This window comes from Corynebacterium sp. 21KM1197 (assembly GCF_033783015.1).
Lineage (GTDB): Bacteria > Actinomycetota > Actinomycetes > Mycobacteriales > Mycobacteriaceae > Corynebacterium.
The window spans coordinates 2,104,997-2,219,715 of sequence record NZ_CP123907.1; the positions used below are offsets into that span (position 1 = coordinate 2,104,997).

Sequence of the window (114,719 nt, forward strand, 5' to 3'; positions counted from 1 at the left end):
GGAACCTCCGGGGCGAACTCCGGGTTGGCCTCGTACCACTCCACCGCGCCCTGCACGTCCTCGGTCTGAATGCGGGTGGGGTCGGCGGGCTCGTTGGACTCCGGGAGGGCAAAGTACTCATTGACCTGCCCGTCCTCGATGCCGTAACCCTCCTGGATCGCCAGGTCGATGGGCTGCGCGCGGCCGATGGTGCCAAAGCCCATCGAGGTCACGCCCAAGGCCTCGCCGGTCTCCGGGTCAAAGTTCACGCCGCCGGAGTCGCCGTTCTGGTAGTTCAGGCCCGCGCTCCACACGCCGTTCTGGGTGCGGAAGAGCTGCACTCCACAGGAGCGGCCGCTGGTGTTGCCGTCCTTGCAGATGGGCTGGCCGAAGTTGTCGGCGGAAACCTCCCAGAAGTCCAGGTCCTGGTAGTCGCGCACGCCGGTGAGTTCCACGGGCTCACCGTAGGAATTGCCCTGGGCGTCCACGGAATCGGACAGGCGGGTGGTGGTCACGCCGGGCTCCAGTTCCACGGTGCCCCAGTCAGGGTTGTTGAAGGCCTGATTCATGCTGGTCAGGAAGGGAGTTTCCTCGTCCTCATCGATCACGATGGGCCCACCGGCGTCGGTGTAGCCGATCACCACGTCGCCCTCCGGGGTGGGCAGGTACACCGCGTCCCCCACCTCGGTGAGAGTCTCGATGCCGTACACGCAGTGCCCGGCGCTGATCAGAATGTCCTTCTGGGTGCCGTCGGCCAGCGTCACCGTACCGGGCACGCCCTGGGTACAGGTGGAGCGCTTGTACTCCTCCGGCATGGTCTCCGGCAGCGATTGCGTCATCTCGCTGTACTCGTCCATGCGCATGGGGGCGCCGGGGGCCGCCTCGGCGGCGTTGGCTGCGGGAGCCAGCACCGGGGTGGCAATGGCGGCCGCACACAGCGCCACGGCGGAAGTGCGAATCTTCATCTCTTTTGTCCTTTACGTCCCTGTTTCAACCAACTCAACTGCGCTCTTGTAGAGCCAGCCCCAAGCCTGCTTCGATAGCAGCACTGGCCGTGTCCTCAGCCAATGTTCCCAGCGTATCAACAGTCTCGGCGGTATTTTGGAAAATCGGCTCCCAATCTGCGGGATTTTCCAGAACCTGCTCGGTGGAGGTCTCCACCAGGGCGTTGATCTCACCCACGGCGGCCTCGGTATTGCCCTGCGCAACCTCCATGACCTCCTCGGGGGTGGCCAGTTCCTGCGCCACGGTCTCCTGAGCCCAGCTCTGAATCGCGTTCTGATCCTCCTCGTAGGAACGCATGGGGGTGTGTTCCTCCGTGGACTCCGGCAGGGCAAAGTATTCATTGACCTGCCCGTCCGGTACGTCGTAGGCCTTTTCCACGGCCACGTCCACCGGCTGCGCGCGCCCAATCAGCCCATACACGGTCATGGAGTTCACGCCCAGGGCCTCTCCATTGAGCGGATCATAGGCCACCCCGCCGGAATCCCCCGGCAGCACGGTTCCGATGAACCATAGCCCGTTGCTGGAGCGCAGCACCTGGATACCGCAGGTGCGGCCCGTGGTTTGTCCCTCGTTGCAGATGGGTTGCCCGGCGTTATCAAAGGAGATTTCCCAGGGCTCCAGATCGCGGTAATCCCGCACGCCGGTGAGCCTCACGGGTTCCCCGTAGGAGAGCCCAAATTGATTCTCCGAGTCCGCCATGCGGGTCATCTCAACGCCCTCGACGATGTCCGCCGTGGCCCAGTCATCGCCGTCATACATCAGGCGCAGTTCCTCGGGATCGCCCTCGTCCAAGGCCATGTGCACCGGGCCGCCCTGGTCGCGCACGGCGATGAGTTGGTTCCCCTCGCGCAGCGGCGCGTACACCTCGGGGGCCATCTCCATGCTCGTCCCCTCGATTCCCCACAGGCAGTGCCCGGCGGTCACCATCACGTCCTTCCGGGAACCGTCCGGCAGCGTCACCGTGCCGGGCACTCCCTGGCTGCAATGCTGCGCAAAAATATCCACCGGAATGTCCGTGGTATTCACGCCGTCGAGCGGCGGGTACGTGTGCATGCGCGCACCGGGGGCCACCTCGGCGGCACCGGCCAGCGGGGTGCTTATCGACGCCGCCAGGGCCGCACCCATCACGGCGCTCACCACGCCGGAAACAACACGCTTGTTCATCTATCCCTCCCGAAGAGCCTCATCAAAAGCAAAGAAAGTGTCCGCCGCGAGTTCTCCCAGATACGCGGCGCTATCCTGGGTGTTTGCCACCACGTCAGGAATAGTAGCGGGGTCCTGCACGGAGTTCAGGGTTTGCTTACCCCATTGGGCAGTCTCCGCCATTGCGGCCTCCGCATTGGCCTGGGCCACCGTCACCGCCACGGCAGGCACGCACGTCAGGGATGCCGCCAGGGCCCATGCTGTACGCCGTATTCTCATGTGCGCTCTTTTCCGCTATTAGTTTTTCGGGTCACCGATCACACTAAGACCGCGCGGTATTCTCCACAAGAGCCCTGGCATTACTCCCCTCTTTCGGGGGCAATACTGACGTCACCCGCGCCACCACCGCGCGCTTATTCTCCGCATTCAGCAGGTCCTCCCGGAAGCCCGAGGTGGTCAGCGCCCGCGCGATCCGCGCCAGGATCTTCAGGTGCTGCTTCCCGGCGTCCTCCGGCACGGCGATGAGAAAGACCAGGCGCACCGGCTGGCCATCCGGCGCGTTCCACTCCACGTCCCGCTCAAGCCGGGCCACCGCCAGCACCGGCTCGCGCACCCCGGAGCACCGGGCGTGCGGAATCGCCACCCCCTCACCCACCGCCGTGGTGCTCTTTTCCTCCCGATCCAGCGCCGCGCGCAGCACCTCCTCGGGGCGGGATATGCGCTTGCCTGCGGCGTCGATAAGCAGGCGCAGCAGGTGCTCGCGGTCGCGGGGCTGTGCGTTGAGCAGCACGGCCCGCTCGGTCAGCAGCTCTCGTTCCTGAGGCTGGGTCACTCCCACCGCGATCACGATGGTGGCGGCGGTGACCGCCACCCCTGCGGCCAGGGCCAGGAAGAACCAGCCCACGCCGTCCAGCGCACCCAGCACGGCCACGATCGGCCCGCCGTGCATGACGTGATCGGCCACGGACCACCACCCGGCCAGGGCACCGGCCACGGCACCGCCCAGCACGTTGGCCGGAATCACCTGGAGCGGGCGGGCCGCCGCCAGTGGGATCGCCCCCTCGCTGATGCCAAAGAAGCCCATCACCAAAGAGGCCGCCCCGGCCTCGCGCTCGGTGGAACTAAACCAGCCGCGGCGCAACAGCGTGGCCACCCCCACTGCCAGCGGCGGGACGGAGATCGCGGCGGCCGCCATGCCCATCGGGTAGGGGTTACCCGCCGCGATGAGGCCGCCACCAAACAGAAACGCCGTCTTATTAAACGGCCCACCCATGTCAAAGGCAATCATGCCGCCGATGACCGCACCCAGGAGGATCGCGGAACCACCGTCAAGCCCCTGGAGGGCGCTCATCAGGGATTCAAAAAGGGCCGCCACGGGGTGCCCGATAACGTAAATAAAAAGCAGTCCCACGATCAGGCTGGTGGAAATGGGAATCACGATGATAGGCCAAATAGGAGCCACATACTTATTCACCGGGATTCGTTTAATTCCCAGGGCCACATAGCCGGAGAGAATGCCCGTGATAATGCCGCCGATGAAGCCCGCGCCCGCCTCCGAGCCGTACAGCGAGCCCGTCACCGCCACCATGCCGGTGATAAAACCCGGCGCGAGTCCCGGACGCTGCGCAATCCCCGCCGCGATATACGCCGAGAGAACCGGAACCATGAGGCTCAACGCCAGCGCCCCCAGTTGCTCGATGGTGGCCCAGAAGGAACCCTCCGGGATCACCAAACCCTCCGCCGTGGGCTGCCCGCCCACCGAGAGCGCCACCGCCAGCAGCAGCCCTCCGGTGACCACGAAGGGGATCATGTGGGATACGCCGTTCATGAGCGCCTGATACATCGTGCGCAGGCGCTCCCGCGCACCCGCCCCGGTTTTTTCGTGCGGCTCGCTCGTGGCTTTCTCGCGCTCCTCGGCACCACCACCGTCGGTTGCCCCACCATCGTGGGCCCCGCCCCGCAGCACGGGAGCCTCTGGGGCCCTTTCGAGGAGGCATTGCGGGTTCTTGATCGCCTCGTCCACCGCCGTGGAAAGCACTCTCTTTCCGGCAAAGCGTTCCTGGGAAATGGCCACGTCCGCCGCGATGATAATGGCGCTGGCCTGCGCAATATCATCGGCGCTGAACGTGCCCTCCACGCCGATGGAACCGTGCGTTTCCACCTTGAGATTCACACCCGATTCCCGGGCGGCGGCCTGCAATTTCTCCGCCGCCATATACGTGTGCGCAATGCCCGTGGGGCAGGCCGTAATGGCCAGGATAAGGGGAGGATTCTGAGTATCCATACCCCTTAGATTAGGCCCCTATGCAGCGCTTCTGCTCATCGCTCGGCCACACTCGGCCCCGTGTTATTCGCCACCGCTCACGGTCACGGCCCCGGCCGCCTTTGCCGCCGCCGCCCGCGCGGCCTCGGTGTTCTCCCCGGTGGCCAGGGCCACCCCCATGATCCTTCCCACGCGAGCGCGCTGCTTGCCAAAGAACTCCACGGTGGCCTCCGGCACGGCAAAGGCCCGGTCCAGGCCGCCGTACTGTGGGTTCTCCGTTTCCGTGGGGCTGAGGATCATGGCGGCGGCACCGGGGGAAACCAGGGTGACGTCGATAGGCAAACCCAGCACCGCGCGCGCATGCAGGTCAAACTGGGAGAAGCGCTGGGAGCACAGGGTGACCAGCCCCGTGCAGTGCGGGCGCGGCAGCACCTCGGAGAAGTACACGTCCTCACCGGAGACAAACATCTTCACGCTGAACACCCCTCGCCCACCCAGGGCGTTGGACACGCGCGCGGCCACGGAGCGGGCGTTGTCCAGGGCGGCGGGTTCCATGTACACCGGCTGCCACGCCTCGGTGTATTCGCCGCTGTGGTAGGTGCAGCCGATGGGCTCGCAGAACCAGGTGGCCAGTTTGCCCGTGGCGGGGTCGATGGAGCGCACCGCCACCAGGGTGACCTCATAATCAAAGTCGATCACCCGCTCCACCACGATGCGCTGCCCCTCCGGCGGCACCTCGGCGGGGAAATCGGAGGTGAGGTAGCGCCAGGCGTCCTCCACCTCCCGCTCGCTGCGGATCATGCGGTGATCCTTGGCCCCGGGGCCGCCGATGTCCGGCTTGGCCACGCAGGGGTACCCGATGGACCCCACGGCCACCTCAAACTCCGTGTATTCGGACACGAACTGGTAATTCGTGGTGGGCAGGCCCAGTTCCTCCGCCGCCAACTTGCGCACGCCCTCGCGGTTGAGCGCCAGTTCCGCCGCCTTGGCATTGGGCACCACGGCGGCCCGCTCCGTGGCCTCCACGGCGGTGAGCACGTTCGCCGCCACGCGTTCCACCTCGGGAACGATGAAATCCGGGCGCACCTGGGCGATCAGATCGGTCACCGCCCGCGCATCCGTCACGTCCACCACATGCGCCACGTGGGCCACCTGCTGAGCCGGGGCGTTGCGCACCCGATCCGCAGCGTGAACCTCCACCCCCAGGCGCTGAAAGGCCATGGCGAGTTCGCGGCTCAGGTAGCCCGAACCCAGCAGCATGACCTTGGTGGCCGAGGAGGTGTGCGGAGTTCCGATTGTTTCCGGATTAGCCATGCGCTCCATGATAGGGCGCGCGCAGCGAGGCCACAGAATCCCCGGTTTTGCTTATCAACGCCCCAGCCACCGCGCGAGCACCGGTGCTCGCTATCCGTAGAACGCGACTATCCGTACAGCCCGGCAGAGATGATGTTCGCCATCGCGCGTTGCCCCTCGTCGGAGGGGTGCATGGGCATGGTGTGCGTGGAATCGTCCATGAAGCCCACCGTCCAGCGCTGCGCCGGATCGGGGTTGCACATGCCGTGCCCCAGGGAGGCCTGGTAGACGTCGATAAAGTTCGCGCCGATGGCGCGGGCGGTATCGCGGAGGTTATCGCGCATGGTGTCCTGCAAGAGCTTTCCGCCGGGGATCAGCATGGGGGCCTGCGCGGAGCCCATGTTCGCGGGGCAGAAGAAGTCACCGCTGAGCAATTCCGGGTAGCTCAGCATGGTCACCCGCGCCTGCGGGGCCACGCTGCGGATCCGCTCCTTGATCGCGCGCAGTTCCATGCGGAACGGGGTGAAGTCCACCCCGTGCGGAGTCACGGCCTCGATGGGAAGATCGGCCCACTGAAGCATGGTCACCCCGCCGTACATGATCGCCACGTCCTGCGTTCCAGGGCCCAGATCCCCGCGCGCAATGGCGGACTCCACGTAGTTCACCAGGTCCACCACGGGCACGCGGCCGGTGCCATTGCAGGACCAATCCGCCACGCTCTTGCCGGTCTGCTGGCCGATCAACTTGGGCCAGTTGTTCTTATCCGTGGCGCAGAACGGAATGTGGGGCGCGCGAGCCGGTTCCAGCCAGCGCTCGCCGTTTTTACCGGCATGAGCGGCAAAGGAATCGCCAAACACCACCAGTTCCTGACCGTGATTATCCTGCGCGGAGGGAGAGGAGGAAAGGGGCACCCCGGGCAGGGCCACCGCCGGAGCGGCTACGGAAAGAGCGCATATCGACGCCGTGGCTACCGTGGCCGCAGCGGCCCTCATCATCGTGGAAAATCTCTTCATGCTTCCTAGTTCCGTCCTGATAATGCTCTTGATTCCGTACGGTGCATACCCGTATCTTCCGGGTTTATCGCTCGCATCCGGGTACACGTTACCTCACGGGTGAGGTTTTTGTTCACTTATGTGACTGTTGTGAATATCTCGTTCCAGACCCCACGCAGCACAAAGGCGCGCGCCTGCCCGTAGGCAAACGCACGCCTTGAACTATCCGGAGGGGATTCCTACCCGCGCAGCCCCTCGGCCACGATGGAGCCCATCGCCCGCTGCCCCACGTTCGAGGGGTGCGAGGGCATGGTGTGCTCGGTGCTATCAATAAAGCCCACCGTCCAGCGCTGCTCCGGATCGGGGTGGCAGGTGCCGTGCCCGATGGACTGAGCGTACACGTCGATGAAGTTCGCGCCGATACCGGCGGCCGTCTCCCGCACCGTATCGCGCATAGCCGTCTGCACCGCCGTGGCTCCCGGAACCGGAATCGGGGTAGCCACCGGGCCGAAGTTCACGGGGCAGTACGTATCGCCGGAAATGTACTCGGGGTAGCTCGCCAGCGTCAGGCGGGCATTGGGAGCCACCTCGCGCACGCGATCCTGCACGCGGATCAGGAACTGACGGAACACGGAGGAGTTATTCACCGCGCCCGGGTTCACCATCTGCACGGCACCGTCCGCCCAGTAGAAGGGATCGAGGCCGCCGTACATGATCACGACCTCCTCCGTGTCCGGACCCAGGTCACCGTACTGAATGGCCATCTCCAGGTACAGGGCCATGTCCACGCTCATGCCGTTGCAAGACCAGTCCCCCACGGTCTTGCCCAGGCTCTCACCCGCCAGCTTGGGCCAGTTCTCCCGATCGGTGGCACACTTGCCCGCCAACGGGGTCTGCGCGGGCTCCACGCCGCGCGGGCCCCCCTTGCCCGCGTGAGCGGTATAAGAATCACCAAAAGCCACGATCTGCTTGCCGTTCGGGGTGGTTTGCGGCACGGTACCGGGCAGTTCCGGCAACGCGGACAGGGGAACGATCGGTTCGGCGGTGGCAGGAACCGCAGCCAAGCCCATGCCCAGCACGGCCACGGCACCAACGACGGCCGCGCGCAGAGCGGCGATGTTCTTCTTCATGTATGCGTCCAATCTCTATGCGTCTACCGGGGTTCCACCACGGCGGATCCCATACACGCTCTCTATCTACTTTTGGGTACGATGCGTTACACCCTAGCCCACGGGCGGCTGTGGACTCTAAATTTTAGAGCCACATCACCTGTGCGAGGCCTAGGAGAAATACGCCGCCACCTGGGGCTCTACGGCCTCGGGATCGTTGAGCAGCACCCCGTGACTATAACCGGGGAGAACGTGGAGTTCGCCACCCATCTCCCGCTGCATGGCGTAGTTACCGGCACCCGTGGTGGCGGTGTCATGGTCATAACCCACCAGCAGCGGCTTGGTGTCCAGGGCCTCGCCCTTGGCCCACAGCAGCGGAGCAGGTTCCGGCCACCCCGCGCAGTGCTGACCGGAGGCGAGCATATCCTCCGCCATCTTGCGCTGATCGCCCATCACGGATTCCACCATCATCGGCGTCACGCGCGAGGGATCGGCGGGGGTGCGGTTCTCATTGCACAGCACCGACTTATCCACGTTCCCCAGGCCCCTGACTACCTCCGCTTGCTCCTGCACAAACGTCCCCATCTGCTCTTCCGAGAAACCATCAATGCGATTGAACAGGTTCTCCACCAGGGGATCGGGAACGATGGTGCCGGTCTTGAGCGACTCCGCCACGCGCGGCCAAGCCTTTTCGCTATACAGCGCCTCCTCGTACACCATCGTGAACCACGTAGAATCGCCGTTCGGCTGCTCGATGAAGGACCTCACAATATCCGGCAGAATCATGAGGCGGCCGATCCGCCACTTGGCCTCCTCCACGAGGTTCGCCCCGGTCAGCGCCAATTCACCCACGGAACTCCCGGCGGGTATATCCCCCTCGGTGGCCGGGGGCGGGGTGATCGGCGCGGCGCTCAGCCCCAGGTGCTCGTTCACGCGCTGCGTCCACGCCCTGTACACCTTGAGCGGCGTATCTCCCAGGCCGTACTCCGCGTCCCGCTCCGCGATCCAAGCAAACATGGCATTGAGGGCGTCGATACGCGCCTGCTTACGGCTGGCACCCAACTGGAACCAAATGTCATCGGGATTCATGGAGGAATCCAGCAGCATTTTCCCGGTGTGCTGCGGGAACAGGGTGGCGTAGGTGGACATCAGCAGCGTGCCATAGGAAACGCCATAGAGGTTCAGCCGATCCTGCCCCAGCACCTTGCGCGCCTCCTCCAGGTCACGCGCGGTATTTTCCGTGTTGATGGTGCGGGTATAGCCCGGCTTATTGGCCTCGCAGGCCTCAAAGATCGGTGCCAACCCGCAATCCAGCGGCCCGCCCCACGGCAAGCCGCGCGGCTGCACCGCCACGAGGTCATAATTCTCCCGCACGGAATCGGGCAATTTCACCGTGCCCGGCAGGTTATCTGCACCCCGGAACATGCCGAGGGCGGAACCACCCGGCCCGCCGGGGTTACCCGCAATCACGCCGCGCGACTCCCCCGTGGCTGGGAGTTTGCTCATGGTGAGCGTGATCTTCTCTCCCTCCGGCTGGGCGTAATCCTTGGGCACCTCGAAGGCGGCGCACACGGCGGCGGAATCGGCCAGCGCACCCACGGGGCACGCTCCCCAATCGAGCGGCTGCGGCTGCGCCGGAGTGGCGAGGGCGGTGACGGCGCTCACCGGGAGCGCGCTCAGGGCGGTGAGGGTGGCGGCTATCGCGCGGAACTTCATGGCGGGGCCTTTCAGGTAGCGAGACATGCGTTTCTTCCCGGAATCTACCAGAAAAAGAGGGATTTTCACCCGGCTCACAGGTTTTCACACCCGCAACACCACCCCCACTGGACACTTCAGCCCCGTAGGCTGGTAGCCGAAGCCTGCCGACGCCTGCCCCACATCTAGACCCGGTCACCTATGCTGCACGGCCTGGCGGGAACCAGGCAGGCATATCAAGTCGTTTATGCGTGGGACTTATAATTTACAGACACTCCCCTAAGCCTTCTAGACACACCACCCGGTTCGCCACCCAGTGGCGTTCATTCATTTTTCGGGGTTACAGCCATCAATGCCAGAGCATACGCACACAGATCCAACGAAGAAACACGCCGTCTAGCACACTGCAAGAAAACGGCAAAAGGAATTTATACCCACCTTAGCCATAGAAACCCTCCATTGGGACCCCGGTTGTCAAACTAGGAAAACGCGCAGGGAAATTTTCTTCAAAATCAATTTCTAACCGTCGACTCACCAACGGAATATCATCTACACATTTTAAATCAGTGACAATCGTTACAAAATGAAATAAAGAGTACTGACTGTCAGGATTGCCAGACAGAGCAGAACCGGGGACGATAACCCTAGAGAGCAAGCTTGAAAATCTTTGCCCACCGCGACCCACATCGTAAGCACGACTAGAGAAGGCAACAATATTGTAATCTTCCCCCAGGACTTCCACACACCTGTCATGACGTTTCTTCGCATCTTCAAGATCGTCATACTTACATACAAATTCAGTCAAGAAGTACCACGTAGGCGAAAATGAGCTCAAAGTTAATATCTCCAGACCGAATGGAATTCACATTTGTATAATAAGTACTGTAGGGAATGTATTTTTCCGCGTTCCGCAATACCCCTTCGCGCGATCGCTTCCGCGCCCCACTGCCCCATTCTCATCAGGGAAAAGGGTTCTCCCGCCGCCAAGAGCACTTTCTTATCACCGATGATGTTTATGCCAAAGAGGTTTTTTCCATCCCCACCCCATGCCCTGGCTAGATATGGGAGACGCTTGCGATACCTGTTCAGCTCTGCCTCGCACCACCGGAACTCCACACACCGATACCCGCATGCGTCCATTCCTCGATATAGAAACGGTCACCCGAAATACGGCCACCAAGAAAGCGAGAACGAAACACACCGCCGCTCACATATGCAGTGCGGCCGTTCCATCGGATATAGCAAGAAACAGCGCACCACCCGCAGCCATGATCGAGGCCAGGATAAGCCTAGACGGGAGAGGAACCCAGGTAGTGCTGCTGTATCTCATGTGGGTTCCTGCCCTTTTACCCCTCCAACACGTCGTGCACCACGATCGTCTGATCGCGGCCCGGCCCCACGCCGATGTAGGAGATGCGCGACCCGGAGAGTTCCTCTAGGCGTCGCACGTAATCCTGGGCGCGCTGCGGCAGGTCCTCAAAGGTGCGGCACTCGGAAATGTCCTCGTCCCAGGCGGGCATGGTCTCAAAGATCGGCTCGGCGTGGTGGAACTGGGATTGGGTCAGCGGCATTTCATCAAAGCGCTCGCCGTCCACGTCATAGGCCACGCAGATGGGAATCTCTCCAATGCCGGTGAGCACGTCCAGTTTGGTGAGGAAGAGATCCGTAAAGCCATTCACGCGGGAGGCGTATCGGGTAATCACGGAATCGTACCAACCGCAGCGGCGCTTGCGGCCAGTATTCACGCCCACCTCGCCGCCGGTGGTTTGCAGGTATTCGCCCCACTTATCAAAGAGTTCCGTGGGGAACGGGCCCGCGCCCACACGGGTGGTGTACGCCTTGACAATACCCAGGGAGGAAGTAATGCGCGTGGGCCCAATGCCCGCGCCCACACACGCCCCGCCCGCCGTGGGATTCGAGGAGGTGACAAAGGGGTAGGTGCCGTGGTCCACGTCGAGCATGGTGGCCTGGCCGCCCTCCATGAGCACGTGCTTGCCGGCGTCGAGAGCCTTATTCAGCTCGTATTCCGCCTCGATCACTATCGGGCGCAAACGATCCGCGTAGGAAAGGAAGTATTGCACTACCTCCTCCACCTCGATGGCGCGGCGGTTATACATCTTCACCAGAATCTGGTTTTTGATGTCCAGCGCGGATTCGATCTTCTGCCGCAGAATCGACTCATCAAAAATGTCCTGCACGCGGATACCCACGCGCGAGACCTTATCCGCGTAGGCCGGGCCAATTCCGCGCCCCGTGGTGCCGATGGCGCGCTTACCCAGGAAGCGCTCCTGAACCCGGTCAAGCACCTGGTGATAGGGGGCCACCAGGTGCGCGTTGGCGGAAATGCGCAGGCGGGAAGCGTCCGCGCCGCGCGCCTCCAGGCCCTCGATCTCCTCAAACAGGGCCTCCAGGTTAATCACCACGCCATTGCCCAGCACGGGCACGGCGTTCTCCGAAAGCAAACCGGCGGGCAGGAGTTTCAGCTCGTACTTCTCCCCGCCCACCACCACGGTGTGCCCGGCGTTATTTCCGCCGTTGGGCTTGACCACGTAATCCACGCGGCCGCCCAGAATATCGGTGGCCTTTCCCTTGCCTTCATCGCCCCACTGAGCCCCGACGATCACGATTGCAGCCATACTGGCATCACACTTCCGCTACAGGTAGATTTCCGCCCCACCGGGGCGCGCACAGAACAGCCCCACATTGTACCCACCTGCGCCCCTCATTCCTAAGATAAGACCCATGCGGACGATTCTCCTGCACTGCGGCACCACGCCCCTCCCCCTCGGCCCGGACTCCCACCAGCTCTCCGAGGTGCCCACCCGCCAGGAATTAAAGCTTATCGACGCCGCCGCGACCCGCGCCCTGCCGCACGATCCCACCCCCTCCCTCGACGAGATCGCCGCCCAGCCCGACGTCGCTCACCTCGGGCAACCACAGCCCGCCCCACAGGCGGGAGTGCTGGCCGAACCCCTGCGCGTGGTGGTTATCGGCTCCGATGCCGCCCTATCCGCCGTGCTCACCCGCGCCATGCGCGCGGACTACCTCTGGGTGGAGTTCGGCTACGTCCCCACCGGAGACTCCCCCGCCGCTACCAACTGGGGGCTGCCACTTGACGACGCCCCTGCTGAGGCCCTAGTGCTCGCTGCGGAGGCCCCGGTGCGCCCCGCGCCTTTGATCCGCACCGACTCCGGGCTGGCGGTGGCCGGGAGCGCCACGATCACCCACTGGGAGAACACGGAATACACCGGGGAGATCATCGTCGACGATCACCGCCTGCTCCTCCACGGGGAGGAAAAACGCCCCCTCTTTGGGCACTACGGCGCGCGGCTCGTGCCCATGACCACCGCGCCCGGCATCGCCGCCGTGGAACTGCGCACGGCGGTAGCGGGTGGGGGTGCCGAGGGTACGCGGCGCGGTTCCGGGCTCGGTGCGCTGGTGGGCCGCCGCGTGGGACCGCGCGGGATAGAACGGCTGTGGAACTCCCCCGGCACCTGCTGGCTGGTACGCGGGGCCGAACAGCCCGTGGGCGTGGTCGATCCAGAATCGCTCGCCACCGGGCGCGCGGTGCAATCCGGCGGGGAGAACATTCGCGTGACCGTGGACGGGGTGAGCGCCAAGCGGCCTGTGAAGCGAGTGACGTTTTACCGGCACCTGCGGGATCTACAGATCGCGCGTCCGTGAATCCTCCGCCCGCTCATCGGAGGCCGGTTGGGCGGTGGTGTCCTCCCAAGCCATTTCCTCTATCCCCTTGCCGCCCATCCACTCCACCGGCCAATCCGCACCCATAGCCTTATATTTCCTGTGGCGGTTAAGGCGCTTGCGCTGGTACCAGAATACGAAGAGGAGCCAGATCGGGAGGGAGATGGCGAGGATAATGATTAAGTAGTCCATGCCCGACATAATACCAACGCCACCGCAAATCTTCTTTCACAAGCCGAAAACAACAGTACAATCGATCCATGCACGTAGCCTACCTCGATGAGACTTTTCACCCCCTCAAAGAACATTCTGTCCTTGCGCTCGTGTCACCGATGGATCAGATTCCACTCATCGAGAAAAATCTCAATACAGTTTTAGAACAAGTCAGCAAACAGCACCACATACCCCCAACGGTGGAATTACACGGATACGAGCTCAGCTCCGGCACACGCGACTGGACACCGCTCACCACACCACGAGCCCGAGCCCGTATCTACAAGCAGGAAATTTCAGCAATAACCCACGTCCCAAATCTTGCCATCTGCCGAGGAACAACCAGCCTCACAGAAAAATCGCCGCATGACCCCCACAAATGGTCACTCACCCTCACCCTTGAATGTATTGACACATTACTAAAAGATAAAGACGATAGAGTTCTAGCAATCTGCGATGACGTCCAAAATAAATCCATCTATCAGGATATGTACACGATTTTCCGCAGGAATGGGCTACCCGATGACCCCACCAATAAACTCACCAGTTTCACCGATGGTCTACATTTTACCCCATCCCACCATAGCCGTATGGTGCAGGCAATTGATCTCATATCCTATGTGTATCAACGCAACTTTATACAGAAATACACCGACCCACGCGCACACAGAGTTTTTGAAAATCTCTGGAAAGAACTAGAACCCCCGGCTCAACACGGGTACCACAGAACGTGGTAAAAGCACGTCAGCCTCCACTTTCGTGGAGGCTGCGGCGGGGTTGGTTTGCGGGATAACCACAAGATCCTACCGACATTCTAGCTTGCTAGCCCCTACTCCTCCCACACCTCCGGCGGATACGCCGGCGTGGAGGAGGTCGGAGCCAGCACCGCCAGCGCTGATTCCCTGGACATTCCGCAGATTTGCAGGAAGTCCACGATGAGCGAGCGGGACTGCGCCAGTACCACGTGCGCGGAGAGCACCCGATCCTCCACCACCTCCATCGTGGCGCGCCCACCCAGGCGGCGCAGTTGGTTCACCAGCACCGGAATCTCCCTGGCCTCGCTCACCTCCGCCCCGCGCTCGTACATCTCGGAGAGTTGCAGGGCGACGTCGGAAAGCTCGTCGATGATGTCCACCTGTTCGGGTGAAACAAAGTCCTCGTCCTCGATGAGTACCTGGGCGCGGCGGGCGAGCACGCGCACGTTGCGGATCGAGTTATCCACGGGGATCAGCAGGCGTTCGAGCGTGCGCACGCGCCGCCAGTTGCTCCACATGAGTGGGGAGATGGTGGTGGATTCACGCCCGGTCTTGGCGGCGGTGAGCATGGCGTTGATCTTGCCTTGGGTGCCGCGCACGGCGTCCAGGGTGTTCTTCATGAGTTCGAGGTCGCCCGTGCGTAGGGCCTGGGAGACGTCGTGCAGCACCGAGGAGGCGATGCCGAGCACGTTAGAGACCTCTTGGCGCCCGGCGTTGAGCGGGTCGCTGGGAATGAATGCCACCACGAGGAGCCCCACCACGGAGCCCACCACCGCGTCCACCACGCGCCCGGTACTGCCGGTGCCGGTGATCGCGGAGACGGTGCCCGGCGGCATGATGGTGGCAATCAGAATGGAGCCGATGGCCGCCTGGTTATTCACCAGGGGAGATTTAGAGATGAAGGAGGCCAGCAGGAGCGAGGTGGCCACCGCCACCGAGATTTGCCAGGCTCCGGGGCCGAGGTAGTAAAAGAGTAGGTCGCCCAGGGCCACGCCCACGATGCAGCCGATGGACATTTCCACGGCGCGTTTCATGCGATCCCCGCCCTCCAGGCCGAGGATGATAACGGCGGCGATGGGCGCGAAGAAGGGCACCGGGTGGCCAAAGAGCCTTTGGGCCACCCAGAACGCCAGCCCGGCGGCCACGGCGGACTGCACGATGGGCCACGCGCGCTTGCGCACTCGGGTGACCCTGCTGCGCAGTTGATCTATCGAGCGGAGCCTATCAAGCGTGCTCATCTTTTGCTTGGCCATGTGTTCCACCATAAGTCACACGGCCAAGCGGCTGCACGTCACTTCATGCTCCAACAAGCCCGGCGCGCAACCCCCTTACCCCCGCCCCCGAGGAAACAGCGTTACTTGCTCACCGAGGTGCCCACGGAGTGCAGGTCCTGGCAGGCCTCCACCACGCGCTCGGACATGGACTGCTCGGCCTTCTTCATGTAGGAGCGGGGATCGTAGGTCTTTTTGTTGCCCACCTCACCATCGACCTTGAGCACGCCGTCGTAGTTGGAGAACATGTGAGCGGCCACGGGGCGGGTAAAGGCGTACTGGGTGTCCGTGTCCACGTTCATCTTGATCACGCCGTGGCGCAGGGCCTCCTCGATCTTCTCCTTCTCGGAGCCGGAGCCGCCGTGGAACACAAAGTCAAAGGCCAGGGCGTCATCCGCCAGGCCGAGCTTCTTGCGGGCCACCTGCTGGCCCTCCAGGAGTACCTCGGGGCGCAGCTTCACGTTGCCGGGCTTGTACACGCCATGCACGTTGCCAAAGGTAGCGGCCAGCAGGTAGCGGCCGTTCTCGCCGGTGCCCAGGGCGTCGATAGTCTTTTCAAAGTCCTCCGGGGTGGTGTAGAGGTTCGCGCCGGCCTTGGCCTGCACGCCATCCTCCTCGCCGCCCACGACGCCGATCTCCACCTCCAGGATGATGTTCGCGGCCTTGGACTTGGCCAGGAGTTCCTGGGCGATCTCCAGGTTCTCGTCGATCGGAATGGCGGAGCCGTCCCACATGTGGGACTGGAAGAGGGGCAGTTCGCCGCGATCCACGCGCTCCTGGGAGATGGCGAGGAGCGGGCGCACGTACTCGTCCAGCACCTCCTTCTGGCAGTGGTCGGTGTGCAGGGCCACGTTGATGCCGTAGTGCTTGGCTGCCTCATGTGCAAAGGCGGCCAGTGCGCAGGCACCGGCCACCTTGTTCTTCACCGCCAGGCCGGAGCCAAACTCCGCGCCGCCGGTGGAGAACTGAATGATTCCGTCGGACTCCGCCTCAGCGAAGCCCTTGAGCGCGGCGTTGATCGTTTCCGACGAGGTGCAGTTGATCGCGGGGTAGGCAAAGCCTTCCTTCTTGGCGCGATCGAGCATTTCGTTATAAACCTCAGGGGTTGCAATAGGCATGAATACTCCTCAGTTGTCGTGATCTTCGCACACGCCGCAGCGGCGTGATCTCTTCTCCGATTATGCCAATTCCCAGCCTACTCCGCCGCCGCCTCTCCCCCACCGGCCCCGGAACACCACACCGCGCCCCCATGCCGCCGTCCCACACCGCCGCGCCCCATGCCACAACCCCACAGGCTTCCTCCCCCGCCCGCACAGGCCTACGCTAAGACTCATGATCGACACGGCAGACACGCTCAACACCGTGAGTACCCTGGCGCTCGGGCCGGACTGGATGGACCCGATGTACCTGCTCAGTGGCTCCGGTCCCTTCGGCTCCCTCATTCTCCCCGGCGTGGCCCTCATCGTTTTCATCGAATCCGGCCTACTCTTCCCCCTCCTCCCCGGCGATTCCCTGCTCTTTACCGCCGGTATGCTCTCCGTCCAGCCCGATCCCTTCGCCCCGCTCTGGCTGGTGATTCCGGTGTGCATCGCCGCCGCGATCCTGGGCGATCAGGTGGGCTACTTCATCGGCTCCCGCTTCGGCCACGCCCTGCACAAGCGCCCCGACGGCCGCTTTTTCAAGCAGGAATACCTCACCAAGTCCCACGAGTTCTTTGAAAAGCACGGCCCCTTCACCATCATCATCTGCCGCTTCGTCCCCATCGTGCGCACCTATGCCCCGCTCGTGGCGGGCATGTCCGGCATGCGCTACCGCGTGTTCATCACGTACAACGTCATTGGCGGCCTGCTCTGGGGCGGCGGGGTGACCCTGCTGGGCGCGTGGCTGGGGCAATACACCTTTATCCGGGAGAACATCGAGGCGATCTTCCTACTCATCGTGCTCCTCTCCGTCCTACCCGGCATCATCGGTGCGGTGCGGCAGTTCCTCGCCGCCCGTGCTTCTCAACGCCGCTAGCACCGCCGCTAAGCCTCCTCCAGGTGCTCCTGCACCCTGGCGGCGGCCTCAATGAGCATCCAACCGGAAAGCTGCACGGAGAGATCGCGCTCAGCAATGCGAATCACCCCGGCCGTCTCCGCCAGGCTCTTGGGTCCCAGGCCAAAGTTGTGCGGCAGTCGAGCATCATCGGTCCAGTCCGTGGCAAAGATCGGCAGGCCGTCCACCTCTAGGCGGTGGTTCCACACGCTCTGCGCGGAGGCCAACACCAGGCGCGCCGCTACTTTCTTTGTGGCGCGGTTGGTGGGGGAATCGGCGGGCAGGCGGACCGCGACGTCCGCCAGGTAGCGCACCAGGATCCCCTTGAACAGGCCACCATCGCCCTCGCCGGTATCCCAATCAATCACGCCCTGCGGGGTGGCCATCTCCTTGGCCACGGCCTGCACGATGGAACGGATCGCGGTGATGTACTTCATGGAATCGTCCACGCGCTCGGCGTCGGCATAGGCCAACACCTCCTCCTCGGTGAACCCGGCACGCTCCCGCAGCTTCAGCGCGATTTCCAGGCAGGCCCCGATGGTCACGCCCTGGCAGTAGGGGTGAATATCGCGCACCAGTTCCGGGCCGTGCATGCGCATGCGCAGGCCGTCCATGATCAGGCCATCATCGTTAATGAGCGTATCCAGAATCCAATCCACCACGCTCATGGCCTGTTCCAGCCGCCCGGTGCGCGCCATCATGATCGCGGCCGGGCCATTGGAGGGCACGTTATAAAAGGTTTCCCCGGTGCGCCACGGCAGCACATTAGTCAGCCCGTCGATGCCGCTGAGGATATTAAACTCCAAAGCCTCTAATTGCTTGGGCTTTTTCATCTTCTTTAGCCGGGCCGCGCGCCCCAGGGCCAGGGCCAGCCAGGCTTTATCGTCGTAATAGCGGTTGTGCACCAACTTATTACGATTGCGCCAACGGATACCCCGCATAGTCTCATTGATCTGTGTCCGGCGCGCGTTGGTGCTGCGGCGGGAATAGGCATCGAGGAGGCAATCCAGGTAGTGCGCCTGCCACCAGTAATGCCAGCGGATAAAGAGTTTGTCCTTGGACGTGGGCGGCCAGGCCACCACCGCGAGGTTGGTTCGGGGCAGACCCCATAAGCGGCTGGCATGTCGATCTTGAATGGCGGCCTCCGCCAGGTCCGCCCGGTGTGCCCATTTCTCCAGCACTGTTAATGCCTCACCCTAGTGTGTCCGTTTTTCTTCCCCACGATCCTAACCAAGATTCACCACGCGCGGCCAAGATCCGCGTGCTGCCGCACCCAGGCGTGCATGGCGATCCCGGCGGCCACTCCCGCGTTGATGGAACGGGTGGAACCAAACTGCGCGATGGAGCAGGTCATCACCGCCGCCTCCTGGGCTTCCTGGGTCACCCCCGGCCCCTCTTGGCCAAAGAGCAGCACGCAGCGGCGCGGCAACTGCGCCGTTTCCAGCGGCACGCTGCCGGGGGTGTTATCAATGGCCACCACCGCGATGTCCTCCTGGTGCGCCCAGGACATGAGATCCGCCACCGTGGGGTGGTGGCGCAGGTGCTGATAGCGATCCGTCACCATCGCCCCGCGCCTATTCCACCGACGCCGCCCCACGATGTGCACGGTATCCACGGCAAAGGCGTTGGCGGTGCGCACCACGGTGCCGATGTTGGCGTCATTTTCAAAGTTCTCGATCGCCACGTGCAGGGGATGGCGGCGGGTGTCAATGTCCGCCACGATGGCCTCGCGCCGCCAATAGCGATAAGCGTCCACCACGTTGCGGCGATCCCCCTCCGCGAGCAGAGCGGGATCAAGGCGCGGATCCTCGGGCAACGGCCCCTCCCAGGGGCCCACGCCGTGGCGGCCTTCGCCCCACTCCGTGGGGCCGGGAAGTTGCTCAGGCAAGCCCCAGGTCCTCCAAGCCCAGCAGGTAGCGGTATTCCAGTCCGGCCTCAGCCAGCACCTTATCCGCGCCGGTGGCGCGATCCACCACCGTGGCCACGCCCACCACGTCTGCGCCCGCCTCGCGCAGCGCCTCCACGGCGGTCAGCGGGGAATTGCCCGTGGTGGTCGTGTCCTCCACCACCAGCACCTTCTTCCCCTCCACCGAGGGGCCCTCGATGCGGCGCTGCATACCGTGCTTCTTGGTTTCCTTGCGCACCACAAAGGCATCGATCTCTCGCCCCTCGGCGTGCATGAGGGAGGTGGCTACCGGGTCCGCCCCCAGGGTCAGCCCACCCACGGCCACGTAATCCCAATCGGCGGTGAGTTCGCGCAGGAGGGAACCGATGAGCCGGGAGGCCCGGTGGTGCAGAGTGGCGCGGCGCAAGTCCACGTAGTAATCGGCCTCCTTGCCGGAGGAAAGCGTGACCTTGCCGTGCACCACGGCCAGTTCCTTGACCAGTTCGGCTAGCTCTGTACGTTCTTGCTGGGACATCTCTGTTACTTCTCCTTATTCTTGGGGGCCTGTAGGCCGCGCATGTGTTCCAGGGGATCGCGGCCCAGTTGTTCGGCCAAATCGTCGAAGATGGAGGGCCCAGCATCGCGGGAGCGCAGCACCCTCGTTCCCTGGTAGTCCGAGGGCTCCTCGGCGCGATCCCCAATTCCCGGCACCGCGTCTCCGCCCAGGGAACGCGGCTCCACCACGCCCCGCGATTGCGTCTGGGTGCGGGTGGGCAGTTCCACCGGCTCCTCTGGGCGGATTACCGTGGGCTTGGGTTGTTCCTCGGCTTTACTCTCCTCGGGGGCTTCCGAAGTCGCCGCATTCTCTGCTTTCTCCGACGCCTCCGGCTCGGGCGCCGGGGCGGGCATGAGGCGCGAGGGCAGAGCTTCTTCCACCCGTAGCGGCGCGGCCGCGCGCGGGGGGAGGGCGTGGGCGGCGTCGGCAAGCCAGGTCATGGGGGCCATGATTGCCTCCCAATCGTGGCCGTGGGTACCGCGATCCAGTTGGGCCAGCACCCAATCGGACTCGCACCACACGGCGTGCACAAAGTCCGGCATGACCTCCAGGGCGGCACTCACGCGCTCGTCGCTAAAGCGCTCTGCGGCGGCGGTATCCGTGCTAAACCGCGCGAATCCCTCCACCTCGCCGCACTCGTGCAGATCGGAATCCGCGTCCTCGCTGATCCCACGGCGGAAGTCCACCACCACGTCCGAGGCCGCGCCGCGCCGCACCGCGAGCACGGTGGTGGAATCCAGATCCGCGAGGGCGAACTCGTGATCCTCACTCACGCCGGTGACCACATCGTGCGCCGTGGCACCGGAGGCCGCCGCCCCGCGCCGCCACTCCTCGGCCAGGGAATCATCGGTGCGGGTAAAACTAAAGCCCGCCTCCTGCGCCCACGAACGACGCTCGCGGCGGCCCTGCCCCGGCATGGCCAGGCGGCTGGGCGCGCGGCGACCAGCCTGTCCAGACTGCTCCGCCTGCTCGCCCTCCACGGATTCCTCTTCCTGCACGGCGGCTTGCTCTGCCGAGGCGGCCTCCCCCGCCTCGCCGGAATGCGAGGCGCGGCCCCGGGCATCAAACCACCACAGCACGGCGGCGATCACGAGGGCAACGGCGGCAAGCGCAAAAATTAGTGTTACGGACACGCCCAATACTCTAATGGCTCAGGTAACCTCACGCCCCCACACCCCTACCCCCGGTGGATAAAACGACAATAAATATAAGGACGCGGGAACCAAAGTACATCGGCCCGCGCCCCTATATGTAGATAGCGTCAAACGATCTGCGGCAAGCGATCTTAGGCGAGAATGCCCAGGATGAACTTCAGCACTTTGCCCGCCACGCCCAGGAAGTCCTCGGCGGAGGAGCCCTCGGACTTCTCCTCGGTGGTCTTGCCCTCATCGGAGGAGGAGAGCTCGGAGACCGAGCCGGTGGAGCCCTCGGCCTGCTCGTCCTTCTTGACCACGCTGTACTCGGGGTCTACCTCGGGAGCCTCCTGCGTGGCGGTGGCCACGCTGTAGTCGGGATCCACGGGCTCATCGGCAAAAGCGGGGGCGGCCACCACGCCGGTGGCAATTACGGCAGAGGCTGCCGCAGCGGCAAGGTTCTTACGAGAAAACATCGCGTTTCCTTTCTCTACTCGAATGCGATGGACAATGCTGAGTGTAAAACTCCGTCAAGCCCCATTCAATAGAAATCCACCTTTGTACCATAAAGAGTGCCTAAAGGGAGATTTCCCGCCGCTATTTCGTCGCAGAACTCGCACCTAACTCCAGGCGCGCACCGCCCTCCGCCACATCGACGTTCACGCGATCGCCGTCCCGAATTGCCCCGGCGAGCAACTCCTTGGCCAACTGATCTCCGATGGCCTGCTGAATCAGGCGACGCAACGGGCGCGCCCCGTAGGCGGGGTCGTAGCCGCGATCGCCCAGCCAATCGCGGGCGGCGTCGGAAACGTGCAGGCGCAGGCGGCGCTGCTCCAGGCGACGCGCGAGTTGCTCCACCTGAATGTCCACGATGTGTGTGAGTTGCTCGTGACTGAGCGCGTCAAAGACCACCACGTCATCCAGGCGATTGATGAACTCCGGCTTGAAGGCGTGCTTGACGGCCTCCATCACCTGCTCGCGGCTCCCGCCCGCCCCCAGGTTGGAGGTGAGGATCAAGATGGTGTTGCGGAAGTCCACGGTGCGGCCCTGGCCGTCGGTGAGGCGGCCATCGTCAAGCACCTGAAGGAGCACGTCGAACACGTCCGGGTGGGCCTTTTCTACCTCGTCGAAGAGCACCACCGTGTACGGGCGTCGCCGCACCGCCTCGGTGAGCTGCCCGCCCGCGTCGTAGCCCACGTATCCGGGGGGAGCACCCACCAGGCGCGCCACGGAGTGCTTCTCCCCATACTCGGACATATCAATGCGCACCATCGCGCGCTCATCGTCAAAGAGGAACTCTGCAAGAGCCTTGGCCAACTCCGTCTTACCCACGCCCGTGGGGCCAAGGAAGAGGAAGGAACCCGTGGGGCGGTTCGGATCGGCCACCCCGGCGCGGGAGCGGCGCACGGCATCGGACACGGCAGCGACGGCCTCGCGCTGGCCCACCACGCGCTTACCCAATTCCGCCTCCATATTCAGCAGTTTCTCCGTCTCACCCTGGAGCATCTTGCCCGCCGGGATTCCCGTCCACGCGGACACCACCTCCGCGATGGTATCCGGAGTGACCTCCTCGGTGAGCATGGAATTATTCGCCCCGTTGCTCACCGCCGCCTCGGCGGCCTCCACGGCCTTTTCCGCCGCGGGAATCTTGCCATAGCGCAGCTCGGACACCCTCTCATAATCACCCTCACGCTCGGCGATCTCGGATTCTCCGCGCAGTTTCTCCAATTCCTCCTTGGCGGCGCGTACCTCATCAATCGCGCCCTTCTCGTTATTCCACCGCGCGGTGAGTTCCCCGAGCTTCTCGCGCTCATCGGCAAGTTCGCCGCGCAACTTATTCAGGCGTTCCTTGGAGGCGGCGTCCTTTTCCTTTTGCAGCGCCAATTCCTCGATCTCCAGGCGGCGCACAATACGCTGGGCCTCATCAATCTCCTGCGGGGAGGAATCAATCTCCATGCGCAAGCGCGAGGCGGCCTCGTCCACCAGGTCAATGGCCTTATCCGGCAGGAAGCGATTGGTGATGTACCTATCGGAGAGCGTGGCGGCCGCCACCAGGGCGGAATCCTGAATCCGCACGCCGTGGTGTACCTCGTAGCGCTCCTTGAGCCCACGCAGGATACCCACCGCGTCCGGCACGGAGGGCTCGCCCACATACACCTGCTGGAAGCGGCGTTCCAGGGCGGCGTCCTTTTCGATGTACTTGCGGTACTCGTCCAGGGTGGTGGCACCCACCAGGCGCAGTTCGCCGCGCGCCAGCAGCGGCTTAATCATGTTGCCCGCGTCCATCGCAGACTCCCCGCTGGCACCGGCGCCCACGATGGTGTGCAACTCATCAATGAAAGTAATCACCTGCCCCTCGGACTGCTTGATCTCATCGAGCACCGCCTTGAGCCGCTCCTCAAACTCACCGCGATACTTCGCGCCCGCCACCAGGGAACCCAGGTCCAGAGACAGCAACGTCTTACCCTGGAGCGATTCCGGCACGTCTCCGGCCACGATGCGCCGCGCCAGGCCCTCCACGATCGCGGTCTTACCCACGCCGGGCTCACCGATGAGCACCGGGTTGTTCTTAGTGCGGCGGCTGAGCACCTGCACCACGCGGCGAATCTCCGTATCTCGCCCGATCACCGGGTCGATCTTCCCCTCGCGCGCCCGCGCGGTGAGGTCCGTGGCGTACTTCTCCAACGCCTGGAACTGCCCCTCCGGGTCTTGCGAGGTCACCTTGGTATGCCCGCGCACCGAGGGGAAGGCCGCCACGATCGCCTCGTGCGTGGCCCCCTTGGCCTTGAGCAGATCGGCCGTGTCCGAGGAACCACCGGCGATCCCCGCCAACAACACCTCCGTGGACACATACTCATCGCCCAACTCACCGGCTAATTCCTGCGCCGCCGTGAGCGCGTTGAGGGAATCGCGGTTAAAGTTCGGATTCGCCATATTCGCGCCCTGCGCCTTGGGATAACCCTCCACTAATTTGTGCGCCTCCGCGAGGATCGCGGCGGGATCAACGCCCACGGCCTGCAACACCGGGGCCGCGATCCCATCCGGCTGCTCCAGGATGGCCACCAGGAGGTGCGCCGGGCGAATATCCGGGTTCCCCAGCGAGGAGGCCTGCTGCAACGCCGCCTGCATGGCCTCGCTGGTCTTGGTGGTGGGATTAAACGAGTTCATTGTTTCCCTCTTTCTCTAGCGTTTCTTCGCGCCCGGCAGGGATCGTTGCAGCCTTGCTTAGCGACGCCGCGCCTTCCGCACGGAGCGCTCGCACGCCCCGCACACTGCCGAGCTTTTCACTCACTATCCACTCCAACGCACCAAGAGTTGAGTTTGTTCCACTCAAGGAGAAAAAAGTTGCGCGGGGTGGGCGCAGGTACGGCGTGAGGGGCCCGAATTACTCTTGTCCCCGGCGACGAGCACCGGACATACTTACCACCCAGAGCGACGTTTCACGTGGGGATACCCGCCACGAGGAGGAATCACCTGACACCCCATCGACTCCAGAACACGGGCCGCACCTGTAGGATCATCACGGACAGCAGCGCTAAGTTGAACCCCCAACCAACCCTCCCGACTAGTACTCAATTTTTCTTCCCAACCGTCCACACCTGCGAAACCACACTCGCGGATAAGAAAATACAGAAAATCCTCCAGGCTAGGGCGAAAACGATGACCACCAACAGGGATATGCAAAGCATCGAGCTGCCCCTTACGAGCCTTCTCATTGTGCCGGTTTTTCATCAACGCAGGACTCAGCCAGGTGCCCGTCCCGGAAAACTGAAGGTGCGCCACGGGGTGACGTTCCTTGCTTCGCTCATAATCGAATCGAAGCACCGGGGCATTACTCACCGTCACGTAGTAACTAGACTTTTCCACAGCCAGGTATCTCCCACACCGGCTGATAGCAAGATCAAATAGAATCCTTGCACCATATAAGTCCGAGATGCTAGCCCGCCCTCTCCTCGGGTTAAAAGTGAGCGGAATAGTGGTCTGAATGTGCGCAGTTCGGTTATCTGGGTGGATCTTCAAGTGAAAGCTATCCCCGAAACCCGGCAGAGCAGATTGAACAATGCTGAACACATGCTCCGCGAACCTAGTAACCCGAAACTCAAACCCTCTGCTATCCACGGGACTGTCGGCCCAGCATGAACTCAATCCCATTCAACTCGTCATAGAGGTCCCGATCCTCAGAGTCAAGAGCCCCCACGGCAGCAAGATCATCGAGGTCCTGACGAGTCAGAGGAATACCCTCGTCCTCAAGGTAATCCAGATTGAGTAAGGTACGGCTAATTTCCTCATAGCGCCTGACCAGCGCGTCATCATTGACGTACTCTACGTCGAAAGGCAGAGTCATGCGATCACCCTCTTCGCTGCTTCCCTAGCCACACCCAACCCCGTGGCCCCGAATTTTATGATGGCAACTATACCAGGACTGATCTCACACAGAGTCATGCCCACTCGTAGGCGGCAAGGCAACAGGTGGGGCCGGAGTTATTTTCCACAAGTCCCCCTACCCCCGACCCCCGTGACGGGGCGTCGATAAGCGCCCCTATCCCCCGTGCTTTACCTCAACGTTGCGTCCCGGCACCCAGCGCAACACCACCGCAAGCCCAAGGATCACGATGGAAAGCAGCGTGGCCGCCCAGCCCAGGCCCATCGTCCACCCGGTGAGCACCGCAATAGGAGCGATCACCGTCATGCCGATCTCAAAGGGCGCGAAGCCCACGTAGGCCACGCCGTACTCGTTCAGCGTGCCGGACTTCAGCTTGGGGTCCACCATCTTCAGCAGCGCGATACCCGTGGCCACGGCGGCGGTGGCCCAGCCCCAGCCGAAGATCGCGCGCTCCAGCCACTTCTTGCCAAAAAACGTCGGCGCAATAAAGAAGAAGAACACCAGGCAGTAGATCGTGCCGAGCACGAACATCACCACCAGCGGCACCCAGTAATCCGCCACCACGGCGGGAACGATGGCCGCGATGCCAAAGGCGATGAGGTAATCCGTGGCCGCGCCGGAAAGGGAGTTGATGGTATCGCGATCCACGTAGTTGGGCTTGCCTAGCAGGTTGAGGATCAGTTTACCCACGATGCCCACGGCAAAGGAGGTGATGAAGAGGGGAATGGAAACCTCGGGGAAGGCACCGCTGATCGCCTGGTTAATCAGGTAAGCAAACATCACGGTGAGCGTGAGCATACCCACGTGTAGCGCCACCGGCTCGATGGAGGAGGGGTTCGTGGTGGCCTTGCCGATGGAGGGACGGGAGGATTCCTCGTCAATGTAACCAGAACGCATTTCCCAGGGAAGTTTCTTGGGCATTTCCGAGGTGCGCCCGGTACGGATTCCCCAGTTGGCAAAGATCACGCCACCCACGATCGCCGCGAGGGTGCCCACCGTGGCGGATGTGAAGCCCAGGGTGCTCGCGGCCGTCGCCCCCGTGGCCTCCAGGGAGGAACCCACGGCTGCGGCGGTACCAAAGCCGCCCACAAAGCCCACGGGCAGCATCATGCCAAACCATTCCTCCGTGCCCCACACGGGCTGGAAGAGGAAGATGCCCAGCAGGATGAAAAGTCCCCACTGCCCCACGAACATGCCCGTGGAATAGGACCACATGGTGCGTGCGCCGGAGCGCACGGAGCGATCAAACTGCATGGAGTACGGCATGGCGGCAAAGACCACGGCGATGAGCAACGTGGTGTACGCGCCCATTTGATCGGAGAAGCCTATCCAACCAAGCGCGCCCGGCCCCAGCAGCAGCCCCAAAAGGCCTGCGGTGATCGGGGCCGGAAGCAGCAGCGCCTGGAATACGGGTACCTTCCGGCGCAGCACGTTGCCTATCACCATCAAAACGGAGATCCAGCCGACATCAACAAGCAGGGAAAAAGGGGTGTATTCCACAGCGGCTCCTTCATGCGACGTACGTGACCGGCTCATCTTAACGGTTCGGGCGCGTTTCTCCACCCCTGCGTGGAAGAATGGGGGTGATGAGCACACCCCTGCACACCCTGGTGATCGGCGCCGGGCAGGCCGGCCTGGCCTGCACCCACGAATTAGTCCATCGAGGGCTGGTGCCGGGGCGGGACTTCGTGGTGCTCGACGCCAATTCCGGCCCCGGCGGGGCGTGGCGGCACAGGTGGGATTCCCTCACCCTCGGCCGTGCCCACGGCATCGCTGATCTTCCCAGCCTGCCCATGCGACGCCCCGATCCCACCGTTCCGGCCTCCCGCGTGGTGGCGGATTATTACGGTGCGTATGAGGAGCACCTGGGGATCGAGGTGATCCGCCCGGTGAGGGTGCTTGAGGTGGCGTCGTCAAGCAAGACCGCGCCGCTGCGCGTCACCGCGAGCGACGGCCGCACCTGGCACGCCCGCAGCATCGTCAATGCCACCGGCACCTGGGATCAGCCCTTTATTCCGTACCTCCCCGGCGCAGCCTCGTTCCGAGGAGAGCAGTTGCACACGGTGGATTATCGGCGCGCCGAGGACTTTCGCGGCAAACGCACCCTGGTGGTGGGCGGCGGGCTCTCCGCCCTGCAATTTCTCCTCGAACTCGCTGCCGTCACGGACACCCTGTGGTCCACGCGCCGCCCGCCCAACTTCACCGACCGCTCCTTTGACCAGGCCTGGGGCCGCGACGTGGAGCGTGCCGTGCGGGAGCGCACCCACGCCGGAAAGTCTCCCGTCTCCGTGGTGCGCACCACAGGGATTCCACTGTGGCCCGAGTACGTGGAGGCGGTAAAGGCGGGCACGCTGGTCTCGCGCGGGAACGTCGAGAGCGTGACGCCCGAGGGCGTGCGCTTCGGTGCCGTGCCGCCGCCCCGCACGCGGGGGCTGGGGCCGTCGCGCAGCGATCGCCTGGTGCTGCCGGAGAGTTGGCGGCCTTACCCGGCCGGGCACGAGGAAACCGTGGACGTGATCTTCTGGAACACCGGGTTCCGCGCGGCGCTGCGGCACCTGGCTCCCCTGCGGCTGCGCGGCCCCAAGGGAATCGAGATGATCGATGAGGTCACGCCCCGGCGCGATCCCCGAGTATTCCTGGTGGGCTACGCATCCTCCGCGTCCACGGTGGGGGCCACGCGGGCGGGCCGATTGGCGGGGCGCAAGGCCGCGCAATACCGATGAAGCGGGAGGACCGCGGAAGGCCCACAAGGCGCGCCACTACCCCCGCTGCGGCGAGGGAGCGATAGTCCGTTTTGCCTGTTTTCCTCCGCTTTTCTTACCCCCATAGACGAAGGTACACACCCGTGCGGCGACCTTTGGTATGGGTTGCCCTCTACAAACTTCCCCTCGGGCCTTAGTATAGGTGTCATGCCCGCCGCCACGCTCGCTGAGATTGCAGACCTGATCCGGGAACATCCCGGCACTTTCCGCGATGCCACACACGGTCGTTTCTATGTGGATCACCTGGAGGCACACGCCGTTTTCCCCCTCAAGATGAGCAAGTCTCACCTTGATCTCGCCCCGGCGGTGGCATGGGTTTTGGAAAACAGCTCCCCCACGGCGCTCTCCCCCGCGGCCCTGCTGCGCGTGCAGCAGATGGGCCTGGATCACCGTCGCCACGGCTTCCCCGCCATCGCCTACGCCTCCTTTGCCCAGGCGCTCAAGTTTGGTCTACGCGAGGTGCTGCGTGTATCCAACGAGCAGTACACGGTGGCGGCGCAGCAGGCGGAACACCTGATCGAGGGCCTCTGCGTGGAGATGGCCGCCGTGGCCCTCAACGCGGACGAGCAGGGCGTACCCCCGGCGTATTCCGGCGAGGTCATCAACGTGGAGCGCATGAGCAGGCGGATCAGCGTGGTCACGCTGGATACCGGCCTGGCCATTCCGTTTAACCCCGGGCAACACGTGCTCACCTCCACCGCCATGCTGCCCGGCATCTGGTTGCCCATGTCCCCTGCCACTCCTCCCTCGGAGTTCGGCCAGGTGGAGTTCCACGTGCTGGGTGAGGACGATACCTCCGCGCAGCGCCTGGCCAAGTCCAAGATCGGCGACCACTGGACGTTCGGGCAACCGGACGGCACGCTATCCATCGACGGCAAGCGTGACGTCCTGCTCATCGCCCACTCCACCGGCTGGGCACCGCTGCGCTCCCTGCTCTTTGACATGCTCACCTGGGAGCACCAGCCGCAGGTCACGCTCTTCCTCAGCGCGGAGTATCCGGGGGAACTCTACGAACTGCCCCGCCTGTGGGCCTTGGCCCAGGCGAGTTCCTGGCTCACGGTGGTGCCCTGCGCCATCAACCACGAGGACGCCTGGTGGGTTAATTCCCAGGTCACCCTGCCGGATATTTATATCGCCACGGCCGAATCCCCCGGCGCGCTCGCCGCCAGCCGAGGCACCTGGGTCGATCACGATGTGCTCATCGCCGGCCCGGAGGAGAACGCTCAACACAGCGCCGAGGCCCTGCGGGCCGTGGGGGCGCAACACATTCAGTTGGAGGCATGGCCGCGACGCAGCGCCGAAGCACCGCGCTAATGAGGCCTTTTGGGCCACCGCCCATTTCCCCCACCTGAGGGGCTTAGAGAATAGGTATCTCGCGCCGCGCCCGCGCCACCTGCGCGGGATCAATATCCGCCACCAGCAATTCCTCCCCGTATCCCGCCTCCTCAAGGCGCTCCCCCCAGGGATTGACCAGCGCAGAATGACCAATGCCGGTGGGGCCGCTCGGTTGCCCGGCCTCCTCCGCCCCGCCGGGGCGCACCATTCCCGACGCCGCGATAAACGCCCCCGTATCCAGGGCGCGCGCGGCGGTCAGCGTGCGCCACTGGTGGAGTTTCCCCGGCCCATCGGCCCAGGAGGTGGGCACCGCGATCACCTGCGCGCCCCGCCGAGCAAGATCCTGAAAGAGGCTAGGAAAGCGCAGGTCAAAGCAGGTGGCCACGCCTATTTTTATCCCCTCAACCGCAAAGAGCACCGGCGCGTGACCGGGGCGGACGGTCTCCGATTCCTTGGTGTCAAAGGCATCGTAGGTATGGATCTTGTCATACCCCTGCGGCACCCCGCCGTCCGCGATGAGGGCGGTATTCCACACCCGCTGGATCCCATTATCCAGGCGATCGGCGGGCCGGAACATACCCGCCACGATCACCACGCCCAGTTCCCGCGCCACGTCATTCACCCCCGTGGCAAAGGGGCCATCATAGTCCTGCGCGTGCGTGTCCAGCCTCCCGGTGCCAAAGGCCTGCGAGGTGGCCTCCGGGAAGATCACCATGCGCGCTCCGCGCTCTGCGGCACGCCGGGAATAGGCCTCTACCGTGCGGAGATTCTCCTCCGGGTTACCCGTAGCATGTATCTGAGCCAGTGCAATGCGCATGGGGCCATGCTATGTGGATAACCCCCGTTTATCCACAGGCTTCCCCGGCCACGCTTACCTTTACTATCGACGCCGCGCTGTACTAGCAGGCATGGAAGAACTACTACTCACCGATTCCTTCGCCCAACGGCTGCGGGCCGCCAGCACCCATCTTCCCCAGTCCGGCCCGCGCATGAGTGGCCACTCCCTCACCGCCGCCGCGCTGCACGCCGCCGCGTCCTCCTGGGAACACAGCCTGCGGCTCGCCGCGCAGGATCGCGCGGCGCTTTTAGCCGATCTCTCCCGTTATTGCGATCGCGCACGGGAAACCGATCGTCACCTGTCCACCCGCCTCGCGCACCCCGAGGGGAGCCCCCGATGACCTCCTCGCCGCTGCGTTCCGCTGACCTCGACCACGCCGCCCAGTCCACCCTGCTCCTGGCCCAGCACGCCCGCGAGGCCGCCACCCAGGAAAAAGCCGAGAACACCGCGCTGCGTCACTCCGGTATCCGGGGAGCGGCCCTGCGGGGTATCGACCTCCTGGATACCGCCACCGCGCCCTGGGAGGCCGAGGCCGCCCGCATGGAACAGGTGGCCGGGGTGCTAAGCCGCACCAGCGCCCTGCACAAAGACATAGAACGCATAGCAGAGCGCCTGCGCGCCCTCAGCGAGGATTCGCTCTTCCTCACCGGGCTGGGTCGCGCCGTGGCCGCCCTGGGTTCCGCGCTGGATTGGCACTGCGCCCGTGAGGTCACCCGGTTGTGCACGCCCGTGGCCGCCCCGCCCCTGCACCGCCTGGGTGCCATGCCGGAACTCTCCCTCGACGCCATTCATGAGGCCACTCTCCTCGCGGAGCCGCAATGGCGCAACCTCGCCCAGCGGTACCCGGAGGCGCGCTTTGTGGAAGCGAGCAAGGACACCATCGCGGTGGTCTTTGGTGACCTTGATTCCGCAGAGAGCGTGACCACCTTCGTGGCCGGTGTGGGTTCCTCCGATCCTCACTCCTGGCCCGCCCAGTTAGAGCGCGGACGCAGCATCGCCCACGCCACCGGGGGCGCGGCTATTACCTGGCTGGGCTATCAGGCCCCCGCCACGCTCCCCCAGGCCATAGCCACCGATCCGGCTCGGGCCGGTGCCCAGGAACTTCAGCGCTTTCAACGCGATCTCACCGCCCGCAATCCCCGTCAGCGCCGCGTGGTGCTGGGCTATAGTTACGGCTCCGTGGTGGTGGGGCAGGCCGCCACCACGGGGCTTTTGGCCGACGCCGTGGTGCTCATGGGTTCTCCCGGTGTTCCCCTCGATCACGCCTCCAAGTTCCACTTACGCGGTTCCGGCCCTGGCAGCGTTCACGCCTTAACCTCCACCGGCGACCTCATCGACCTCACCGCCACCGGACGCGGTGGCGTGCACGGAGTGGACCCCACCGCCACGCGCTTTGGCGCTAAGGTGTGGCCCACAGGACCAGGGGATCACTCCTCCTATTGGGACGATCCCCTGGTATTCCAGGCGCTGCGGGAGATCTCGGCTCCCCCTGATACTGCTCTCCCTGACGTGCGCCCCGCTACCGCCGACCCCGCCGCGCGTTCGGCGTCCACATCACCACCGCCGTAGAGCGGGGCACATGCACCAACTCCCCACCACGCGACGAGGAATGCTGGCGTATATGCTCATTTTCCGCCCGCAACTGCGCTACCTCTCCCTTGAGGTCCTCGTTCTCCCGGGTGAGTTCAATGATCGCCTTAATGCCCGCAAGGTTTACGCCGTCCTCCTGGCTGAGCTTTTGAATACGGCGCAACATCGCCACATCGGCGCGGGAATACCGGCGGCCCCCACCACTGGTGCGAGCCGGGGTGACCAGCCCTAGGCGGTCATAGGTGCGCAGGGTCTGAGCGTGCATACCCGAAAGCTCCGCCGCCACGGAGATCACAAAGACCTCCTCGGTGGGCTGCCCCTGGGAAAGGGACTGCGTGGGTGCTTGCTGCGCACGAGCCATGTTATTTCACTCCTTCCCAACCTTCGCGGGGGTTGAAGCCGGATTCCCGTTCCGCCTGCGCATAGGAGCGCAAAGCGCTCGTGGCGGCGGCATCGAGATTGGTGGGCACGGTGACCTGCACAGTGACCAAGAGATCGCCCTTCTTGATGCCTCGTCCACGCACCCGCAGGGTGCGATTGGTGCGGGTACCGGCGGGCACCTTCACCCGCACCGGGGAATCCAGCGTGGGCACCGTGATCGTGTCGCCCAAAGCGAGTTCCGCAAAGGACACCGGAACGGTGACCTCCAGGTCATCACCCGAGCGGGTGAACACCGAGTCCGGCCGCACGTGGACGGTGACAAAGAGATCACCGGAGGGCTTGCCGTTGGGGCCCGCCTCGCCCTGGCCCGCCAGGCGCACCTTTTGTCCATCTACCACGCCGGCGGGAATCCGCACCGTAATCGAGCGGGTGCGGTGCACTGTGCCGCTGCCGGAACAGGTGGTACACGGGTCCTCGATGATCTCGCCCGTGCCGCCGCAGGCGGAACAGGGGGCGGAGAACCCAAAGGCACCGCGATTCTCCGAGGTAAACCCGGAGCCCTGGCACTTTTCACAGGTGGTGGGATTCCCGGACTTGGAACCCGAGCCGTGGCAGGTATTACACGGGGCCTCGCCGCTTAGCTGAATGGGAAGGGTGGTCCCTTTCGCCGCCTCCCGGAATTCCAGCGTGATGTCCGTTTCCACGTCTGCTCCCCTGGTCGGCCGAGCTGACTGGCGAGGATTCCCGCCGCGACCAAAGAAGCTACCGAAGATGTCACCAAGACCGCCCTCTGGAGAATAACCTCCGCTTTGTCCAAAGAAGTCGGAGGCCTGGAAGTTCCCCGTCGTCCCGGACGAGCGAAACCCTCCGGGGAAGCCGGTACCTCCCATTCCACCGCCGCGGATCATGGCACGGAAATCGTCATACTCCTTGCGTTTGGCCTCATCGCCCACCACGTCATAGGCCTCGGCCGCCTTTTTAAAGCGTTCCTCGGCCACCTTATCACCGGGCTTTTTATCCGGGTGGTTCTCGCGCGCGATCTTGCGATACGCCTTTTTAATGTCCTCCTGACTCGCGGACGAGGTAACCCCCAGATCCGCGTAATAGTTTTTTTCTGCCCATTCGCGTTCCGCCACTGGGCATCCCTCCTTCCCTCTTCATGCTTTATTTTTCGCTCTGCTAAAAATTATTCTCTACTAAAAAGGGCACCGCTGATCGGGGTAAAACGAACAGCGGTGCCCTATAGATCCTCGGATCTCTGCGCCTTATCCCTCAGCGGCCTCGGCGGTGGGATCGGCAATCATCACCATCGCGTTACGTATGGTCTTATCACCCAGGCGGTAGCCCTGGCGCAAAACCGTGCCCAACACCTTCTCATCACCGGAGGAACTATCCTGCACGGCCTCGTGGATCTCCGGGTCAAAGGCCTCACCGGGCTCCCCAAAGGCGGTCACCCCCAGGGAATCCAGGGTGGAACGGAACTTCTCCGCAAAGGCCTTGAGCGGGCCCTCCTCCAGGTCACCGTGCTGCTTGGCCAGGGCCAGATCGTCCACGATGGGCAGCAGGCTCGATACCACGGAGGCACGAGCCGAGTCCACGGCGGCCTGGCGCTCGCGGGTGGAGCGGCGTCGATAGTTCGCGTACTCCGCGGTCACCCGCTTGAGGTCCTCGGTGAGTTCCTCCACCTGGGCCTCGGGGCCGGTTTCCGCGGCCGGGGTGCCCTCTGCGGGAGTCTCGGTGGCCTCGGAGTCCTCCACGGCCTCGGTGCTTTCGGTGGCGATGTCCTCGATATTCTCGGGCTGGTCCTCAGTCTGGGTCACTTCTTGTCACCCTCCTCGTCCACAACCTCGGCGTCCACCACGTCGTCGTTAGCGCCCTCGGTGCCCTCGGCACCCTGCTTGGCTGCCTCGGCCTCGTAGATGGCCTTGCCCATCTCCTGAGACTCGGTGGAGAGCTTCTCCACGGCAGCCTTGATGGCCTCCAGGTCATCGCCCTTCAGGGCCTCTTCCACCTCGGTGGCGGCGGCCTCGACCTTGGTCTTGATCTCCTCGGAGACCTTATCGGAGTTATCCTCCAGGAACTTCCGGGTCTGGTAGGCGGTGGACTCGGCGGCGTTGCGGGTCTCCTGCTCCTCGCGGCGCTTCTTGTCCTCCTCGGCGTGGGCCTCGGCGTCCTTGACCATGCGGTCGATCTCCTCCTGGGACAGGCCGGAGCCATCCTGAATGGTGATCGTGTTTTCCTTGCCGGTGCCCTTATCCTTGGCGGTCACGTGCACGATGCCGTTGGCGTCGATGTCAAAGGTCACCTCGATCTGCGGCACACCGCGCGGGGCCGGGGCGATACCACCCAGTTCAAAGGAGCCGAGCAGTTTATTGGCGGAGGCCATCTCGCGCTCACCCTGGAACACCTGGATCTGCACGGAGGGCTGGTTGTCCTCGGCGGTGGTGAAGGTCTCAGAGCGCTTGGTGGGGATCGTGGTGTTTCGCTCGATGAGTTTGGTCATCACGCCGCCCTTGGTCTCAATGCCCAGGGAGAGCGGGGTGACGTCGAGAAGCAGCACGTCCTTGACCTCGCCGCGCAGCACGCCGGCCTGCAAGGCCGCACCCACGGCCACGACCTCGTCCGGGTTCACGCCCTTGTTGGGCTCCTTGCCGCCGGTAAGTTCCTTCACCAGGTCCGTCACGGCGGGCATACGGGTGGAGCCACCCACCAACACCACCTGGTCGATGTCCGATACCTTCATGTCGGCGTCCTTGAGCACCTGGTTAAAGGGCTTCTTGGTGCGATCCAGGAGGTCCTGGGTGATGCGCTGGAACTCGGCGCGGGAGAGCGTCTCGTCCAGGAAGAGGGGGTTCTTCTCCGCGTCCACGGTGATGTACGGGAGGTTGATGGTGGCCTGCTGGGAGGAGGAAAGCTCGATCTTGGCCTTCTCCGCCGCCTCGCGCAGGCGCTGCAAGGCCATCTTGTCCTTGGTCAGGTCAATGCCGTTGCTGCTCTTGAACTTATCGGCCAGCCAATCCACAATGCGCTGATCCCAGTCATCACCACCGAGCTGGTTATCGCCCGCCGTGGCGCGCACCTCCACCACGCCATCGCCGATCTCCAGCAGGGAGACGTCGAAGGTGCCACCGCCGAGGTCAAACACCAGAATGGTCTGCTCCTCGTCGTTCTTCTCCAGGCCATAGGCCAGGGCGGCGGCGGTGGGCTCGTTCACGATGCGCAGCACGTTCAGGCCCGCGATCTGCCCGGCCTCCTTGGTGGCCTGGCGCTGAGCATCCTCGAAGTACGCGGGAACAGTAATCACGGCGTCCGTGACGTCCTCGCCCAGGTAGGCCTCAGCGTCGCGCTTCAACTTTTGCAGGGTACGAGCGGAAATCTCCTGCGGGGTGTACTTCTTATCGTCAATATCTACGCTCCAGTCATTCTCACCGATGTGGCGCTTAACGGAGCGAATGGTGCGATCAACGTTGGTCACGGCCTGGTTCTTGGCGGACTGCCCCACCAGAACCTCGCCGTTCTTGGCAAAGGCCACTACCGACGGCGTGGTGCGAGCACCCTCGGAGTTAGCGATAACGGTGGGCTCGCCGCCCTCCAAAACAGACACCACCGAGTTGGTGGTCCCCAGATCAATTCCTACTGCACGTCCCATTGCTCATCCTCCTGTTGAATATCTTTTGCTTTTTCAGGCCGAGCCCTAGCCCTGTCCTGCTCCCGACCGCGCCACCGAGGGCGCTCCACGGGAACTTGAGGGTCAATGGCTCAACTCCGGCACCCACACTAACAGATCCCATTGAGCCGAACCCACTCAAGCCTACATCCCCCTCAACGCACACCCTCCCAAAGTTGTTCCCGATCGGCTCAACTTTTTCTTTTGCGCAGATCACCGCACCGCTCTAGGACCACAGGACGGCACGCGAGGGGCTACCGACGGGACGCGCAGCACGGCAGCACCCACCACACCAGGGAACGTCGCCAGCCAACACCTCCCCACCCTCTTTTAGGGGTACTTTCAGGGAGAGAAATAACACACCGAGCAGGCTTGACACGCCCACATCAACCCACACCACCCCCATATTCACCCAGGTCACCCCCGTTCCCCGTATTCACCCATGAATAATAAGAAACAATAGTGACCCTCCCCATCCCCTCCCGCACCCCAGGATCGAGTTCACAGTATGCGATCTCTCATATAGGTTCCTCCCTATGGCACAGCACATAGCAGGTGGGGGCCACATCACGGCACCCATCGCTAACTCATGGTGAGGGAAGGCATCGCATGACACCACCGGAACAACGGAACTCACAGCCACAGGGCACCCCTCCTGGCGGCGAAGCCCACGGCGGCACCACGCACCCCGGCCGGGGACACGTCCACCCGGACGAGCACACCGGCTTGCAGAAGTCGCTGAGTCGCCGCCAGCTTCAGATGATCGCCATCGGCTCGGCCATCGGCACCGGCCTCTTTTTGGGCACGGGTGCCCGGCTAGAGCAGGCCGGCCCCGCCCTGGCGCTGCTGTACCTGGTCTGTGGTTTCTTCGGGTATCTGATCCTGCGTTCCCTGGGTGAGTTGATCGTGTATCGCCCCACCTCGGGTTCCTTCGTGTCCTATGCCCGCGAGTTCTTCGGGGAAAAAGCCGCCTACACGGCGGGCTGGATGTACTGGTTCAACTGGGCCATGACGGCCGTGGCCGATGGCACCGCCATCGCCATCTATATCAAGTGGTTCGGCCAGTACAGCGAGTTCGTGGCCGGTCTGCCCCAGTGGCTCTTGGCCCTGGTGGTGGTGCTCGGGGTGTTGGGACTCAACCTCGTGTCCGTCAAGGTCTTTGGCGAGTTGGAGTTTTGGTTCTCCGCGGTGAAGATCGGAGCGCTGATCTTCTTCCTCATCATCGGTATCTTCTTCGTGATCTTCGGTAGCCCCAGCGGCCAGCCCACGGGCATTCACCTGCTTTCCGAGGGCGGCGGGATATTCCCCAACGGCCTGCTTCCGGCGCTGATCGTGGTGCAGGGCGTGGTGTTTGCCTACGCCGGTATTGAGCTGGTGGGTACCACCTCCGGTGAGGCCAAGAACCCCCGCAAGGAGATCCCCAAGGCCATTAACCTGGTGATCCTGCGCATCGCGGTGTTCTATTTCGGCTCGGTATTGCTGCTGTGCCTGCTGCTGCCTTATACCGAATACTCTGCGGGGGAGTCGCCCTTTGTCACGTTCTTCGCCTCCATCGGTGTGGACGTAGCGGCCCCGATCATGCAGCTCATCGTGATCACGGCGGCGCTGTCCTCGCTGAACGCGGGGTTGTATTCCACGGGTCGCATCATGCATTCTCTGGCTCTGGCGGGTTCCGCGCCGCGCTTTGCCGCCAAGCTCACCCGCTCCGGCGTCCCCTATGGTGGCATTCTGCTCACCACGGTGGTAGCACTGGCGGGTGTGGGCCTGAATTACGTGGTGCCGGAGCAGACCTTTGAGATCGTGCTCAACCTTGCCGCCCTGGGCACGATGGCGAGCTGGGCCGCGATCACGCTCTCCCACATGAAGTTCGTTTCCCTGGCCAAAAAGGGCATTTATCAGCGCCCCGGCTACCAGGCCCACCTGGCCCCGTTCACCAACTATCTCACCCTGGCGTTCCTGGCCAGCGTGATCTTGTTGATGGCCTTCGATTACCCGGTGGGTACCTGGACGCTCATCGTGTCTCTGATGTTCTTCCCGATCTTGGCGCTGGGCTGGCGGGTAAACCGAGGCCGGATCATGGCGGCTCTCGACGCCCGCCAGGAGCAGCGCAAGGTGGAACTGCAAGAGCATGCGCACGATCGCCAGCAGGGGCCCGGCGCGCCCTGACCTGGCGCAGAGTAAGCGGCAGCAAGAAGTAACTATTCATTTTCCTAGTAGCTTTAAGGAGCACTGTTTTTTATGACGGGTTTCGTCGATGTGAAGGCGATGACGGACTGGATCCAGCGCGAGGGCGTGGAGAACATCATCAGCGGCATGATGGATTACCTGGAGCGCGATTACGCCCGCTGGCAGCGCTTTGACAAGATCCCCCGCGTGGCCAGCCACACTCCCCTCGGCGTGATCGAACTTATGCCCACCTCCGACGGCGAGGAGTACGCTTTCAAGTACGTCAATGGGCACCCCTCCAACCCTGCCCGTGGTTTCCAGACGGTAGCCGCCTTCGGCATGCTGGCGGACGTCGATAATGGCTATCCCACCTTCCTCGCGGAGATGACCCTGCTCACCGCCCTGCGCACGGCGGCCGTCTCCGGCATGGTGGCCCGCCACCTGGCACGCAAGGATTCCTCCGTGATGGCCATGATCGGCGCGGGCAGCCAGTCCGAGTTCCAGGCCCTGGGCATGCGCGCGGCCCTGGGGATCGAGGAGATCCGTATCTACGATATTGACCCGGCGGCCGTGGAGAAGTTCGCGCGCAACATCGAGCCCCTGGGCTTTAAGATTCACAAGGCCACCTCGGTGAGCGATGCCGTGGCGGGTGCCGATGTGATCACCACCTGCACCGCGGACAAGGCCCAGAACACGATCCTCAGCAACGAGCACGTGGCCCCCGGCGTACACCTCAACGCCGTGGGCGGGGATTGCCCCGGCAAGACCGAGCTGGAGGCCGCGATCCTGAACAAGGCCGACGTATTCGTGGAGTTCCCCGAGCAGACCCGCATCGAGGGCGAGATTCAACAGATGCCGGAGGACTTCCCCGTGATCGAGATGTGGGAGGTTATCGCGGGCAAGCGCGAGGGCCGCACCTCCGCCGAGCAGATCACCCTCTTTGATTCGGTGGGCTTTGCCATCAATGACTTTGCCGCCCTGCGCTACCTGCGCGATTCCGTCGCCGGTACGGAGCTGGAGGCCAAGCTCGACCTGGTGGCCGACCCCGATGATCCCAAGGATCTCTTCTCCCTCATTCCGACCTTCGCCCCGCTTCCCTAGGCATTGCGCCTTATTACATAAGAAAGGATTATGACAGTGAGCATCGCTGAGCTGCCCCAACTGCCCGTTCCCGCCAACTCCTCCGATGTGGAGGCAGTGGTGCCCCAGGCCCTGCGCAGGGCCAAGGAATGGCTGAATCAGACGGACGCGGAATCCTCCCGCAAGGAGACCCGCGCCACCGAGCAGTTGGCGGACATGGTGCGCGACCCGGAGGGTGTGCGCTTCACCATGGAGTTCGTGGATCGGGTGGCCCGCCCCGAGGATAATAAGGTGGCCGCCGCGAGCCTACGCAGCCTGGGAGAGATCCCCGACTTCCTCGGCCCGATAAACAAGGCCATGATGGGCCTGGGCGCCCTGGCTAGTTACGCGCTGCCCGGCGTGGTCATGCCCGTGGCCCGCGCCCGCATGCGTCAATTGGTGGGCCACCTGGTGCTGGACGCCGAGGGCGATGCTCTCAATGGTCTGCTGGACAAGGCCTCCGCGCAGGGCACCCAGCTCAACCTCAACCTGCTGGGCGAGGCGGTGCTGGGTGAAAAGGAGGCCAAGGCCCGCGCGGAGCGCACCCGCCAGCTGATCCGCAACCCGCGCGTGACCTACGTGTCGGTCAAGGCATCGAGCCTGTGCGCGCAGCTCAACCACTGGGACTTCGAAGGTTCGGTGGTGCGCCTCAAGGATCGCCTGCGGCCGCTGTACCAGGAGGCCCAGGCCCGCAGCAGCAAGGTCTTTATCAACCTGGACATGGAGGAGTACCACGATCTCCACCTCACGATCCGCCTGTTCACGGAACTCATCAGCGAGGAGGAGTTCAAGAGCCTGGAGGCCGGAATCGTGCTTCAGGCCTACCTGCCTGATACCCTCGCCGCGCTGGAGGAACTCACCGAGTTCGCGCTGAAGCGCAAGGCCGAGGGCGGTGCCCCCATCAAGGTGCGCCTGGTCAAGGGCGCCAACCTCTCCATGGAGCGGGTGGCGGCGGAGTCCCACGGCTGGAAGCAGGCCCCCTACCGCACCAAGGACGAGGTGGACGCCAACTATCTGCGTCTGCTCGATTACGTGCTGCAACCGGAGTACGCGGACGCCATCCGCATCGGCGTGGCCAGCCACAACCTCTACACCCTGGCCCTGGCCTGGGAACTGGCCGCCGCGCGCGGCGTGGAGCAGCAGCTCGACGCGGAGATGTTGCAGGGCATGGCCCCCGCGCAGTCCCGCGCGGTACGCAAGGTCTTTGGCGATCTGATCCTCTACACCCCCGTGGTGCACGCGGAGGACTTTGACGTGGCCATCAGTTACCTGGTGCGCCGCCTGGAGGAGAACAGCGAGAAGCAGAACTTCCTCTACTCCCTCTTTGCCCCCGAGGTGGAGGGCCCCGATCACCTCACCCCGATGGGTTCCCAGGAGCAGCGCTTCCGCCGCGCCGTGGCGGAGCGGTGGAGCACCTTCGCCGGGGAGCGTCGCACGCAGAACCGCCTGGAGGAAAGCGGCACCCAGGCCCCCAAGATCGGGCGCTTTGTCAATGAACCGGACACCGATCCCGCCTTGCAGGCCAACCGCGAGTGGGCGCTGACCGCCCTGGAACTGGGCGCGGAGCCGATCCAGGCCGAGGAAATCACCGACCCCGCGCAGGTGGACGAGGCCGTGGCCCGCGCCTCCGAGCTGGCTCAGCCCTGGGGTGCCCTGCCGGGCAAGGAGCGCGCCGAGGTGCTCTACCGCATTGCGGATTCGCTTGCCGACGCCCGCGGGGAACTCATGGCCACCATGACGCACGAGGCCCGCAAGACCATCGACCAGTGCGATCCCGAGATCTCCGAGGCCATCGACTTCGCCGCGTTCTACGGGCACAGCGCCGCCGCCCTAGACGATTACGCCGGGGTATTCACCCCGCACAAGGTCACCGTGGTGGTGCCGCCGTGGAACTTCCCGGTGGCGATCCCGGTGGGCGGTATGCTCTCCGCCCTGGCAGCGGGTTCCGCCGTGATCATCAAGCCCGCGCCCCAGGTGGTGCGCTGCTCCGAGGTGGCGGTGGCCGCCATCCGACGCGGCCTCGAAGCCGCAGGCCAGGACCCCGACCTGGTGCAACTGCTGCGCACCGACGAGGGCGCGGCGGGCAAGGCCCTGATCAGCCACAAGACGGTGGATCAGGTGATTCTCACGGGTGCCTCCGATACCGCCGCCCTCTTCCGCTCCTGGAACCCCCGCATGGCAATCTCGGCGGAGACCTCCGGCAAGAATGCCATCATCGTCACCCCCTCGGCCGATCCCGACCTCGCGGTGGCGGACCTGTACCAGTCCGCGTTCAAGCACTCCGGGCAGAAGTGCTCGGCGGCGTCGCTAGTAATCCTGGTGGGGCCGCAGGGCCGCTCCCAGCGCTTCCTCGGGCAATTGGTAGACGCGGTGGAGACGCTCCAGGTGGGGCCGGGCACGGATATTTCCACCACCATGAACGGCCTGATCGAGCCGCCGAGCGAGAAGCTGCGCCGGGGCCTCACTCAGCTGGAACCGGGCGAGACCTGGCTGGTCAAGCCGCGTCAGCTCGACGAGGAGGGGCTGCTGTGGTCCCCCGGTATCCGCGATAACGTCCAGCCCGGCTCCTGGTACCACACCCACGAGTGCTTTGGCCCCGTGCTGGGTATCATGCACGCCGAGACACTGGAGCAGGCCGTGGAGTGGCAGAACTCCACCGGCTTTGGCCTCACCGGCGGTATTCACTCCCTGGACGACGATGAGATCGCGTACTGGATGGAGCACGTGGAGGTGGGCAACGCCTACGTCAATCGCGGTATCACCGGCGCGATCGTGCAGCGCCAGCCCTTTGGCGGCTGGAAGAACTCCGTGGTAGGCCCGGGTGCCAAGGCCGGTGGCCCCAACTACGTGGCGCAGTTCGGTACCTGGGCTGATCCCGATACCCCGCTGCTCGCCCGCAACGTCAGCGTCTCCCCCGCCGTGGTCTCCCTCCTGGATCGCTTCGACGATCTCTCCGAGTCCGATCGCGCCTGGTTGTGGCGCGCCGCCGAGTTGGACGCGGTGGCCTGGCGCGAGGAGTTCGGCGTGCAGCACGATCCCACCGGGCTGGTTTCCGAGGCCAATATCTTCCGCTATCGACGCCTCCTCGAACCGCTGCGCCTGCGTGTGGGCGCGGGGTATGCGCTGCGCGACGTCGTGCGCCTGCTCCTGGCCTCCGCCGTCACCGGCGTGGCGCTGGACATCTCCACCACCAGCGACCTGGCCGAGGAACTGCGCCGCGCCGGTGCCGAGGTGCGGGTGGCCAGCGACGAAGCCTATGCGCGCGGCATCGCCCGCGCCTCCTCGGTACGGGTGCGCACCCTGGGCGAGGTGGACCCGGAGTTGTACGTGGCGGCAGCGAAGTCGCAGTCCGTGGTCCTCGATCACGCCGTGGTGGCCGATGGTCGCCGCGAGCTGCTGCCCTTCCTGCTGGAGCAGGCGGTATCGGTGACCATGCACCGCTTTGGTATTCCTACCTCGGCGGGCCACATCGAGCGTTAAGGTAGGCTGGGGCTCCTTGACCCTGAACACGATAGGAGCCCCGTTATGAACCGCCGCCTGGCGCTCATTCCCACCGCCGCACTGACGCTCACCCTTGTTGCGTGCAGCAGCGACGACGATAACCCCATCACCACCGAGATCGTCACCGTTACCGAGGAGGCCCCGGCGGCCTCCTCTGCCGCGGCCACCGCCGCTGCGTCCGATTCCGACGATGATGACACCAAGGCCGGAGCCGTGAGCACCGATGGCGCCCTGGCCGCCATTCAGGACGCCCTTGCCGCTCACCCGGACGGCATCATCACCGACCTCGACCGGGATCGTGACTCCTACGAGATCGACCTGGTGGTGGGCCAGGAGCACCTGGAACTGACGGTAGACGCCAAGGGCAACGTCACCGAGGTGGAGCGCGAGAGCGAGGACGACGCCGAGGACATTGCCGAGGCCCAGGCCGCCACCGTGACCGCCGCCGACGCCGCCCAGCAGGCCCTTGACCAGCACCCGGACGCCGTGATCGACAGCCTCTCCCTGGACGAGGAGGACGGCAGGCTGGAATGGGACATTGACCTTGACGATGCTCAGGGCAATGACCTCGCGGAGATGAAGATTCCTGCGGTTTAAGCGGGGTGGTATTTGGTTCCTGCCGCTTTTAGCGGCGGCGGGAACCAAATAATATATCGGACATTTTTCTTCGGGGTTTCTTTTTAGGAATGGGCAATTCCGCCATCTCATAGTAATAATCGGGAATATCCTTACCCAGGCTCTCCCCCGCCGCGATGGCCGCCCGCGCCCGGGCCCGCAGAACCCGGCGCTCCCCAACGTCATCCATCGTTTCTTCCGACATTGCCCCTCCACTTCATCAACGAGGCCTGATCCCAGATCAGCCCCCGCTCCGTTCTTGTGGCAAGCCTACCCTCGGACAACGCGGTGAGCACAGTCCACCCGGCCTCACGAGCAACCACATGCTCCGCATTGACCTGCTCCATCGCCCAGGCATAGCGCCGCCACCACTCGGAACGACGATCGCTCATAGCCTTCTGCCGAACCGTAGCCATGACCCCCACGAAACCCGCAACGGCGATAGCGAGCTGACCCACCCGAATAATCAGATCCCAATCCATCTTCTCCCCCACACCCCAGTCAGGCATCCGTGTAATGAATACCCAAGTAATCAACCTGCATGAGGCTAACCTGGCCACATGAAAACTCACCCCGCCGATACCCCCACGGCAAGGCTCGCCCACGCGACCATGCCACAAACACCCGAGTTTCTACCACCCATTCCCCCGCGCGCTCCCATCGACACCGCACTTCTCTCCGATACCGAACGCCTGCACCGGATCTATCTCCGCCCCGAGATCACACCCCACCCCACCGATCCCGAGCTCGTGCGTCTCACGGTGGCCCGGCCCGTTCACTCCCCCACGGAAACGGCGGTGCTTTACCTCAACGCGCTCACTCACATGAACCGCGAACGCGTAACGGAGTTCGCCCTTGAACGGCACGGTGAGTGGCATGTGGGTTCTTGGTATATCCCGGCTCACCTCCATACCAGCGCCGGGATTATTCTCTGCGATCCCCTTGACCCCGCCATCGGCCATGAGCGAGCAACCTGGCGCACCGCCCTCGATTCCGCCGTTCCGCTCGTCCCAGTCCCCAACATGGAAGCATTTACCGAGTTACAGCCAGCCGCTGGGTTTCCGGACATCACCAATCCTCTCCACCAGTCCCGCTGGCATTCCGCCGCCCTAGACGTCGAGGTTCGCGCCTGGCTCAGCCCAGACCCCTCACCGCATGCCACCCTCTTGCTCATGACGGACGCGGAGGAGTATCTCAACCGCACCCCACTTCTTCCCCGTCTCCGCACTCCCGAGCACCCGGCCACCTCGGTTCTCTTTTTCGGCCCCGCCAGCAGCAGCAATAGAGACCGCGTTCTCACCGCTGGCCCGGCATTGGATTCCTTTATAGAAAAGGAACTCCTCCCCTGGGCAGCGCGATTCTCTCCCCCGCTTGCCGACTCCTCCCAACGCATCATCGCCGGGGGCTCCCTGGGCGGGTTCGCGGCGGCGGGCGTGGTGCGCCGCCGCCCGGATCTTGTTCCCAACGCAGTAGTACAATCCGCCTCTTTCTGGTGGCCCGATCGCTCCTATGCAGAACTTGCCGCCTGGGACGCAGAGATTGACCCCCGCGTGCGCGTTTTTCACGAGGTTGGCGCGTACGAGGGGTTCCTCCGTGCGGAAAACCGACGCTTTGCCCACCTCCTCGCGCAGCGCCTTGCGCCAGGAGCGTGGCACAGCCGCGAGTATCAAGGCGGTCATGACTACGCATGTTGGCGCAAAGGCATTCTCGATGCCCTGGATTGGTTCCATGCCCAGGATAAAACCTATAAAATGATATAAAACACATCACCGCCCTCCAGTCCCACCCCCGTGATAATCTCACTCCTTAATCCATAAGTAATGCACGACACACAAGGGGAGCGGGGTCACCATGCACCTACAGGTATCTCACCTCAGTTTTTCCTATCCCGGCCGAGGCCCCAGCCACGCAGGCCAAGCGGCTACGGAAAAGCCGCTGTTGTCGTCGATAAGCCTCACCGCCACCCCCGGCTCCGTCTCCGCCCTCATGGGCCCCAGCGGAAGCGGAAAGACCACCCTCTTTTCCCTGCTCAGCGGGCAGCTATCCCCCACCTCGGGCACGGTGACCCTGGGCGATCGTCCGGTCACGGAGATCCCCGAGCGGGAGTTGCGCGGCGGGATCATCGCGCGCGTGTATCAGGATTATCACCTGGTGCCGTACCTCAGCGCCCTGGATAACGTGCAGTTGGCGCAGGACATCGCGGGCACGCTGCACGCGGAGCCGGATCGCGCCGCCGAACTATTGGAGGAGGTGGGCCTGGGCGAGCACCTCAACTCCCCGGTTCATTCCCTCTCCGGCGGCGAGCAGCAGCGGGTGGCCATCGCGCGGGCGCTGGTGAATCGACCCCGCCTGGTGCTGGCCGATGAGCCCACCGGGGCGCTGGATTCCGCGAACTCCGCGCTGGTCATGGATATTTTCCTGCGCCTGGCCAGGAGCAACGAGGCCGCCGTGATCGTGGCCACCCATGATCCCGCCGTGGCGCAGCGCGCCGATACCCTGTGGCGGCTGTGCGCCGATGGTTCCGTGAGCGTGGAGGCGGCCGCATGATCCGCCTGCGCTTCGGCCTGGGCGCGCTGCGCAGTGCACCGGGGCTCGTCGTAGGCCTCGTGCTTTTTAGCCTGATCGCCCCATTCCTCCTGCTCTCGCTGAGCCTGAGCCTCACCGCGTACCGAGAGGCCACCACCGCCTCCGCGCAGGCGCACTTTGGCCGCTATTCCCTGCAAGCCACCGCGGCTTTCCCGGAAACCGAGCGCTACCTGCGCGATTGGGTGGCCCGGGGCGAGGCCGTGGGGATCGCCACCACCCAGGCGGTGGTGCGCGACGAGCAGGATCACGGTGCCGCCGCGCAGGCACGCCTGAGTTCCGGCCCCGCCGATCTCGGAGTGCTCGCTGCGGGCTCGTACCCGCAAAAGCCCGGCGAGGCCACGATCTCCATCGCCCTGGCCGAGGCCCTGGGCGTCTCCCCCAGCGGCACCGTCACTCTCACCCCGGAGAGCGCCCAGTTCGACCCACTTAGCCTGCGCGTCACCGGCCTGAGCACCAACCCCGCAGATACCTCGGAGTTGCTTATCGACGCCATCGCACCCCGCACCGTCGCCGCCGTCCACGAGGAGGCGGAGGCGTGGTTGATTTCCTCCGAGGTGGAAAAGGACCCCTTCTTTGAGCAGTCCACCAGCACCGGCGGTATCCGAACGGGCACCGAGGAGATCGCCAGCCAGGGCCTGTTAGAGGAGGCTCGGGCCGCCGATTTCGGCCGGTTGGAGGTGCTCCGGGGAGTCCTCGCGGTGGTGGTCACGGCGGGGATCGCGGCCCTGGGCCTGGCCTACCTGCACCGCCACGCCGCCGCCCTTTCGGGCTACCAGGCCAGCGGCGGTGACACCGCTGCGGGCACGCTGTGGCTGAGCCTGCCCGCGCTGGTGGTATCCACCCTGGGTGCCCTCGCGGGAACTGCATCCGCCCTCGCGGTATTTCGCCTCTGGCCTGCGGAGATAGGTCGGTGGTGGAACCAGGACTGGGTTTCCCCACACCCCGGTACCTCGCTGGTGCTCCTGGCCCTGTGCCTCATCGGCGGCCTCGCGGCAGTGGGCGCGGTTTTGTTCCTGCGGGCGCGGCACCGGGGAACACACATTCACCACTCCCGTCCCCTTTCTCCCCCGGCGCGGCGGGCCTGGCTGGTGCTGGGTGTGATCGCCCTGTGCCTCTGCGGTTTCTTCCTCTATATGCGCTGGGGCCTCACCATTCTCCAAGGACACCGCTTTGCCCTGGTGTGCGCAGCCCTCGCGGCGGGGGCGATCTCCCTCGGTGTGCGTTGGTCCCGCAGCGAGTTACGCTACCGCGCCCGCCTGCCCAAACCAGCGCTCACGTTCTTCTCCACGGCCCTTCTCACCGGAATGATCGGGCAGGCCGCACTCACCAGTGCTGCCGCCGGGGTGCATATTCATCACATCACCACCGCCGTTCCCGGCGCGGAGGGATACCTCGTGGTCACGCACGTGGATTCCAATAAGGTATTCATGCTCACCGAGCGCTTCCCGGAGATCATGGATACCGCCGTGGTTCTCCTCGATCCCGTCGCCCCCGAGCGCGCGGAAACGTATCCCCGCGCCACCCACGGCCGGGGAGCGGAGTGCTTTCCGCAGCATGTGGGGGAAGTCTTTGGCGGCCCCCTCTGCGATAACGCCCCGCTAGGCCTGGTGGCCCTGGCGGCCTCTCCCCGCGCGGAGGAACTCATCAACCACGGCGGGGAGCAATACGTCACCTCCGGCACCAGTGGCATCGTGTTTTACCATTCCGCCACCGGCACCATTCAGGGTGCCGTACCCCTCCCCGGAATCACCGGCACCCCGCTTTTGGATAGTGAACTCATGCCCAATATCGTGCTGGACGCGAACTCCCCCGAGGTTCACCGCCTGGGCCTGGTGACCTCCACCATCACCAGGATTCTTATTCCCGAGTTCTCCTCCTTCTCCCCCGAGCAGCAGCGGGAGTTCAAGGCGGTGCTCATCGGCCAGGCCAGTTATGGCTACCTTGCCCAGGCCCAGGGGCCGCAGGTGCAGGCGCTGCGCACCGAGCAGATTCTCTATCCCCTCATCGCCAGCGCCATCGCGCTCATCGTGCTGACCGCCCTGCTGGTTCTGCATCGCCAGCAGCAACGCCCGCTGCGTCGGGTGCTGGCGGATTCCCATGCTGGCCGCGCGGCCATGCTCCGGCTATTACTCCCCGTGCTCGGGCCGTGGGCACTGGCCCTGGTGCTGGGCTCCGTGGTGGGGCTGCTGTCCACGCAGGACATATCCTTCCTGGATAACCCCGGCCGGATCTTTGCCCAGGGATTGTGGTGGGCCGCCCCCGTGGTGGTAGCGGCACTGGGTTGTGCGGCGGCCAGCACGGGCGCTCTCCTATCCAAAAACGATTGATTGCCGTAGCCTGATACAACTATGAGTGAAAATAAAAACAACGGCGTGCCCGGGGGCGATCAGGCCGCCCAGGTCTCGCCCGTAGCGCGGCCCTCACAGGAGGCCTCCGCCAAGGTCACCGAGGACTTTCCCGCCGCCGTGGAAGCACTCGTGGAGGGCGCCCCCCGGGAACGCGCCGAGGACGCTTCCCACCCCGAGGACTCGGGCGAACACATCACCGATCGCTCCCTCATCATCGGCCGCGACGGCCGCTGGTTGGCCGGGTGGGCGCTGCGCTTCATCATTCTGGTGGTCGCCGGAGTGATCCTGTGGCGCGGCATGGGCATGATCTGGGTGGGCCTGCTTCCCGTCCTGCTGGCCCTCATCATCTGCACCGTGCTGTGGCCGCCGGTTTCTTTCCTGCGCAAGCGCCGCGTGCCCGCCGCCCTGGCCACCATCCTCACGATGGTGGGTGCTTTTGCCGCCGTCATTGGTATCTTCAGCGCCATCGCCCCCTCCGTGGCCAAGCAGATTCCCGAGCTGGTCAATCGCGCCTCGGACGGCATTACCCACCTCCAAGGCTGGATTCAGGGCCCACCGCTGAACCTGGACCTTGGCGAATTTGACGGGGTGATGCAAGAGGTCACCTCCATGATCCAATCCCAGGGCTCCAATATCGCCTCGGGCGTGTTCTCCGGCATTTCGTCTGCTTCCTCCGCCGTGGTCACCCTGGTGATGGCCCTGGTGCTCACGTTCTTCTTCCTCAAGGACGGCACCCGCTTCCTGCCCTGGCTGCGCAAGCACACCGGCGGCAACGTCGGCTGGCACCTCACCGAGGTGCTCTCCCGCTCCTGGAACACGCTCGCCGGGTTCGTGCGCGCCCAGGCCCTCGTTTCCTTCGTGGACGCCTTCTTCATCGGCCTAGGCCTGGTGCTTCTCAACGTCCCGCTGGCCCTCGCGCTGGCGATCATCACGTTCTTCGCCGGCTTCATTCCCATCGTGGGTGCCTTCACCGCCGGTGCCCTGGCCGTGATCATCGCCTTGGTCTCCAACGGCCTCACCAACGCCATCATCGTCCTGGTGCTCATCATCGCCGTGCAGCAGATCGAGGGCAACGTCCTGCAACCCATCATTCAGTCCAAGGCCATGAACCTCCACGCCGCCATCGTGCTGCTGGCCGTGACGGTGGGTTCCGCGCTCTTCGGGATCATCGGTGCCTTCCTCGCCGTGCCCGTGGCCGCCGTGTTTGCCGTGTGGTTCCGCTACCACTCGGAGATGGTGGCGCTGCGGGCCGGGGAAATTACTATCGACGACATCCAGATAGCCACGGCCCAGGGCGAGGCGCTGACCGCCAGCGAGGGCATGCACGCCGTACAGCAACGGCTGAGCCGCCTCACCCGACGCAAGGAGGCTGCGGACGAGGACGAGGCATAGCACTGACCTCATCATGAGTGAGTAGACTCAGCCATATGCCCCGCCCCACCCATCCCAAGAAAGAACTTGAGGCTCTCCTCAAGGAGGCCGAAAGCCAAGGATGGTCGGTCACCAAGGGGAGAAAATATTACAAAATGAAATGTCCTTGTGGAGCCCACATGAGGACTATCCACCTGACCCCATCAGATCCCTACTACCTGAGAAACACTCGTTCATGGCTTCGTAGGGAAACCTGTTGGAAGGAGGCATCATGATCTACTCATTTGAAATCTCACAGACCTTCATCCGTCCCACAACAAGCGACGAACCATTCGACGTGTTCCTTGATCGCGTGATGAATGAGGCGGATAAGATTGACCTGGAACTCGACTACGGTGCCGATCTCCATGCTCTTCGCGCAACATGGCATATCACAGTTGAGGAAGAAAGCCATCTGGAGGCATTAATCTCGGCAACGTCCGGCCTCCGCACCGCGCTTCATGCGGCTTACTGCGCTACACCACATTGGGTAACTCGGGAGGAGCTGGAGTCCGTGCACCCAGTAAACAACAACGAGCTGACCAGTGCCTAGCCCAGGATAAAAGCACCCCGAGTCACATGTGAGCCAGTTCCTGAGACTTCCCAGGAACTGGCTCACCCCACCGCCACGGGTGCCTCCTCCACGCGCGCGGCAGGCCGGTGCTCCCGCACGGCCCGCCGCCACGCCCGCAGGGCCAAGATCACGCCACCGGCCAGCACCATCAATTGCGCCGCTAACACCACCTGCCCCGGCACGCCCACGAGCGCACACAGGGTGGGCAGATTGAGCAGCATCAGGAGCGCTCCCACCACCACTCCCAGGGCGGCCGGATTCAGGCGCGTGACCAGCCAGGCAGCGATCGGGGCCGCGACCACCCCACCAATGAGCAGGGCACATACCAACACAAAGTGCGCCACCAGGTCCTCCCAAAGCGCAAGCACAAAGCCCACCACGGCGGCCAGCGTCACCAGGAACTCGGCGGTATTGACCGTTCCCACCACCCGGCGCGGCTCGGTGCGACCCAACCCCAGCAGCGTGGAGGTGGTCACCGGGCCCCAACCGCCGCCCCCGGAGGCGTCGATAAAGCCACCAAAGAGCCCCAGTCCGGCGAGGAAACCGGAGTGATGGGGTCGAGCGCTGCGGGCGCGCACTCGTCCCCTAGAGAATCGCCACAGCAGATTCACGCCGATGAGCAGCAGAATCGCAGCGGTAATGGGACGGGCGGCCTCGGTGGAGACGTTGGCGAGCGCGGTGGCTCCCGCAAAGGCACCCACCGCGCCGGGTACGGCCAAGAGCCCCACCACTCGCCAATCCACGTTGCCAAAGCGCCAGTGGCTTAGGCCCGAGGCCAGCGTGGTACCCAGTTCCGCGGTGTGTACCACTGCGGAGGCCTGGGCCGGGCCGATTCCCGCCAGGGCGATGAGGATGGTGGTGGAGGTGACGCCAAAGCCCATGCCCAGGCCGCCGTCCACGAGTTGCGCGGCCAATCCACCCAGGCACACCAGGATCAACGTCCGCATCAGGCGGCCCTCCTCTGTGCTTGTTCTATTACGTGTGCTTGTTCCCTCGCGCCGCCAACTACGCCACCAACTGCTCCCCCGGCCTCCAGGTACCTCTGCCGCACAAGGGGTGCCAGTAGCGCGCCGAGCGGCCTCGAAGCGCCTACAGTGGCACCCCTTAGCGCCGCGATCCCCGGCACCGCCGCCAGGGCCTTATCCAGGAGCAGGCCCGGTGCCACAAAGAGCGGCACCAGGTGCAGGCGCTCATACCGCCGGGCCGCCTCATGAAGCCCCGCGATCCCCACGCCCGGGCCCACCCCGGTGGCGTAGACCACCGTGTGCCCGCGCCCGGTGCGTCGCGCCACCCGCGAGCACAGGGCCGCCACCGCCGCATTGGCCCCCGGCTGGGAGGAACCCACGGAATAAAACACCAGGTGAGCGTCGGGATCAGCGTCCGAGGCCACCACCCGAGCCACCACGGACTCCACCTCCAAGCCCAACCCCAGGGACGGGGCCAACGTCAAATCCAGGCCGCTCTCGCGCGCCGCGCGCAAAGCACGGGGAACATCATGCCGCGCATGATAGGCGCGGGTAAACAGCAGCGGCACCACCACCGCGCTGCACTCACCGCACCGGACCAGCCGAGCGGCCAACTCGGGAAGAGAGGGGTTGCACAGTTCCAGGTGTGCCGCGCACGCCTGCGCACCCAAAAGAGCACCGGCGGCGGCCGTCAGCTCCGAGATCGCCTCCCCGGCTAAGGGGTGCCGGGAACCATGAGCCAGAGTGATGAGCGTCATCGTTCTTCCACCAATCCCGCCGCCAGGGTGTCACCCGTGGTGGCGTCGATAAGCAAAAAGGAACCCACCGCCCCGCGCGCGGCGTAGGGCTCCACCGGGAGGGGGCGGGCCGCCTCCACGGTGACGCGGGCGACGTCATTGAGCCCCACGGGGGCCTCGGCGGCGATCCGGGCCTTGACCACGGCGGCGCCGTAGCGCAGTTGCACCAGCGCGCCCGGGCGCAGGACGGCCTCGGAGAGCCCCACCACCGTGGCGGGAAAGGAGCGGGTATCACGCGGAGGGTCGGTGGCCAGGAGGTCACCGCGCACCACGTCGATGTCCTTGTCCAGGCGCAGCACCACGGATTCCCCGGCGCAGGCGCGCTCGGCGGGGCCATCGGCGGTATCGATGTGGCTGACCCGCGCGGTGATCCCACCGGGGGCGGTGATCTCCTCGCCCACGGTCACCTGCCCGGCCTCCACTCGCCCCGCGTATCCGCGATAATCCTGAGCGTGCTCGCGGATCACGTACTGCACGGGGAAGCGCAGCGGGAGGCGCTGGGCGCGCCCGGCCTCCACCGGGATCGCCTCAAGCACCTGCAATACCGTGGGCCCCTGGTACCAGGCCATGCGGGAGGAGGGTTCCACCACGTTGTCCCCGTGCAGGGCGGAGATGGGCACCACCCGGACGTGCTCAATCCCCAGGTCACGCGCCAGGGCCACGAACTCCGCCTCGATGGCGCAGAATACCTCCGCGGAGAAATCCACCAGGTCAATCTTGTTCACCGCCAGCACCAGGTGGTTCAGGCCCAGCAGACCGGCCACGGTGAGGTGGCGGCGCGTTTGCTCCACGATCCCGTGGCGGGCGTCCACCAGCAGCACCACCGCCTGGGAGGTGGACATGCCGGTGACCGTGTTGCGGGTGTACTGCACATGCCCGGGGGTATCGGCCAGGATAAAGGTGCGCGCGGGGGTGGAGAAGTAGCGGTAGGCGACGTCGATGGTGATTCCCTGCTCGCGCTCGGCGCGCAAGCCGTCCACGAGGAGGGAGAGGTCAAGGCCCTGGAAGCCGCGTTCGGTGGAGGTGCGCTCCACGGCGGCGAGCTGATCGGCCAGCACCGAGTGGGTATCGTGCAGCAGTCGGCCCACGAAGGTGGATTTGCCGTCATCCACGGAACCGGCGGTGCACAGCCGCAGCGTCTCGCGCTGGGCGAGGGCTTCGACGGCCCCAGAGGAGTAATCAACGGCCCCGGAAGTAACAGTGCTCATCAGAAATACCCTTCCTTTTTGCGATCCTCCATCGCGGATTCGCTGAGTCGATCATCGGCGCGGGTGGCCCCGCGCTCGGTCAGGGTGGAAGTGGAAATCTCCGCTATCACGTCCGCCACGGTGGCGGCGGTGGAGTCCACGGCCCCGGTGCAGGACATATCCCCCACCGTGCGGTACCGCACCCAGCGGCGCTCCACCTCCTCCCCGGCGCGCGGCCCGCCCCAGGGACCGGGGGTGAGCCACATGCCGTCGCGGCGGAACACCTCGCGCTCGTGAGAAAAATACAGGGAGGGCAGTTCTATCCCGCGCGCCCCGATGTATTCCCACACGTCCGTTTCCGTCCAATTGGAAATGGGAAAGACGCGGATATTCTCCCCCGGCAGGTGTGCGCCGTTATATAGCGACCACAATTCCGGGCGCTGGCGGCGCGGGTCCCAGCCGCCAAAGGAATCACGGACGGAGAACACCCTTTCCTTGGCCCGGGCGCGCTCCTCATCGCGGCGCGCCCCGCCCAGCACCGCGTCATAGCCCTGCTCCGCGATCGTCTCCACCAGGGGCACGGTTTGCAGGGGGTTGCGGGTACCATCGGGGCGTTCGCGCAGTTCACCACGATCGATCCAGTCCTGCACCCTCGCCACGCACAGTCGCGCGCCGGTGCGGGCCACCAGGGCATCGCGGAAGTCCAACACCTCGGGGAAGTTATGGCCGGTATCCACGTGGAGGAGTTCAAAGGGCACGGGGGCCGGGGCAAAGGCACGGCGGGCGAGTTCAAAAACCACCACGGAATCCTTGCCACCGGAAAAGAGCAGGGCCGCCTTATCAAATTGCCCGGCTACCTCGCGCAGGATATGGATGGATTCATTTTCCAGGTCGCGTAAATGTGGGGAAAGGCTCATGAGTGTAATCCGCATTCTGTCTTGGTGGAGTGCGCCCAGCGTCCGGCGCGGGGATCCTCCCCCTCGGCCACGGGCAGGGTGCAGGTGGCGCAGCCGATGGAGGGGTACCCCCGGTGGGTGAGGGGGTGTTCGATGAGGTGGTGCCGCTCGATGTAGCGCTGGGTATCCGCCAGCGTCCAGGTGATGATCGGGGAGATCTTCAGCCGCCCGGTGGCGTCGAGGGAGAGCGCCGGGGCCTGCGCCCGGGTGGGGCCATCGGCCCGCCGCAGCCCGGTCACCCACCCGGCGTAGGGCGATAGCGCCCGCGCCAGCGGCTCCACCTTGCGCATACGGCAGCAGGCCGTGGGGTGCGCGCGGTACAGGTCGCGCCCGTAGGTGGCGTCCTGTTGCTTCCGGTTCAGCAGCGGACGCACCGTGACCAGGCGTTGCGGGTACCGCTTATCGACGCCCTCCGCTACCGCCAGCGTCTCCGGGAAATGGTATCCGGTGTCCAGGAACAGGAAGTCCGCCTCCGGCAGGTGGCGCGCGGCCAACTCCGCCAGCACGGTGTTCTCCATCGAGAGGGTGACCGCCACCGCGCCGGGGGCGTGCTCGCGGGCCCAGGCCATGATGGTGGCGGCGGGCGCGTCGTAGAGATCGGCGGCGTAGCGCTCCACCAGCTCCTTATTTCTGCGGGCTACCTCCTCGGGCAAGGGCGCGGTGGTGCGCGGCCCCTCGGGGGAAACCTCGGGGTCGCGGGTGGCGGCGGGGCCGCCTAAGAGATTCACGCGAGTGCTCATCGTTCCTCCTGGTGCCGCCTCAGCGAGCGGCGTAGGGCCTGGGACGTGGATAAAGCGGGCGCGGGGCGCGCCGGGGGATCGTCCTGGCCGTGGTATTTGACCTCGAATACCCGCAGGCAATCGGCGCACAACCAGGCGAACTCCGTGTGTTCGTCGGGAAAGAGTTGTTCCCCGGCGCAATAGGGGCAGTACAAGGGGTGGTTGCGGTTGGGGTTGGGTTTTCTGCGCAGGCTCATCGCAGGGCCTCCTCATCCGCTCGGGACACCCAGTGCCGGAACTGCTCGCCGGGTTCGCGCTGTTCCTTGAAGGCCGTGACCACGCGCACCACGTAATCGCCCAGTTCATCAGCCACCACCTTGTGGCCCTTGAGTTTGCGGCCAAAGTTCGGGTCGAGGGACATGGAGCCGCCCAGGTGTACCTGAAAGCCCTCCACGCGGTTGCCGTCCGCGTCCGTCACGGTTTGGCCCTTGAGCCCAATATCGGAGACCTGCGTGCGGGCGCAAGAGTTGGGGCAGCCGTTGAGCGAGATCTTCAGCGGCACGTCCAGGTTGCCCAGGCGCTCCTCTAACTCGTCCACCAGGGCGATGGCGCGGGCCTTGGTGGTCACGTGCGCCAGTTTGCAGAACTCCAGGCCGGTGCAGGAAATAATGCCCCGACGGAACTCGCTCGGCGCGGAGTGCAGGCCCACCTCGTCGAGCGCGGCGGCCAGATCGGCCAGTCGCTCGCGGGGAACGTCCAGGAAGAGGAGTTCCTTATCCACGGTGGTGCGTATCCGGCTGATGCCAAAGCGCTCGGCCACCTCGGCCACGGCGATGAGTTGTTCCCCCGTGGTGTGGCCCACGGTGGGCTTGACTCCCAGGTAGAACAGGCCGTCCTTTTGGGGGTGCGCACCGATGTGGTCCCTGTTACCCGGATTGGTGGTGATGGCGGGGCCGTCGATAAGCGAATACCCCAAGTACTCGCGCTCTAGCACCTCGCGGAACTTCCCCACGCCCCACTGAGCCACCAGAAACTTCAGGCGGGCGCGGTTGCGCAGGCGGCGGAAGCCATAATCGCGAAAGATTCCCGCCACCCCGGCCCACACGCGGGGCACCTCGTCCAGGGGAATCCACGCGCCGAGCGGCTGGGCCAGCATGGGGTTGGTGGAAAGGCCGCCGCCCACAAAGCACTCGAATCCCGCGCCGTGCTCGGGGTGCACGGAGGCCACAAAGGAAACATCCTGAATCTCATGGGTGACGTCCTGGCGGGCGTGCCCGGCAATGGCCGTTTTGAACTTGCGCGGGAGGTTGGCAAACTCCTCCGTGCCCACGTAGCGCTCTAAAATCTCCTCGATGGCGGGGGTGGCGTCGATGATCTCCTCGGCGGCCACTCCGGCCACGGGGGAGCCCAGGATCACGCGCGGCACGTCACCGCAGCCCATGAGGGTGGAAAGCCCCACGGAATCGAGCTTCTCCCAGATCGCGGGGACGTCCTCGATGCGAATCCAATGCAGCTGGATATTTTGACGGTCGGTGAAGTCCGCCGTGCCGCGCGCGTAGTCACGGGAAATCTCCCCCACCACGCGCAGCCGCTCCGGGCTGGCCTGGCCGCCATCAAAGCGCACGCGCATCATGAAGTATTTGTCCTGCAACTCGGAGTTATCCAGTTGCCCCGTATATTCCCCGCCCAGGTCCTGGCGGCGCTGGGTATAAATGCCCAGCCACTTCAGGCGCGGGGCCATGTCCTCGGTGGCGATGGACTCAAAGCCCTGCCGGGAGTACACGTCGATCACGCGCTGCTTGATGGCAAAGGCATCTTCCTGCTGCTTAATGCGCTCGTCATCGTTGAGCGGGCTGGGCCCGTCGATCTTCCACTGGCCCTCGGGCTTGGGGGCCCTGCGGGTGCGAGCGGTGGGGCGGGTGCGGGTTGCGGTGCTCGGTGCCATGATGCGCGGCTCCTTGGGAAACGGTGTGGTCAGGATGGTTCGGGAAAGTGTGCCCCTCACCATACTCATACCGATCTGTCTATAAAGAATGTTCAGATCGGTCTATCTCATCTCCCAAGCCAGATGGACGCTCCACCTGCACTTATCCAAAGTTACAGGGCGTGAAAATAAATCACAGTAGACCGACCTGTCCACATGTGGGGCGCAGGGCGGACTGCGGAGCGGTGCGCAAGCAAACGGAAAGTAAACAAGAAATAACGCCGCGAAAACTTTGAGTGAACTTTCCTCCACCCCGCCCCGTCGCCTTGGCTTCCCCCACCCCGGAGTGATTAGCCTACCTAGAGGTATCTCACTGTTCCCCCGTTATTTTCTCCCAGGAGTCACCGTGACCACGCATCTCGCTCGCCGTCACTTCCTTAAAAGCGCCAGCCTGCTGGGCGTCGCCACGCTCGGCGCCACCACCATCGGCCGCAACTTTCCCCGCGCCCGCGCCCAGGAGCCCGGCGCACCCTTCCAGCACTCCGTGGCCTCCGGGGACCCGCTGCCCCAGGCCGTTATCATCTGGACGCGCGTGACCCCCACCCCCGACGCCCTGCCCGGCTCCGGCATCGGCGCGGATACCCGCGTGGCCTGGGAGATCGCCACCGACGCCGAGTTCACCGCCATCGCGCAGCGCGGCGAGTACCTCGCCACCTCGGACACCGACCACACCGTGAAGATCGACGTCCAGGGCCTCCAGCCGGACACCGCGTACTTCTACCGCTTCCGCATTATCGACGGCCCCGCCGCCGGCACCTACTCCCGCACCGGCCGCACCCGCACCATGCCCGCCGACGGCTCCCCCGCCACCCACGCGCGCTTCGGCGTGGCCAGTTGCTCCAACTTCGAGTCCGGCTACTTCCGCGGCTACCGCGACATGGCCGAGCGCGAGGACATTCAGTTCGTGCTCCACCTGGGCGATTACACCTACGAGTATGAGACCGGCGGGTACAACGGCCTCTACGACACCCAGGTGCGCACCGTACAGCCCGCCAACCGCACCCGCACCCTCACCGATTACCGCATTCGCCAGGGGATCTACCACCTTGATCCCGACCTCGCGGACCTCCACGCCGCCAAGCCCATGATCGCCATTTGGGACGACCACGAGTTTGGCGATAACGCCTGGCGCGAGGGCCTGGGCGGCAACTCCGCCGAAAAGGATGACGTCTTTGCCGCCATCAAGGCCGAGGCCAGCCGCGCCTACTTCGAGTGGATGCCCGTGCGCGCCTCCGGCCCGGACTCCTCCGGGCTGAGCCAACGCCTCTACCGCACCCTGCGCTACGGCAACCTCTTCGAGTTCATCATTCCCGACCTCCGCTCCTATCGGGACATTCAACTGCTCCAATACGGCAATGCCAACCTCGCCAACACCAACCCGGACTTCCTGCGCGAGGCCGCCAACCCGCAGCGTTCCATGATGGGCTCCGAGCAATTCCAGTGGTTCTCCGATTCCCTCACCGCCTCCACCACGCAATGGCAGATCGTGGCCAACGAGGTCATGTTCGCCCCCATGACCCTGCCGGACAGCATCGACCCCCGCGTGCACTCCTGGCTGGTGGACAAACTCGGCGTGCCCGACCAGGGCTTCCCCCTCAACGTGGATCAGTGGGACGGATTCATGGCCGAGCGCCAGCGGATCATCGACCTCATCGCGGGCAACGGCATGAACAACGTGGTATTCCTCACCGGAGACATCCACTCCTCCTGGGCCAACGACATCCCCCGCGACATCTTCTCCTACCGCGCCCAGCGCGGCGGGCAGGCCGCCGCCACCGAGTTTGTCACCCCCTCCATCAGCGCCCCCGGCTTCTTTGAGAGCGTGGCCTCTTCCCCCGAGCTCGCGGAGCCCATGCGCGGCGTGGTGAGCGTGGCGCAGGAGGCCCTGAAGTTCATGGACCCCTGGTACAAGATGATCGACTTTGAGTACCACGGGTACATGACTATCGACGTCACGCCCCAGGCCGTGCGCGCCGACTGGTTCTACACCGCCGACGTGCTGCACCCGGACACTCCCTTCTTCGCGGGGCCCAGCTACCAGGCGCTGGCCGGGCGGCCGGGGGCGGTGCGGGTGTAGGGGGCTACTGGCTGGGTTTGGGGCGCTGACTGGCTCAGGCGCAGGGGTTGTTGTAATCCCCCTCCACCTGGGTGAGTTGGCGGGCATAAGCACCCGAATACTGCTGGTCTGCACTACACGCCGCAGCGCGATCCACGCCGTAATCGTAATAGATGGGAATGATGTACCCGCCGTCATACTCGGCATCAATGAACGAGCGCCCCTGGCTATCCGGCTTGTTCGCCCGCAAGGACGGGCAGGCCCCGACCCCACGACACCTCAGCACTAATCCGCATACACCTGTGAGCGATGCCCCATCGCGATCATCACAATCACCATTTCCCCAACATCAATACCCGCAATTAAACGATAATCCCCCACCCGATAGCTCCAATACCCTGCCCAATTTCCGGTCAGGACCTTTCCCCTCCAGTATGGATCCTCAACCCCTTTCAGATCTTTTAAAAACTGTCGAAAACGGGATTGAACGGAAGAATCTAGCTTCTTCCACTCCTTCACCGCTCGTGGAGCAAACTCAATCCTCCACACCTTCCCCCTCATTACTTCCCCTTTCCCCCAGTAATTCATCTAACGACACCGTAGCAACTTCACCACGCTTGATCGCTTCATATTCCGCACGTGCACCATACACATACTCAATCTCGCCAAGATAAGACTCTAATGCCTTACTCATAATATAAAATCCCCCAGTTTCCTGTAAATCTATTGAGGTTTTGAGCACTCAAGCCAATCACCAAAAAAAAGTAGACCCGCCCGATCACTCACAGACGTCAAGCATACAGCCCGCCACCATCCCACCCGGAAAATCACCTCCACCTCACCCCCATAACCTACAATTGACCCCATGTTTGATGCTGAGATTATCCAGAACCTGATCACCTCCGCCACCGATTTCACCGCAGACCTCCTGCGCCAGCTCCCCCTCACGGAGAGCTCCTCCGAGTTCGTGGACGGGTACCAGTGCGGCTACCACTACGGCCTGGAGAACGCCAACGAGGGCACCTACTCCGAGGTGGTAAACAACGGCGTCGCTTACTGCACCGGCCAGTAAGCCCAACCCCAGGCGGCGCTCCCCTCTCACCCGCGAGGGAGCGCCGCTTTTCTCATGCATAGCCCACGCTGCGCACTCACCCCCCATGAGACCTGCGGCTCATTCATGGCCCAATTCTTAGGGCACCGCGCCGTCCACCCTTTAAGGTAAGGGGAACACTGTTTTCCCGTTCCCCACCCCAACAGAAGGCATGACCTCCACCACCTTGATCCTCGGTAGCCTCGGCGTGTTACTCTCCCTGCCCGCCTGGTTCCTCTTCATTCGCGCCGCCTGGCGCATCTTCCGGCTGATCTCCTCCGGCACCGCCTCCCCCGGCCGGTTCTCGCGTCCCTGGAATCGCCTGGGCCGCGTGCTGGTGGAGGTATTCGCGCACCCGCGCATGATGAAAAAACCGTGGATAGGGGCCGCGCACTGGGCAGTGATGGTGGGGTTCCTCTTTGGTGCCGTGGTGTGGTTTGAGGCCTATATCCAGGCTTTTTATCCCGCCGGAGGGTGGCCGCTGCTGCACCACTGGCCGCCGTATCACCTGGCGGAGGAGGTGCTGGCGGTGGGCACCCTGCTGGGGATTGCGCTGCTCATCGGCGTGCGCCTGCGCCTGGGGCACACGGATAAGTCCAGCCGTTTCTACGGCTCCAATCCCACCGCCGCCCGCCTGGTGGAGGCGGTGGTGGCCTTTGAGGCCCTGGGAATGTTGCTGGTCAAGGCCGCCAAGATCGCCACGTATGGCGGTGGTTCCCCGTGGGCGGACTTCCTGAGCATTCACCTCGCCGCTCTGCTGCCCGCCTCCCCGGTATTGGTCAGCGCGTTTGCCCTGGCAAAGCTGCTGGGCGGCATGGTCTTTCTCGTGGCCGTCGCGCTGCACCTGAATTGGGGGGTGGGTTGGCACCGCTTCCTCGCCTTTTTCACCATCTTCTTCCGCCGCGAACGCCCCCTCGGCCCGCTCCAGCCGGTCTCGTTGGAGGACGCCGAGGAGGAACCGGTGGGCGTCGGTACGCTGCCCCAGGCCCCCTGGAAGATGCTTCTCGACGCCACCGCCTGCACCGAGTGCGGGCGCTGCCAGGAATTGTGCCCCGCGTGGAATACCGATAAGCCGCTGAGTCCTAAGTTATTAATGACCTCCCTGCGAGACGTGGCCCTGGATAATGAGAAATACCTGCGCGATCCCTCTCTTTATCAGGCCGATTCCTCCGAGGCCGGGGTGGACGTACTGAAACTTGTGGGCCACAATCAGGCCATTCACCCAGACGTGCTGTGGAGTTGCACCAATTGCGGCGCCTGCGTGGAGCAGTGCCCGGTGGACATTGAGCACATAGACCACATTGCGGATATGCGCCGATTCCAAGTTCTGGTGGATTCCGAGTTTCCCTCCGAATTGGCAGGAATGTTCAAGAATCTTGAGGTCAAGGGCAACCCCTGGGGCCGTAATTCCAGCGAGCGCGCCTCCTGGGTGGAAGAGGCCCGCCGCGATGGCATCGAGGTCCCCGTGGTGGGCGAGGACATTACGGACTTCTCCGATACGGAATATCTCTTTTGGGTGGGCTGCGCCGGCGCCTTTGACGATGAGGGCAAAAAGACCACCCGCGCGGTGGTGGAATTGCTCCACACCGCCGGGGTGAAGTTTGCCGTGCTTTCCACCGGGGAGAGTTGCACGGGCGACCCCGCGCGCCGCGCGGGTAACGAGTTCCTTTTCCAAATGCTCGCCACCGATACCATCGCCACCCTCAATAACACCTTTGAGGGCGTTCCCCAGGGCCAGCGCAAGATCATTACCACCTGCCCACACTGCTTTAACACCCTGCGCAATGAGTACCCGGACTTTGACGGACATTATGACGTATTCCACCACACCCAATTGCTCAACCGCCTGGTGCGGGAAAAACGCCTGACCCCGGTTCCGCGCGGCCCACACAACCGCAAGCCCATCACGTACCACGACCCCTGCTTCCTTGGCCGCCACAACAAGGTCTTTGACCCGCCCCGCGCACTCCTCGGGGCCACCGGCATGGAACTCCGCGAGATGGATCGCAACCGCAACGAGGCCTTCTGCTGCGGCGCCGGTGGCGCACGCATGTTCATGGAGGAAAAACTCGGCACCCGCATCAACGAGTTCCGCACCCAACAGGCGCTGAACACCGGGGCCGAGGAAATCGCCGTCGGTTGCCCCTTCTGCAACACCATGATGAGCGGCGGGGTCAAGGCGCTGGCCGAGGAACCCGCCCAGGCCCCGGTGGTGCGCGACGTCGCCCGCATGTTGCGCGACTCCGTGCTGGTCGATGGGCACCTCCCTGCCCCGCGCGAGCGCGCGTTCCTCGACGCGCCCGTGCGCACCGCGCTGCCGCTCACGCCGAAGAAACTATCGACGCCCCCCGCTCCCGAGCAGAGCAAGGTACCGGCGCCCGCTTCGCCTCCGCCGCCCATGCCCTCGGGGGCTGCCGTTCCCACGCCGGGGGCAGCGATTCCCGTTCCTGGCTCCACCCCCACACCGGGCGGAGCCGTTCCCGCACCCGTGCCTCCGACGCCACCCGTTCCGCAACCAGGTAGCGCGGTGCCTCGGCCCGGGGCTGCGGTGCCCCCTCCAGGGGCCGTACCTGCCCCCGGTGGCGCCGCCCCCGCAGCACCTCAACCTCCGCAACCGGGCGGTGCGGTACCCAAGCCCAGCGGCGCCGTTCCTGCTCCGCCCCAGCCTGGGAACGCGATACCACGACCGGGAAACGCCGTGCCCAAGCCTGGGAGTGCTGTTCCGCCTCCGGGGACCTCCGCCCCGGCTCCCGGCAGCGCCGTTCCTACTCCGCCCCAGCCCGGCAACGCTGTACCACGGCCGGGAGGCCCCGTGCCCAAGCCCGGCAGAGCGGTACCACCACCGGGGGCGGCCACACCAACACCCGGTAGTTCTGTCCCCACGCCTCCTCAACCTGGAAACGCGGTGCCCCGGCCCGGGAGTGCCGTTCCCACCCCGCCTCAACCGGGCAATGCCGTACCCAAACCGGGTGGCGCGGTACCTCCCCCTCCGGGAACATAGCCCGGTTCAACGAGCGCTTTTCTGCGATAGAATGAACGGCATGAATGATCGTGTTCGTCTCAGTGATGATGAGCGTGCCCAGGCCATGTCCCTCCTGGGCACCGCCTTTTCCCAGGGACGCCTCGGCGTAGACGAATACGACGCCCGCTGCCAGGCCGCAGCCCGGGCACAGTACCGCTATGAACTCAATCAACTCTTCCTCGATCTGCCATCTCTACCAGCCACGCAGATAGATAAAACCGTTCAGGTGTACTCCGCCGAGGAGATCGAGGAGGCGCGGCAGGCTTCCCGGTACCCCAAGGCCGGGATTCTCGCTCTCACCTCCGCTGCCGCTATGGGAATTGTGCTCATTAACTCTGCGCTGGTTCCTGTGCTCGTCATTATCCCCATCGTCTTTGTGCTTCTCTACATGCTGAAAATCGGGCCCGATTCCTGGTATGTACCCAGCCAGCGAGCGCTCAACCGGAGACGCATCCAGGCGATCAAGGCTGCCGAGCGGCAGCGCGCCATCGAGCGGCGCGCGCAGCGCCTGGAACTCCAACACGAGTTGAAGAACAGCGCCTACAACTTCGCACGGAGCACCATGCAGCGGCGTCGGTAGCAACACCAAGTGACAATGTTCCTACACAATTGTCACCACAATGTATGCACCCTGACCTGGCATAATGACAATCTAGACACCCCGTAGTGACAAATAATCTGACAAAGTGACACACGTTTGTCAGTACGGCTAAGACAACCTCCGCATCACTCGCCACCGCGCCGGCTTCCCGCCATCATGCACCGCGCGCCCAGCCTTTTTCAGTTTGCTCAATCCATAGCGCACCTGGCGCTCCGTCAAGCCGGTTATCCCCACGAGTTCAGCGACGGTCACTTCCTCCCGCAATTCCAGTTCTTCCTCGATCCCACGGGAACCAGTAGCTCGTTCCGATCCCCTCTCCGCAGTCCCCTCCGAGGACGCCAAGGAATACGTCGTGCTCCGGCCCGCACCATCAATAGTCACCACTCCCCGCGCCACGAGGTCTTGCAGCATCGCCCTCGCCTCCACGGAGTCAAGCCCCAGACGCCTGCGTGCATCCGCATTAGACCACGATTCTCCCGAGCGCAGCGCCAAAAGCGCAGCCCGCTGCTCTCTACTAAACGGAACCCCCTTGGCTAATTGCTCCAACCACGCCAGATCTTCTTCCCGGACCAAGGAGTCCTGGGAAATAATCGCGGTAAAGGAAACTCCTTTGTCGTGGAATGTGGGCGGACGCAGTTCCGCCTCCGCGAGGGTAGTGCGCACCCATCGGATACCACCGCCCTCTCCCTCAATAAGGCGCGATCCATCGGGAAAGCGATACTTTGTGCACAGGCGATAAACGTGCTCGTTCACCGGCCTGCGTGCGTCCTGCTGCCCCAACTGATCGGTGGTGATACCGCGTAATCCACCTGGGTTAGTCACAATGAGCCTGCGCTTATTCAATCGGATATTTGCGCTTTTTCCCCTGCTCAGCGTTGATAAATCGCGGTGCACCAAGGCATTGGCGATAATCTCACGAACAGCCACCGCAGGCAATCCTGGGACGTCTATGGCGTGCCCATCTTCCCGGTACGCAATGTCCTCCGATATATTCCGCACCGCCCAGTCCATGAGATCCATGAACATCTCGGGCACCGGCCCCTCCGCAGAGAAAAGATCGCGGTTACGCACGCCTCCTTCCCCATTCACCTGCACTGCGGCCGAGGCACCCCAGGAGGGTTCAAAGCGCTGCGGATACGAGCCAAGAACGTACAAACCCGCGACCGTCGCCCGCCCCTGCGCATCCAAGGCCCCCAGATCGTAGAGAACTCCCTCATCGCTCCTGCCCCGATAACGCCGCGTGCCGCGCCGAGTGTTCTCAATAACGGAGGCCACAATATCGCTATCAAAATCGGCGCTGGAACTTCCCGTCACGGGAATAGCGTCGGGTGCTAACCAGCCGGGATCGTCGAGAGCACTTTGCCGCTGGCGGTCAGCGATCATCTGTACTTCCACATCCGACATTCGATAATCGCCGTCAAACTGACGCAAATATGCCACTCCCTCGTAGCGGCAAGGCTTCTCCGGTAGCGGCAGTCCCGCTACCTCACACACCACCAGGTTGCGCCCCTCAAACTCCACCACCTCTACGTCCACGGTGACATTCGGAGTTAAGGCATCGGAGCGTGCCTGGCTCACCACTCCCTGCGCGATCTTCCCCGGATCATCGAGTCCCACCACGGCGAAGCCATCGTCCGCGTCGAGCCCAATGATGATCACACCCCCATCGGGCATATTGCCAAAAGCGCTCAGCGTTTCCCCCAGCGCGGGTACGCCGCCCGTACCGCGTTTAACCTCCACGGAGGTCATGTCCTCACCAATCCGGCGCAACTCTGCGATCACAGCGGCAAAACCCGCTCGCGTCCACCTCATAGCGGCTACCCTACCCGAATTGTCAGAACATTGTCACCACAATGTATACACCCTGACCTGGCATAATGACAATCTAGACACCCCGTAGTGACAAATAATCTGACAAAGTGACACACGTTTGTCAGTACGGCCCGCACAATTGTCACTAGCTCAGCACCCAGACGTTCTAGGATAGTTCCCATGAACGACACACCCGCCCCCAAGCAACCCCGCAAGCGCCGCGAGTTCGATCAGTCGGAGAAGATGAAGAATGTTCTCTACGAGATTCGCGGTCCCGTCGCCGCCGAGGCCGAGCGCATGGAACTCGACGGCCACCGCATTCTCAAACTCAACACCGGCAACCCCGCCGTCTTTGGCTTCGACGCCCCGGACGTCATCATGCGCGACATGATCGCCTCCCTGCCCACCTCCCAGGGCTACTCCACTTCCAAGGGCATTATTCCGGCGCGCCGAGCCATCGTCACCCGCTACGAACTCATCGACGGCTTCCCATCCTTCGACGTCAATGACGTTTTCCTGGGCAACGGCGTCTCCGAACTCATCACCATGACCACCCAGGCTTTGCTTAACGACGGCGACGAGGTGCTCATTCCCGCACCGGACTACCCCCTGTGGACTGCCGCGACGTCGCTAGCCGGAGGCACTCCGGTGCACTATCTGTGCGACGAGGAGGATAACTGGAATCCCTCGCTGGAGGATATTCGGGCCAAGGTGACGGATAAGACCAAGGCCATCGTGGTGATTAACCCCAATAATCCCACCGGAGCGGTGTACTCGCGCGAGATCTTGCAGGGGATCGTGGACATCGCCCGCGAACACGATCTGCTGATCCTGGCCGATGAGATCTATGACCGCATTCTGTATGACGGCGCGCAGCACATTTCCATCACGGGGCTGGCTCCCGATCTGCTCACCATCACGTTCAACGGCCTTTCCAAGGCATACCGCGTGGCCGGATACCGGGCGGGGTGGATGGTGCTCACCGGGCCGAAGAATCACGCGCGCGGCTTCATCGAGGGGCTGGAGCTTCTCGCCGGTACCCGCCTGTGCCCCAACGTTCCCGCGCAGCACGCGATCCAGGTGGCCCTGGGCGGCCGCCAATCCATCTACGACCTCACCGGGGAGCACGGCCGCCTGCTGCGGCAGCGCAACGTGGCCTATGAAAAGCTCAACGCCATTCCCGGCGTGAGTTGCGTGAAGCCGATGGGCGCGCTGTACGCCTTCCCCCGCCTGGACCCCAATGTTCATGAGATTCACGACGACGGCCAGTTCATGCTCGACCTGCTGCGCAAGGAAAAAATCCTGATGGTGCACGGAACCGGCTTCAACTGGCCTACCCCGGATCACTTCCGCGTGGTCACCCTGCCCTGGGCCTCGGAGTTGGAGGACGCGATCGAGCGCCTGGGGAACTTCCTGAGCAGTTATAAGCAGTAAGTCCTCCACATCAGCGAGAAGTTGTTTCAAAGTTGTTGTAGAAACTTTGAAACAACTTCTTTGCTTCCACACCTCGCCAAGCTCACATCTCCCCTGTTCAGTACCACAAAAACCAGTAAAACAAGTTTCGACGAGTATTTACGCGCCGCGCCACAGCACCCCCGCACCACGCGACGGCCCCTCCGGGTCTTTGCGCACCAGCCCCTCGGCCCGCAGTTTTCGCAAGGCCGCAGTCACCTCACGAGCAGGAACCCCGGTGGCCTCGGCAATCTGCCGGTTAGTCAAAGGCCGCCCACCGCTCAGTTCCCCCTCAATCCAATCAACAAGCGATACCGGCACCGGCAGCGCCCCTGGTAGGAATTCCACGTTGGTTCGGGTTTTCTCGCTGAGTGCCCAGCCCTCCCCAAACTCCTCAATGAATCCTCGGTGGGCCATAAAAAGCAGATTCTGCCTGGCATCTCGCTCGGAGGTCTGCATGATCTTCCCGGCCTGTACGGCCGAAAGAACCGGGTGCCTAATGAGGTATTTCAGGGCGATCACCACATTGACGTCCCTGGCAAAATCGGCCCCGTAGGTTTCCCGCACCCCCGCGAGGAATCGCAGAAACTGCTCATCCGGTTCCTCCGCATAAAGCGTGACGTCCACGTGATATTCATCAGTCTCCACATCGGGCTCATTGCGCCCCGAGGAGAGCATGGAAAGCCACATGCGATCAAACCCACGCGAGGCCTGTTCCGCGAGCCCCAGTTTGTTCATCGCGTACATGAGAAGTTGATTCCGTGGACGGGAGGGCGTGGACAGTAATCGATCCGCGCGAACCTGGGAAGGAAGCCCACCGGGGGAACTCACCTTGAGCATCATGGGAGATTGATCAATCACGATGGGCGATAGCAGCGCCCAATCCCGGTGCACGAGCGCGTTGGTGACCGCCTCGTCAATCGCCTGAGCAGGCAGATACGGAATGGGCACCTCCTGCCCCAACCCCAGGTGTACGCGGGCAAGTTCCTCGCTCGCTCGTTCCTTGATGCGCCGCTGCAAGGTGGTCGCGGCAAGCACCAAGGGCTGATCCACCACCATCGTCTTGGGTTCTCCCGCAGGCGTGCTCCGATAGTGATAGCGCACGAGGGGGCGATCTCCGCTCGGCTGCGCAAAGAGTATTTCAGCCGCGATGGTCAAGTGGCCGTCATTCCTAAGCAGGTCAAGCGTGCTCAGCAACCCTTCGGTGGTGGCGGGGAGGGCGTCGATAGCCCCGCGCGTTTGCCGCTGATTTTCCAGCAGAACTCGACCCTGAGCCAGGGCTTCCTCGCTCAACTCGCTGAGTTTTAGTTCGGAGGGCCGCGCGGTGTGATCCGGGTTCATGCGGCGATATTCCAGGTTCCTGCGGTATTCCCCCGCCAGTGGCTCGCACTTCTTACCCGCCCGATACGTGGCCGTGCCCCGCGCGGTGGCATACACGGCGCGACCGCGCGGCACTCGAAAGAGGATAAGGCGCTGCCCCCGGTATTCCACCGGCCAGGCCTCCACGTGCAGCTGGGGCATCGTCTTTTGAAAGACCTTGGCCGCCAGATCGGAGGCATCCCTTTTTGTTCCGGTAAAGGCGCTCGGCCCGGATCCCCGATCGCTCACGCCGAAAATGATATAAGAAACCTCCTCCTCGCCGTTGGCAAAGCACACGGCGGCGTCCACGATGAGTTCCTCGGCCTTAGCGTCCGAGTTTCGCTGTTGCGGGTAATGCACGGGATCTTCCTTAAAATCCACGCTCGCCGTTTCCGCCTCATCGCCCCTGGCCCCCGCCCAGACCAGGTCCAAGGCCTCACGCACCGCCTCCGGCAGTGCCATCCCATCTCCGCTCAACACTCCACCAGTATAGAGTTGTTTCAAAGTTCTTGTCGAAACTTTAAAATAACTTCCCCGCCTCCGCCTCCCACCACAGCTCACATCTCCCCTGCTCAGCGCCACAAAACCAATAAAAACAAGTTTCGACGAGTATCGACGCACTACCCCTCGCCGCGCCCGTAGGATACTATCTACCCACTATCAGGAATAGTTTTCATTACTGGCGCGCCTTTCCCGCGCCCAACCCCACCAAGGAGCGATCATTGGGCCGTCACCACTCCTCCCCCACGGCGTTTACCCTCCCTCGCCTGGCGCTGCTCATCGGCATTGCGCTCGCCAGCCTGGCCTCCGCCATCGCCGTGGCCCTGAACTGGCCTTCCGCAGAGGCTACCCGCGTCTCCGATACCTTCGCTTCCTCCTCTTTTAACCGCACCCTCGTGGAGGGCACCGTGACGCTGGTGGATAACAACGCCTGCAACTCGACGTCGATAGGCACCATCTTCGAGGAATCCCCGCCCACCCCACTGGAGGCCGCCACCCAGGATTGCCACCGGGCGCTGGTGGACATCACCTCCGGCGAGTTCGCGGGGAAGCGCACCATGCTGGTGACCTATGGTATGCCCGGCGAACCCGAGCTGCGGGAGGGGGAGAAGATTCAGCTCACCGAGACGCGCGCGGAGGACGGGCGCGTGAGCATGGCCTTTGCCGATTATCAGCGCGGCACCCCGCTTCTGATCTGGGGCATCATCATCGTGCTCGCGCTCATCGTCTTTGCCGGGTGGCGGGGTTTCCGCGCTCTGATCGGCCTGGCCGTCACCCTCGCCATGATCGGCTTCTTCCTGCTCCCCGCCCTCGCCTCCGGCCGGGATTCCGCGCTGCTCGCCGTGATCACCGGCGCGTTGGTGCTCCTGGTGGTGGTGCCGCTCGTCCACGGCCTGAACTGGAAATCCGCCGCCGCCCTGGGCGGCACGCTGCTCGCCCTCCTCGTGGCGGCGGGCCTGACCTCCATCGGGCTGCGTACCACGGAGGTGCGCGGGCTGGGCTCGGATGAAAACCTCACCATCTTGCTCTACCTCCCGGAGGTCTCCGTGCTGGGGCTGCTCGCGGCGGGCTTCATCATCGGCACGCTGGGGGTGCTTAACGACGTCACGATTGCCCAGGCCTCCACGATCAACGAACTCTCCGCGCTCGACCCGGAGGCCAGCCCGTGGCGGCTCTTCCTCGGCGCGATGAAGGTGGGGCAGGATCACATCGCCTCCGTGGTGTACACCCTGGTGCTCAGTTACACCGGTGCGGCCCTGCCGCTGCTCCTGCTCATCTCCGTGGCGCAGCGGCCCATCGGGGAGACCCTGAGCAGCGACGTGGTGGCCACGGAGTTGCTGCGCTCCGGGATCGGCGGGCTGGCGCTGATCCTCGCGGTGCCACTGACCACGCTCATCGCGGCGTGGACGGTGCCGGAGCGAGCGTCAAAGTAGCGCACAGCAAAAGCCGGGCGCCCCTGTGCGATACGGGGCACCCGGCTTTTTAGTTCACCGCAGTTATGCCGTGGAGTGATCCGGCAACTCGGGGCGGATCACCTTGCCCATCGGGTTACGCGGGAAGTCCTTCATAAAGAACACGTCGCGGGGAGCGTGGGCGGCGGAAAGCTCGTCCACGATGATCCGGCGCACCTCGTCCTCGCTGAGGTCCTCGGCGGACACGCCCTCGGCACGAATGATGTACGCGCGCAGGGCCTGACCGAACTCCGCGTCCTTCACGCCGTGCACGTGAGCGTCCTCCACGCGCGGGTCGCGGATCAGCAGATCCTCCAACTCGGAGGGGAAGATCTTTTCACCGAACTGGGTAATCACCAGGTCATCGGCGCGGCCCAGCACGTAGAGGCGATCGCCCTTCTTGTACCCACGGTCACCCATGCGGAGCAGGTTGTTCACCACGCGCACCGGCACGTCGGGATCGGTGTAGCCCACGAACATGTCGTAGCAGCCCACGTAGATCTCACCGATCTCGCCGTCGGGAACGAGGTTGCCCTCATCGTCGCGGATCTCCACCACGGAACCGGGGTAAATGCGGCCGGTCAGGGAGTGATCGGCGGCCAGCATGTCCGGCGGGGAAAGCGCCAGGCCGGCGGTCTCCGTGGAGCCGTAGGTGTTGCACAGGATCGGGCCGAACATGTCCACCACGCGGGTGACCTCGTAGTCCGTCAGCGGGCTACCGGAGGAGCAGATGAATTCCAGGCCGTCCACGCTGGTCACGCCGCGATCGTCCAACTCCGCGATGGTGGAGCGCAGACGGGAGGCCGCGGAGATCCAGGCGGTGACCTTGTACTCGTCAAAGATCTTCAGGGTCTCGTCCACGTCAAAGTGGCGGCGCGTGATGATCGTGGAGCCGGTCAGAATGGAGATGAGCATGTTCGCCCAACCATAGAAGTGGAAGAGCACGCCGTGCAGCATGACCACCATGTCCTGACGCCACGGGATCGCGGCGAAGGCCGGGCCGATACCCTGCGGGGAGAGCAGCTGGCGGCGAATCACGCCCTTGGGCATGCCCGTGGTACCAGAGGTCATCACCACGTGCACGGACTTGGTGGGCTTTTCCGGCAGGCGATCCTCATTAACCAGGAGCTTGGCCTCATCAATGAGGCCGTTGAGGGTGGGCAGGCCATCCGGGGCCTGATCATCCACGTGGCCAATGATGATGTTGAACTTTTCCTTGGTCTCGGGCAGGAGTCGGTCATAGAACTCCTGATCCACGATGAAGGCGTCGATCTCGTGGAAATCCAGCACCTTGTGGATCTGCGCGCCAGAGCTGTTCGCATTCACCATGAAGATGTGGTAGCCCACCAGCTGGCGCGCACACAGCGGGAAGATCGCGGCGCGACCGTTGAGCGCCATGACGGCCACGTTATCGCCGTCCTTCACGCCGTAGTCCATCAGGCCGTGGGCGAGGCGGTACACGTGATCGAAGAACTCCGCGTACGTCAGCTCGCCCTCGTCGTCCACCAGGCCCAGGCGGTCCGGGTGATTCTGCGCCGTGATCGCCAGCGTGCCGCCCTCCAGGCTGCCCCAGCGCTTGCGCAGGCCGATCTGCTTACCCAGCTCGGAAAGCTTCGGAGTTTCGAGGATCTTGCGGTCCTTCATCGTCTTGAGGAAGAAGAAGAACTGCTTCATCACCTCTTTTTGGGAGACACCGTGGGTGCCTTCCGGGGTCAGGGTATAACGTGACATTCTCTCAATCACTCCATCTCGTTTTTCTGGTCCAAAACTAGCCTAGTCAAACTAGTCAAAAACATCACTGACGTAGCTAAACTCTTCGTGCTCCATGCGCTGCACGTACTCCGCGGCGTCGTCAGCCGAGAGGCGATGTGCTTCCGCCACCATGCGCGTGATCGTGCGCCGCACGGACGGGGCCAGGCGCTCGGCATCGCCGCACACGTAGAAGCGCGCACCCTGCTTGACCATCTCCATGACCTCATCACGGTCCTGCCAGAGGCGATCCTGCACGTACTTGATCACACCGTCCAGGCCCTGCTCCGGGTGCCGGGAGAACGCCGGACGCATGTCCACCACCCCCTGCTCGGACCACCGCTCGAACTGCTCGGCGTAAAGGTAATCGGAATCCTTGCCGTGGCAGCCGTAGAAGAGCAGGCTGCGGCCCGGGGTCACGCCCTGCTCCTCCGCGCGCAGGGCCGCGTCCTCCACGAACGCGCGCAGCGGTGCCAGGCCCGTGCCCGCGCCAATGAGGATCATCGGTCGGGTGACGTCCTCCTCCGCCCGGAAGTGCTCCGTGCCCGGAACCACGCTGACGGGCACCGAGGCACCCACCGGCAGTTCCGAAAGATACGTGGAGGCAATACCCGCGTACTGCCCACGGCCCGACCACGCGGGCTCGTTGATCACGGTGAAGGTAAGCGTGGGACGGTTAGCCTCATCGGTGAGCGCCGAGGAGGAGATGGAGTACCGGCGCGGGGCCAGCGGCTCCAGCATGTTCACAAAGTCCTCGAAGCTGATCTGAACGGAGGGATACTCCTCCAACAGGTCCAGCACGCTGCGGCGCTTCTTTTGCACCTCGGCCTCGTAGGTCTCCGCCTCCAGCAGGCCCATCAACCCGGCCTTCTCCGGCGGGCAGGGGCAGGCCTCGGCCAGCGCCTGCACGTGGCGACGCCCCGCCGGCAGCGTGAGTTCCACGTACCCGCTGAGCAGTTCCGCGATGCTGAGCGGCTCGCCCAGGGGCAGGAAACTCTCGCGCCCGTCCAGGCGCACGCGGGTATCCGAGTTCAGGTTGAACTTGGCCAGCACCCGATCCACCAGGGCCTGCGGGTTACGCGGCAGGATCTCCAGATAATCGCCGGTGCGGTAGGTCTGGCCCTCCGGCAGGCGGATCGCCACGTGATGCTTGGCGCGGATCGGGCCCTCGTCCTCGGTGGGGCTCATGGCGTAGCTTTCCTCCACCACGCCGCGCACGAAGCCCTCGCTGTTCTCCGTGCGCAGGGCCTCACCGCGGCCGCCATCCACGACCTCCAGGCTGACCTTCTCCGTGGCCCCGGCCTCGGAGTGCTCCACCTCCTCCAGTTCGGAGACGGCCTCCCACAGACCCTCGGCCCACTCCTCGAAGGCACCCACGTAATCGCTGCGCACGTCGCCCGCGCCGCGCTCCACGATGCGGTTCGCGCCGAGGGCGGCGAGCTGGTCGTCGATAAGCGTAGGAATCCGGTGGAACGTCGCCGCCCACTCGCTGTTACCGCAACCAAAGACGGCGTAATTGACCCCGCTGAGGTCGATGGAGGCATCGCCGCTGATCCACTCCACAAACTTCTTGGCGTTATCCGTGGGCAGCCCCTCATAGGAGGCCGTGCAGATGAGCACGGGTCCCTCGGTGGAGAGGTTATCCACCGCATCATCGAGGTCGATGGTGTTTACCGCATAGCCCTGCGCGGTGGCAAAGGCCGCCAGGCGGCGCGCGAAGTTACGGCTGGTGCCGGCGTTCGAACCCACCAAGATCTGCACGTTGTGGCCATTGGGCTCCGTCTCCACCCCGGCGTGGGCCACGGGGCACTCCATGCCGGAGACGTCCGCGTCCACACCCGTGGTCTTTTTCTCCTCGCCACGGCCCTGGTAAGGGCGCTCGGCGCGGGGACGGATACGGATGTTGAGGTCCTTTGGCTTAGAGGTCAGGCCATCGAGCACCTCAAGCTGGTAATTCGGATCATCAAACTCGATGTCAAAGTGCTGCACGATCAAGGCCAGCACCATCGTGGCCTCTTGCAGCGCAAAGGCACGGCCGATGCAGGAGCGCTGACCGTTACCAAAGGGCTTCCAGGCGTTGTGCGGAATGTTCTTGGCGTTCTCGAAGTCAAAGCGCTCGGGGCGGAACTCCTCCGGGTTATCCCACACGGCGGGATCGCGGTGCATGAGGGGGAGGATCACCAAGGCGGTTTCCCCGGGGTGGATCTCAAAGCCCTCGTGCTCCTCGTCCGCGCCCACAATGGTGGACTCGTACGGGGTAACCGCAAAGGCCGGGGCAGTGGGATACAGGCGCAGGCCCTCGCGCAGGATCTGGTCGATATAACCCAGGTCCTTGAGGTCGCCGTGCTCCGGGAAGCGACCGCCCAGCACCTCATCGACGATCTTGCGCGCCTTGACCCACACTCGGGGGTTGCGCAGCAACTCGTAGATGGTGAAGCTCAGCAGGCCGGAGGTCGTCTCATGCCCGGCGATGAGGAAGGTCACCAGCTGGTAGCGCAGGTTCTCATCGGAAAGAGCCTCCCCCGTCTCCGGGTCCTTGGCGGACATCATCACGTCCAGGATGTCCTCCTCCCCCGCCGGGCTGGGGCTGGCGCGACGCTCCGAGATCAGGGTGTCCACCGTCTCCCACATGGTCTCCACGTCCTTATCAAAGCGACGCTGCCCGAAGACGTTGAGTTTCTTCTGCAAGTCCGGGGCGTGGGCGCGGCGGCCGGACTCCTTCAGGCCATCGCCCATCGCCTCAATGAAGGGGTGGAAGTCCTCCGTGTAAAAGGAGTTAAAGCGATAACTAAAGGAACACAGCGCGATGGTATCCAGGGTCAGCCGGGTAAAGTCCGCCGGAACGTCCACCACCTCGTCCTGGCGGGTGCGCGTCCACTTCCACATGAGCTGATCGGCAATATCGCACATGCCGTCATACATGGCCTTCAGCGCCACCGGGTTAAAGGCGGGCATGAGAATACGGTGGGCCTTGGCCCACTCCGGGTCCTCCTGCTCCGCGGTAAACAGACCGTTACCGGCAAAGGCACGGATCTCACGCAAGGAGGAGTGCACCTGCTTTTTAAAGCGGGTTTCATCGGTAAGCTCGCCAACCAGCCGCTGAGAACTCACCATGTACACGGTCTTGTTGCCGGGGAAATGCTGTACGTACACCTCTCCGTACTTCTTACCCAGCTCGATCATGGACTGAACGAGGTTATTGGGATTAACGCTATAGGCGGTTCCGATACCAGGGAGGACTTTAGGGCCGGGAACAGCGGTGGTCATGAAAAGCAGCGATCCTTACTTTTTATTCTAAAAAGTCAATGAAACTAACAATGGGTGGTGGGCTTCCCCGGGGCAACGGGCCATACCCGCCCCTTAGAGAAACAAAGGTGCCTCGTTCCCGGAGTGATCGAGGCACCAGAGGGCATGAGCGCTGGCTCTTAGCCGTAGTACTCGATCACCTGACGGGTATCCGGGTACACGTTGAGGGTGCGCTCCACAAAGTTATCCAGATCCAGGGAACCGGAGAGGTGGATCAGCGGGGTGGTCAGCGGGTAGTCGTTGATGATCTGGGTCAGCAACTCGGGGCTCATGGGGTCTCCTTATGCGTTGTACTCTTGCGTCACACGGTTGGCGTAGTACGTGTGGCCGGCGTCAGTGAGGTGGAACGTGAAGCGGTGCGGCGCATCATCGAAGATGGCGGCGCTCAGGCGGTTCGGGTTGGTGGAACAACCGTTGTTGTTCTTAGCGAGGTTGATCTCGCTGACCATGTCCAGGTAGCGAGCGCCGGTGGCCTGGGCGGCCGCACGCTGCGCATTGCGGAGTTCATCCTGGTAGTAGGACACGATCGGGAAGTACCAGTGGGACACCATACCCATCAGGTTCGTGCCACAGGTGTGGTTGGCGCCGTCGGTCTGATCCGGCAGACCCAGCATGACCACCTTGGCCTGCGGTGCGGCCTCCTTGATGCGGTTGATAGCGCGGGTCACGTTCTCGTGATACAGGGCGTTGCGACGCTCCTGGCCCACGTTCTCATAGTTACCGGGCTGCCACAGGTCATTCACACCGATGGAAATGCTTACCAGCTTGGTGCGGCCGTCGAGGGCACCGGCGTTGAGCGCCTTGGTCACCTGATCGTTGATGGTGTCGTGCGGAATGGCGCTCTTGGGGTTTTCCTCCATGTACGCGGTGGCGCCACCGCAGGAGTAATCCTCCAGGCGCAGGCCGGTCTGCTGGGCCACCTGCGAGGGGAAGTTGTTGATCCCCTGGGCGCAGAAGCCGTCCCGAATGGTGGGCCATTCAATATCCAGGCCCTGCTTCTGCGCGCGGGTCACCATGATGTCCAGCACCGTCGGGTTGGCCGCCACGGAGTCACCAAAGCTGACGTAGCTTTCCTGCACGTTGGCGTTGATCGGGGCCGGTGCAGCCACCTTCGGCTGTGGAATGGGAGACTGCGCCTTGGCAACCTCACCCAAGAACTGCGCACCTTCAGCGGCCTGCTGGTTCTGCTGCGCGAGGGCAGTTCCCCCCCCTGCTAGGCCCATGCCGGCAACCGTACACACGGTGGCCAGGGCAAGCGAGACCCGTCGTTTCATCGAACTACCTTCCTCAATCTCTTCACTGTCGCTCAAGGTACAAAAGTAGCCTACGGCGAACTTAACCGGCAACTATTTGTCCAACTCTCAGCACCGGTGATAGACCTCATCTATCAAAAATGACGTCACCCATACCCCACCTCGCCCCGCGCGAAATATCGCAGGAAAAGGCAGGAAAACACGGGCCACTGGAACAACTAGAGCAGCAAAGGCAACTCCAACCACTCTAGTCACAGACGTCACACGGCTCTTCCTAGAGCATAGACGTCCCAACCGGCCTGCCGCCACAGCGAAAGGTCCAACACATTGCGCGCGTCGATGAGGTTGCGCCGCTCCACCAGATCCGCCGTTGCCACCGGATCGAGATCGCGGAACTCCTGCCACTCCGTGGCCAGGATCACCACCTGCGCGCCCTGCAAGGCCTCCTCCGCCGTAGGGGCATAGGCCAGCGTGGGAAAAACTCTTTGCGCGTTATCCATCGCCTGGGGGTCATACACCGTTACATGGGCCCCGGCCAGGGAAAGCGAACCCGCCACGTTCAGCGCCGGGGAGTCGCGCACGTCGTCGGAGTTCGGCTTAAACGCCGCACCTAGCACGCACACCCGCACCCCAATCAACGAGTGCTCGCAGAAGCGCCGGGCAAGTTCCACCACGCGCTCGCGGCGTCGTTGGTTAATGGCATCCACCTCGCGCAGGAACGTGAGCGCCTGATCCACTCCCAGCTCACCAGCGCGCGCCATGAACGCCCGAATATCCTTGGGCAGGCAGCCACCGCCGAAGCCGAGGCCCGCGCCTAAGAACTTGTGCCCGATGCGCTCGTCATGGCCCATCGCGTGCGCCAGGGAGGTCACGTCCGCACCGGCGGCCTCACACACCTCCGAGACCGCATTGATAAAGGAAATCTTGGTGGCCAGGAAGGCATTGGCGGAGACCTTCACCAACTCCGCCGTGGGCAGATTCATCACCAGGAAGGGCACCCCCTCCGCCAGCGGGGTAGCGTACACCTCCCGCACCACGGCTTCCGCGGCCTCCGACGCCGCGCCCTCGCGCAGCCCCAGCACCAGGCGATCCGGGTGGATCGTATCCTCCACCGCGTGCCCCTCGCGCAGAAACTCCGGGTTCCACGCGATCTCCACGCTGGCCCCAGGACGCGCCAGGGAATCCGCCAACTCCTGCAACTGCTCCGCCGTGCCCACCGGCACCGTGGACTTGCCCACGATCAGGTGCTCCCCCTCCAACAACGGCACCAACTGCTCGATCACCGCGCGCACGTAGGTGAGATCGGCCGCATAGGAACCGCGCCGCTGCGGGGTACCCACCGCCAAGAAATGCACCGTGGCATGCTCCGCCGCCCGCGCATACTCGGTGCTAAACCGCAGCCTGCCCGCCTCCAGGTTCCGCGCCAGCACCTCCGGCAGGCCCGGCTCGTAGAACGGCACCCTCGCGGCGGCCAGGGCGTCAATCTTCTGCTTATCGACGTCCACCCCCACCACATCGTGCCCCAGTTCTGCCATGCAGGCGGCGTGCGTAGCCCCCAGATACCCGGTTCCAATGACGCTCAGTTTCATGCCATCAGGGGTACCCCCCTCCGGTGAACGCGGATTGAACCAGGGGAAAACAATGATGGGTTACCGAAAGTTCAAATACGCCTTGGAGGGAGTGGGGCCGCGCTGACCCTGGTACTTCGACCCCAGGCTGGACGCGCCATAGGGAACCTCGGCCGGAGAGGACATGGCAAAGAGCGCGAGTTGGCCCACCTTCATACCCGGATAAAGCACGATGGGCAGGTTAGCCACGTTGGAGAGTTCCAGGGTGATATGCCCGGAAAAGCCGGGGTCGATGAACCCCGCCGTGGAATGGGTGAGCAGACCCAGCCGCCCCAGGGAGGACTTGCCCTCCAGGCGGCCCGCCAGATGCGTGGGCAGGGTGAACTTTTCCAGGGTGGCCCCCAGCACGAACTCGCCGGGGTGGAGCACAAAGCCCTCGTCCACCTCCACGCAACTAGTCAGATCCTCCATCTCCTGCTTGGGATCAATGTGCGTGTACTTGGAGTTATTGAATACGCGGAAGAACTTGTCCAGACGCACATCCACGCTGGAGGGTTGCACCAGGGCGGCGTCATAGGGCTCAATGCCCAGGTCGCCCTCGTCGATGGCACGGCGGATGTCACGATCTGATAGCAGCACGATCCCGAGTGTACCGCGAAGCCACCAGCGCGTTTCCCGAGGATCGCCGCGATGGTGTAGAGTATTGCGCAGCGCTTTCGATTGCGCGGTGGGAGCCGCGGGTTGTTACAGAAAGCAATGCCGATGTAATTCAATGGTAGAATGTCAGCTTCCCAAGCTGAATACGCGGGTTCGATTCCCGTCATCGGCTCCATTCAAGGACTCACGCGGGGGCGTGAGTCCCTTTCCGCAAAATTAACAACGGTGGATCAATCTCCCCCTATCACTGCGCGGTGCACTAGCCTTAAGAAAGCCCCATCAACATTCTCTCGGGGCATCAAGATACAAGCGGAAGCACAATGGGGGATCACAAAATGGAAGCATGCACTGACCCCGGGGGTATACCGATCTTTCGCGACATTGACCTTCCCGGGGCCTATCGGGGTTCAGAATACCATGAGGCATCCGTTTCCCACAGCGATCTTGAACACTGGTTCTCACCAGCCCGCATGAGCCGCTACCGCGATGACAACGCCATCGATCGGTACGTATGGAACAGCCGGGTATCCAAAACTTTCCTCGAAGACATTGGACACATTGAGGTGCTTCTCCGTAACTTCATTGACTCTCGACTTTCCATAGATTCAGGAATGAGGCGATGGTGGGAAGCAGACATCTACCCTCGACTAGGAGGCTTCCGCGTCAATGCTCGCCGGACCATAGAGCGTCTGGAACGCAGCGGCCACACCCCGTATGAAGACCAGATCGTGGCTGGCCTCTCACTGGATAATTGGCGATTCCTTTTAACCCCTCGTCTTGAAGCCACGATTTGGAAGGCCTCATCAAACCAGCCAACGGAGGCATGCCCCACTACCCTGGCCACAGACGAGACCAGTTCGAGGCAAACGTTGAACTCATGCGATTCGTGCGCAACCAAGCCTCCCATCAAGAACCACTCATCGGCTCCACCGAATCCTCTCAACAAGAGATGAAACGATTATGTGGTTACCTCACCTCAATTGATGCCCTTGCTCGCAGCATTGATCCCGCCGCCGCAGATTGGATCGGCTCCCATTCACGCACCCTGGCCATCCTTGCTCAACAGCCAAACAAGCCGTGAGCTATGGCCAATTCGTCCAAAGCCCCCTCACACCACCTCGCGCACGCGCCGCTGCCCCGCAGCCCAGGCCCGGGTGCCCGGCAACAGCAGGAACACCAGCAGCCCCACCAGATAGGGAACGTAGATCAGCCCCGCAAAGGAGAAGCCCAGCGGCATGATCCACACCCACGCGGAGAGCACCAGGAATACCGCCGTGGCCGCCACCACCGCCGCGTGCGCCACTGGATTCGAGCCGCGCAACACCACGGCCGCCACGGTCAAACCGTGCAGGCAGTACAGCGCGGCGGAAAAGGCCACGATCGCCAGGGAGGCCACCACTCCGGCCGTCATCACCTGCGCCCCCATGCCCATGCCATACATCTGATTCAGGGCGTCCATGCTGCGAATCTCCCGCTGCGCGGCCAGGTAGAGGAACACCATCGCCAGCAGGGAGATCAGCGCCCCACCCAGGGCCAGCAGGGCCGCGCCGCTCACCAGCGCCGGGGCTTCCTTGAAGGTGCCCACGAGGGTTGTCGGCAGCGTTCCCACCGGCTCGTAGCGGTACTGCACGCGGCGCACCGGCGCGGTCGTGCCCGCGAGTTTGCGCAGGGCGGTGATCGTGATGGTTTGCCCCTGGGAGTCGTCCAGGCGGGCATCGTATAGCCCCCTCTTGGTGCTGTCGCCCAGGATCTCGCGGGCAGTGGCGGCCTCGTCGTACTCGGGGTCGTTTTCCGCCCCGCCTCGCTCCAGGTAGGCAGAGAGCCGGGAATCAAGCTCGGCGGCGATCTCCTCGCTGCTGCTTTCCCGGCTCAGCCCCAGAGACTCATAGAGGTTATAGTGCTCGCTCATGGGGCAAATCCTAACAGTGCCGCCGCAACCCCAGGAGCCGCAGGACTAACTGCACTTGACGATGGGCTGCGGGTCATAGACCGTGGTGGTTTCCTCCCGGCTGATCTCCGCGCCGGAGAGGCTCTTGATGATGCGGGTATCCGAGGTGGTAAAGCCCGGTGCGCCGCCCGAGGGGGAACACTTATCCCCGGAGAGGTTGAGCGTCTGCGGGGAGGTCTGGGCCCAACGGCCGCCATTGACGGATTCCACGTTCACGGTCTTGACTCCCATGAGCTTCACGGTGACGTTGCCGCCGCCCACGGAGGTATCAATGCGCACGGGGTGATCGGAATCGTTGCGGAATTGCAGGTCAATCGCCCCCTCGTACACCGTGGCCTCGCGTCCGGCGGGGTACCGGGAGATGTAATAACTGTGCGGGGTGTGAGCCACGTCCGTCATGCCCGCAAAGTACGCGGCGTTGTACAGGGTGGTGGCAAACTGCGAGATGCCGCCGCCCACGGCCTCATCGGCGTGGCCATTGAGGATAATGCCGCTTTCCACGTAGCCCTGGGCCTTGCCCCTGGGGCCGGTATAACCGTTGAGGGAGAAGGTCTCTCCCGGAGGAATGAGCGCGCCATTGACGGCCTGGGCCACCAGCGCGATGTTCTTGCCGGAGGCGTCGGAGTACCCGCCCGTGCTGAACTCGCCCACCACGTCATCAAAGGTGGCGGCCTCGGCCTGAGCGGTGGTGAAGGTGGCGGGCTCGTCGATGTACACCGCGTCGAATTGGCGCGGCTGGGTGCCCACGATGCGCTCTCGCAACTGATGGGCACTCTTTTCCCAGTCGATGGTCACGCCGTCCACGTGCGGGGTCACCTGCTTGGAACCACCGCTGAAGGAGATCTGCGCGTTGCTGCGCGTGCGCTCCGTGCTCGCCAGGCCCTGGGCCAGCATGGCCTGGGCGGCCTCCAGATTGACGTCGGTGCGCAGCGCGCCCTGATCGGGGGCAAAGGTCACCACCTCGCCCATGCGCTCCACGGGAATTACTCCCTTGATCCCGTCGCGCCCCTGGGCCACCACGGGTGCGGAGACTGCCCGGGCGGCGTCGCCCTCGGCGGCGGCGCGCACGGCATCGTCCCGAATATCCGGCTCCACCACCGTGGTATCTATCTCAATGCCCTTGGGGTTGAGCCACTCGGAGGTCACGCGCTCGCGCAACTCCTCCCGGTTGATCTTCTGACCATTGATGGCGGGCTCGGCCACCACCTTTCCCGCCTCAATGCGCACCGCGCCGTTGCGCGGATCGCGGGAAAGATCATTGCGCACGCGCTCCAGGGTGGAGGTGAAGACGGAATCCTCCGCGCGGCTCACGATGTCCACCTCATAGGAATCGAAGAACCCCCGCACTCGGGTGATGGGGTTGAGCGATTGCGCCCCGGCGGCGTCCACCGTGGCCGCCCAGTCCGGGCTCACGCCGGAATCGGCGGGAATGAATTGCGTGTTCAACTCGCCCGCACGCACCGCCACGGGCTTCACGGACACCTGCCCCAGCTCCGCGTCGAGCTTGGCGGCGGCGTCCTTCTTGGCCAGCCCGCCGATCTGCACTCCCCCCACGGCAGCGCCCCTGGGCACGGTGTTCTTGGACATCACCACGTCTGCCGCATAGGCCAGGATCGTCAAGGCCAGTAGTCCCAGAATCACCCAGAGGGTGATCTTCAGGCCGCGCCGACTACCACGCTGGTCAGTAGACTCATTCACGGTGTTTAGCGTAACCACCCGGCCACGGAAAATCACATTTTTCTCAGGCTGCTTTCTGCGACCTCGCGGGGCGACGACGCTCCCGCTGGGAGCGGGAGAGAATCAGGACTGAGGGACGGCCGCCGAGGCCCGCAGGCGATCCTCCGACAACCGACCATCCTCCACGGCGGCCGCCACCTTATCTATGGCCTCCTCCACGGCCTCTCCCGAGGACCACAACGCGCGATCCGCCCCGGCCACGATGGCCGCCACCACGGCGTCGGCAGTAGACATGCGATCCGTAATGGCCTTCATTCCGGAGAGGTCATCGGTATAAATGGTGCCCCCAAAGGGGGTGCCGTGGGGGTACGCGCCACTGCGCAGCAACTCATACACGTTGGGATCAATGCTCGCCGGGGTATCGCCCGCGCTCAGGCCCGGCACCACCAGGTGCCCCACCATCACCCCGGCCCCCTCGGAGCTCGAGAGCGCCGGGCCATAGGCGCTGAGATCGAGGTTGCCCAGTTCTTCGATCGGCGGGGTCACCGCCGCCCCCTTGTGCGTATCGCCGCTGGCCGCACCGTGCCCGGGGAAGTGCTTAAACACCGGCTTCACTCCCGCGGCATGCAGGCCGCGTGCAAAGGCGGCCGCATACTCGGCGGCGCGCTGCGGCTCCGTGGCAAAGGAGCGATCACCGATCACCTCCAGGTGTGCGCTATCCACGTCCAACACCGGGGCAAAGTCAATGGTGATGCCGTGCTCGCGCAGGCTCTGGCCCAGGCGATGCGCCAGGGCCTCGGTCTCCTGCGGGCTGAGGGTATCGGCCATCTCGCGTGGGGAGGGAAAATCCCCCAGCACCGAGGAATGACGCTGCACGCGGCCACCCTCAAAATCAATGGACACGCTGAAATCGCGCCCCACGGCCTCCCGCAGCGCCGCGATGTCCCGGCCCGGTTCCGTCAGAATCCCCGGATCGGCCCAGCTAGTGATGAAAATGCCGCCCACGCCCTGCTGCAACTTGGCCAGCGCGTCATCATAATCCTTCACCCCCACCACCATCAGCGAGGCCGCCAGGGTACGGCGTTCCTCCGGCGTCATGCTTATCGACGCCTCCGTCACCGGGTCGGGGGTGGTGGTCGTGGTGGTTGCGGCGGGCACGGAGGAGGGTGTGCTCGGTACAGATGGGGGCGTGGGAGTTTCCTCCGCGCTCACGCACCCCACCAACATGGCGGCACTCAGCGCCACGGCCACCGAGCCATTCCTGAATAAACGCATTCTTCTCCTCAACGTGTTCTGCCCACCCACGTTATCGGATACTCATTCTGGGCCGTACCCCGGCTCTCAAAGGTCCGCTGCGGCCGCTATGAGGCAGGGTGTGGACAAAAGCGCTGAGGCCGCTGAGGCCGCTTAGCGCAGGAGGCCGGGCGGAAGAATCGCGGAGGCCCCCAAGAACTCAATGCCGATCACCCGGCCCTCGGCGTCTATATCTACGACTATCTCCCCCGCCAACGAATCGGCGGTGATGCCCCAGATCTGGGTTTCTGAGAACACCTGCGAGGCCGTGGGAGGAGTGAGGGTGAGGGAGGCGGCGTCCGCTTCGGGATCGTACTCCCAGCGGAACTGCTCCAACCTATTTACCGCTGTGTTGTCGTCATCATTGTCCATGAGGCCATTCCTAGCGGACTTTTCCTTGCCACTGTGTGGCGCATGTGATTCTCCCCAGCCACCAAGCCCCAGGTAGGGACCTTTCCCTACCACTGTGTGACAGGAGTGACTCCCACCAGTCACAGAGCACACCGCTCGCACTCTTTCCCACCACTATGTGGCGCAAGTGAAACGCACCCCCACCTGCTAGGCTGTGTCCTCATGGCACAACCAACCGATTCCCTCCCCCGGCGCACCCTGGGCCCCGCCGTGGCCAGCGTGGTGGTGGGCATTGCCCTGGGAGTGATCACCATTCTTGGTATTTCCTCCCTGAGCCAGCAAAACGCGGTTCCCGCCGGCGGCGCGCCCAGCGCGGAAGATTCCCTCCTCGGCGGCCCGGAGTATGGCTCTCGCACCTAGCCCGAATCAGGGCCTGGACCGGGTACGCGCCCGCCGCACGCCCCAAACCTGGAGCCACGCCTGGGGTTGGTGCCTACTAGCCACGGTGGTATTCATCCAGCCGTGGGCCCGGGTGGCGGCCGATACCAAGCATGACCTCACGGCAAACCCGTGGGGCTTTTTGCGTGGGGCCCTGCACGCCTACACGGATATTTTTCCCCTGGGCCAGCTCCAGAATCAGGCCTACGGCTATCTCTTTCCCCAGGGGTTGTTCTTTGCGCTGGCGGAGCCGCTGCCGGATTGGTTGGCGCAGCGGTGTTGGTGGTTGATCGTCCTGGGGGTGGGGTTTTCCGGCGCCCTGGTGCTGCTGCGCAGGCTCGGCCTGGGCACGCCGTGGAGCCGGTGGGGCGCGGCGCTGCTTTTTGCGCTCAGCCCTCGGGCATTGAGCACGCTCACGGCCATTTCCTCGGAGACCTGGCCGGTGATGCTGGCCCCGTGGGTGGCGGCGGCCTTTGTGGGGGTGCTCGATCGGCGCGCGGTGGCCGCCGGGGTGATTCCGGTGGCAGCGATGGGCGCGGTCAATGCCACCGCCACCCTGGCCGCCTGCCTGCCCGCCGGGTTGATTCTGGCCTGGCGGTGCCTGCGCCGCGAGCCGCGCGCGGGCCGGGTCTTGGCGTGGTGGCTGGTGGGCTGCGCCCTGGTGAGCCTGTGGTGGATCGTTCCCCTGGTGGTGTTGGGGCGGTATGCCCCGCCGTTTACGGAGTTCATCGAGTCCGCGTTTGTGACCACCCGCTGGCTCAATCCGGCGGAGATTCTGCGCGGCACCACCAGTTGGGCGCCCTTTGCCAGTTCGGAGCGCGTGGCAGGAAGTCTCCTGGTCACCGAGCCGATCTTTGTGCTGGCCACCCTGGCGGTGGCGGCGCTGGGGCTCATCGGCTTAAGCCGCACCCCGCACCGGGGCTTGTGGCTGGGCATGTTGTTGTGCGGCGTGGCCATCATGGGCGCGGGCTGGCAGGTGGCCGCCCCCCTGGCCGGTCAGTATCACGGTTTTCTCGATGGCATTGGTGCCGCGCTGCGCAACCTGCACAAGTTCGATCCCCTGGTGCGGTTGCCGCTGGTAGTGGGCCTGGCCGCGCTGGGGCCCCTGGTCACCCGCCGCAGCGGGGCCCTGGTGCTGGTGGCGCTGGTGGCGTCGATAAGCATGGCCCCGGCGTGGAGCGCACGCCTGCTGCCGCAGGGGACGTTTACCGAGGTACCACGGGAGTGGCGCGAGGCTGCGGAGTTTGTGAACGCCCACGCCGCGCAGACCCGCACATTGATCCTCCCGGAGGCCTCCTTTGCCCGGCAGGAGTGGGGCTGGACGCGCGACGAGCCCGCGCAGCCGCTGCTCACCGTGCCCTGGGCGGTGCGCGACGCGATTCCGCTGGTCGATCCCGAGGCGATTCGCGGCCTGGACGGCCTGCTCGCGGTGCTGCACGATGATCCCCTGGCCGCCCGCGCCGCCCTGCACCGCATGGGGATCGGCGCGCTGTTGGTACGCCACGACCTCGACACCAGCGCGCATAGCACCGAGATCACCGTGCCGGAGGACCTAGGCGAGGTACACCGATTCGGGGAGATCGAGGTGGTGCTGCTACCCGAGCAGCCGGATATGCGCGTGGTATCCGGCGAGCCCGTGCGGGTGGCCGGGGGTGGGGAATCCCTGGCGCTGCTGGATTCCCTGGGCACCGCCGCCTCCTATGAACTGGTGCCGGAGCACGCCCAGGTGGTCACCGATACCCCCGCTCTGATCGCCCGCAATTACGGCACCCTCCACGGGGCGCAGTCCGCACCCCTGGCCAGCCCGGAGGAGGGTGCGGACGTGCACAATCGGCTGCCCGATTATCCCAGCGCCGGGCCGCTGACCTCCGTGACCGAGCACGGCGGGCGAGTGCGGGCTTCCTCCTCAGCCGCCGACGCCTCCAGCTTCGGCGGCGCTGACCCGACGCGCTCCATCACCGCTGCCGTGGACGGCAATAAGGACACCGCCTGGCACCCGGCCCCCGGCCCGGCGCGCGGCCAGTGGTTAGAGATCACCCCGGAGCGCCCGATCACGGAGGCCACCATCACCACCACGGAGGACGCCACCCTCTCCGTGAACTCCCAGGAGATAGAGGCCCCGGCCCGCACTCCCGTGACGCTGCGCTGGGATACCCCCGTGGAACACTTGCGCCTCACGCTGGATACCCCCACGGGGATAGCGGAGGTGGAAACCCCCGAGCAGCCGGTGGAGCGCGTGGTCACCGTGCCGGATACCTCCCCAGACGTGCAGCAGTTTGTGTTCCAGCGGCTCCTGGTGGATACCGGCGTGCTGATCCGCGAGTTCACCGCGCCCCGGGACATGCGCGTGCGCCTGGAGGCCCCCACGGAGCAGCCCGTGCTTATCGACGCCACCGAGTATCACCCCGGCGAGGTCATCGACCTCAAGGCGGGCGCACACCGCCTGCGCACCTCCCAGATATGGGTGCGGTTGAGCGCCGGGGATCTCCCCTCCCCCACCAGCCAGGACGTCCACGGTTCCGTGGCCCCGGTTGAGGAGAAACGCCTGCTGGTGACCAACCGCGCCGCCAATCCCGGCCTGCGCGCCAGCGTGGGCGGTACCTCGCTGAGCCCCCGCGCGGTGGAGGCCGGGGTGCAGGCCTTTGTGCTGCCCGCCGGGGTGGGCGGCAAGATCCAGATGAGTTTTGCCGGGGAGCGTCCCTACCGCTGGGGGCTGGCCGGGGGATTGGTGCTCGCGGCACTGACCGTGCTGGGTTCCACGCTGCTCCTGGTGCGGCGCGGCGGGCCCCCGGTGCTGACCTGGCAGCGGGATTCTCAGGGCGCGGGGCTGTGGCTGCCCTGCGCGGCTGTGGCCACCCTGGTGGGTGGGCTCCCCGGGCTGGGCGTGGTGGCGGCCTCCTGGCTGGTGCTGCGGTGGAGCACCTGGCGCGCGGGGTGGTTGATCGCCGCCACCATGAGCATCGCGGGGGCGTGGCTGGCGCGCGCCCCCTGGCCGAGCGCTTCTTATGCGGGCGATTCCCTCTTCTTAGGGCTGTGCGTACTCGCGGCCCTGGGGGTGGCGTGCGCGCCACCACCGCGTGATCGCGCGGCTCGCGGGCCTTTCCACCAGCTCATAGCTCGCCGCCGCCACCGCCGTGCTGAGCACCAACACCGTTAGGGTCACCACCACGATGTGCGCCGGGTGGCCGCTAAATAGCGGAATACCCAGCAGCGGGAACACCACGGCCAGCACCGCCACGTGCCAGAGGAATACCGAATAGGACCAGCGCCCCAGCGTGCGGGCGGTGGGACGGGCCAGCAGATCGCGGGGGCTGGGGGCCAAAGCGTAGGGCCACACCACCGCCAGGGCAAAGGCGGCCCCGGCGAGGATACGCAGGGTGAACTGCGCGGGGTTGGGGTGGGTGAGCCCCAGAGGGCCAAACCACTCCTGGCCCGCCGCCCAGGCGATCCCCAGGGCCAGGGAGCACCATAACCACCGCTGGCGCAGCAACCTGAGCGGCCAAGACTCGCTGCCTAGTCGGTGGGGGCGGCGCGCCAGGGGCTCGATTTCTGCGGCAAGCAGCCCCACCGCAAACCAGCTGACGTAGGCCGGGGGCCAGATCTGCATGTTGGGCCAACCATTGGCCGGGGTGGCCGCCACCACCGGCAGCCACGCCCACCCCAGGCTCAACAGAGCCCCCGCCGCGATGAACGCCACGCGGGCCCTGCGGGAGGCAAGACTGCCCACCGTGAGCGCCAGCAGAGGCAGAAGCAGGTAAAAGGCAACCTCAATGCACAGCGACCACATGTGGGTGAGGCCCCCCACCAACCCCTGCGGAATGTAGATCTGAGTGAGGGTAAATTGCGCGAGCGCCGCAGCGGGGCGGGTACCAAAGGCCTCGGGGAGAAAGAGCAACACCGCCGCCACGCAGACGGCATAGGCGGGCATGATGCGGGCGAAGCGGTGAAGGTAATAGGTGCCAAAGCGCTGGTCCGTGCGGTGCCGCCGCCACAGCACAAAGGCGGAAAGCGCAAAGAACACGGCCACGAAGAAGTCAAAGCGCGCCGCGATGGCCCCCAGGGTGGTGGCGGGATCGAGGCCCGTTTGAAAGGCCACGTGGGTGAGCACCACGCCATAGGCCGCCACGGCACGCAGCCCCTCCAGGGAGGGAACAAAGCCGGTTGCGTAGGATGATTGCGATACCCGTCGGGCCTCGGCCTCCCCGGCTGCCCTGGCTTTCGGCGGCGTCGTCACCGCTCCCACCCTAGTGGAAGGATCATCGTGACTGGTACCCGCAGGTGGTTGATCGCCCTGGTAGTCGCGGCTGCCCTGCTCACCCTCAGCGGTGACGTGATCCCGCGCGCCATCCTCAGTTCCATGAAGAAGCTCGACGTGAACACCACCACCTCCGTGAGCACCAACCCCACCACCGCGCACCTGCTCGATGTTCAGGCGTGGCAGCGCCGAGGCCCCGGCGATTGCCAGGAACTACGCTGCTATCGCACCACCGCGCAGCTCACGGAAACCACGGAGATCGGCGTGCTGCCTACGGAGGATAAAAAGGAGGCGCTGCTCCAGGCGCGTACCTCCCTTGGGGAGGCGCGGTGGGAGGACTCCGTGCGGGTGACCCGCCACTCCTCCTTTCCGGTGCTAGAGGATAACGGCGCCCTGCGCATGGAGGGCACGGTGGCGGGCGCGCTCACCGGCGGCGAGACCGGGGAGTTCACCCGCGAGGGGCTGCAATATCGGTTCCCCTCCACCACGGAGCAGAAGTCCTACCCCTACTTTGATTCCTGGAGCCTGCGCTCCGCCCCCATTGATTACGTGGATAAGACGCAGCACTACTTCCTCTTCCAGCAGGGCGTATCCCCCGTTCCCCTGGGCCCGGATTCCCCCACCCTGGCGCACGCGGAGCCGGTATCCGGCCCGGCCCACGCCTTTTATTCCCCCGAGGAACTCGCCACCCTGGGGCTGCGAGCCACGGACACCACCACGCTCACGCCCTTTTATGCAGCCAGCCGCACGCTCACGGTGGAACCGGCCTCCGGGGAGATCGTGAACAAGCGCGAGCACCGGGTGGTGGTGCTCGCCGCCAGCGAGGAGGAGGCCCGGCAGGCTGCCGCCGAGGAACCGGCCGGGCGGGTGCTCTATCGCGCGGACACCACCTGGGACGAGGCCACCGTCACCGCCCGCAGCGACGCCGCCAATCGCGTGGTGGATACCCAGCAGCGCATGGCCGTGGTGGCCTGGGTATCCAAGGCCCTGCGCTTTGTGGTGATCCTGGCGGCCATTGCGCTCGTGGTGCGGTACCGCCGTGCGCGCTAAGCGACGCCTCCAGGGAAGATCAAGCGGCACGATAAGCGCGGTGCTGCTGAGCGCCTGGGGCACGCTCCTGGTGGGGTTGATGGTATTTCCCCTGATGAGCCCCGGTGTTCCCGCGCTGCGGGACATGATGGTGCTCGACCACCCCGCCCTGAGCCCCGGCGCCCTGGGGTGGGGTGATCTCCCCGCACGCGGCGCGCCGCAGGACGGGGTGCTGGCGCTCATCGGCACCGTGTTGCCCGCCTCCTGGGTCATGCGGGCAGGTGTGGTGGCGGCGGCCGTGGGGGGTGCGTGGGGCAGTTATCTCCTGGCGCGTCACCTGGGCGCGGGGCCCTGGGGGTGCGCGGTGGCCCTGGCCCTGGGGGTGGCCAACCCGGCCGTGATCGAACGACTCTTGCAGGGGCAGTGGTCGCTGGTGGTCGCCGGTTGGCTGCTACCTTTGATCGCCTGGGCGGGTCTTAGCCAACACCCCCGCGCGCAGTGGTTGGCGATGTGGGGGGCGTCGATAAGCCCCACCGGAGGGGTACTCGCGCTGGTCACGGCCCTGGGCACCGCGAGGGAGCGGCGCTGGGCCACGGGGCTGATCGGGGTGGCGCTGTGCGCCCCGTGGTGGGTGCCCGGCCTGCTCGCGGGCGTGGACACCACCTCCTCCACCCGCGCCGTGGCTGCCTTCGCCCCGCGCGCGGAGGCCTTTGCCGGTACCCCCGGCACCCTGCTGAGCCTGGGTGGGATCTGGAACTCCGCCGCCGTACCCGGCGCGCGCGAGGCCGGGGTGGCCCTTGCCGGGGTGGCGCTGTTCTTCCTGCTGGCCACCGGCTGGCGGCGCTGCCCCCGCGGCCTGCTGATCCTCGGCGGCGCGGGCCTTAGCCTGGCCCTGGCGGCCTGGGCGCTGCCCTCGGTGATGGGAATGGCCATCGGCCAGATTCCCGGCGGCGGCCTGCTGCGCGATGCCCACAAATTCGTCTTCCTCGCCATCCCCGGCTACATCTCCCTGGCGGCCACCCTGCGCCCCGGCCCCGGTTGCGGGGCGCTCGCGCTCTGCGGCGTCCAGCTTATCGACGCCCCCCTGGCCCTCACCGCGCTGCGCCCCCTGCCCCCGGAGGCCCTGCCCATACCGCCCGCTGCCCTACACGCGGTGCAGGAACAAACGGCGGGCCGCGAGGTGCTGGTGGTGGGCGAAAACTCCGGTTCCCTGGTGAGCGTGAACGGCACCCCCCTGGTTAATCCCTGGTGGAAGGCCGTGGCCGCCGTGGAGCCGGGCAACCTCAGCGTGGACGGCGTGGAGGTCGATCCGCCCTCCCCGCGCTGGGTGGCCGCCACGGAGGCCTGGCAGGCCGGTGACCTGCCCGAGCTAGAAAACCTGGGCGTGGGACTGGTGGTGGACGGCGGCACCGGCGACGTGCTCGTGGAGACCAGCGCCCCGGAGCCGCCGCGCGCCCGTGGCCTGGGGCTGCTGGGGCTGTGGTTTGCGGTGGTGCCCCTGGCGCTGTTGCTCAGCCGGTGGCTTTCTGACCATCGGCAGCCACCTCTTGCAACAGCGCCTCGAAGCGCACCCCGGCCTCCCGCCAGGAAAAAGCCGTAGCCTTGCGCCGCGCGGCCTCCCCGAGGCGGTGGCGCGCGGGGGCGTCGTCAAGCAGATCCCGCACTACCACGGTGAGTTCCGCCGGGTTTTCCACCAACATTCCGGTGCGGGCGTGGTCGATGGAATCCTGCAACCCGCCCGCGCTGCGATACCCCACCGTGGGCACCCCGTGCTGCGCGGCCTCCATCACCGCCAGGCCCCACCCCTCCTTGCGCGAGGGCATGAGGTGCAAGGCCGCACGCGCCAACTGCGCGTGCTTGTAATCCTCCGATACCTGGCCGTGGAACACCACCGCCTCCCCCAGGCCCCGCCGCTCGGCGTACTCGCGCAACTGCGCGTTCCACCAGCCGCTGCCCAGCACGTCCAGGATCACCCCGTGGCTGGCGTGCAGGGCGGCGGCCACGTCCATCGCGTGCTCGATCTGCTTGTGCGGCACGAGACGAGACAGCGTGACCAGGTGCGGGCGACCATCCTCGTCCAGGTGCGGCAGGCGATCGGGCAAGGGGTCCACGCCATTGCGAATCAGGTGAATATCCTGGGCGTTTACCCCCAGTTCCACGAGTTCCTCGCGGCTGGGATCGGAGACCGTAACGTACCGGCTGCCCCGATACACCCGAGGGGCCGCCACCGATTCCAGCCACCACCCCAGCCGCGCGATCACCGGCCCCGCCACCGGCCACTGCTCCCGGTGACAGTGGTGCGTGAGCAGCACCGTGGGTCTACCGGATACCAGGCGCGCAAAAAAGGGAATCCCGTTTTGGGTATCCACCACCACGTCCACCTTGCACAGCAACCCCCACCCGAGCCTGCCCGCGAGCATGGCCAGCCAGGCGCGCGGATACACCGTGTATTTGCCGCCCGCGCGGGAAAAGCGCACGCCCTCGCGGGCGCTGCGAGGGGGTGCGTCCGTGTACGAGGCCGTGCGGAAAATGACGTCATGGCCGCGCTCGGCAAGGTAGGCGGCGACGTGTTCGAGGTAGCGCTCCGAGCCGCCACCCTGGGGGTGATCCGTGTCGCGCCAGCACAGCAGGAGAATCTTCATAGGCGGTTCAAGCCTATAGGAGAGGAAAGCACAGAGTTAAGTGTGCTTGGCGTGCTCCTGCCGCTATTTTGTTTATTTCGTTTATTGCTAGACTGGCTGCATGAGCCACAGAGAGTGTCTGATGGTTTGTGTGTGGGATTCCATCCCGCATAAGGAGACAAGCCAGAATGACTACTGTGACACGACGAGATCCGGCTGATAAGGCCAAGATTGACGCGATTGAGAAAAAGCTGCTTGCAAACCCTGAGATCGCGAAGCTCATTGATGATTTAGGCACCTCAACCACCGACGCCAACGATTTGGTGCGTGGGATGTTGCAAGCCTCGATTACCAGGGGTTTAAACGCCGAGATGGATGCCCACCTGGGCTACCGGCCAGGGGATAGAGACGCTAAAGCAGCACTAGGCACAGACAACCACCGCAACGGGGCGTATCCAAAGACCGTGGATTCTCACTACGGTCCGGTAACTGTCGAGGTTCCCAGGGACCGGGCCGGGACGTTTGTTCCGACCATGGTCCCGAAAGGCTCGCGGCGTTTGACCGATGTTGACGACATGATTGTGAGCTTGTATGCCGGGGGCATGACAGTGCGCGATATCCAACACCATATGGCTACTGCCATGCGTGTTGATATCTCCCACGAGACGATTTCTGCGGTGACTGACGCTGTCCTTGATGAGGTCATGGTGTGGCAGAACCGCCAGTTAGATGAGTTCTACCCCGTCATTTTCCTTGATGCGCTGCGCATTAAAGTCCGTGAGGGCGGGCGCGTGGTCAACAAGTCCGCGTATATGGCCATTGGGGTGGATCTCGACGGCATCAAACACATCTTGGGGCTATGGATCGCGAGGGAAGAAGGCGCGTCGTTTTGGGCCCATGTGTGCTCGAATCTGGCTAATCGCGGGGTCAAAGATGTCTTCATTGTCTGCTGTGACGGGCTCAAAGGCCTGCCTGAGGCTGTGGAGGCATCCTGGCCGGGATCGATGGTACAAACCTGTGTTGTGCACTTGATTCGTGCTGCTAACAGGTGGGTTGCCTACGGGGACCGTAAGGCGGTTTCAGCGGCCTTGAAGAAGGTCTATACCGCCCCTGATGGCTCCAGTGCTGCCATTGCACTCGAGGAGTTTGCTTCTTCGGGTCTTGGCCAGAAATATCCCAGGTCAGTCAAGGTGTGGCAGGACGCATGGGAGAGGTTCGTGCCGTTTTTGCAGTTCCCTCCGGCAGCGCGCAAAGTCATCTACACCACCAATTCCATCGAGTCGTTTAACAACGAGTTGCGCAAAGCCACCCGCAACCGCGTGCAGTTTACGAACGACGAATCCGCGTTGAAGACCTTGTGGTTGATGATCTGCAATATTGAAGACAAACGCGCTGCTCGCAGGGCCAAGGAAGGTAAAAAGGCCGCGGCTACCGCCGGGAGGCTTGTGGAAGGAGCGAAAGTCTCAGGCTGGAAGCAAGCCATCAACCAGATGGCCGTGGCCTACCCCGACCGCTTCGACCAATACCTCTAAGAAAACCGCCCCACACACAAACAACTTGACACGCTCGAGCCACACCGACATCAACGCCACCGCCCTCCGTCAACTCGACCGCATACTCACCAGCGCACCCAAGCGGTATAGCACCGTGAACATCACCATCGAGCACTCCGAGGACATCATCGAAGTCTCTCGCGACGTAGCCGATTCGTTGCGCATACTCCTCATCAATGCCGTAGCTGGAAAAACGGTGAGTATCATCCCCACTTCCGCCGAACTAACCACGCAGCAAGCCGCCACCCTGCTCAACGTTTCCCGGCCTCACGTGGTCAAATTGATCGAGCAGGGAATATTACCAGGGCACCGTGTGGGAAGCCATCGTCGGCTCTACGCCACCGATGTCCAAAAATACAAAGACGAACGCGATGATGTCTCACGCACAGCCATGAACGAGCTGATCGAGCTATCTGAAGAACTAGGCCTCTACGAATGAGCAGATTCACCGCCATTCTCGACGCCAACGTGCTCTACCCCGGCACGCTCCGAGACATCTTGATCCGTCTTGCCCTTACCGGCTCTTTCCAGGCGCGCTGGTCTGATCGAATCCTCGACGAGATGTTCCGAAATCTCCACAAGAATCGGCCGGACATACCCACCGAAAAGCTACAGAGAACCCGATACTTGATGTGCCAAGCAGTGGAGGACTGCCTGGTCAACGAGCACGAAGGCCTCATAGAGGGCCTTTCATTACCGGATCCAGACGATCGACACGTCCTAGCGGCGGCCATCCAATGCAACGCGCGTATTATTGTGACAGAAAATAATCGTGACTTCCCCCTTGAAATAACGCACCAGCACGGAATCGACGTACAGAATGCCAATGAGTTTCTTTGCTATCAGATCGCCTTATCCCAACCCAACGTCCACCAAGCAGTCGTCCAGGCGGCGGCAGCACTCAAGAATCCTCCACGGACAATAAACGACGTGCTTCATTCCCTAGCGAAGTCCGGTGCCCCAACAGCAGCCGCATTACTCAAGCAATAGTCGCTCGGTTCCATCTTCCCCTGCTACCCTTTCTCCCCGTGCCCGCCCTCCGCTTTCCCCGCACGTCCCCCGCCCGCGCCTCTCTCCCCCGCACCCAACGCCGCGCCACCCTACGCCGCTCCTTTGATCTATTGAGCAGTTTCCGCTTCGAACAAAGCGACCCCGCCCGCTTCTACGGTCACCTCGCCCGGGATACCGCCGAACTCCTGGATAGCCTCCGCGCGGACGCCGGATATAGCCTCGAGGATAGCGCAGGGGGGCTACGGGATGGCGTCGATAGTCCCTCCAGCAATCCTCTCAGTGCGTTGCGCGAGGCCACGATCCTGGACATCGGCGGCGGCCCCGGCTACTTTGCCGAGGAGTTTGAACGCCGGGGCGCGCGCTACATCAGTGTGGAACCGGACGTGGGGGAAATGGCGGCAGCCGGGATCGAGGTGGCGGCCTCCGTGCGAGGCTCCGGCATGGACTTGCCGTTCCGCAGCGGAGCCTTTGACCTGGTGTATTCCTCCAACGTGGCCGAGCACGTTCCCGAGCCGTGGCGCATGGGGGAGGAAATGCTGCGGGTAACCGCTCCTGGTGGGCTGACCGTGCTGAGTTATACCGTGTGGCTGGGACCTTTCGGTGGGCACGAGACCGGACTCTGGCCGCACTACGTGGGCGGGGAGTACGCGCGGGATCGCTATGCCCGCGTGCACGGGCACCCGCCCAAGAATGTGTTTGGCACCTCGCTTTTTAACGTCTCCTGCGCCGCCGGGCTGCGCTGGGTACGGGAGGTAGCAGAGCGCGGAGAGGCCGAGGTGGTGAGGTGTTTTCCGCGCTATCACCCCGGCTGGGCCTGGTGGCTCACGCGGGTGCCGGGGCTGCGCGAGTTCGGCGTGAGCAATCTGGTGATCGTGCTGCGGAGGTTATAATCCACAACCATGTCTTTGCGTTATTCTCTTGCCACCGCCTCCGCGCTGATCCTCGCCGGGGCCGCCACCGCCGGTGCCACCGAGACCACCCCGCTCACCGGCACCGAATGGGGCCACACCTACGGCTCGTTCTTCACCATCAACGATAACGGCACCATCAACGGCAACGATGGCTGCAACCCCTTTGGCGGCAACGCCACCATCGACGGTGACACCCTCACCGTGGACGGCCTCTTCTCCACCATGCGTTTCTGCGGCGATGGCTACGACCTCACCGACATTCTCCACGGCGAGCACACCGTGAGCGTGGCGGGGGATACCCTCACGCTTACCGACGCCCAGGGCACCGCCTGGAGCTTCACCGCAAAGAAATAGGTTTTCTCCCGCGCTATTTTTAAGCGACCGCATGACAGATGTCATGCGGTTTTCGTGATTTTTGGGCCTGGTGGGGGTGGAGTGGAGGCAGCAACATGAGAATATGTCTCACACCATCATTGACGTGCAAGGACTCAAGCGCGTGTATGCAGATTCCCGGAAAGGTTCCTCTTATACCGCCGTGGCAGATTCCGCTTTCCGGGTTCAGCGGGGAGAGATATTCGGATTGCTGGGTACCAACGGGGCCGGGAAAACCTCCACCCTGGAGGTCATAGAGGGACTGGCCCGCCCCTCCGCAGGCAGCGTGCGCATTCACGGCCTTGACCCTTATCAAGAACGCACACAACTGCGTCCCCACATCGGGATCATGCTCCAATCCGGGGGATTGCCACCTCAGCTCACCGTGCGGGAAACCCTAGCGATGTGGGGTGGCACGCTATCTCACCCGTTGCCGGTGGACGAGGTGGCGGCAGCGGTGGAACTGTCACACCGCATGGAAGTAAAGGTCAGCGCCCTTTCCGGTGGCGAGCAACGGCGCTTAGACCTCGGCTGTGCCCTAGCGGGTAACCCCAGCGTGGTCTTTCTCGATGAACCCACCACCGGCCTTGATCCGGAAAGCCGCTCCCGCACCTGGCAACTCCTGCTGGAATTGAAAAAGCGCGGGGTCACCATGATCCTCACCACGCATTACCTGGAGGAAGCGGAGTATCTGTGTGACCGCATAGCGATCATGCACCGATCAAAGATTGTCCGCGAAGGCACAGTGCAAGACCTCGTGGCTCAGGAGGATTCCCTCCTGCGCTTTCATTCCCCGCAACCCGCTCCGGATATTTTCACCGGCTCCTGTATCCGCGATGGTGCCGAACACACCGTGCTCACCCGAGACCTCCCGCGCGATACCCACGCCGCCTTAAATTGGGCACAGAGCCAGGGCATTCGCCTGAGCAACTTCAGCGCGCAACCGGCCTCGCTGGAAACGGTTTTCCTCTCCCTTACCCAATCCGCTCCTGCGATATAAGGACACACCATGAAAAGCACTCACTTCTCCCGGATACGCAGCCTGGGCCAGGCGGAGTTTCGGCAGTTTCTGCGCAACCGCACCCTGATCACCATGATGATCCTCCCGATGGCTCTCGCTTTGATGATTAACCGGGCTTACCCGGATCACGCTGCCACCGGAGCAGCAGTTTCCGTGGATTACCTCATTCAGTTCGTACTACTTTTTAGCACTTATTACCCCATTCTTTCCATCATCACCGCCCGCAGAGATGAGAAGGTGCTCAAGCGATTGCGGGTAGGGGAGCTAACCGACCCCGATATTCTCATCTCCCTGGCTGTTCCTGCCGTTTTTTCTTCGCTCGCCGTCGTGGGGCTCAGCGCGGCGGCCCTCTTCCTCCTTGGCTCTCCTCTGCCGGATAACCCCGCTCCCCTTGGTATCGCTCTTATCCTTGGCATTCCCCTCTCCTGGGGACTTGCCCTCCTCACCAGCACCATCACTCCTAACGCGGAGGGTGCTCAAATCACCTCCATGCCTATAGTGATTGTGATTATGCTTTCCCCCGCACCCACCCGTCTTGCGTTTCCCGATACCATAGCCGAGGTCATTGGCTATAGTCCCTTTGCCGCAATCTCAGACCTCATCCATCTGGGGTGGAGCGAATCTACCATCAGTTTAATCGGTTCGGATGATCTCCTCCGTACCCTCCTGCTACTCATCGCCTGGGTTCTACTGTGCTGCTGGGGAGGGATCAGATTCATGAAATGGAACAACGATAGGTAACTCATGGTGCTTCTACCCACGGAGAGGTGGCGCTCCCTCCCCGCCTCAAAGAAGTTTGCGTTCTACATGCGGGTATCCTGCCAGGCTTTAGCCACCCTCCCCGTGTTCTTCATGGTCAATCTGACGCCGCAAGGAACGCACCGTATTTCTTTTATCCTTTGGATAATTCTGTGCGTACTGATCTCCTCCACCTTCCTACACAAATCACCTCAACTTGGCGCGGCGAATACCAGATACCACCAGGAGATATTCACCGCGGGATTAACACTCACGTTCTCTACCTGGATCGTGACGACCATCTTGTTCAGCGCCAAGGATTACCACGGCACCGCCACGCTTTCTCTATCCGCAGCCATTCTCCTCGCCTATGGCTATTTCCCGTTCCTCCGACACCCGTGGCTATACACCGGACTGTTGGCCCTGGCAAACGCTATAGCGTGGAGCCTTAACCCCTCCCCACCGGAAGATCACTTTCCCTGGATTCACATGGGAATTTCTACCATTCTCTTGTTGATAGGAACCGGAACCACGTTAAGCGTCCGGTGGTCCATTCGACTCATGACCGAGGCCGAACGCGTCGCCGATTTACAGCGTCACTTGATCCTCTCCGAGGAACGCCTCCGCTTTTCTCAGGAAATACACGATACCCTGGGCCAACGCTTAGCCGCCATCAGCATCAAGACGGAACTTGTCAAGAACTTGGCTCTTAGAAACGATCCCCGGCTTCTTCCAGAGATTACCGAGATCCAGCAGATCACCCGACGCGCTGCCGCCGAGGTACGCAGCGTGGTACATGGCTATAGTGATATTGATTTAGCGGCGGAAATACGCAGCACCCAAGCCCTGCTTCATTCCTCAAGAATTACCCTGCACACCGCCGGTACGCCACAAGATATTCCTTTAGAAAACCAGGACATATCCGCCTGGTTTGTTCGAGAAACCACCACGAATATCCTCAAACACGCACGCGCCACCACCGCATGGCTTTCTCTCAGCCCGGCAGGCATCACCATACGCAATGATGGTGTGGGCGATTCTTCTCCCTCGCTGCAGCTCAGCGGCCTGGAGGCATTACGCCGACGCGCAGCCAAGAATAATGGGACATCGCTACACGTGACCAAACAGAAAGGGGAGTTCCACGTGAAACTCATCTTTACCGGGGAGAAGCAATGATCCGCGTGGCCATCATCGACGATGAATCCCTGGTAGCGAGTTCCCTAGCCACCCTGCTCAGCCTCGAAGAGAATATTGAGATCCTCACCACCAGTAACTCCGGCGAGCACTATCTGGAGTGGTGGCGCAAGCAGAGCACGATGGGAAAACCATTGCCTCATGTCAGCGTGCTCGATCAACAAATGCCCGGACTCAACGGCTTAGAAACAGCCCAGACGCTGCGCTCCCTATCGCCACGCGCGGCAGTTCTCATCGTCACCAGCCATGCTCATCCCCATCATCTGCGCCAGGCAATGAGCCAGGGAATACAGGGTTACCTGCCTAAAACCGCCACCTCTCAGCAGTTCGCCCACGCTATTCACGCGGTACATCGGGGAGAGCGCTATATCGATTCCGAACTCGCGGCCTGGGCCATGACCATTGAGGCCTCCCCACTCACTCCACGAGAAGCAGAGGTGCTGCTCGCCGCCGGGGCGGGAAGCAGCGTAGAGGAGATCGCCACCCGAGTTCATCTCGCCCCCGGCACCACCCGGAATTACCTCAGTTCCGCAATGAGCAAGGTCGGAGCCACCAATAGGTTCGAGGCATACCTCCTTGCCCGGGAAAAACGATGGTTGTGATTAATCCACGAGGCGATACCAGGTACGGCGATCCCCCTGGCTTCCCACCATGCGCACCACGTTCTCCCGCATAAGGGCCGTCATGGCATAACGCACCTGCGTCGAGGACAATCCCGTCTCCTGGGAGATCTCGGCAACGCTCAATTGCCTGCCGCCCATCAGGGATCGCACGATACTCGGCGCATTGCGGCTCACCGACTTCAGTTGCTCCTCGTCGTACCGCAAACGGGGTGCGGCCTCCGCTTTGGGGAGAGAACCGGCCTTAACAACACGGCGGAGCACCACGCGGAAAACCGTACCATTATCAAAGAGCTTCGGTTCCGGCAATCCCCATTCCTCCATCGCCGCGAACACTTCTCTCATGCCACCCCCTTCCCCCTCAATAACGGGGGTTCCCTCTCCAGTACGCAGGCGCTTAGCTATCTCATACAGGCGTTGGTTCACCGCTGCCTTAGCCAATTCCGGACCGTGCAACTGCCCTTGCGATATTCCACGCAATCCTCCCGGGCTTTCCACGATAAAGCCATAGGAGGTTATCCGTATTTCCACTCGCTTCCCCACGCCCAGGGTGTCTGGCCCCATATCCCTATGGATCAAAGCATTCGCCACAATCTCCCGAATAGCACTCAACGGAAACTCCGGACGGTGAATCAGATGCCCATCGTCTCGGTAGACCTGCACGGTGGAAATATTGCTTTCCACCCACTGCATGATCTCCTCCAACATCACGGCGACCGAACCATCAAAATGGTGGAGATTGCGGCTTCGCTCCCCGCTTTCCCTCGGCATACGCACGGCCGCCGTCACACCCAATGCGGGTAAAGCACCCTGTGGATACTCACCGAGCGCATAAAGCCCCGCTATCGTGGGAACGCCCTCTCCGTTGAGCACGCTGGTCACCCGGAGTAATTGATCTTCCTCCATACTCGCCAGCCTGCGGCTAGAGGCGCGGGCCACGTGAACGTAATTTTTCACTAGACTCTCATTCAAATCGCTCACAGCAGCCCCTGGGGCCGGGGCAGAATCATACACCTGCCTCTCCGTTTGATTCAGAGCAGCCACATTGAGCATATGAATATCGTTGGGTTTCATTTCATAATCCCCATCGCCCTGACGTAAATAAGGCACGCCATGCGTGCGCGCGGGTTTCTGCGTGGGGGCAAGCGCCTGAACTTCCGCCACTACCAACACCGCACCACTTACTTCTAGGGGATACGCCTCAATCTGTGGAGTCGGCTGCACCAGGCTTCTCGCCTGGTCAATCAGCCCCTGGACAAGCACTCCCGGCTCATCAACACCCACCACCGCAAAGTTCCTGGCCTCATCAATACCCAGGATCACCGTGCCGCCCTGGGGCATATTGGCAAAGGCGCACATCGTCTCAGCCAGCCCCGGGAGTCCCCCGGCGGCACGTTTGACCTCCACCAGAGACGTGTCATTCCCATAGCGGCGCATGTCCTCGACCACAGCGAGGACGTCCCGTTCAGTCCACTGCACACTCATAGATTACAAGCCACACTTATAATTTTCACGATCCACACTCTCAATGTGGCTTTGCCACCCCAGCCCCCTGAGCAGGGTTTTTGCTCCACATTCATAATCCACGGGTTCCACATGTGCACCACATACACACCACACTTATAAAAATGGGCGGGAAATTATCAGTGTGGTGTGTATCTGGTGTGTATGTGGAGCCCGGAGTTCACCTAGTTTTTACCCCCACGCCACCTCCCGGCCACATGCCCGTCACCTCCCCGTCGCTCGCCCGCCCTATCCTGCGCACCATGTTGCCTCATCGCGTCCGCTCGCTTAGCGCACTCCTCGCCACCGCCTCCCTCACCACCGTGGCCACCACCGTCTCTGCCACTGCCGCCATCGCTACAGCAAACACGGCAACCACAACAAACACGGCACCCCCATTCCCCAGCGAATACCTCGGTACCACCGATCTGTCTCGAATTGCCGCTACTCCGGGAACCAACGAGCAGGAAGCCAATAAGCAGGGCGTCGATAAGCGGGGAGAGGCACCTTCCTTTGGCGGTATTTCCGGCCTAGAGCGCCTCCCGGGCACCCCGGAAAACACAGCAAACAACACCGCAGAATATCTCGCGCTCTCCGACGATTCCGCCGAGCACGGCCCCTCCCGCGCATACCACCTCGCCATCCCCACGGAACCCCATAGCTCCGATAGCACAGAACCCGCCCTCGCCGACACCATCACCCTCCGCGATACCGCAGGTCAGCCCTATGCCCCGCGAGCGGTGGACCCGGAATCGGTGCGGCTTTTGCCCAGCGGGAACCTGGCGTGGACCTCGGAGGGCTGGGCCAAGGACGGCGATTTCCGCCCGCCCGCGGTGATAATTAGCGATGCCTCCGGCCGGGAACTCTCGCGCCTCAAGGTGCCCGCGTATCACGCGCCCAACCCGGAGGGCACGGCGGGAATCCGGCACAATAAGGCCAACGAGGGCCTGGCACTGGTGTCCGAGGACGTGGTGATGACGGCCAACGAGGGCGCGCTGGTGCAGGACGGCCCCATGAATACCGCCGAGCAGGGCATGAGGGTGCGGCTCACGCAGTATTCCGTGAGCACGGGCGAGCCGTTGGCCGAGTACGCCCTGGAGGTGGGCGCGCTGTATCCCGGCGCGAGGGATCGTGGTATTTCCGAGATCATCGCGGGGGACGACGGCAGTTTTTATGTGATCGAGCGCGGGTATGTGGCCGGGGAGGGCAATCGCGGCGAGATCTATCGGGTGACCCTCGATGGCGCCACGAATGTGTTGGGTCAGGAGCAACTAACCGGCGCGGAGATACCCGTGCGTAAGGAACTGGTGTTTGACTTCTCCGCGCTGCCGGAGCACCCGGATAACATCGAAGCGTTGGCCTGGGCACCGAGGCTCAGCGACGGCCGCGCGCAACTACTGGTGCTTTCCGACGATAACTTCAGCGATAAGCAGCGCACCCTGTTGCACCGGATCGCCCTGGGCACGCCGCAGCAAGAGGCAGTGAGGCACAACACAGACCAATAAAGGTTAGGGTGCCCTTTCCTTGGATTATCCTGGGAAATATGAGAACCCACTCCTTGCCCGCCGCCATTACCGCCGCGCTGCTGCTCAGCCCCGTTCCCGCCCTGGCCGCCACCCCCACCATTCCCGATGATCTGCCCATCTTCCCGCAGATTCAGGAGAATCCCAGCGTGTACGTCACCCTGGCGGACGGCACGCCCGTCACCCCGGATACCACCGTTCATCGCGGGGACGTGCTGCTCGTTCACGGCAGCGGGTTTTCCCCGCAGGCCAATCGGGGTGGCTTCCCCTTCCCCGTGCCACCCGGCACCCCCAACGGGCTCTTTGTGCTCTACGGCGCCTTCCCCGATCACTGGAAGCCCAGCGAGGGCGCGGATAGCGCCGCCCGCACCCACCCACACGATCGCATGGCCTGGGTCATGCCGGAGGGCACCCTGGAATCTATCCCCAGCGGCGTGGTAGAAATGCGCCGTTCCATCGCCCGCCAGGCCCAACCCATGAACCCGGACGGCTCGTTTACCGCACGCCTGGTGGTGGACCCGCCGGATCAGACCACCGGCGATCGCTGGGGCGTGTACGTCTACCCCGGTGCCGGTTCCCTCAACGCCGCCGAGGAGTTCTACATTCCGCTCAATTACTCCCCCGAGCCCGGCCCGCTCACTCCACCCGCGCCCACGCAGGACCTGCTTATCGACGCCCCCGCAGCCTTCCGCTTCGCCGGGGTCACCGGTGGGGCGGTCAAGGCCAAGGACGGGGCCACCGTGCTGGACGGCGAGCGCGTGGCCTTTAGCCGCGATACCGCTGCGGAGTCCGCCGCTCCAGAAAATGGGGTGCGCAAGTACAAGGGCACGGTAATCACCACCGCCAAGTTCACCCTGGTAGAGGTGGCCCTTGCCGATCCCTGGCTTACGCCGCTGCCCACGGGCGATTATGCCGTCTCCGCCCTGGTCTCGCGCTCCTATAACGTGGGCCCCGATGAGATGGTGCGGGTGCCGGTGGGTGTGGTTAGCGCGGAGCAGGTGAGGGGATAGCGCAGCTTCGGTATGATAGGGAACACATAACCGACCCCCAAGGAAGGTCATGATGAACCCACTGAAGATGTCCGCCGCACTCGTGACGGGACTGACCCTGATCCCCCTCGCCGGGTGCAGCAGCGAGCCGAACTCCCCCGCCCCGGAAACCAACGCCCCGGCCCCGAGCACCTCCGTGGCCCCGCCCATCAACACCCCGCCCCGAGCACCGGACAGCCATGACGCCACCGCTCCCGGCGAGGACGGCGGCGATGGCGCGGACGCCACGCTCCCCAATCAATCGGGAGGCAATGGTGGTGACTCCCTCTACGGCAATGGTGGCGACGGGGGAGACGGTTACTCCCCCACCACGCCTACCCAGCCCGATCCGTGCGATTCCGAACCGGAGATCGTGACCTTTTAACCCACACAGCCGCCCTCGCCGGGAAACCGGCGGGGCGGCTGCTTATGTGTCAGGGCAGATTAGGCCGAGGCCTCTTCCACGCGCTTCTGCAAGGCGCGGAACTGCTCCCACACCTGCTCGGGCACGCGCTCACCCAGGAATTTCAGGTACGCGGCGTTATCCTCTAGGTCACCGGCCCACTGCTCGGCGGGGGCGCTGAGTGCCTCTCGCACGTCCTCGATGGGGGTGTCCAGGCCGTCGAGGTTGATGTCCTCCGCGCGGGCGGTGTGGCCCACCACGGTTTCCTCCGCACCCACGCGCCCCTCGATGCGGTCCACGATCCAGGCCAGCACGCGGGAGTTCTCTCCGAAGCCGGGCCACAGGAAGCGCTTGTCCTCGCCGCGCCGGAACCAATTGACCAGGAAGATCGGTGGCATCTTATCGCCGCCCTTGCGGCCCATCTCGATCCAGTGGTTGAGGTAATCGCCCACGTTGTAGCCGATGAAGGGCAGCATGGCCATCGGGTCGTGGCGCAGCGCGCCCACGGTGGCCTCGGCGGCGGCGGCGGTCTGGCCGGAGGCCAGCAGGGCGCCGATCATGGTGCCATGCTCCCAGTCGTAGGACTGGGTGACCAGCGGCACGGTGTCCGGGCGGCGGCCGCCGAAGAGAATCGCGTCAATCTTCACGCCGCGCCAATCATCGAACTCCGGCGCGGAGACCGGGCACTGGGAAATCGGCACGCAGTACCGGGAATTGGGGTGGGCGGCCAGGCCCTCGGACTCCGGGGTCCAGTCGTTGCCCAGCCAGTCGATGAGGTGCTCGGGGGCCTCGCCCATGTCCTCCCACCACACGTCGCCGTCGTCGGTAAGCGCCACATTGGTGAACAGCGTGTTGCCGGGCTCCATCGTCTTCATGGCGATGGGGTTGGAGGAGTAGTTGGTGCCGGGAGCCACGCCAAAGAAGCCGTTTTCCGGGTTGATGGCGTGGAGGTGACCGTCCTCCCCGAACTTCAGCCAGGCGATGTCATCGCCCACCACCTCGGCCTTCCAGCCCGGAATGGTGGGAGTAATCATGGCGAGGTTGGTCTTGCCGCAGGCGGACGGGAAGGCCGCCGCCACGTGGTACGTCTTATTCTCCGGGGAGGTGAGCTTGAGGATCAGCATGTGCTCAGCCATCCAGCCCTCCTCCTTGCCCATCACGGAAGCGATGCGCAGGGCGTAGCACTTCTTGGCCAAAATGGCGTTGCCGCCGTACCCGGAGCCGTAGGACCAGATCTCCTTGGTCTCGGGGAACTGGGTGATGTACTTGGTCTCATTGCACGGCCAGGCCACGTCCTCCTCGCCGGGGGCCAGGGGCGCGCCCACGGAGTGCAGGCAGTGCACGAAATCGCCGTGCTCACCGATCTTGTCCAGGGCCTCCTGCCCCATGCGCGTCATGATCCGCATGGAGAGCACCACGTAGGCGGAGTCGGTGAGTTGCACGCCGAGCTTGGGCTCGGGGTCGCTGATCGGCCCCATGCAGAAGGGCACCACGTACATGGTGCGCCCGCGCATGGCACCGGCGAAGTGCTCGCGCATTTCCGCCTTCATTTCCTCCGGCGGGGCCCAGTTATTGGTGGGGCCCGCACCGTCCTCGGTGGCGGAGCAGATGAAGGTGCGGGATTCCACTCGGGCCACGTCCGAGGGGTTGGAGCGGGCGAGGAAACTATTGGGGCGCTTTTCCTCGTTCAGGCGAATGAGGGTTCCGGCTTCCACCAGCTCTGAGGTCAGCCGCTCCCATTCCTCCTGCGTCCCGTCCGCAAACACCACGTTCTCGGGCTGGAAGAGTTCCACAGCCTCGGAGATCCACTTCAGCAGTTCCTGATTCTTCGTGGGCGCTGGGCCTTGCAGACCCTTGATGGCAGCGGTCATAACCTACTCCTGATCTTCGGTCGCTTTCTCTGCGATGCCTCTCCAGCGTATCCATGTGCCCATCGGAAAAACACTTCCTTGCCCCGCACAGCCACCCAAGTGGTCATAACATCTTACCGGAGCACCCGTCTACCTGGCACGTCTCATTGCATGCGCACAGCCGCACGTTTCCCCCACACCCCCATGTGGGGGTGCTCCTCCCACTTTCCTCGCCGCTAAAAATAGCCCTCTGCGCCCCACATTCCCGTCCCACGTTGCACTTCTTCCCCGATCGCACTCCCCCACCCCCTCCGCCAGGTACCTATCACCAAGCCAGTAATCCCCCTCGCCGGACACGCTCGCAACCAGCAAATGTTAGCCATTCCACACGTCTATCTCCCCACATCGCGCCGCCGCACGCCGCGCAGGATCACCCGGCACCCGCCAGCCACCGGGCACGCGCCCGCAGTGGTTATAACAACCAAGGTGGAGCCGCAGGGACGTCGATAAGCGCCACGGTGCCCAGATATGCTGTAGGAGATGAACGAATCTGCCATGCACCCAGCCCCCGGCCTCGGCGATCTCCCCCACGGCCGCCCCCTGCAATCCGAGTTCGATGACGGGCTGGATTACCCGCGCCTGGGCACCGTGTCCTTCCGGCGCGGCACCCTCACCGCTAACCAACAGGCGGCGTGGGAGGAGCATTGGCCCCGCCTGGGCCGCGTGATGAGCGATGAGCGGATTGATGTAGCGGACTGGTTTGGCCGCAGCGGCCACCCCACCATCGTGGAGATCGGCTCCGGCACCGGCACCTCCACGGTGGCGATGGCTCCACTGGAGGCCGATACCAATATCATCGCCGTGGAACTGTACAAGCCCGGCCTGGCCAAGATGATGGGGGCGGCGCTGCGCGAGGGGATCGAAAATATCCGCATGGTGCGTGGCGACGGCGTGGAGGTACTCAACCGCATGATCGCCCCCGGTTCCCTGGACGGGGTGCGGATCTTCTTCCCCGACCCCTGGCCCAAGGCCCGGCACCACAAGCGCCGCATTATCCAATCCGGCCCGCTGCACCTGATTGCCACCCGCCTCAAGCCCGGCGGCGTGCTGCACGTGGCCACCGATCACGCGGACTACGCCGAGTGGATCAGCGAACTGGTGGACGTGGAGCCGCTGCTGCGCTATCGCGGTTGGCCCTGGGCGGAGTGCCCCGTGCTCACCGACCGCCAGGTGCGCACCAAGTTCGAGGGGCGGGGTCTGCGCATGGAGCACTCCATCACGGAGTTCCTGTGGGAGCGGGTGGACGATGCCGACGCCGCGCCAAGCACCACCGCCACCGACGCCGGGCAGGCCGCTCAGGCTGCACAGACCGTGCCGACCGAACAGGAAGGATAACCGCCTGTGTTTTTGCGCTGGGGTCAGTTCTCCTACCGCCACCGCCGCCTGATTCCGGCGCTGGTGGTGCTCTTTATCCTCGCCCTCTACGGGATCTTCGGCCTGCGCCTGGGGGATCGCCTCAGCCAGGAGGGCTGGGAGGATCCCGGCGCGGATTCCACCCTGGGCGCGCAGATCGAGCAGGAGACCTTTGGGCGCGACCGCAGCGGAGACGTGATCGCCCTTTATACCGTGGAGGCCCCGCGCAGCCTCAACGATCCCACCATCTCCCAGGCGATTAACGCGGAACTCGCCGCGCTCAAAGAGCAGCACTCGGGCGAAATCAGCCACATCACCAGCTACTTTTCCGAGCGCGCCCCGGAACTCATCACCGCCGATGGCACCCGGGCCTTTGCCGCCATCGGCCTGGCCGGTGACGGGGAACAAACGCTCAAGGACTACCGCGCCATCGAGGACTCCCTGCGCGGCCAAAACCTACCCGAGGGCGTGACCCTCCAGGTGGCCGGGGCCACCGCCGTGGCCGATTCCCTGGACGAGGGCATGGCCGGGGACATTTCCCGCGCGGAACTGGTGGCCCTGCCCGTGGTGGCGGTGCTGCTGCTGGTGGTCTTTGGCTCCGTGGTGGCGGCCACCATGCCGCTGATCGTGGGCGTGCTCTCCATTCTGGGTTCCCTGGGTATTCTCTCCATCCTGGCGGGCAGCGCACAGGTCAATGTATTTGCGCAGTCCGTGGTCACCCTGCTGGGCCTGGGCCTGGCCATTGATTATGGGTTGTTCATGGTCTCGCGCTTCCGCGAAGAGATGGATAAGGGCACCCCCATTCCGCAGGCCGTGGCCACCACCACCGCCACCGCCGGTAAAACGGTGGTCTTTTCCGCCGCGATGGTGGCGGTGGCGCTGTCCGGCCTGATGATCTTCCCCCAGGCATTCCTCAAGTCCGTGGCCTACGGCGCCATTTCCGCCGTGGCTCTGGCGGCACTGCTCTCCGTGACGGTGCTGCCCGCGCTCTTTGGCATGCTGGGTACCAATATCGACCGCTGGACGGTGCGGCGCACCTCCCGGCGCGGCAAGCGCCTGGAGGAGACGCTGTGGTGGCGGATCCCCGCCTGGGCCATGCGCCACGCCAAGGCCGTGACGGTGGTGATCGCCGGTGGCCTGCTGGCCCTGGCGATCCCCCTGGCCGGCATCACCTTCGGCGGCATCAATGAGACGTACCTGCCGCCCACCAATGAGACGCGCCAGGCCCAGGCCTCCTTCAACGAGGCCTTCCCGGACTTCCGCACCGAGCCGATCAAACTGGTGGTCACCGGGGCCGATAATCAACAGTTGAGCAGCGTGTATCGCCAGGCCAACGAGGTCGAGGGCCTCACCGGGCGCTTCCGCCCCGCACACCCCAGCCAGGACGGCACCACCGTGCTCACGGCAGGCATTGTGGACCGCGCCGATAACCAGCGCGTGATAGAACAGCTGAGGGCTATCGACACCCCCGAGGGCGTCACCGTGTACATCGCCGGAACCCCCGCGATGGAGGTGGAATCCATCGAGGCGCTGCTAGAGACCCTGCCCTGGATGGCGCTGTACATCGTGCTGGCCACGTTCCTCCTCATGGCGCTGGTATTTGGCTCACTGATTCTGCCCGCCAAGGCCATCATCATGACGGTGCTGGGCCTGGGTTCCACCCTGGGCATCCTCACCCTGATGTTCGTGGACGGGGTGGGCTCCGGCCTGCTGAACTTCACCGCAGGCCCCCTGATGAGCCCCGTGCTGGTGCTCATCGTGGCGATCGTGTACGGGCTTTCCACGGATTACGAGGTCTTTCTAGTCTCCCGCATGGTGGAGGCGCGCGACCGCGGGGCCAGCACCGATACCGCCATCAAGTACGGCACCGCGCACACCGGCGGGATCATCACCGCCGCCGCGCTCATCATGATCGTGGTGGCCGGGGCCTTTGGCTTCTCCGAGATCGTGATGATGAAGTACATCGCCTTTGGTATGATCGCGGCCCTGCTTCTCGACGCCACCGTGATCCGCATGCTGCTCGTCCCCGCCGTCATGCACCTGCTGCGCGAGGATAACTGGTGGGGGCCCGCATGGCTGCGCCGCGCCTACGCCCGGCTGGGGCACGGTTCCGAGGTTCCCGAGGCCACGCCCGCAGCGGCACACACCCCGCCGCCCGCCGCCGTGAGCGTGGACGAGGCCGTGGTGATCGAGGAATCCGAGGCCGCCCGTGGTGGGCGCACCACCACCCAGGACGAGGGTCTGGTGCCCTTTAAGGATCTGATTCAAAGGTTGGAGAAGTAACGGTGTGGCGGTGGCTGCGCAGCCCGTGGGTGCGCTATGGCCTGGTGGTCCTGGTGCTCGCCGCCCTGGTCTACGCGCTGCGGGATAACGCCCACTTCCTCCACGAGGGCTGGGCGGCACTCAAGGAGGCCGATAACCGCTACATCGCGGTGGCCGTGCTCTTTACCGCCATCACCATGATCTTCCAGGCGGAGATGATGGTGAGCCTCCTGCACTCCACCGGCGTGCGCTGCGGGCGAGGCCGCGCCAACGCCCTGGGCCTGGCGGCCAACTCGTGGTCGGCCACCCTGCCCGGCGGCCCGGCGGTGGCCGCCGCGATGATCTTCCGCGAGCAAATGGCCTGGGGAGCCAGCGCGGTGGTGGCCAGTTGGTACATGGTGGTCTCCGGGCTGCTGGCCGCCGCCGGAATGGCGCTGCTCGGGCTCATCGCGGTGTTCTTCCTCGGTGCCTCGGTGCACCCGGTGACCCTGGTGGCGTCGATAGTGGGCCTGGTGGCGGTGCTGTGCGCGGTGAGTTGGGCCGCCCGCAACCCCGCCACCGTGGAGAATAAACTCACCGCCGCGCTGCGCTGGTACAACCGCCGCACGAACGCCCCGGAGGATCGCTGGACGGATAAACTCTCCGGGCTGCGCACGCAACTGCGCGCCGTGGATATTCCGCTGCCCCGCCTGGGGCTGGCGCTGCTGTGGTCCACCCTGAAGTGGGTGGCGGAGATCGTGTGCCTCTGGGCCTGCGTGGTGGCCGTGGGGGGCGATCCCGACGTCGCCGGGGTGGCGCTCTCCTTCCTGGCCGCCAAGCTCATCGGCCAGGCGCAGATCACCCCCGGCGGCCTGGGACCGGTGGACGTGATGCTCACCTCCACGCTGGTGGCTCTGGGGCAGATCCCTATGTCCCTGGCCGTGGCGGCGGCCATCGTGTTCCGCATGCTTACCTTCGTGCTGCTGGCCGCCGTAGGCTGGGTGGTGTTTTTGTGGTTCTGGGTTATTCGCGCACAAGACAAGGAGAAACTCACATGACCCGCTGGTTTGCTTACGACGCCCTCGCCATCGCGCTCTTTGCCCTCCTCGCCCGCATGGCTCACCGCAGCGAGGACATGCCGCTGACGGTGGGCGGATGGTTGGGCACCCTGTGGCCCTTCCTGCTGGGCGTGGCGCTGGCCTGGGGCGGCCTGGCTCTGGCCCGGCGCGGCTCCCTCTGGGGCAGTATGATCGTGGCCTGGCCCTGCGCGGTGATCGTGGGCCTGAGCATCTGGGGGCTGCGCCACGGCGCGGTGCCGCACTGGTCGTTTATCATCGTGGCCACCGTGACCTCCGGGATTCTCATGGCGGCGTGGCGGGGAATTGCGGGGCGGCGTTCCCGCTCCTAGTCACCCCATCAACGCGCCCCAGGAGCGTCGGATGCGCTCCTCCATCTCCCGTGGCGCCTCGGTGGAAAGTTTCCCCTCCGCGTGCAGGAGGGTGATCCCGTGGACAAAGGCCCAGGTGGCGATGATGAAGTCCTCCGTGGCTCGCTCGGGGGCCAGGGCCACCATCTCCTGCGTTAAAAAGCCCTTGAGTTCCGCCACGGCGCGGGTGCGCTCGGTGTCCTGGGGATCGCAGTCGGTGGTGAACATCAGGGAGAAGATCGCCGGGTTATCCAGCGCCCACTGGGCATAGGCCACGGCCACCTTCCAGGCGTCTCCCAGGCCGTTCACCTCACCAACGGCCTCTTCTAAGTACCCGTGCAGTTCCCGGTATCCCTGCCCCGCCACGGCGGATTCGAGGGCCTTGCGGTCCTCAAAGTGCCGGTAGGTGGCGGTGGGGCTCACGCCCGCGCGTTTAGCCACCGCGCGCAGGGAAAAGCCCTCACCGGTGGCCAGGATCTCCCGCGCGCTGGCGATCAGGGCGCGGCGCAAGTCTCCGTGGTGGTAGTCCTTCCGCTCCAATGTTGCCATTGTAAACATCCTCATCTATTCTCTGATGTGTACGACGTAAACTTTAATCCACGGAAGCAGCCATGAGCAATCTCTTTACCCCGTTCCGCCTCCCCGGCGGGGCCACCGTGCCCAACCGCATCGTCAAGGCCGCCATGGAGGAATCCCTGGCCACCGCCTCCCTCATGCCCGACAAGAACCTTGCCCGCCTCTATCGAACCTGGGCGCGCGGCGGGGCGGGCACCCTCATCACCGGCAACGTCATGGTGCATGACGCCGCCGTCACCGGCACGCGGGACGTGGTGCTCGATGAGCGCCAGCCCCTAGAGCCCTTCCGCCAGTGGGCCCGGGCCACGCACGAGGGCGGCGCGAAGATCTGGATGCAGATCAGCCACCCCGGCCGCCAGGTCAGGGCCGATCAACCGGGCGTGGCCTGGGCACCCAGTGCCAAGGCCGTGGAGGTGGGCCCCAAGAACATGATCTTCCCCACGCCCACCCCCATGAACGAGGAACAGGTCCAGGCCACCATCGCGCGCTTCATCACCACCGCCCGCCGCGCCGAGGAGGCCGGCTTCGACGGCGTGGAGATCCACGCCGCGCACGGCTACCTGCTCTCCCAGTTCCTCTCCCCGCTGGCCAATACCCGCACCGACCGCTGGGGCGGCAGCCTGGAGAATCGCGCCCGGCTTCTCCTGGAGATCGTGCGCGGTATCCGCGCCGCCGTGGCACCGGACTTTGCCGTCACCGTCAAGCTCAATTCCGCGGACTTCCAGCGCGGCGGCTTTGAGATTGATGATGCCCGCGCGGTCATCGCCATGCTCGCACCGCTCGGCGTGGACCTGGTGGAACTCTCCGGTGGTTCCTATGAAAGCCCCGCCATGACCGGGCGCGCCGCCGATTCCCGCACCCACGCCCGCGAGGCCTACTTCCTGGACATGGCGCGCAATCTCCTTGCCAATTCCCCCATTCCCCTCATGGTCACCGGCGGGATCGTGCGCCCCAGCGTGGCCGAGGAGGTGCTGGACTCCGGGGCCGCGCTCGTGGGCATCGGCACCGCCCTGGCCGCCGATCCCCACCTGCCCCGGCGATGGGAGGCCGGGCAGGACGAGGCCCCGGAGATCCCCCGCACCCGGATCAAGAACAAGGGCATCGCCTCCCTCGCCTCGATGGCCTGGGTGCGCTGGCAGATGACGCGGATCGCGCAGGGCAAGGAACCCAAACTGGGAATCGACCCCCGCGTGGCGATGGTGGCGGAGCAGGTGCAGAATAAGCGCGCGGGACGTCGATACGCCTCCTGGCTGAACCGACGCCTCACCGAGGGTTCCGCCACCCCGCGCAAGGTGCTCATGGTGGTCACCGCCGCGCGGGTATGGACGCTCAAGGACGGCAGCGAACACCCCACCGGCTTCTGGGGCGAGGAACTGGCCGTGCCGCACGAACTATTCACCAAGGCGGGCTGGGAGGTCACCATCGCCACGCCCGGCGGAGTGGCCCCCACCCTCGACGAACTCAGCATGGGCATCTCCGGCGGCCTACCCTCGCAGCGCAGGAAGATCCGCGCCTACCTCGACTCCATCGCGGATCTGCTCGCCCACCCGGCCGCGCTGGAGGAGATCAAGGCCGAGGAGTATGACCTGGTGTTTTACCCCGGCGGGCATGGCCCGATGGAGGACCTGGCTTTCGACGCCACCTCCGGCGCGCTGCTGCGCCAGCGGCTTGAGGCGGGCGCTCCCCTGGCCCTGCTCTGCCACGCACCCGCCGCCATCCTCGCGGCCACCACGGAGTCCGGCGGCAATACCAACGGCACCAGCAGCACCAGCAATGCCTTTGACGGGCGGCGCATGACCGGGCTCTCCAATAGGGAGGAACACCTCAACCCCTTCGCGTGGAAAGCGAAGTGGCTGCTGGAAGATGAGATGAAAAAGGCCGGGGTGGAATACAGCGCCGGGTTCCCCCTGCGCTCGCACGTGGTGGTGGATAGGAACCTCTACTCCGGGCAGAACCCGCAGTCCTCCCGCGATCTCGCGCTGCGGATCATCGCGGATCTGGGCTAATAGGCACAAGGCGCAGATAAGCACAAAGGCCAGGGACAGCTCCCTGGCCTTATGCGGTATCCGCCCTCTTAGGCGCGGATCACGTGGCTGAACGCCGGATCGACCTCGGGGAGAACCAGGGCCTCTACGTCTACGTTCTCCTCAGCCTCCAGGATGCTCGGGTCAAGCTCCGGAAACTCCGGCTGCTCGATGTACAGCGGCTTGCCCACGGCGGCAACGTTCTCATAGCCCAGGGCTCGCAGGGACTCCATGATCTCGCTGAAGTAATCCTGATCGTTTACCTCATCAAAGGATTCCACCGGGCGCAGCACCACAAAATCATCGTTGAAATCGATGTTCACCAGATCATGCCCGGCCTCGTCCTCGATGGCCTGCACGGTCTGCTCCGCGACCTTCTGGCGCTCCTCCTCGGTGAGCTGGAACTCCTCCTGCTCAAACACCACGGGGGCGGCCACGGCGGAGATCTGGGTGTAGCCCAGGGCGCTCAGTGCGTCGGTGATCTTGGTGAAGGCTTCCTGATCGTTCTGCTGGTCAAAGGTGTCCAGCTGGCGCAGCACCACGGAATCACCGTCGAACTCGATGTTCACCAGATCGTGCCCGGCCTCGTCCTCGATGGCCTGCACGGCAGCCTCGGCGGCGGCCTCGCGGTCGGCGGGAGTCTGCTCAGAATCCTGCGCAGCGTCCTGCTCGGCTGCGCTGGCGGCCACGGTCTCCGCCACGGGGGACACGGGAGCCGCAGCGGAACCCTCGGTGATAAAGGGCGTGCTGCCCAGGGAGAACAGCCCGGTGGCCAGGGCCAGCCCCTTCAGAATGGTAAAGAGCATGGAGGTTTCCTCTTCTTATCTCTTGCTCGAGTTAAAAATACAAGCCCCGCAGCATGATGTGGCGGGGCGATACCTCATCAGACCTTACCCTTTATGCAGGCATAA

General features: G+C 64.2%; 99 protein-coding genes, 1 tRNA gene and 2 pseudogenes (1 of these 102 cut by a window edge). 45 read left to right on the plus strand and 57 right to left on the minus strand.

Translation table 11 applies throughout. From position 1 onward, the window contains the following. From OLW90_RS10235 to OLW90_RS10280, 10 genes are all read right to left on the minus strand, one after another. A protein-coding gene (locus OLW90_RS10235) for a hypothetical protein (protein WP_319649987.1) crosses the window boundary here: on the minus strand, positions 1–944 show its 5' portion. The gene continues 70 nt to the left of window position 1, outside the view; 944 of the gene's 1,014 nt are visible here — the first part of the coding sequence; it begins with the start codon at positions 942–944; its stop codon lies beyond the left edge, outside the window. 34 nt (positions 945–978) lie between these two features. Next, a complete protein-coding gene (locus OLW90_RS10240) occupies positions 979–2,148 on the minus strand; it encodes a hypothetical protein (RefSeq protein WP_319649988.1) in 1,170 nt (389 codons plus the stop codon). Continuing rightward, complete coding sequence (locus OLW90_RS10245; protein ID WP_319649989.1) at positions 2,149–2,406, minus strand: hypothetical protein; 258 nt, start codon at positions 2,404–2,406, stop codon at positions 2,149–2,151. 43 nt (positions 2,407–2,449) lie between these two features. After that, positions 2,450–4,411 (minus strand): fructose-specific PTS transporter subunit EIIC, encoded by a 1,962-nt coding sequence (locus OLW90_RS10250; RefSeq protein ID WP_319649990.1) that lies wholly within the window; start codon positions 4,409–4,411, stop codon positions 2,450–2,452. 63 nt (positions 4,412–4,474) lie between these two features. Continuing rightward, a complete protein-coding gene (gene purT / locus OLW90_RS10255) occupies positions 4,475–5,704 on the minus strand; it encodes a formate-dependent phosphoribosylglycinamide formyltransferase (RefSeq protein ID WP_319649991.1) in 1,230 nt (409 codons plus the stop codon). A 107-nt stretch (positions 5,705–5,811) separates the two neighbouring features. Continuing rightward, a complete protein-coding gene (locus OLW90_RS10260) occupies positions 5,812–6,696 on the minus strand; it encodes an SGNH/GDSL hydrolase family protein (protein ID WP_319649992.1) in 885 nt (294 codons plus the stop codon). Positions 6,697–6,914: 218 nt separating this feature from the next. Further along, positions 6,915–7,805 (minus strand): SGNH/GDSL hydrolase family protein, encoded by an 891-nt coding sequence (locus OLW90_RS10265; protein ID WP_319649993.1) that lies wholly within the window; start codon positions 7,803–7,805, stop codon positions 6,915–6,917. Between the two features lie 150 nt (positions 7,806–7,955). Continuing rightward, positions 7,956–9,527 (minus strand): alpha/beta fold hydrolase, encoded by a 1,572-nt coding sequence (locus OLW90_RS10270; protein WP_319649994.1) that lies wholly within the window; start codon positions 9,525–9,527, stop codon positions 7,956–7,958. A 391-nt stretch (positions 9,528–9,918) separates the two neighbouring features. Further along, positions 9,919–10,284: a hypothetical protein gene (locus OLW90_RS10275; RefSeq protein WP_319649995.1), complete on the minus strand. Its 366-nt coding sequence runs from the start codon at positions 10,282–10,284 to the stop codon at positions 9,919–9,921. A 541-nt stretch (positions 10,285–10,825) separates the two neighbouring features. Then, positions 10,826–12,115, minus strand: coding sequence for an adenylosuccinate synthase (locus OLW90_RS10280; RefSeq protein ID WP_319649997.1), 1,290 nt, complete (start codon positions 12,113–12,115; stop codon positions 10,826–10,828). Positions 12,116–12,221: 106 nt separating this feature from the next. Here OLW90_RS10280 and OLW90_RS10285 point away from each other — a divergent pair, with 106 nt between their 5' ends. Next, on the plus strand, positions 12,222–13,163 hold the full coding sequence (locus OLW90_RS10285) for a hypothetical protein (protein WP_319649998.1): 942 nt from the start codon (positions 12,222–12,224) through the stop codon (positions 13,161–13,163). Here the strand turns inward: OLW90_RS10285 and OLW90_RS10290 are convergent. Beyond that, positions 13,143–13,373, minus strand: a complete 231-nt coding sequence (locus tag OLW90_RS10290) for a hypothetical protein (protein ID WP_319649999.1) — start codon at positions 13,371–13,373, stop codon at positions 13,143–13,145. The genes OLW90_RS10285 and OLW90_RS10290 overlap by 21 nt on opposite strands. A 68-nt stretch (positions 13,374–13,441) precedes the next feature. Between OLW90_RS10290 and OLW90_RS10295 the strand changes: the two genes are divergently transcribed. Beyond that, complete coding sequence (locus OLW90_RS10295) at positions 13,442–14,131, plus strand: DUF3800 domain-containing protein (RefSeq protein WP_319650000.1); 690 nt, start codon at positions 13,442–13,444, stop codon at positions 14,129–14,131. 92 nt (positions 14,132–14,223) lie between these two features. Here OLW90_RS10295 and OLW90_RS10300 read toward each other — a convergent pair whose 3' ends face one another. Together OLW90_RS10300 and fbaA are read right to left on the minus strand one after the other, a co-directional pair. Continuing rightward, complete coding sequence (locus OLW90_RS10300; RefSeq protein ID WP_319650001.1) at positions 14,224–15,402, minus strand: FUSC family protein; 1,179 nt, start codon at positions 15,400–15,402, stop codon at positions 14,224–14,226. Positions 15,403–15,503: 101 nt separating this feature from the next. Further along, a complete protein-coding gene (gene fbaA / locus OLW90_RS10305) occupies positions 15,504–16,538 on the minus strand; it encodes a class II fructose-bisphosphate aldolase (protein ID WP_319650002.1) in 1,035 nt (344 codons plus the stop codon). A 214-nt stretch (positions 16,539–16,752) separates the two neighbouring features. On the opposite strand from fbaA, the gene OLW90_RS10310 reads away from it, so the two are divergent. Then, positions 16,753–17,436 (plus strand): DedA family protein, encoded by a 684-nt coding sequence (locus tag OLW90_RS10310; RefSeq protein ID WP_319650003.1) that lies wholly within the window; start codon positions 16,753–16,755, stop codon positions 17,434–17,436. Between the two features lie 8 nt (positions 17,437–17,444). Here the strand turns inward: OLW90_RS10310 and OLW90_RS10315 are convergent, their stop codons facing one another. From OLW90_RS10315 to OLW90_RS10355, 9 genes are all read right to left on the minus strand, one after another. After that, positions 17,445–18,635 carry a glycoside hydrolase family 76 protein gene (locus OLW90_RS10315; protein ID WP_319650004.1) on the minus strand — a complete coding sequence of 397 codons (1,191 nt, stop codon included), beginning with the start codon at positions 18,633–18,635 and terminating at the stop codon, positions 17,445–17,447. A 56-nt stretch (positions 18,636–18,691) separates the two neighbouring features. Beyond that, positions 18,692–19,342: an RNA methyltransferase gene (locus OLW90_RS10320; RefSeq protein ID WP_319650005.1), complete on the minus strand. Its 651-nt coding sequence runs from the start codon at positions 19,340–19,342 to the stop codon at positions 18,692–18,694. Next, positions 19,335–19,874, minus strand: a complete 540-nt coding sequence (pyrE, locus tag OLW90_RS10325; protein WP_319650006.1) for an orotate phosphoribosyltransferase — start codon at positions 19,872–19,874, stop codon at positions 19,335–19,337. Before pyrE ends, OLW90_RS10320 begins: the two co-directional genes overlap by 8 nt. A 5-nt stretch (positions 19,875–19,879) precedes the next feature. Then, complete coding sequence (locus OLW90_RS10330; RefSeq protein ID WP_319650007.1) at positions 19,880–21,028, minus strand: hypothetical protein; 1,149 nt, start codon at positions 21,026–21,028, stop codon at positions 19,880–19,882. A 152-nt stretch (positions 21,029–21,180) separates the two neighbouring features. Further along, positions 21,181–21,504 (minus strand): hypothetical protein, encoded by a 324-nt coding sequence (locus tag OLW90_RS10335; protein WP_319650008.1) that lies wholly within the window; start codon positions 21,502–21,504, stop codon positions 21,181–21,183. A 121-nt stretch (positions 21,505–21,625) separates the two neighbouring features. Further along, positions 21,626–24,196, minus strand: a complete 2,571-nt coding sequence (clpB, locus tag OLW90_RS10340; RefSeq protein WP_319650009.1) for an ATP-dependent chaperone ClpB — start codon at positions 24,194–24,196, stop codon at positions 21,626–21,628. A gap of 252 nt (positions 24,197–24,448) precedes the next feature. Further along, positions 24,449–24,811, minus strand: a complete 363-nt coding sequence (locus tag OLW90_RS10345; RefSeq protein WP_319650010.1) for a hypothetical protein — start codon at positions 24,809–24,811, stop codon at positions 24,449–24,451. 328 nt (positions 24,812–25,139) lie between these two features. Beyond that, a complete protein-coding gene (locus tag OLW90_RS10350; protein WP_319650011.1) occupies positions 25,140–25,373 on the minus strand; it encodes a hypothetical protein in 234 nt (77 codons plus the stop codon). Positions 25,374–25,568: 195 nt separating this feature from the next. Beyond that, positions 25,569–26,912: a sodium:glutamate symporter gene (locus OLW90_RS10355; protein ID WP_319650012.1), complete on the minus strand. Its 1,344-nt coding sequence runs from the start codon at positions 26,910–26,912 to the stop codon at positions 25,569–25,571. A gap of 86 nt (positions 26,913–26,998) precedes the next feature. Between OLW90_RS10355 and OLW90_RS10360 the strand changes: the two genes are divergently transcribed. Both OLW90_RS10360 and OLW90_RS10365 read left to right on the plus strand, forming a co-directional pair. Then, a complete protein-coding gene (locus OLW90_RS10360) occupies positions 26,999–28,135 on the plus strand; it encodes an NAD(P)-binding domain-containing protein (RefSeq protein ID WP_413464471.1) in 1,137 nt (378 codons plus the stop codon). A 186-nt stretch (positions 28,136–28,321) separates the two neighbouring features. Next, entirely contained in the window at positions 28,322–29,488 is a 1,167-nt protein-coding gene (locus OLW90_RS10365) for a hypothetical protein (RefSeq protein ID WP_319650014.1), read from the plus strand. A gap of 43 nt (positions 29,489–29,531) precedes the next feature. On the opposite strand, the gene OLW90_RS10370 is transcribed toward OLW90_RS10365, so the two are convergent. Continuing rightward, entirely contained in the window at positions 29,532–30,326 is a 795-nt protein-coding gene (locus OLW90_RS10370; protein ID WP_319650015.1) for a carbon-nitrogen hydrolase family protein, read from the minus strand. Positions 30,327–30,417: 91 nt separating this feature from the next. Here OLW90_RS10370 and OLW90_RS10375 point away from each other — a divergent pair, with 91 nt between their 5' ends. Together OLW90_RS10375 and OLW90_RS10380 are read left to right on the plus strand one after the other, a co-directional pair. Beyond that, positions 30,418–30,687, plus strand: coding sequence for a hypothetical protein (locus tag OLW90_RS10375; protein ID WP_319650016.1), 270 nt, complete (start codon positions 30,418–30,420; stop codon positions 30,685–30,687). Further along, the gene (locus OLW90_RS10380; protein WP_319650017.1) at positions 30,684–31,916 is read left to right on the plus strand and encodes an alpha/beta hydrolase; all 1,233 of its coding nucleotides are present in this window, start codon (positions 30,684–30,686) and stop codon (positions 31,914–31,916) included. The genes OLW90_RS10375 and OLW90_RS10380 overlap by 4 nt, the downstream gene beginning before the upstream one ends. On the opposite strand, the gene OLW90_RS10385 is transcribed toward OLW90_RS10380, so the two are convergent. The 4 genes and pseudogenes from OLW90_RS10385 to dnaK all read right to left on the minus strand — a co-directional run bounded on the left by OLW90_RS10385 (position 31,867) and on the right by dnaK (position 35,967). Next, positions 31,867–32,298, minus strand: a complete 432-nt coding sequence (locus OLW90_RS10385) for a heat shock protein transcriptional repressor HspR (protein WP_319650018.1) — start codon at positions 32,296–32,298, stop codon at positions 31,867–31,869. The genes OLW90_RS10380 and OLW90_RS10385 overlap by 50 nt on opposite strands. Before the next feature lies 1 nt (position 32,299). Further along, positions 32,300–33,454 carry a molecular chaperone DnaJ gene (gene dnaJ / locus OLW90_RS10390; RefSeq protein WP_319650019.1) on the minus strand — a complete coding sequence of 385 codons (1,155 nt, stop codon included), beginning with the start codon at positions 33,452–33,454 and terminating at the stop codon, positions 32,300–32,302. Between the two features lie 129 nt (positions 33,455–33,583). Continuing rightward, positions 33,584–34,105: pseudogene (gene grpE / locus OLW90_RS10395) on the minus strand (nucleotide exchange factor GrpE); the annotation flags it as partial. Between the two features lie 29 nt (positions 34,106–34,134). Continuing rightward, a complete protein-coding gene (dnaK, locus tag OLW90_RS10400) occupies positions 34,135–35,967 on the minus strand; it encodes a molecular chaperone DnaK (RefSeq protein ID WP_319650021.1) in 1,833 nt (610 codons plus the stop codon). Between the two features lie 627 nt (positions 35,968–36,594). Here dnaK and OLW90_RS10405 point away from each other — a divergent pair. From OLW90_RS10405 to OLW90_RS10420, 4 genes are all read left to right on the plus strand, one after another. Next, positions 36,595–38,151, plus strand: coding sequence for an amino acid permease (locus tag OLW90_RS10405; RefSeq protein ID WP_319650022.1), 1,557 nt, complete (start codon positions 36,595–36,597; stop codon positions 38,149–38,151). A gap of 72 nt (positions 38,152–38,223) precedes the next feature. Beyond that, positions 38,224–39,252: an ornithine cyclodeaminase gene (locus OLW90_RS10410; RefSeq protein WP_319650023.1), complete on the plus strand. Its 1,029-nt coding sequence runs from the start codon at positions 38,224–38,226 to the stop codon at positions 39,250–39,252. A gap of 30 nt (positions 39,253–39,282) precedes the next feature. After that, positions 39,283–42,750 carry a bifunctional proline dehydrogenase/L-glutamate gamma-semialdehyde dehydrogenase gene (locus OLW90_RS10415; protein ID WP_319650024.1) on the plus strand — a complete coding sequence of 1,156 codons (3,468 nt, stop codon included), beginning with the start codon at positions 39,283–39,285 and terminating at the stop codon, positions 42,748–42,750. 45 nt (positions 42,751–42,795) lie between these two features. After that, positions 42,796–43,368 (plus strand): PepSY domain-containing protein, encoded by a 573-nt coding sequence (locus OLW90_RS10420; protein ID WP_319650025.1) that lies wholly within the window; start codon positions 42,796–42,798, stop codon positions 43,366–43,368. A 28-nt stretch (positions 43,369–43,396) separates the two neighbouring features. Here OLW90_RS10420 and OLW90_RS10425 read toward each other — a convergent pair whose 3' ends face one another. Both OLW90_RS10425 and OLW90_RS10430 read right to left on the minus strand, forming a co-directional pair. After that, positions 43,397–43,591 carry a hypothetical protein gene (locus OLW90_RS10425; protein WP_319650026.1) on the minus strand — a complete coding sequence of 65 codons (195 nt, stop codon included), beginning with the start codon at positions 43,589–43,591 and terminating at the stop codon, positions 43,397–43,399. Continuing rightward, entirely contained in the window at positions 43,569–43,895 is a 327-nt protein-coding gene (locus tag OLW90_RS10430) for a hypothetical protein (protein WP_319650027.1), read from the minus strand. Before OLW90_RS10430 ends, OLW90_RS10425 begins: the two co-directional genes overlap by 23 nt. 51 nt (positions 43,896–43,946) lie before the next feature. Here OLW90_RS10430 and OLW90_RS10435 point away from each other — a divergent pair, with 51 nt between their 5' ends. From OLW90_RS10435 to OLW90_RS10455, 5 genes are all read left to right on the plus strand, one after another. Continuing rightward, positions 43,947–45,146 (plus strand): alpha/beta hydrolase, encoded by a 1,200-nt coding sequence (locus OLW90_RS10435; protein ID WP_319650028.1) that lies wholly within the window; start codon positions 43,947–43,949, stop codon positions 45,144–45,146. 91 nt (positions 45,147–45,237) lie between these two features. Then, positions 45,238–45,933 (plus strand): ABC transporter ATP-binding protein, encoded by a 696-nt coding sequence (locus tag OLW90_RS10440; protein ID WP_319650029.1) that lies wholly within the window; start codon positions 45,238–45,240, stop codon positions 45,931–45,933. Further along, the gene (locus tag OLW90_RS10445) at positions 45,930–48,299 is read left to right on the plus strand and encodes a hypothetical protein (protein WP_319650030.1); all 2,370 of its coding nucleotides are present in this window, start codon (positions 45,930–45,932) and stop codon (positions 48,297–48,299) included. Before OLW90_RS10440 ends, OLW90_RS10445 begins: the two co-directional genes overlap by 4 nt. A gap of 21 nt (positions 48,300–48,320) precedes the next feature. After that, positions 48,321–49,712: an AI-2E family transporter gene (locus OLW90_RS10450; protein WP_319650031.1), complete on the plus strand. Its 1,392-nt coding sequence runs from the start codon at positions 48,321–48,323 to the stop codon at positions 49,710–49,712. Between the two features lie 250 nt (positions 49,713–49,962). Beyond that, positions 49,963–50,283, plus strand: a complete 321-nt coding sequence (locus tag OLW90_RS10455) for a hypothetical protein (protein WP_319650032.1) — start codon at positions 49,963–49,965, stop codon at positions 50,281–50,283. Between the two features lie 62 nt (positions 50,284–50,345). Here OLW90_RS10455 and OLW90_RS10460 read toward each other — a convergent pair whose 3' ends face one another. The 7 genes from OLW90_RS10460 to OLW90_RS10490 are packed head-to-tail and all read right to left on the minus strand — an operon-like array spanning position 50,346 to position 56,873. After that, positions 50,346–51,251, minus strand: coding sequence for a sulfite exporter TauE/SafE family protein (locus OLW90_RS10460; protein ID WP_319650033.1), 906 nt, complete (start codon positions 51,249–51,251; stop codon positions 50,346–50,348). Then, positions 51,251–52,027 carry a sirohydrochlorin chelatase gene (locus OLW90_RS10465; protein WP_319650034.1) on the minus strand — a complete coding sequence of 259 codons (777 nt, stop codon included), beginning with the start codon at positions 52,025–52,027 and terminating at the stop codon, positions 51,251–51,253. The genes OLW90_RS10460 and OLW90_RS10465 overlap by 1 nt, the downstream gene beginning before the upstream one ends. Further along, positions 52,024–53,274: a sulfate adenylyltransferase subunit 1 gene (locus OLW90_RS10470; protein ID WP_319650035.1), complete on the minus strand. Its 1,251-nt coding sequence runs from the start codon at positions 53,272–53,274 to the stop codon at positions 52,024–52,026. The genes OLW90_RS10465 and OLW90_RS10470 overlap by 4 nt, the downstream gene beginning before the upstream one ends. Next, entirely contained in the window at positions 53,274–54,170 is an 897-nt protein-coding gene (gene cysD / locus OLW90_RS10475; RefSeq protein WP_319650036.1) for a sulfate adenylyltransferase subunit CysD, read from the minus strand. Before cysD ends, OLW90_RS10470 begins: the two co-directional genes overlap by 1 nt. Further along, positions 54,167–54,949: a phosphoadenylyl-sulfate reductase gene (locus OLW90_RS10480; protein ID WP_319650037.1), complete on the minus strand. Its 783-nt coding sequence runs from the start codon at positions 54,947–54,949 to the stop codon at positions 54,167–54,169. The genes cysD and OLW90_RS10480 overlap by 4 nt, the downstream gene beginning before the upstream one ends. Further along, positions 54,946–55,185 (minus strand): hypothetical protein, encoded by a 240-nt coding sequence (locus OLW90_RS10485; RefSeq protein ID WP_319650038.1) that lies wholly within the window; start codon positions 55,183–55,185, stop codon positions 54,946–54,948. Before OLW90_RS10485 ends, OLW90_RS10480 begins: the two co-directional genes overlap by 4 nt. Beyond that, positions 55,182–56,873 carry a nitrite/sulfite reductase gene (locus tag OLW90_RS10490; RefSeq protein ID WP_319650040.1) on the minus strand — a complete coding sequence of 564 codons (1,692 nt, stop codon included), beginning with the start codon at positions 56,871–56,873 and terminating at the stop codon, positions 55,182–55,184. Before OLW90_RS10490 ends, OLW90_RS10485 begins: the two co-directional genes overlap by 4 nt. 385 nt (positions 56,874–57,258) lie before the next feature. On the opposite strand from OLW90_RS10490, the gene OLW90_RS10495 reads away from it, so the two are divergent. Next, the gene (locus OLW90_RS10495) at positions 57,259–58,989 is read left to right on the plus strand and encodes an alkaline phosphatase D family protein (RefSeq protein ID WP_319650041.1); all 1,731 of its coding nucleotides are present in this window, start codon (positions 57,259–57,261) and stop codon (positions 58,987–58,989) included. A gap of 34 nt (positions 58,990–59,023) precedes the next feature. Here OLW90_RS10495 and OLW90_RS10500 read toward each other — a convergent pair whose 3' ends face one another. Genes OLW90_RS10500 through OLW90_RS10510 form a run of 3 tightly spaced genes read right to left on the minus strand, consistent with a single transcriptional unit; the run spans position 59,024 to position 59,662 of the window. Further along, a complete protein-coding gene (locus tag OLW90_RS10500) occupies positions 59,024–59,218 on the minus strand; it encodes a hypothetical protein (RefSeq protein ID WP_319650042.1) in 195 nt (64 codons plus the stop codon). 35 nt (positions 59,219–59,253) lie between these two features. Continuing rightward, complete coding sequence (locus OLW90_RS10505) at positions 59,254–59,529, minus strand: type II toxin-antitoxin system RelE/ParE family toxin (RefSeq protein WP_319650043.1); 276 nt, start codon at positions 59,527–59,529, stop codon at positions 59,254–59,256. Then, on the minus strand, positions 59,504–59,662 hold the full coding sequence (locus OLW90_RS10510) for a hypothetical protein (protein WP_319650044.1): 159 nt from the start codon (positions 59,660–59,662) through the stop codon (positions 59,504–59,506). The genes OLW90_RS10505 and OLW90_RS10510 overlap by 26 nt, the downstream gene beginning before the upstream one ends. 171 nt (positions 59,663–59,833) lie before the next feature. Between OLW90_RS10510 and OLW90_RS10515 the strand changes: the two genes are divergently transcribed. The 3 genes from OLW90_RS10515 to OLW90_RS10525 all read left to right on the plus strand — a co-directional run bounded on the left by OLW90_RS10515 (position 59,834) and on the right by OLW90_RS10525 (position 63,660). Then, positions 59,834–60,040 carry a hypothetical protein gene (locus tag OLW90_RS10515; protein ID WP_319650045.1) on the plus strand — a complete coding sequence of 69 codons (207 nt, stop codon included), beginning with the start codon at positions 59,834–59,836 and terminating at the stop codon, positions 60,038–60,040. Positions 60,041–60,230: 190 nt separating this feature from the next. After that, the gene (locus tag OLW90_RS10520; protein WP_319650046.1) at positions 60,231–63,059 is read left to right on the plus strand and encodes a heterodisulfide reductase-related iron-sulfur binding cluster; all 2,829 of its coding nucleotides are present in this window, start codon (positions 60,231–60,233) and stop codon (positions 63,057–63,059) included. A 40-nt stretch (positions 63,060–63,099) separates the two neighbouring features. Next, on the plus strand, positions 63,100–63,660 hold the full coding sequence (locus OLW90_RS10525; RefSeq protein ID WP_319650047.1) for a DUF1707 domain-containing protein: 561 nt from the start codon (positions 63,100–63,102) through the stop codon (positions 63,658–63,660). Positions 63,661–63,789: 129 nt separating this feature from the next. Here the strand turns inward: OLW90_RS10525 and OLW90_RS10530 are convergent, their stop codons facing one another. Next, on the minus strand, positions 63,790–65,493 hold the full coding sequence (locus OLW90_RS10530) for an ATP-binding protein (RefSeq protein WP_319650048.1): 1,704 nt from the start codon (positions 65,491–65,493) through the stop codon (positions 63,790–63,792). A gap of 180 nt (positions 65,494–65,673) precedes the next feature. Between OLW90_RS10530 and OLW90_RS10535 the strand changes: the two genes are divergently transcribed. Beyond that, entirely contained in the window at positions 65,674–66,927 is a 1,254-nt protein-coding gene (locus OLW90_RS10535) for a pyridoxal phosphate-dependent aminotransferase (protein WP_319650050.1), read from the plus strand. 138 nt (positions 66,928–67,065) lie between these two features. On the opposite strand, the gene OLW90_RS10540 is transcribed toward OLW90_RS10535, so the two are convergent. Continuing rightward, on the minus strand, positions 67,066–68,766 hold the full coding sequence (locus tag OLW90_RS10540) for an ATP-binding protein (protein ID WP_319650051.1): 1,701 nt from the start codon (positions 68,764–68,766) through the stop codon (positions 67,066–67,068). Between the two features lie 260 nt (positions 68,767–69,026). Between OLW90_RS10540 and OLW90_RS10545 the strand changes: the two genes are divergently transcribed. Beyond that, positions 69,027–70,238, plus strand: a complete 1,212-nt coding sequence (locus OLW90_RS10545; protein WP_319650052.1) for a YibE/F family protein — start codon at positions 69,027–69,029, stop codon at positions 70,236–70,238. A 63-nt stretch (positions 70,239–70,301) separates the two neighbouring features. On the opposite strand, the gene OLW90_RS10550 is transcribed toward OLW90_RS10545, so the two are convergent. The 6 genes from OLW90_RS10550 to dcd all read right to left on the minus strand — a co-directional run bounded on the left by OLW90_RS10550 (position 70,302) and on the right by dcd (position 78,771). Continuing rightward, complete coding sequence (locus tag OLW90_RS10550; protein ID WP_319650053.1) at positions 70,302–71,987, minus strand: AMP-binding protein; 1,686 nt, start codon at positions 71,985–71,987, stop codon at positions 70,302–70,304. Between the two features lie 51 nt (positions 71,988–72,038). Next, on the minus strand, positions 72,039–75,272 hold the full coding sequence (locus OLW90_RS10555) for a bifunctional cytochrome P450/NADPH--P450 reductase (RefSeq protein WP_319650054.1): 3,234 nt from the start codon (positions 75,270–75,272) through the stop codon (positions 72,039–72,041). A 158-nt stretch (positions 75,273–75,430) separates the two neighbouring features. After that, positions 75,431–75,583, minus strand: coding sequence for a hypothetical protein (locus tag OLW90_RS10560; protein ID WP_319650056.1), 153 nt, complete (start codon positions 75,581–75,583; stop codon positions 75,431–75,433). 9 nt (positions 75,584–75,592) lie between these two features. Then, a complete protein-coding gene (locus OLW90_RS10565) occupies positions 75,593–76,585 on the minus strand; it encodes a GDSL-type esterase/lipase family protein (protein ID WP_319650057.1) in 993 nt (330 codons plus the stop codon). Between the two features lie 239 nt (positions 76,586–76,824). Then, positions 76,825–78,153 carry a UDP-glucose/GDP-mannose dehydrogenase family protein gene (locus OLW90_RS10570; protein ID WP_319650058.1) on the minus strand — a complete coding sequence of 443 codons (1,329 nt, stop codon included), beginning with the start codon at positions 78,151–78,153 and terminating at the stop codon, positions 76,825–76,827. Positions 78,154–78,213: 60 nt separating this feature from the next. Beyond that, the gene (dcd, locus tag OLW90_RS10575; protein WP_319650059.1) at positions 78,214–78,771 is read right to left on the minus strand and encodes a dCTP deaminase; all 558 of its coding nucleotides are present in this window, start codon (positions 78,769–78,771) and stop codon (positions 78,214–78,216) included. A 119-nt stretch (positions 78,772–78,890) separates the two neighbouring features. On the opposite strand from dcd, the gene OLW90_RS10580 reads away from it, so the two are divergent. Both OLW90_RS10580 and OLW90_RS10585 read left to right on the plus strand, forming a co-directional pair. Beyond that, positions 78,891–78,964: transfer RNA gene (locus OLW90_RS10580), tRNA-Gly, on the plus strand. 702 nt (positions 78,965–79,666) lie between these two features. Beyond that, positions 79,667–79,870 (plus strand): hypothetical protein, encoded by a 204-nt coding sequence (locus tag OLW90_RS10585; protein ID WP_319650060.1) that lies wholly within the window; start codon positions 79,667–79,669, stop codon positions 79,868–79,870. Positions 79,871–79,897: 27 nt separating this feature from the next. Here OLW90_RS10585 and OLW90_RS10590 read toward each other — a convergent pair whose 3' ends face one another. The 4 genes from OLW90_RS10590 to OLW90_RS10605 form a co-directional block, all read right to left on the minus strand. Beyond that, positions 79,898–80,698 carry a hypothetical protein gene (locus tag OLW90_RS10590; protein ID WP_319650061.1) on the minus strand — a complete coding sequence of 267 codons (801 nt, stop codon included), beginning with the start codon at positions 80,696–80,698 and terminating at the stop codon, positions 79,898–79,900. Positions 80,699–80,743: 45 nt separating this feature from the next. Next, positions 80,744–82,378, minus strand: coding sequence for a VanW family protein (locus tag OLW90_RS10595; protein ID WP_413464512.1), 1,635 nt, complete (start codon positions 82,376–82,378; stop codon positions 80,744–80,746). A gap of 159 nt (positions 82,379–82,537) precedes the next feature. Next, complete coding sequence (locus OLW90_RS10600; protein ID WP_319650062.1) at positions 82,538–83,689, minus strand: glycoside hydrolase family 3 N-terminal domain-containing protein; 1,152 nt, start codon at positions 83,687–83,689, stop codon at positions 82,538–82,540. Positions 83,690–83,821: 132 nt separating this feature from the next. Beyond that, the gene (locus OLW90_RS10605; protein ID WP_319650064.1) at positions 83,822–84,079 is read right to left on the minus strand and encodes a DUF2283 domain-containing protein; all 258 of its coding nucleotides are present in this window, start codon (positions 84,077–84,079) and stop codon (positions 83,822–83,824) included. Between the two features lie 201 nt (positions 84,080–84,280). Here OLW90_RS10605 and OLW90_RS10610 point away from each other — a divergent pair, with 201 nt between their 5' ends. Both OLW90_RS10610 and OLW90_RS10615 read left to right on the plus strand, forming a co-directional pair. Beyond that, positions 84,281–84,478 carry a DUF2613 domain-containing protein gene (locus OLW90_RS10610; RefSeq protein ID WP_319650065.1) on the plus strand — a complete coding sequence of 66 codons (198 nt, stop codon included), beginning with the start codon at positions 84,281–84,283 and terminating at the stop codon, positions 84,476–84,478. Beyond that, complete coding sequence (locus OLW90_RS10615; RefSeq protein ID WP_319650066.1) at positions 84,462–87,653, plus strand: alpha-(1->3)-arabinofuranosyltransferase family protein; 3,192 nt, start codon at positions 84,462–84,464, stop codon at positions 87,651–87,653. Before OLW90_RS10610 ends, OLW90_RS10615 begins: the two co-directional genes overlap by 17 nt. A 30-nt stretch (positions 87,654–87,683) precedes the next feature. Here OLW90_RS10615 and OLW90_RS10620 read toward each other — a convergent pair. Further along, positions 87,684–88,739, minus strand: a pseudogene (locus OLW90_RS10620) (acyltransferase family protein); the annotation flags it as partial. Between the two features lie 18 nt (positions 88,740–88,757). Here OLW90_RS10620 and OLW90_RS10625 point away from each other — a divergent pair. Both OLW90_RS10625 and OLW90_RS10630 read left to right on the plus strand, forming a co-directional pair. Further along, a complete protein-coding gene (locus tag OLW90_RS10625; protein WP_319650067.1) occupies positions 88,758–89,801 on the plus strand; it encodes a porin PorA family protein in 1,044 nt (347 codons plus the stop codon). After that, complete coding sequence (locus OLW90_RS10630) at positions 89,791–91,380, plus strand: hypothetical protein (protein ID WP_319650068.1); 1,590 nt, start codon at positions 89,791–89,793, stop codon at positions 91,378–91,380. The genes OLW90_RS10625 and OLW90_RS10630 overlap by 11 nt, the downstream gene beginning before the upstream one ends. On the opposite strand, the gene OLW90_RS10635 is transcribed toward OLW90_RS10630, so the two are convergent. Beyond that, the gene (locus tag OLW90_RS10635) at positions 91,292–92,422 is read right to left on the minus strand and encodes a glycosyltransferase family 4 protein (protein ID WP_319650069.1); all 1,131 of its coding nucleotides are present in this window, start codon (positions 92,420–92,422) and stop codon (positions 91,292–91,294) included. The two genes, OLW90_RS10630 and OLW90_RS10635, sit on opposite strands and share 89 nt — an antisense overlap. Before the next feature lie 167 nt (positions 92,423–92,589). On the opposite strand from OLW90_RS10635, the gene OLW90_RS10640 reads away from it, so the two are divergent. The 9 genes from OLW90_RS10640 to OLW90_RS10680 all read left to right on the plus strand — a co-directional run bounded on the left by OLW90_RS10640 (position 92,590) and on the right by OLW90_RS10680 (position 99,803). Further along, positions 92,590–93,933, plus strand: coding sequence for an IS256 family transposase (locus tag OLW90_RS10640; protein WP_319649700.1), 1,344 nt, complete (start codon positions 92,590–92,592; stop codon positions 93,931–93,933). A gap of 115 nt (positions 93,934–94,048) precedes the next feature. Further along, positions 94,049–94,393, plus strand: a complete 345-nt coding sequence (locus tag OLW90_RS10645; RefSeq protein ID WP_319650070.1) for a helix-turn-helix domain-containing protein — start codon at positions 94,049–94,051, stop codon at positions 94,391–94,393. Next, the gene (locus tag OLW90_RS10650; protein ID WP_319650071.1) at positions 94,390–94,944 is read left to right on the plus strand and encodes a PIN domain-containing protein; all 555 of its coding nucleotides are present in this window, start codon (positions 94,390–94,392) and stop codon (positions 94,942–94,944) included. Before OLW90_RS10645 ends, OLW90_RS10650 begins: the two co-directional genes overlap by 4 nt. Before the next feature lie 38 nt (positions 94,945–94,982). Then, a complete protein-coding gene (locus OLW90_RS10655) occupies positions 94,983–95,855 on the plus strand; it encodes a class I SAM-dependent methyltransferase (RefSeq protein WP_319650072.1) in 873 nt (290 codons plus the stop codon). Positions 95,856–95,864: 9 nt separating this feature from the next. Further along, positions 95,865–96,230, plus strand: coding sequence for an META domain-containing protein (locus OLW90_RS10660; protein ID WP_319650073.1), 366 nt, complete (start codon positions 95,865–95,867; stop codon positions 96,228–96,230). 103 nt (positions 96,231–96,333) lie between these two features. Beyond that, complete coding sequence (locus OLW90_RS10665) at positions 96,334–97,248, plus strand: ABC transporter ATP-binding protein (RefSeq protein WP_319650074.1); 915 nt, start codon at positions 96,334–96,336, stop codon at positions 97,246–97,248. Positions 97,249–97,257: 9 nt separating this feature from the next. Next, entirely contained in the window at positions 97,258–98,010 is a 753-nt protein-coding gene (locus OLW90_RS10670) for an ABC transporter permease (RefSeq protein WP_319650075.1), read from the plus strand. A 111-nt stretch (positions 98,011–98,121) separates the two neighbouring features. After that, positions 98,122–99,183, plus strand: coding sequence for a sensor histidine kinase (locus OLW90_RS10675; RefSeq protein ID WP_319651879.1), 1,062 nt, complete (start codon positions 98,122–98,124; stop codon positions 99,181–99,183). Next, positions 99,180–99,803, plus strand: a complete 624-nt coding sequence (locus OLW90_RS10680) for a response regulator transcription factor (RefSeq protein ID WP_319650076.1) — start codon at positions 99,180–99,182, stop codon at positions 99,801–99,803. Before OLW90_RS10675 ends, OLW90_RS10680 begins: the two co-directional genes overlap by 4 nt. On the opposite strand, the gene OLW90_RS10685 is transcribed toward OLW90_RS10680, so the two are convergent. Next, entirely contained in the window at positions 99,804–101,306 is a 1,503-nt protein-coding gene (locus tag OLW90_RS10685) for an RNA-binding domain-containing protein (protein ID WP_319650077.1), read from the minus strand. A gap of 281 nt (positions 101,307–101,587) precedes the next feature. Here OLW90_RS10685 and OLW90_RS10690 point away from each other — a divergent pair, with 281 nt between their 5' ends. The 3 genes from OLW90_RS10690 to OLW90_RS10700 are packed head-to-tail and all read left to right on the plus strand — an operon-like array spanning position 101,588 to position 104,260. Then, positions 101,588–102,829, plus strand: coding sequence for an esterase-like activity of phytase family protein (locus tag OLW90_RS10690; RefSeq protein ID WP_319650078.1), 1,242 nt, complete (start codon positions 101,588–101,590; stop codon positions 102,827–102,829). Between the two features lie 38 nt (positions 102,830–102,867). Beyond that, positions 102,868–103,857 (plus strand): HtaA protein, encoded by a 990-nt coding sequence (locus OLW90_RS10695; RefSeq protein WP_319650079.1) that lies wholly within the window; start codon positions 102,868–102,870, stop codon positions 103,855–103,857. Positions 103,858–103,906: 49 nt separating this feature from the next. Continuing rightward, entirely contained in the window at positions 103,907–104,260 is a 354-nt protein-coding gene (locus OLW90_RS10700) for a hypothetical protein (protein ID WP_319650080.1), read from the plus strand. A 59-nt stretch (positions 104,261–104,319) separates the two neighbouring features. Here the strand turns inward: OLW90_RS10700 and OLW90_RS10705 are convergent, their stop codons facing one another. Continuing rightward, positions 104,320–106,149 (minus strand): phosphoenolpyruvate carboxykinase (GTP), encoded by a 1,830-nt coding sequence (locus OLW90_RS10705; RefSeq protein WP_319650081.1) that lies wholly within the window; start codon positions 106,147–106,149, stop codon positions 104,320–104,322. A 534-nt stretch (positions 106,150–106,683) separates the two neighbouring features. On the opposite strand from OLW90_RS10705, the gene trmB reads away from it, so the two are divergent. Genes trmB through OLW90_RS10725 form a run of 4 tightly spaced genes read left to right on the plus strand, consistent with a single transcriptional unit; the run spans position 106,684 to position 111,190 of the window. After that, complete coding sequence (gene trmB, locus OLW90_RS10710; RefSeq protein WP_319651880.1) at positions 106,684–107,523, plus strand: tRNA (guanosine(46)-N7)-methyltransferase TrmB; 840 nt, start codon at positions 106,684–106,686, stop codon at positions 107,521–107,523. A gap of 6 nt (positions 107,524–107,529) precedes the next feature. Further along, positions 107,530–109,824, plus strand: coding sequence for an MMPL family transporter (locus tag OLW90_RS10715; protein ID WP_319650082.1), 2,295 nt, complete (start codon positions 107,530–107,532; stop codon positions 109,822–109,824). A 2-nt stretch (positions 109,825–109,826) separates the two neighbouring features. Then, the gene (locus OLW90_RS10720; protein ID WP_319650083.1) at positions 109,827–110,840 is read left to right on the plus strand and encodes a YbhN family protein; all 1,014 of its coding nucleotides are present in this window, start codon (positions 109,827–109,829) and stop codon (positions 110,838–110,840) included. Continuing rightward, a complete protein-coding gene (locus tag OLW90_RS10725; RefSeq protein ID WP_319650084.1) occupies positions 110,837–111,190 on the plus strand; it encodes a DUF3054 domain-containing protein in 354 nt (117 codons plus the stop codon). Before OLW90_RS10720 ends, OLW90_RS10725 begins: the two co-directional genes overlap by 4 nt. Here OLW90_RS10725 and OLW90_RS10730 read toward each other — a convergent pair whose 3' ends face one another. Continuing rightward, complete coding sequence (locus OLW90_RS10730) at positions 111,191–111,757, minus strand: TetR/AcrR family transcriptional regulator (RefSeq protein WP_319650085.1); 567 nt, start codon at positions 111,755–111,757, stop codon at positions 111,191–111,193. Between the two features lie 62 nt (positions 111,758–111,819). Here OLW90_RS10730 and OLW90_RS10735 point away from each other — a divergent pair, with 62 nt between their 5' ends. Beyond that, on the plus strand, positions 111,820–113,790 hold the full coding sequence (locus OLW90_RS10735; protein ID WP_319650086.1) for a DJ-1/PfpI family protein: 1,971 nt from the start codon (positions 111,820–111,822) through the stop codon (positions 113,788–113,790). Positions 113,791–113,858: 68 nt separating this feature from the next. Here the strand turns inward: OLW90_RS10735 and OLW90_RS10740 are convergent, their stop codons facing one another. Beyond that, entirely contained in the window at positions 113,859–114,614 is a 756-nt protein-coding gene (locus tag OLW90_RS10740; protein ID WP_319650088.1) for a hypothetical protein, read from the minus strand. Positions 114,615–114,719 lie beyond the last annotated feature (105 nt).

Excerpts from the sequence above, each read along its gene's own strand:
- OLW90_RS10240 (WP_319649988.1), bottom strand. The coding sequence starts at position 2,148 with ATGAACAAGCGTGTTGTTTCCGGCGTGGTGAGCGCCGTGATGGGTGCG.
- OLW90_RS10245 (WP_319649989.1), bottom strand. The coding sequence starts at position 2,406 with ATGAGAATACGGCGTACAGCATGGGCCCTGGCGGCATCCCTGACGTGC.
- OLW90_RS10250 (WP_319649990.1), bottom strand. The coding sequence starts at position 4,411 with ATGGATACTCAGAATCCTCCCCTTATCCTGGCCATTACGGCCTGCCCC.
- purT (WP_319649991.1), bottom strand. The coding sequence starts at position 5,704 with ATGGCTAATCCGGAAACAATCGGAACTCCGCACACCTCCTCGGCCACC.
- OLW90_RS10260 (WP_319649992.1), bottom strand. The coding sequence starts at position 6,696 with ATGAAGAGATTTTCCACGATGATGAGGGCCGCTGCGGCCACGGTAGCC.
- OLW90_RS10265 (WP_319649993.1), bottom strand. The coding sequence starts at position 7,805 with ATGAAGAAGAACATCGCCGCTCTGCGCGCGGCCGTCGTTGGTGCCGTG.
- OLW90_RS10270 (WP_319649994.1), bottom strand. The coding sequence starts at position 9,527 with ATGTCTCGCTACCTGAAAGGCCCCGCCATGAAGTTCCGCGCGATAGCC.
- OLW90_RS10280 (WP_319649997.1), bottom strand. The coding sequence starts at position 12,115 with ATGGCTGCAATCGTGATCGTCGGGGCTCAGTGGGGCGATGAAGGCAAG.
- OLW90_RS10285 (WP_319649998.1), top strand. The coding sequence starts at position 12,222 with ATGCGGACGATTCTCCTGCACTGCGGCACCACGCCCCTCCCCCTCGGC.
- OLW90_RS10290 (WP_319649999.1), bottom strand. The coding sequence starts at position 13,373 with ATGGACTACTTAATCATTATCCTCGCCATCTCCCTCCCGATCTGGCTC.
- OLW90_RS10295 (WP_319650000.1), top strand. The coding sequence starts at position 13,442 with ATGCACGTAGCCTACCTCGATGAGACTTTTCACCCCCTCAAAGAACAT.
- OLW90_RS10300 (WP_319650001.1), bottom strand. The coding sequence starts at position 15,402 with ATGGCCAAGCAAAAGATGAGCACGCTTGATAGGCTCCGCTCGATAGAT.
- fbaA (WP_319650002.1), bottom strand. The coding sequence starts at position 16,538 with ATGCCTATTGCAACCCCTGAGGTTTATAACGAAATGCTCGATCGCGCC.
- OLW90_RS10310 (WP_319650003.1), top strand. The coding sequence starts at position 16,753 with ATGATCGACACGGCAGACACGCTCAACACCGTGAGTACCCTGGCGCTC.
- pyrE (WP_319650006.1), bottom strand. The coding sequence starts at position 19,874 with ATGTCCCAGCAAGAACGTACAGAGCTAGCCGAACTGGTCAAGGAACTG.
- OLW90_RS10335 (WP_319650008.1), bottom strand. The coding sequence starts at position 21,504 with ATGTTTTCTCGTAAGAACCTTGCCGCTGCGGCAGCCTCTGCCGTAATT.
- clpB (WP_319650009.1), bottom strand. The coding sequence starts at position 24,196 with ATGAACTCGTTTAATCCCACCACCAAGACCAGCGAGGCCATGCAGGCG.
- OLW90_RS10350 (WP_319650011.1), bottom strand. The coding sequence starts at position 25,373 with ATGACTCTGCCTTTCGACGTAGAGTACGTCAATGATGACGCGCTGGTC.
- OLW90_RS10360 (WP_413464471.1), top strand. The coding sequence starts at position 26,999 with ATGAGCACACCCCTGCACACCCTGGTGATCGGCGCCGGGCAGGCCGGC.
- OLW90_RS10365 (WP_319650014.1), top strand. The coding sequence starts at position 28,322 with ATGCCCGCCGCCACGCTCGCTGAGATTGCAGACCTGATCCGGGAACAT.
- OLW90_RS10370 (WP_319650015.1), bottom strand. The coding sequence starts at position 30,326 with ATGCGCATTGCACTGGCTCAGATACATGCTACGGGTAACCCGGAGGAG.
- OLW90_RS10375 (WP_319650016.1), top strand. The coding sequence starts at position 30,418 with ATGGAAGAACTACTACTCACCGATTCCTTCGCCCAACGGCTGCGGGCC.
- OLW90_RS10380 (WP_319650017.1), top strand. The coding sequence starts at position 30,684 with ATGACCTCCTCGCCGCTGCGTTCCGCTGACCTCGACCACGCCGCCCAG.
- OLW90_RS10385 (WP_319650018.1), bottom strand. The coding sequence starts at position 32,298 with ATGGCTCGTGCGCAGCAAGCACCCACGCAGTCCCTTTCCCAGGGGCAG.
- dnaK (WP_319650021.1), bottom strand. The coding sequence starts at position 35,967 with ATGGGACGTGCAGTAGGAATTGATCTGGGGACCACCAACTCGGTGGTG.
- OLW90_RS10405 (WP_319650022.1), top strand. The coding sequence starts at position 36,595 with ATGACACCACCGGAACAACGGAACTCACAGCCACAGGGCACCCCTCCT.
- OLW90_RS10410 (WP_319650023.1), top strand. The coding sequence starts at position 38,224 with ATGACGGGTTTCGTCGATGTGAAGGCGATGACGGACTGGATCCAGCGC.
- OLW90_RS10415 (WP_319650024.1), top strand. The coding sequence starts at position 39,283 with ATGACAGTGAGCATCGCTGAGCTGCCCCAACTGCCCGTTCCCGCCAAC.
- OLW90_RS10420 (WP_319650025.1), top strand. The coding sequence starts at position 42,796 with ATGAACCGCCGCCTGGCGCTCATTCCCACCGCCGCACTGACGCTCACC.
- OLW90_RS10425 (WP_319650026.1), bottom strand. The coding sequence starts at position 43,591 with ATGTCGGAAGAAACGATGGATGACGTTGGGGAGCGCCGGGTTCTGCGG.
- OLW90_RS10430 (WP_319650027.1), bottom strand. The coding sequence starts at position 43,895 with ATGCCTGACTGGGGTGTGGGGGAGAAGATGGATTGGGATCTGATTATT.
- OLW90_RS10435 (WP_319650028.1), top strand. The coding sequence starts at position 43,947 with ATGAAAACTCACCCCGCCGATACCCCCACGGCAAGGCTCGCCCACGCG.
- OLW90_RS10440 (WP_319650029.1), top strand. The coding sequence starts at position 45,238 with ATGCACCTACAGGTATCTCACCTCAGTTTTTCCTATCCCGGCCGAGGC.
- OLW90_RS10445 (WP_319650030.1), top strand. The coding sequence starts at position 45,930 with ATGATCCGCCTGCGCTTCGGCCTGGGCGCGCTGCGCAGTGCACCGGGG.
- OLW90_RS10450 (WP_319650031.1), top strand. The coding sequence starts at position 48,321 with ATGAGTGAAAATAAAAACAACGGCGTGCCCGGGGGCGATCAGGCCGCC.
- OLW90_RS10455 (WP_319650032.1), top strand. The coding sequence starts at position 49,963 with ATGATCTACTCATTTGAAATCTCACAGACCTTCATCCGTCCCACAACA.
- OLW90_RS10460 (WP_319650033.1), bottom strand. The coding sequence starts at position 51,251 with ATGCGGACGTTGATCCTGGTGTGCCTGGGTGGATTGGCCGCGCAACTC.
- OLW90_RS10465 (WP_319650034.1), bottom strand. The coding sequence starts at position 52,027 with ATGACGCTCATCACTCTGGCTCATGGTTCCCGGCACCCCTTAGCCGGG.
- OLW90_RS10470 (WP_319650035.1), bottom strand. The coding sequence starts at position 53,274 with ATGAGCACTGTTACTTCCGGGGCCGTTGATTACTCCTCTGGGGCCGTC.
- cysD (WP_319650036.1), bottom strand. The coding sequence starts at position 54,170 with ATGAGCCTTTCCCCACATTTACGCGACCTGGAAAATGAATCCATCCAT.
- OLW90_RS10480 (WP_319650037.1), bottom strand. The coding sequence starts at position 54,949 with ATGAGCACTCGCGTGAATCTCTTAGGCGGCCCCGCCGCCACCCGCGAC.
- OLW90_RS10485 (WP_319650038.1), bottom strand. The coding sequence starts at position 55,185 with ATGAGCCTGCGCAGAAAACCCAACCCCAACCGCAACCACCCCTTGTAC.
- OLW90_RS10490 (WP_319650040.1), bottom strand. The coding sequence starts at position 56,873 with ATGGCACCGAGCACCGCAACCCGCACCCGCCCCACCGCTCGCACCCGC.
- OLW90_RS10505 (WP_319650043.1), bottom strand. The coding sequence starts at position 59,529 with ATGAGGGGGAAGGTGTGGAGGATTGAGTTTGCTCCACGAGCGGTGAAG.
- OLW90_RS10510 (WP_319650044.1), bottom strand. The coding sequence starts at position 59,662 with ATGAGTAAGGCATTAGAGTCTTATCTTGGCGAGATTGAGTATGTGTAT.
- OLW90_RS10515 (WP_319650045.1), top strand. The coding sequence starts at position 59,834 with ATGTTTGATGCTGAGATTATCCAGAACCTGATCACCTCCGCCACCGAT.
- OLW90_RS10520 (WP_319650046.1), top strand. The coding sequence starts at position 60,231 with ATGACCTCCACCACCTTGATCCTCGGTAGCCTCGGCGTGTTACTCTCC.
- OLW90_RS10525 (WP_319650047.1), top strand. The coding sequence starts at position 63,100 with ATGAATGATCGTGTTCGTCTCAGTGATGATGAGCGTGCCCAGGCCATG.
- OLW90_RS10530 (WP_319650048.1), bottom strand. The coding sequence starts at position 65,493 with ATGAGGTGGACGCGAGCGGGTTTTGCCGCTGTGATCGCAGAGTTGCGC.
- OLW90_RS10535 (WP_319650050.1), top strand. The coding sequence starts at position 65,674 with ATGAACGACACACCCGCCCCCAAGCAACCCCGCAAGCGCCGCGAGTTC.
- OLW90_RS10540 (WP_319650051.1), bottom strand. The coding sequence starts at position 68,766 with ATGGCACTGCCGGAGGCGGTGCGTGAGGCCTTGGACCTGGTCTGGGCG.
- OLW90_RS10550 (WP_319650053.1), bottom strand. The coding sequence starts at position 71,987 with ATGTCACGTTATACCCTGACCCCGGAAGGCACCCACGGTGTCTCCCAA.
- OLW90_RS10555 (WP_319650054.1), bottom strand. The coding sequence starts at position 75,272 with ATGACCACCGCTGTTCCCGGCCCTAAAGTCCTCCCTGGTATCGGAACC.
- OLW90_RS10560 (WP_319650056.1), bottom strand. The coding sequence starts at position 75,583 with ATGAGCCCCGAGTTGCTGACCCAGATCATCAACGACTACCCGCTGACC.
- OLW90_RS10565 (WP_319650057.1), bottom strand. The coding sequence starts at position 76,585 with ATGAAACGACGGGTCTCGCTTGCCCTGGCCACCGTGTGTACGGTTGCC.
- OLW90_RS10570 (WP_319650058.1), bottom strand. The coding sequence starts at position 78,153 with ATGAAACTGAGCGTCATTGGAACCGGGTATCTGGGGGCTACGCACGCC.
- OLW90_RS10585 (WP_319650060.1), top strand. The coding sequence starts at position 79,667 with ATGCGATTCGTGCGCAACCAAGCCTCCCATCAAGAACCACTCATCGGC.
- OLW90_RS10590 (WP_319650061.1), bottom strand. The coding sequence starts at position 80,698 with ATGAGCGAGCACTATAACCTCTATGAGTCTCTGGGGCTGAGCCGGGAA.
- OLW90_RS10600 (WP_319650062.1), bottom strand. The coding sequence starts at position 83,689 with ATGCGTTTATTCAGGAATGGCTCGGTGGCCGTGGCGCTGAGTGCCGCC.
- OLW90_RS10605 (WP_319650064.1), bottom strand. The coding sequence starts at position 84,079 with ATGGACAATGATGACGACAACACAGCGGTAAATAGGTTGGAGCAGTTC.
- OLW90_RS10610 (WP_319650065.1), top strand. The coding sequence starts at position 84,281 with ATGGCACAACCAACCGATTCCCTCCCCCGGCGCACCCTGGGCCCCGCC.
- OLW90_RS10615 (WP_319650066.1), top strand. The coding sequence starts at position 84,462 with ATGGCTCTCGCACCTAGCCCGAATCAGGGCCTGGACCGGGTACGCGCC.
- OLW90_RS10635 (WP_319650069.1), bottom strand. The coding sequence starts at position 92,422 with ATGAAGATTCTCCTGCTGTGCTGGCGCGACACGGATCACCCCCAGGGT.
- OLW90_RS10640 (WP_319649700.1), top strand. The coding sequence starts at position 92,590 with ATGACTACTGTGACACGACGAGATCCGGCTGATAAGGCCAAGATTGAC.
- OLW90_RS10650 (WP_319650071.1), top strand. The coding sequence starts at position 94,390 with ATGAGCAGATTCACCGCCATTCTCGACGCCAACGTGCTCTACCCCGGC.
- OLW90_RS10660 (WP_319650073.1), top strand. The coding sequence starts at position 95,865 with ATGTCTTTGCGTTATTCTCTTGCCACCGCCTCCGCGCTGATCCTCGCC.
- OLW90_RS10665 (WP_319650074.1), top strand. The coding sequence starts at position 96,334 with ATGTCTCACACCATCATTGACGTGCAAGGACTCAAGCGCGTGTATGCA.
- OLW90_RS10670 (WP_319650075.1), top strand. The coding sequence starts at position 97,258 with ATGAAAAGCACTCACTTCTCCCGGATACGCAGCCTGGGCCAGGCGGAG.
- OLW90_RS10675 (WP_319651879.1), top strand. The coding sequence starts at position 98,122 with ATGGTCAATCTGACGCCGCAAGGAACGCACCGTATTTCTTTTATCCTT.
- OLW90_RS10680 (WP_319650076.1), top strand. The coding sequence starts at position 99,180 with ATGATCCGCGTGGCCATCATCGACGATGAATCCCTGGTAGCGAGTTCC.
- OLW90_RS10685 (WP_319650077.1), bottom strand. The coding sequence starts at position 101,306 with ATGAGTGTGCAGTGGACTGAACGGGACGTCCTCGCTGTGGTCGAGGAC.
- OLW90_RS10690 (WP_319650078.1), top strand. The coding sequence starts at position 101,588 with ATGTTGCCTCATCGCGTCCGCTCGCTTAGCGCACTCCTCGCCACCGCC.
- OLW90_RS10695 (WP_319650079.1), top strand. The coding sequence starts at position 102,868 with ATGAGAACCCACTCCTTGCCCGCCGCCATTACCGCCGCGCTGCTGCTC.
- OLW90_RS10700 (WP_319650080.1), top strand. The coding sequence starts at position 103,907 with ATGATGAACCCACTGAAGATGTCCGCCGCACTCGTGACGGGACTGACC.
- OLW90_RS10705 (WP_319650081.1), bottom strand. The coding sequence starts at position 106,149 with ATGACCGCTGCCATCAAGGGTCTGCAAGGCCCAGCGCCCACGAAGAAT.
- trmB (WP_319651880.1), top strand. The coding sequence starts at position 106,684 with ATGCACCCAGCCCCCGGCCTCGGCGATCTCCCCCACGGCCGCCCCCTG.
- OLW90_RS10725 (WP_319650084.1), top strand. The coding sequence starts at position 110,837 with ATGACCCGCTGGTTTGCTTACGACGCCCTCGCCATCGCGCTCTTTGCC.
- OLW90_RS10730 (WP_319650085.1), bottom strand. The coding sequence starts at position 111,757 with ATGGCAACATTGGAGCGGAAGGACTACCACCACGGAGACTTGCGCCGC.
- OLW90_RS10735 (WP_319650086.1), top strand. The coding sequence starts at position 111,820 with ATGAGCAATCTCTTTACCCCGTTCCGCCTCCCCGGCGGGGCCACCGTG.
- OLW90_RS10740 (WP_319650088.1), bottom strand. The coding sequence starts at position 114,614 with ATGCTCTTTACCATTCTGAAGGGGCTGGCCCTGGCCACCGGGCTGTTC.